The organism is Dactylosporangium sp. NPDC006015 (assembly GCF_040614215.1).
GTDB lineage: Bacteria > Actinomycetota > Actinomycetes > Mycobacteriales > Micromonosporaceae > Dactylosporangium > Dactylosporangium maewongense.
In genome coordinates this window covers 55,076-170,418 of sequence record NZ_JBEXUD010000020.1, presented here as the reverse complement: position 1 = coordinate 170,418, position 115,343 = coordinate 55,076, and the positions used below count along the sequence as shown (strand labels likewise).

The 115,343-nt window shown below is 72.4% G+C and carries 98 protein-coding genes and 4 pseudogenes (2 of these 102 running past the window's edge); 67 read left to right on the top strand and 35 right to left on the bottom strand.

Annotation, left to right across the window (positions count from 1 at the left end):
* Both ABZ321_RS31770 and ABZ321_RS31765 read right to left on the bottom strand, forming a co-directional pair.
* A protein-coding gene (locus ABZ321_RS31770; protein WP_344503909.1) for a DUF58 domain-containing protein crosses the window boundary here: on the bottom strand, positions 1-1,098 show its 5' portion. Its footprint begins 201 nt before the window's first position; only the first 1,098 of its 1,299 coding nucleotides appear in the window; it begins with the start codon at positions 1,096-1,098; its stop codon lies off the left edge, out of view.
* Between the two features lie 2 nt (positions 1,099-1,100).
* Positions 1,101-2,159 carry a MoxR family ATPase gene (locus ABZ321_RS31765; protein WP_344503910.1) on the bottom strand — a complete coding sequence of 353 codons (1,059 nt, stop codon included), beginning with the start codon at positions 2,157-2,159 and terminating at the stop codon, positions 1,101-1,103.
* 283 nt (positions 2,160-2,442) lie between these two features.
* On the opposite strand from ABZ321_RS31765, the gene ABZ321_RS31760 reads away from it, so the two are divergent.
* Together ABZ321_RS31760 and leuS are read left to right on the top strand one after the other, a co-directional pair.
* Positions 2,443-4,032, top strand: coding sequence for a serine/threonine-protein kinase (locus ABZ321_RS31760; RefSeq protein ID WP_354898083.1), 1,590 nt, complete (start codon positions 2,443-2,445; stop codon positions 4,030-4,032).
* A gap of 212 nt (positions 4,033-4,244) precedes the next feature.
* Positions 4,245-7,082, top strand: a complete 2,838-nt coding sequence (gene leuS, locus ABZ321_RS31755) for a leucine--tRNA ligase (RefSeq protein WP_344503912.1) — start codon at positions 4,245-4,247, stop codon at positions 7,080-7,082.
* 71 nt (positions 7,083-7,153) lie between these two features.
* Here the strand turns inward: leuS and ABZ321_RS31750 are convergent, their stop codons facing one another.
* Both ABZ321_RS31750 and ABZ321_RS31745 read right to left on the bottom strand, forming a co-directional pair.
* A complete protein-coding gene (locus ABZ321_RS31750; protein WP_344503913.1) occupies positions 7,154-7,867 on the bottom strand; it encodes a glutamine amidotransferase in 714 nt (237 codons plus the stop codon).
* Positions 7,857-9,101, bottom strand: a complete 1,245-nt coding sequence (locus ABZ321_RS31745; protein ID WP_344503914.1) for a MurT ligase domain-containing protein — start codon at positions 9,099-9,101, stop codon at positions 7,857-7,859. The genes ABZ321_RS31750 and ABZ321_RS31745 overlap by 11 nt, the downstream gene beginning before the upstream one ends.
* A 440-nt stretch (positions 9,102-9,541) precedes the next feature.
* Here ABZ321_RS31745 and mraZ point away from each other — a divergent pair, with 440 nt between their 5' ends.
* The 23 genes from mraZ (at position 9,542) to ABZ321_RS31630 (ending at position 34,540) form a co-directional block, all read left to right on the top strand.
* Positions 9,542-9,973, top strand: coding sequence for a division/cell wall cluster transcriptional repressor MraZ (mraZ, locus tag ABZ321_RS31740; protein ID WP_344504031.1), 432 nt, complete (start codon positions 9,542-9,544; stop codon positions 9,971-9,973).
* 336 nt (positions 9,974-10,309) lie between these two features.
* A complete protein-coding gene (gene rsmH, locus ABZ321_RS31735) occupies positions 10,310-11,263 on the top strand; it encodes a 16S rRNA (cytosine(1402)-N(4))-methyltransferase RsmH (RefSeq protein ID WP_354898078.1) in 954 nt (317 codons plus the stop codon).
* Positions 11,264-11,299: 36 nt separating this feature from the next.
* On the top strand, positions 11,300-11,860 hold the full coding sequence (locus ABZ321_RS31730; RefSeq protein ID WP_344503916.1) for a hypothetical protein: 561 nt from the start codon (positions 11,300-11,302) through the stop codon (positions 11,858-11,860).
* A gap of 275 nt (positions 11,861-12,135) precedes the next feature.
* Complete coding sequence (locus tag ABZ321_RS31725) at positions 12,136-14,559, top strand: penicillin-binding transpeptidase domain-containing protein (protein WP_344503918.1); 2,424 nt, start codon at positions 12,136-12,138, stop codon at positions 14,557-14,559.
* Between the two features lie 120 nt (positions 14,560-14,679).
* A complete protein-coding gene (locus ABZ321_RS31720; RefSeq protein ID WP_344504032.1) occupies positions 14,680-16,116 on the top strand; it encodes a UDP-N-acetylmuramoyl-L-alanyl-D-glutamate--2,6-diaminopimelate ligase in 1,437 nt (478 codons plus the stop codon).
* A complete protein-coding gene (gene murF, locus ABZ321_RS31715; RefSeq protein WP_354898074.1) occupies positions 16,113-17,510 on the top strand; it encodes a UDP-N-acetylmuramoyl-tripeptide--D-alanyl-D-alanine ligase in 1,398 nt (465 codons plus the stop codon). Before ABZ321_RS31720 ends, murF begins: the two co-directional genes overlap by 4 nt.
* Entirely contained in the window at positions 17,507-18,628 is a 1,122-nt protein-coding gene (mraY, locus tag ABZ321_RS31710) for a phospho-N-acetylmuramoyl-pentapeptide-transferase (RefSeq protein ID WP_344503921.1), read from the top strand. Before murF ends, mraY begins: the two co-directional genes overlap by 4 nt.
* Before the next feature lie 108 nt (positions 18,629-18,736).
* The gene (locus tag ABZ321_RS31705) at positions 18,737-20,230 is read left to right on the top strand and encodes a putative peptidoglycan glycosyltransferase FtsW (RefSeq protein ID WP_354898071.1); all 1,494 of its coding nucleotides are present in this window, start codon (positions 18,737-18,739) and stop codon (positions 20,228-20,230) included.
* Positions 20,230-21,336: a UDP-N-acetylglucosamine--N-acetylmuramyl-(pentapeptide) pyrophosphoryl-undecaprenol N-acetylglucosamine transferase gene (locus ABZ321_RS31700; RefSeq protein WP_344503923.1), complete on the top strand. Its 1,107-nt coding sequence runs from the start codon at positions 20,230-20,232 to the stop codon at positions 21,334-21,336. The genes ABZ321_RS31705 and ABZ321_RS31700 overlap by 1 nt, the downstream gene beginning before the upstream one ends.
* Positions 21,333-22,769 (top strand): UDP-N-acetylmuramate--L-alanine ligase, encoded by a 1,437-nt coding sequence (gene murC / locus ABZ321_RS31695; protein ID WP_344503924.1) that lies wholly within the window; start codon positions 21,333-21,335, stop codon positions 22,767-22,769. Before ABZ321_RS31700 ends, murC begins: the two co-directional genes overlap by 4 nt.
* Positions 22,770-22,786: 17 nt before the next feature.
* A complete protein-coding gene (locus tag ABZ321_RS31690) occupies positions 22,787-23,551 on the top strand; it encodes an FtsQ-type POTRA domain-containing protein (protein ID WP_344503925.1) in 765 nt (254 codons plus the stop codon).
* Between the two features lie 46 nt (positions 23,552-23,597).
* The gene (locus tag ABZ321_RS31685) at positions 23,598-24,098 is read left to right on the top strand and encodes a DinB family protein (RefSeq protein WP_354898067.1); all 501 of its coding nucleotides are present in this window, start codon (positions 23,598-23,600) and stop codon (positions 24,096-24,098) included.
* 226 nt (positions 24,099-24,324) lie between these two features.
* A complete protein-coding gene (ftsZ, locus tag ABZ321_RS31680) occupies positions 24,325-25,428 on the top strand; it encodes a cell division protein FtsZ (protein WP_344503927.1) in 1,104 nt (367 codons plus the stop codon).
* A 59-nt stretch (positions 25,429-25,487) separates the two neighbouring features.
* Positions 25,488-26,189, top strand: coding sequence for a YggS family pyridoxal phosphate-dependent enzyme (locus ABZ321_RS31675; RefSeq protein ID WP_344503928.1), 702 nt, complete (start codon positions 25,488-25,490; stop codon positions 26,187-26,189).
* 127 nt (positions 26,190-26,316) lie between these two features.
* A complete protein-coding gene (sepF, locus tag ABZ321_RS31670) occupies positions 26,317-27,054 on the top strand; it encodes a cell division protein SepF (RefSeq protein ID WP_344503929.1) in 738 nt (245 codons plus the stop codon).
* Positions 27,055-27,072: 18 nt separating this feature from the next.
* Positions 27,073-27,378: a YggT family protein gene (locus ABZ321_RS31665; RefSeq protein WP_344503930.1), complete on the top strand. Its 306-nt coding sequence runs from the start codon at positions 27,073-27,075 to the stop codon at positions 27,376-27,378.
* Positions 27,379-27,427: 49 nt separating this feature from the next.
* Complete coding sequence (locus tag ABZ321_RS31660) at positions 27,428-28,219, top strand: DivIVA domain-containing protein (protein WP_344503931.1); 792 nt, start codon at positions 27,428-27,430, stop codon at positions 28,217-28,219.
* Between the two features lie 214 nt (positions 28,220-28,433).
* Entirely contained in the window at positions 28,434-29,198 is a 765-nt protein-coding gene (locus tag ABZ321_RS31655) for a hypothetical protein (RefSeq protein ID WP_354898122.1), read from the top strand.
* 1,219 nt (positions 29,199-30,417) lie between these two features.
* On the top strand, positions 30,418-30,708 hold the full coding sequence (locus tag ABZ321_RS31650) for a DUF167 domain-containing protein (protein WP_344503932.1): 291 nt from the start codon (positions 30,418-30,420) through the stop codon (positions 30,706-30,708).
* Positions 30,705-32,207, top strand: coding sequence for a potassium/proton antiporter (locus ABZ321_RS31645; RefSeq protein WP_344503933.1), 1,503 nt, complete (start codon positions 30,705-30,707; stop codon positions 32,205-32,207). The genes ABZ321_RS31650 and ABZ321_RS31645 overlap by 4 nt, the downstream gene beginning before the upstream one ends.
* Positions 32,208-32,590: 383 nt before the next feature.
* Complete coding sequence (locus ABZ321_RS31640) at positions 32,591-33,004, top strand: TraR/DksA family transcriptional regulator (protein ID WP_344503934.1); 414 nt, start codon at positions 32,591-32,593, stop codon at positions 33,002-33,004.
* 14 nt (positions 33,005-33,018) lie between these two features.
* On the top strand, positions 33,019-33,624 hold the full coding sequence (gene lspA, locus ABZ321_RS31635) for a signal peptidase II (protein ID WP_344504034.1): 606 nt from the start codon (positions 33,019-33,021) through the stop codon (positions 33,622-33,624).
* Positions 33,617-34,540 (top strand): RluA family pseudouridine synthase, encoded by a 924-nt coding sequence (locus ABZ321_RS31630; RefSeq protein ID WP_344503935.1) that lies wholly within the window; start codon positions 33,617-33,619, stop codon positions 34,538-34,540. Before lspA ends, ABZ321_RS31630 begins: the two co-directional genes overlap by 8 nt.
* Before the next feature lie 58 nt (positions 34,541-34,598).
* Here the strand turns inward: ABZ321_RS31630 and ABZ321_RS31625 are convergent, their stop codons facing one another.
* Positions 34,599-36,092 carry a glycosyl hydrolase family 18 protein gene (locus ABZ321_RS31625; protein WP_354898061.1) on the bottom strand — a complete coding sequence of 498 codons (1,494 nt, stop codon included), beginning with the start codon at positions 36,090-36,092 and terminating at the stop codon, positions 34,599-34,601.
* 99 nt (positions 36,093-36,191) lie between these two features.
* On the opposite strand from ABZ321_RS31625, the gene ABZ321_RS31620 reads away from it, so the two are divergent.
* Both ABZ321_RS31620 and ABZ321_RS31615 read left to right on the top strand, forming a co-directional pair.
* Positions 36,192-36,992 carry a hypothetical protein gene (locus ABZ321_RS31620; RefSeq protein WP_344503937.1) on the top strand — a complete coding sequence of 267 codons (801 nt, stop codon included), beginning with the start codon at positions 36,192-36,194 and terminating at the stop codon, positions 36,990-36,992.
* Between the two features lie 100 nt (positions 36,993-37,092).
* Positions 37,093-38,214: an AAA family ATPase gene (locus ABZ321_RS31615; RefSeq protein ID WP_344504035.1), complete on the top strand. Its 1,122-nt coding sequence runs from the start codon at positions 37,093-37,095 to the stop codon at positions 38,212-38,214.
* Here ABZ321_RS31615 and ABZ321_RS31610 read toward each other — a convergent pair.
* On the bottom strand, positions 38,202-39,548 hold the full coding sequence (locus ABZ321_RS31610) for a transaminase (RefSeq protein WP_354898058.1): 1,347 nt from the start codon (positions 39,546-39,548) through the stop codon (positions 38,202-38,204). The genes ABZ321_RS31615 and ABZ321_RS31610 overlap by 13 nt on opposite strands.
* 47 nt (positions 39,549-39,595) lie before the next feature.
* Between ABZ321_RS31610 and dnaE the strand changes: the two are divergent.
* Together dnaE and ABZ321_RS31600 are read left to right on the top strand one after the other, a co-directional pair.
* Positions 39,596-43,087, top strand: a pseudogene (gene dnaE / locus ABZ321_RS31605) (DNA polymerase III subunit alpha); the annotation flags it as partial.
* 131 nt (positions 43,088-43,218) lie between these two features.
* Entirely contained in the window at positions 43,219-44,382 is a 1,164-nt protein-coding gene (locus tag ABZ321_RS31600) for a DUF2567 domain-containing protein (protein ID WP_354898055.1), read from the top strand.
* 398 nt (positions 44,383-44,780) lie between these two features.
* Here ABZ321_RS31600 and ABZ321_RS31595 read toward each other — a convergent pair whose 3' ends face one another.
* The gene (locus ABZ321_RS31595; protein WP_354898052.1) at positions 44,781-45,521 is read right to left on the bottom strand and encodes an LON peptidase substrate-binding domain-containing protein; all 741 of its coding nucleotides are present in this window, start codon (positions 45,519-45,521) and stop codon (positions 44,781-44,783) included.
* Between the two features lie 119 nt (positions 45,522-45,640).
* On the opposite strand from ABZ321_RS31595, the gene ABZ321_RS31590 reads away from it, so the two are divergent.
* The 9 genes from ABZ321_RS31590 to hisF all read left to right on the top strand — a co-directional run bounded on the left by ABZ321_RS31590 (position 45,641) and on the right by hisF (position 52,114).
* A complete protein-coding gene (locus ABZ321_RS31590; RefSeq protein WP_344503941.1) occupies positions 45,641-46,303 on the top strand; it encodes a helix-turn-helix domain-containing protein in 663 nt (220 codons plus the stop codon).
* Between the two features lie 30 nt (positions 46,304-46,333).
* Entirely contained in the window at positions 46,334-47,626 is a 1,293-nt protein-coding gene (hisD, locus tag ABZ321_RS31585) for a histidinol dehydrogenase (protein WP_344503942.1), read from the top strand.
* A complete protein-coding gene (locus tag ABZ321_RS31580) occupies positions 47,623-48,699 on the top strand; it encodes a histidinol-phosphate transaminase (protein ID WP_354898049.1) in 1,077 nt (358 codons plus the stop codon). Before hisD ends, ABZ321_RS31580 begins: the two co-directional genes overlap by 4 nt.
* The gene (gene hisB, locus ABZ321_RS31575) at positions 48,696-49,310 is read left to right on the top strand and encodes an imidazoleglycerol-phosphate dehydratase HisB (RefSeq protein WP_344503944.1); all 615 of its coding nucleotides are present in this window, start codon (positions 48,696-48,698) and stop codon (positions 49,308-49,310) included. Before ABZ321_RS31580 ends, hisB begins: the two co-directional genes overlap by 4 nt.
* 223 nt (positions 49,311-49,533) lie before the next feature.
* Complete coding sequence (locus tag ABZ321_RS31570; protein WP_344503945.1) at positions 49,534-49,680, top strand: hypothetical protein; 147 nt, start codon at positions 49,534-49,536, stop codon at positions 49,678-49,680.
* A 10-nt stretch (positions 49,681-49,690) separates the two neighbouring features.
* A complete protein-coding gene (hisH, locus tag ABZ321_RS31565; protein WP_344503946.1) occupies positions 49,691-50,314 on the top strand; it encodes an imidazole glycerol phosphate synthase subunit HisH in 624 nt (207 codons plus the stop codon).
* Entirely contained in the window at positions 50,307-50,621 is a 315-nt protein-coding gene (locus ABZ321_RS31560) for a hypothetical protein (RefSeq protein WP_344503947.1), read from the top strand. Before hisH ends, ABZ321_RS31560 begins: the two co-directional genes overlap by 8 nt.
* A gap of 3 nt (positions 50,622-50,624) precedes the next feature.
* Positions 50,625-51,356 (top strand): bifunctional 1-(5-phosphoribosyl)-5-((5-phosphoribosylamino)methylideneamino)imidazole-4-carboxamide isomerase/phosphoribosylanthranilate isomerase PriA, encoded by a 732-nt coding sequence (gene priA / locus ABZ321_RS31555; RefSeq protein WP_354898044.1) that lies wholly within the window; start codon positions 50,625-50,627, stop codon positions 51,354-51,356.
* On the top strand, positions 51,353-52,114 hold the full coding sequence (gene hisF / locus ABZ321_RS31550; protein ID WP_344503949.1) for an imidazole glycerol phosphate synthase subunit HisF: 762 nt from the start codon (positions 51,353-51,355) through the stop codon (positions 52,112-52,114). Before priA ends, hisF begins: the two co-directional genes overlap by 4 nt.
* Positions 52,115-52,563: 449 nt before the next feature.
* Here the strand turns inward: hisF and ABZ321_RS31545 are convergent, their stop codons facing one another.
* Positions 52,564-53,052, bottom strand: a complete 489-nt coding sequence (locus tag ABZ321_RS31545) for a hypothetical protein (RefSeq protein WP_344503950.1) — start codon at positions 53,050-53,052, stop codon at positions 52,564-52,566.
* A gap of 87 nt (positions 53,053-53,139) precedes the next feature.
* The gene (locus ABZ321_RS31540; RefSeq protein WP_354898040.1) at positions 53,140-54,066 is read right to left on the bottom strand and encodes a LysR family transcriptional regulator; all 927 of its coding nucleotides are present in this window, start codon (positions 54,064-54,066) and stop codon (positions 53,140-53,142) included.
* A gap of 72 nt (positions 54,067-54,138) precedes the next feature.
* Between ABZ321_RS31540 and ABZ321_RS31535 the strand changes: the two genes are divergently transcribed.
* On the top strand, positions 54,139-55,062 hold the full coding sequence (locus tag ABZ321_RS31535; RefSeq protein ID WP_344503952.1) for an EamA family transporter: 924 nt from the start codon (positions 54,139-54,141) through the stop codon (positions 55,060-55,062).
* Here the strand turns inward: ABZ321_RS31535 and ABZ321_RS31530 are convergent.
* Complete coding sequence (locus tag ABZ321_RS31530; RefSeq protein WP_354898037.1) at positions 54,986-55,645, bottom strand: hypothetical protein; 660 nt, start codon at positions 55,643-55,645, stop codon at positions 54,986-54,988. The genes ABZ321_RS31535 and ABZ321_RS31530 overlap by 77 nt on opposite strands.
* A gap of 58 nt (positions 55,646-55,703) precedes the next feature.
* On the opposite strand from ABZ321_RS31530, the gene ABZ321_RS31525 reads away from it, so the two are divergent.
* Complete coding sequence (locus ABZ321_RS31525; protein ID WP_354898034.1) at positions 55,704-57,179, top strand: PLP-dependent aminotransferase family protein; 1,476 nt, start codon at positions 55,704-55,706, stop codon at positions 57,177-57,179.
* Between the two features lie 736 nt (positions 57,180-57,915).
* Here the strand turns inward: ABZ321_RS31525 and ABZ321_RS31520 are convergent.
* Together ABZ321_RS31520 and ABZ321_RS31515 are read right to left on the bottom strand one after the other, a co-directional pair.
* Positions 57,916-59,757: a long-chain fatty acid--CoA ligase gene (locus ABZ321_RS31520; RefSeq protein WP_354898031.1), complete on the bottom strand. Its 1,842-nt coding sequence runs from the start codon at positions 59,755-59,757 to the stop codon at positions 57,916-57,918.
* A gap of 154 nt (positions 59,758-59,911) precedes the next feature.
* Positions 59,912-60,535 (bottom strand): TIGR03085 family metal-binding protein, encoded by a 624-nt coding sequence (locus tag ABZ321_RS31515; RefSeq protein ID WP_354898028.1) that lies wholly within the window; start codon positions 60,533-60,535, stop codon positions 59,912-59,914.
* Positions 60,536-60,658: 123 nt separating this feature from the next.
* Here ABZ321_RS31515 and ABZ321_RS31510 point away from each other — a divergent pair, with 123 nt between their 5' ends.
* From ABZ321_RS31510 to ABZ321_RS31500, 3 genes are all read left to right on the top strand, one after another.
* The gene (locus tag ABZ321_RS31510; protein ID WP_354898117.1) at positions 60,659-62,488 is read left to right on the top strand and encodes an ABC transporter ATP-binding protein; all 1,830 of its coding nucleotides are present in this window, start codon (positions 60,659-60,661) and stop codon (positions 62,486-62,488) included.
* Between the two features lie 1,510 nt (positions 62,489-63,998).
* Positions 63,999-65,798 (top strand): ABC transporter ATP-binding protein, encoded by a 1,800-nt coding sequence (locus tag ABZ321_RS31505; protein WP_344503957.1) that lies wholly within the window; start codon positions 63,999-64,001, stop codon positions 65,796-65,798.
* Positions 65,799-65,888: 90 nt separating this feature from the next.
* Entirely contained in the window at positions 65,889-66,326 is a 438-nt protein-coding gene (locus ABZ321_RS31500) for a hypothetical protein (RefSeq protein ID WP_344503958.1), read from the top strand.
* An 84-nt stretch (positions 66,327-66,410) separates the two neighbouring features.
* Here the strand turns inward: ABZ321_RS31500 and ABZ321_RS31495 are convergent, their stop codons facing one another.
* From ABZ321_RS31495 to ABZ321_RS31480, 4 genes are all read right to left on the bottom strand, one after another.
* A complete protein-coding gene (locus ABZ321_RS31495) occupies positions 66,411-67,073 on the bottom strand; it encodes a TetR family transcriptional regulator (RefSeq protein WP_354898024.1) in 663 nt (220 codons plus the stop codon).
* Between the two features lie 36 nt (positions 67,074-67,109).
* Positions 67,110-67,847, bottom strand: a complete 738-nt coding sequence (locus ABZ321_RS31490; protein WP_344503960.1) for an ABC transporter permease — start codon at positions 67,845-67,847, stop codon at positions 67,110-67,112.
* Between the two features lies 1 nt (position 67,848).
* Entirely contained in the window at positions 67,849-68,580 is a 732-nt protein-coding gene (locus ABZ321_RS31485; protein WP_344503961.1) for an ABC transporter ATP-binding protein, read from the bottom strand.
* A 132-nt stretch (positions 68,581-68,712) separates the two neighbouring features.
* Entirely contained in the window at positions 68,713-72,255 is a 3,543-nt protein-coding gene (locus ABZ321_RS31480; protein WP_354898020.1) for a hypothetical protein, read from the bottom strand.
* Positions 72,256-72,527: 272 nt separating this feature from the next.
* On the opposite strand from ABZ321_RS31480, the gene hisI reads away from it, so the two are divergent.
* From hisI to ligD, 4 genes are all read left to right on the top strand, one after another.
* Positions 72,528-72,893, top strand: a complete 366-nt coding sequence (gene hisI / locus ABZ321_RS31475; protein WP_344503963.1) for a phosphoribosyl-AMP cyclohydrolase — start codon at positions 72,528-72,530, stop codon at positions 72,891-72,893.
* Complete coding sequence (locus ABZ321_RS31470) at positions 72,890-74,425, top strand: anthranilate synthase component I (RefSeq protein ID WP_344503964.1); 1,536 nt, start codon at positions 72,890-72,892, stop codon at positions 74,423-74,425. Before hisI ends, ABZ321_RS31470 begins: the two co-directional genes overlap by 4 nt.
* Before the next feature lie 92 nt (positions 74,426-74,517).
* A complete protein-coding gene (locus tag ABZ321_RS31465) occupies positions 74,518-75,054 on the top strand; it encodes a Trp biosynthesis-associated membrane protein (protein ID WP_344503965.1) in 537 nt (178 codons plus the stop codon).
* A 10-nt stretch (positions 75,055-75,064) separates the two neighbouring features.
* The gene (ligD, locus tag ABZ321_RS31460; RefSeq protein ID WP_354898017.1) at positions 75,065-76,345 is read left to right on the top strand and encodes a non-homologous end-joining DNA ligase; all 1,281 of its coding nucleotides are present in this window, start codon (positions 75,065-75,067) and stop codon (positions 76,343-76,345) included.
* Here ligD and ABZ321_RS31455 read toward each other — a convergent pair.
* Positions 76,342-77,442, bottom strand: a complete 1,101-nt coding sequence (locus ABZ321_RS31455) for a hypothetical protein (protein ID WP_354898015.1) — start codon at positions 77,440-77,442, stop codon at positions 76,342-76,344. The genes ligD and ABZ321_RS31455 overlap by 4 nt on opposite strands.
* Positions 77,443-77,503: 61 nt before the next feature.
* Positions 77,504-78,550, bottom strand: coding sequence for a serpin family protein (locus ABZ321_RS31450; protein WP_344503968.1), 1,047 nt, complete (start codon positions 78,548-78,550; stop codon positions 77,504-77,506).
* Positions 78,551-78,704: 154 nt separating this feature from the next.
* Between ABZ321_RS31450 and trpC the strand changes: the two genes are divergently transcribed.
* The 5 genes from trpC to ABZ321_RS31425 all read left to right on the top strand — a co-directional run bounded on the left by trpC (position 78,705) and on the right by ABZ321_RS31425 (position 84,655).
* Positions 78,705-79,508 carry an indole-3-glycerol phosphate synthase TrpC gene (gene trpC, locus ABZ321_RS31445; protein WP_344504037.1) on the top strand — a complete coding sequence of 268 codons (804 nt, stop codon included), beginning with the start codon at positions 78,705-78,707 and terminating at the stop codon, positions 79,506-79,508.
* Positions 79,509-79,516: 8 nt separating this feature from the next.
* A complete protein-coding gene (trpB, locus tag ABZ321_RS31440; protein WP_354898114.1) occupies positions 79,517-80,722 on the top strand; it encodes a tryptophan synthase subunit beta in 1,206 nt (401 codons plus the stop codon).
* Positions 80,723-80,727: 5 nt separating this feature from the next.
* Entirely contained in the window at positions 80,728-81,525 is a 798-nt protein-coding gene (trpA, locus tag ABZ321_RS31435; RefSeq protein WP_344503969.1) for a tryptophan synthase subunit alpha, read from the top strand.
* Between the two features lie 310 nt (positions 81,526-81,835).
* Positions 81,836-83,089: a PQQ-binding-like beta-propeller repeat protein gene (locus ABZ321_RS31430; RefSeq protein WP_354898011.1), complete on the top strand. Its 1,254-nt coding sequence runs from the start codon at positions 81,836-81,838 to the stop codon at positions 83,087-83,089.
* A gap of 135 nt (positions 83,090-83,224) precedes the next feature.
* Complete coding sequence (locus tag ABZ321_RS31425) at positions 83,225-84,655, top strand: methionine--tRNA ligase (protein WP_354898008.1); 1,431 nt, start codon at positions 83,225-83,227, stop codon at positions 84,653-84,655.
* Between the two features lie 73 nt (positions 84,656-84,728).
* On the opposite strand, the gene ABZ321_RS31420 is transcribed toward ABZ321_RS31425, so the two are convergent.
* Together ABZ321_RS31420 and ABZ321_RS31415 are read right to left on the bottom strand one after the other, a co-directional pair.
* On the bottom strand, positions 84,729-85,370 hold the full coding sequence (locus tag ABZ321_RS31420; RefSeq protein ID WP_354898005.1) for a GDSL-type esterase/lipase family protein: 642 nt from the start codon (positions 85,368-85,370) through the stop codon (positions 84,729-84,731).
* Positions 85,371-85,735: 365 nt separating this feature from the next.
* The gene (locus ABZ321_RS31415; RefSeq protein WP_344503973.1) at positions 85,736-86,218 is read right to left on the bottom strand and encodes an NUDIX hydrolase; all 483 of its coding nucleotides are present in this window, start codon (positions 86,216-86,218) and stop codon (positions 85,736-85,738) included.
* A 152-nt stretch (positions 86,219-86,370) separates the two neighbouring features.
* On the opposite strand from ABZ321_RS31415, the gene lgt reads away from it, so the two are divergent.
* Both lgt and ABZ321_RS31405 read left to right on the top strand, forming a co-directional pair.
* On the top strand, positions 86,371-87,489 hold the full coding sequence (gene lgt / locus ABZ321_RS31410; protein WP_354898001.1) for a prolipoprotein diacylglyceryl transferase: 1,119 nt from the start codon (positions 86,371-86,373) through the stop codon (positions 87,487-87,489).
* A 12-nt stretch (positions 87,490-87,501) separates the two neighbouring features.
* Positions 87,502-88,704: an NAD(P)/FAD-dependent oxidoreductase gene (locus ABZ321_RS31405; RefSeq protein ID WP_354897998.1), complete on the top strand. Its 1,203-nt coding sequence runs from the start codon at positions 87,502-87,504 to the stop codon at positions 88,702-88,704.
* 479 nt (positions 88,705-89,183) lie between these two features.
* Here ABZ321_RS31405 and ABZ321_RS31400 read toward each other — a convergent pair.
* The 3 genes and pseudogenes from ABZ321_RS31400 to bioB form a co-directional block, all read right to left on the bottom strand.
* Positions 89,184-89,372: pseudogene (locus ABZ321_RS31400) on the bottom strand (hypothetical protein); the annotation flags it as partial.
* An 82-nt stretch (positions 89,373-89,454) separates the two neighbouring features.
* Entirely contained in the window at positions 89,455-89,667 is a 213-nt protein-coding gene (locus tag ABZ321_RS31395) for a hypothetical protein (RefSeq protein ID WP_344503976.1), read from the bottom strand.
* A complete protein-coding gene (gene bioB, locus ABZ321_RS31390; RefSeq protein WP_344503977.1) occupies positions 89,664-90,647 on the bottom strand; it encodes a biotin synthase BioB in 984 nt (327 codons plus the stop codon). Before bioB ends, ABZ321_RS31395 begins: the two co-directional genes overlap by 4 nt.
* 118 nt (positions 90,648-90,765) lie before the next feature.
* Between bioB and ABZ321_RS31385 the strand changes: the two genes are divergently transcribed.
* From ABZ321_RS31385 to ABZ321_RS31370, 4 genes are all read left to right on the top strand, one after another.
* Positions 90,766-91,935 carry an 8-amino-7-oxononanoate synthase gene (locus ABZ321_RS31385; RefSeq protein ID WP_354897994.1) on the top strand — a complete coding sequence of 390 codons (1,170 nt, stop codon included), beginning with the start codon at positions 90,766-90,768 and terminating at the stop codon, positions 91,933-91,935.
* Between the two features lie 402 nt (positions 91,936-92,337).
* Positions 92,338-93,063 carry a dethiobiotin synthase gene (gene bioD / locus ABZ321_RS31380; RefSeq protein WP_354898112.1) on the top strand — a complete coding sequence of 242 codons (726 nt, stop codon included), beginning with the start codon at positions 92,338-92,340 and terminating at the stop codon, positions 93,061-93,063.
* A gap of 109 nt (positions 93,064-93,172) precedes the next feature.
* Positions 93,173-93,349: a hypothetical protein gene (locus tag ABZ321_RS31375; protein WP_354897991.1), complete on the top strand. Its 177-nt coding sequence runs from the start codon at positions 93,173-93,175 to the stop codon at positions 93,347-93,349.
* Complete coding sequence (locus ABZ321_RS31370) at positions 93,346-93,735, top strand: PIN domain-containing protein (RefSeq protein ID WP_354897988.1); 390 nt, start codon at positions 93,346-93,348, stop codon at positions 93,733-93,735. The genes ABZ321_RS31375 and ABZ321_RS31370 overlap by 4 nt, the downstream gene beginning before the upstream one ends.
* A 545-nt stretch (positions 93,736-94,280) precedes the next feature.
* On the opposite strand, the gene ABZ321_RS31365 is transcribed toward ABZ321_RS31370, so the two are convergent.
* The 4 genes from ABZ321_RS31365 to ABZ321_RS31350 all read right to left on the bottom strand — a co-directional run bounded on the left by ABZ321_RS31365 (position 94,281) and on the right by ABZ321_RS31350 (position 98,254).
* The gene (locus ABZ321_RS31365; RefSeq protein WP_344503981.1) at positions 94,281-94,958 is read right to left on the bottom strand and encodes a histidine kinase dimerization/phospho-acceptor domain-containing protein; all 678 of its coding nucleotides are present in this window, start codon (positions 94,956-94,958) and stop codon (positions 94,281-94,283) included.
* A gap of 258 nt (positions 94,959-95,216) precedes the next feature.
* Positions 95,217-95,852: a thymidylate kinase gene (locus ABZ321_RS31360; RefSeq protein ID WP_354897985.1), complete on the bottom strand. Its 636-nt coding sequence runs from the start codon at positions 95,850-95,852 to the stop codon at positions 95,217-95,219.
* Positions 95,853-95,971: 119 nt separating this feature from the next.
* Entirely contained in the window at positions 95,972-96,808 is an 837-nt protein-coding gene (locus tag ABZ321_RS31355) for a L,D-transpeptidase (protein ID WP_354897982.1), read from the bottom strand.
* 21 nt (positions 96,809-96,829) lie between these two features.
* A complete protein-coding gene (locus tag ABZ321_RS31350; protein WP_354897979.1) occupies positions 96,830-98,254 on the bottom strand; it encodes a PLP-dependent aminotransferase family protein in 1,425 nt (474 codons plus the stop codon).
* 69 nt (positions 98,255-98,323) lie between these two features.
* Between ABZ321_RS31350 and ABZ321_RS31345 the strand changes: the two are divergent.
* Positions 98,324-99,484 (top strand): annotated as a pseudogene (locus tag ABZ321_RS31345) (amino acid permease); the annotation flags it as partial.
* Positions 99,485-99,549: 65 nt separating this feature from the next.
* Here ABZ321_RS31345 and ABZ321_RS31340 read toward each other — a convergent pair.
* The 5 genes from ABZ321_RS31340 to ABZ321_RS31320 form a co-directional block, all read right to left on the bottom strand.
* The gene (locus ABZ321_RS31340; protein ID WP_344503985.1) at positions 99,550-99,993 is read right to left on the bottom strand and encodes a DUF5709 domain-containing protein; all 444 of its coding nucleotides are present in this window, start codon (positions 99,991-99,993) and stop codon (positions 99,550-99,552) included.
* Between the two features lie 70 nt (positions 99,994-100,063).
* The gene (locus ABZ321_RS31335) at positions 100,064-101,446 is read right to left on the bottom strand and encodes a GH1 family beta-glucosidase (RefSeq protein ID WP_354897976.1); all 1,383 of its coding nucleotides are present in this window, start codon (positions 101,444-101,446) and stop codon (positions 100,064-100,066) included.
* 96 nt (positions 101,447-101,542) lie between these two features.
* On the bottom strand, positions 101,543-102,382 hold the full coding sequence (locus ABZ321_RS31330) for a carbohydrate ABC transporter permease (protein WP_344503987.1): 840 nt from the start codon (positions 102,380-102,382) through the stop codon (positions 101,543-101,545).
* On the bottom strand, positions 102,375-103,427 hold the full coding sequence (locus tag ABZ321_RS31325; RefSeq protein WP_354897973.1) for a sugar ABC transporter permease: 1,053 nt from the start codon (positions 103,425-103,427) through the stop codon (positions 102,375-102,377). The genes ABZ321_RS31330 and ABZ321_RS31325 overlap by 8 nt, the downstream gene beginning before the upstream one ends.
* On the bottom strand, positions 103,424-104,713 hold the full coding sequence (locus ABZ321_RS31320) for a sugar ABC transporter substrate-binding protein (protein ID WP_344503989.1): 1,290 nt from the start codon (positions 104,711-104,713) through the stop codon (positions 103,424-103,426). Before ABZ321_RS31320 ends, ABZ321_RS31325 begins: the two co-directional genes overlap by 4 nt.
* A 563-nt stretch (positions 104,714-105,276) precedes the next feature.
* Here ABZ321_RS31320 and ABZ321_RS31315 point away from each other — a divergent pair.
* The 4 genes from ABZ321_RS31315 (at position 105,277) to ABZ321_RS31300 (ending at position 110,552) form a co-directional block, all read left to right on the top strand.
* Positions 105,277-107,853, top strand: a complete 2,577-nt coding sequence (locus ABZ321_RS31315; protein ID WP_354898109.1) for a discoidin domain-containing protein — start codon at positions 105,277-105,279, stop codon at positions 107,851-107,853.
* Positions 107,854-107,989: 136 nt separating this feature from the next.
* Positions 107,990-108,817, top strand: a complete 828-nt coding sequence (locus ABZ321_RS31310) for an ABC transporter ATP-binding protein (protein WP_354897970.1) — start codon at positions 107,990-107,992, stop codon at positions 108,815-108,817.
* Positions 108,814-109,611, top strand: a complete 798-nt coding sequence (locus tag ABZ321_RS31305) for an ABC transporter permease (RefSeq protein WP_354897967.1) — start codon at positions 108,814-108,816, stop codon at positions 109,609-109,611. Before ABZ321_RS31310 ends, ABZ321_RS31305 begins: the two co-directional genes overlap by 4 nt.
* Entirely contained in the window at positions 109,608-110,552 is a 945-nt protein-coding gene (locus ABZ321_RS31300; protein WP_354897964.1) for a histidine kinase, read from the top strand. Before ABZ321_RS31305 ends, ABZ321_RS31300 begins: the two co-directional genes overlap by 4 nt.
* A gap of 8 nt (positions 110,553-110,560) precedes the next feature.
* On the opposite strand, the pseudogene ABZ321_RS31295 reads toward ABZ321_RS31300, so the two are convergent.
* Positions 110,561-111,178: pseudogene (locus ABZ321_RS31295) on the bottom strand (low temperature requirement protein A); the annotation flags it as partial.
* A 152-nt stretch (positions 111,179-111,330) separates the two neighbouring features.
* Between ABZ321_RS31295 and ABZ321_RS31290 the strand changes: the two are divergent.
* The 4 genes from ABZ321_RS31290 to ABZ321_RS31275 all read left to right on the top strand — a co-directional run bounded on the left by ABZ321_RS31290 (position 111,331) and on the right by ABZ321_RS31275 (position 114,509).
* Positions 111,331-112,002, top strand: a complete 672-nt coding sequence (locus ABZ321_RS31290; protein ID WP_344503996.1) for a helix-turn-helix domain-containing protein — start codon at positions 111,331-111,333, stop codon at positions 112,000-112,002.
* Between the two features lies 1 nt (position 112,003).
* Complete coding sequence (locus tag ABZ321_RS31285; protein ID WP_354897961.1) at positions 112,004-112,741, top strand: SRPBCC domain-containing protein; 738 nt, start codon at positions 112,004-112,006, stop codon at positions 112,739-112,741.
* 55 nt (positions 112,742-112,796) lie between these two features.
* Positions 112,797-113,246, top strand: coding sequence for an SRPBCC domain-containing protein (locus ABZ321_RS31280; RefSeq protein ID WP_344503998.1), 450 nt, complete (start codon positions 112,797-112,799; stop codon positions 113,244-113,246).
* Between the two features lie 819 nt (positions 113,247-114,065).
* The gene (locus ABZ321_RS31275) at positions 114,066-114,509 is read left to right on the top strand and encodes a hypothetical protein (protein WP_344503999.1); all 444 of its coding nucleotides are present in this window, start codon (positions 114,066-114,068) and stop codon (positions 114,507-114,509) included.
* Positions 114,510-114,575: 66 nt separating this feature from the next.
* Here the strand turns inward: ABZ321_RS31275 and ABZ321_RS31270 are convergent, their stop codons facing one another.
* On the bottom strand, positions 114,576-115,175 hold the full coding sequence (locus ABZ321_RS31270) for a hypothetical protein (RefSeq protein ID WP_344504000.1): 600 nt from the start codon (positions 115,173-115,175) through the stop codon (positions 114,576-114,578).
* A gap of 120 nt (positions 115,176-115,295) precedes the next feature.
* Positions 115,296-115,343: the 3' portion of an SDR family oxidoreductase gene (locus ABZ321_RS31265; protein WP_354897957.1), read on the bottom strand. Its footprint extends 717 nt past the window's final position; only the last 48 of its 765 coding nucleotides appear in the window; its start codon lies beyond the right edge, outside the window; the stop codon is at positions 115,296-115,298.

The window sequence follows — 115,343 nt, the reverse complement described above, 5'->3', positions numbered from 1 at the left end:
GAGCCACGTCGAGGAGTCGATGAACAGGGCGACGCAGGTCGCGTTGTTGGACCGGAACCCGGCCAGGAGCTCGGCCTCCGCCGACGACAGGAGCCCGAAGATGCCGATGATCAGCCCGCCGTCGCTGCGCCGCCGGACCCGCTCGATGAGCGTGCCGATGTCGCCGCGCTGCGCCAGCCTGACATCGGCCAGCTGATCCAGCAGAGGACCGTCGCCGTCGATCTCGGTCGCGTCGACGTCGACCCCGGCGTCGGTGACCAGGCGCATCTTGTAGCCCGCGTGGCGCAGGTGCACCGCGACGCTGGCCGCGGCGGACACCGCCCACTCGAAGCTGGCGGTCGGTCCCTCGCCGCGGTGGGCGGTGGAGCGCGTGTCGAGCACGACCGTCGCCCGGCTCTCCCACGGCTGCTCCTCGCGGCGGACCATGAGCTCGCCGGTCCGGGCGGTGGAGCGCCAGTGGACCCGGCGCAGGTCGTCGCCGTAGCGGTACTCGCGGGTCGCGGCGTCGTCCTCGCCGTGCACGGCCACCGACCGGGCGCGGCTCTCCCCGGAGCCGGCGAACTCGCCGGCGAGACGCACCGACGGCAGCGGCACGACCTGCGGGATGACGGTGAGCCGGTCGACCGACGGGAACGCCCTGGTCAGCTCGCACAGCCCGAACGGGTCGGTGAGCCGCACGACCAGGGGGCCGACCTCATACCGGCCGCGGACGTCGGCGCGCACCGTGTAGGCCACGGAGCTCGCCTGGTGCGCGCCCAGCTTCTCCAGCACCAGCCGCGGCCGGCTGCCGAGCGCATACGGCAGCCGGTCCTCGAGCAGCATCGTGCCGGTGGGCAGGCGGGACAGGTTCTGCAGGCGGAGGATCACCCGCGCGCTGGCGCCGACCTGCACCCGGTGCGGGTCCAGGGTGCGGCTGCAGGACAGCCGGTACCGGGTGCGGCCCACATACGCGGCGGACAGCAGCGGCAGCGCCGCGAGCAGCACCGCCACCCGGAGCAGGTCGCGCTCGCCCAGGATCAGCGACGCGATGAGGGCCGCTGCGGCGGCGGCCAGGAAGCTACGGCCCCGGGTGGTGAGCCCCCGCAGCGCCTCCCGCATGCTCAGCGACCCCCGAACTGTTGCCCGCGCGGCTGGGTGCGGTCGGCCGGTCGGGTGTCATACGGGGAGCGCGGCTGCCGGTCCGAGGGCAGCGGCAGCCGGTGGACGAGCTCGGCGATGATCGCGTCGGTGGTGCGGCGGGACAGCTGCGCCTCGGCGGTCGGGATGACCCGGTGCGCGAGGACCGGCACGGCCAGGGCCTGCAGGTCGTCGGGGAGCACGAACTCGCGCCCTTCGAGGGCGGCGACGGCGCGGGCCGTGCGCAGCAGCTGCAGCGTCGCGCGGGGCGACGAGCCCAGGCGCAGCTCGCCGGACTCGCGGGTGGCGGTGACGATGTTGACCGCATACTGCTTCACCGCGTCGGCGACGTGCACGTCACGGACGGTGGCGATCATGCGGCGGACCTGGGTGGCGTCGGAGACGGGCAGGATGTCGTCGAGCGCGTCGTGGCGGCCGTGCACGTCGAGCATCGCGAGCTCGGCACCCATGTCGGGGTAGCCCATCGCGATCCGGGCGGTGAACCGGTCGCGCTGCGCCTCCGGCAGCGGGTAGGTGCCTTCCATCTCGATCGGGTTCTGCGTGGCGATGACCATGAACGGGACCTGCAGCGGGTAGGTCGCGCCGTCGACCGTGACCTGCCGCTCCTCCATGCTCTCCAGCAGCGCCGACTGCGTCTTCGGCGAGGCCCGGTTGATCTCGTCGCCGACGACGATGTTGGCGAACACCGCGCCCGGCTTGAACTCGAAGTCGCGCGTCTCCTGGTTGTAGACGCTGACGCCGGTGACGTCGCTGGGCAGCAGGTCGGGCGTGAACTGGATACGCCGGACCGAACAGTCGATCGACTTCGCCAGGGCCTTGGCGAGCTTGGTCTTGCCGACGCCGGGTACGTCTTCGATGAGGAGGTGGCCCTCAGCGAGCAGCACGGCGAGCGCGAGCCGCACAGTGGCGGTCTTGCCCTCGATGACCTGCTCGATGTTGGCGACGATCGCATCGGTCGCGGCGCGGAACTCCGGGCTGGGGAGTGGGGCCCCGAGCTCCTCGAACGTGCGGTGCCTGGTCAACTGGCCTCCTCGTTTCCTGCTGTGGCCACCGTTAGGTGATAGACCCGTAGGTGGACCGCCCGGTTGCACGGAAACGTTGGCAAGCCGAGCCGTTTATATCCCCTCAGGCTAGCCGGGGATTGCACACTGCGCCGCACCGGAAAACGTCATTCCGGACATCACGGCCGTGACTGTCCGCGACGTTTTTTCCGCAGGCCCGCGGCGAGCCGCACGTACCCCCGCAAATGTCCAACAAACGGATCTGCCGGGATGCGGCCGGCGCCGATTCCGGCAGACTGGACCCATGCACGAGGAGCAGAATGTCGGGCAGCTCCTCAACGGTCGCTACCGCCTCGCCGACCGGCTCGGCGAAGGCGGCATGTCGGTCGTTTGGGACGCCCGCGACGAGGTCCTCGGACGGGCCGTCGCCGTCAAGGTCCTCGCCGGCCCGTTCGCCGCCGACCCCGCCTGGCGCCAGCGGATCCGGACCGAGGCGCGGGCCACGGCGAGCCTTTCGCACCCGAACGTCGCGGGTGTCTACGACTACGGCGAGACCGCCGGCGGCAGCCCGTTCGTCGTGATGGAGCTGCTGCGCGGGCCGACGCTCGCCGAGCGGCTGACCGCGGGCCCGCTCAGCCCCGCCGCGGCGATCCGGGTCTGCGCCGAGGTCGCCGCCGGCCTGGCCGCCGCGCACGCCGAGGGCTTCGTGCACCACGACGTCAAACCCGGCAACGTGGTGCTCACCCCGGGTGCGGCGAAGCTCCTCGACTTCGGCATCGTCGGCGTCCACGGCGAACCGGACGGCGGCCTCGACGACGCCGGCCTGGTCCTCGGCACGCCCGCCTATCTCGCGCCGGAGCGGCTCGTCGGCGACGAGGCGGTGCCCGCCAGCGACGTGTACGCGTTCGGGATGCTGCTCTACCGGTGCCTCACCGGCCGCCTGCCGTGGGACGGCGAGACCACCGCCCAGATGCTGCGCTCGCACGTGACCGTCGCACCCGATCCGCTGCCCGACCTGCCGGGCGTGCCGCCGCAGGTCCGGGACCTGTGCATGCGCTGCCTGGTCAAGGCGCCCGCGGCCCGCCCGTCCGCGGAGGAGGCGGCGGCCGTGCTCGCCGAGGCGGCGGGCGTGTCGCCGCGTCCAAATGCCGAAGAGCTGCATCTGGTACCGGCGGTGCCGCCGCAGCTGACGGCCGCCGGAGCAGCGGCCCGGACGGACGGCACCACGGCCATCGGCGACGCCACCGCCCCGGTCGACCCCGCCCCGGTCGACCCCGTCCCGGTCGCGCCGGCCGGGGAAGAGCGCGCGACGGGCGCGGTCGGTGACGGCGCGGGTGAGCGGCGGCGGGTGCTCGCCGGGATGGCGGTCGTGGTGGCGGTGGCCGCGCTGCTGGTGACGTTCGCGCTGCGCCGCCCGCCCAGCGAGCCGCAGGTCACAGTGGGGGCGGCCCGCGGCGCGCCGGCCGCGACCGGCTCGCCGGACACCCTGGACACCCCGGTCACCCCGGCGGACGCCGGCCAGAGCGCCGGTGCGGGTGGTCAGAGCGGCGGCACGTCCGGCGGAGCCGGCGGATCGGGCGGCGGCGGCCCAGTCGGTACAGACGCCGCGAACGGGAACGGAAACCCCGGGCACACCGGCAACACCGGCAGGGGACAGACCACCCCGGTGGAGGGGCCGCCCGTCAGGATCGGCACGTCCGGCGGGGTCGTCGTCGCGGCGTGCGCCGGCGACCAGGTCAACGTGACCGGCGCCGAGCCCGCCGCCGGTGGCAGCCTGGTCTCCCTGCAGGCGGGGCCGCGCAACAAGTCGCGGGTGGAGTTCAGCCTGGCCGGGCAGCGCCTGCGGTTCGAGGTGCGGTGCTCCGGTGGTGTACCGGCCGCCGTCCGCGACTGAACCACCGCGCCGCTCGCCCGGGCCCGGTCCAAACGCGCTGCGAGCGGGCGCGGACCCTGCGGTACACTCCGAGGCATGACATGGGCTGTCCGGCTTCTTAGCGAGCCGTGCTGACGCACTGACTGCGTCCGCACGGCGACCCCTCCTGCGTGAGGGGTTTTTTCATGCCCGGACAATGTTGGACACCCGAGACCCGAAGGCGGCGAGAAGTCATGAGTGAGGCTGTGACCGACGGAGCGGTCGACATCCCGCCCTACCGTTACACGGCGGCGATGGCGACGGACATCGAGGCGTGCTGGCAGGACTACTGGTCGGAGCACAGCACCTTCTACGCGCCGAACCCGACCGGCCCGCTCAGCGACCCGAGCCACCCGCGCGCGGGCGCGCCGAAGCTGTACGTGATGGACATGTTCCCGTACCCGTCCGGCTCGGGGCTGCACGTCGGTCACCCGCTGGGCTACATCGGCACCGACTGCTACACCCGGTACTTCCGCATGGCCGGCTACAACGTGCTGCACCCCATGGGGTTCGACGCGTTCGGCCTGCCCGCCGAGCAGTACGCGGTGCAGACCGGCACGCACCCGAGGGTCACCACCGAGGCCAACGTCGAGCGGTACCGTGGCCAGCTGCGCCGGCTGGGGCTGGCCTACGACGACCGCCGCAGCGTCGCCACCACCGACACCGAGTTCTACCGCTGGACCCAGTGGATCTTCCTGCGGATCTTCAACTCCTGGTTCGACACCGACGCGCAGAAGGCCCGGCCGATCGACGAGCTGATCGCCTCGTTCGAATCCGGCTCGCGGGTGCCGGAGGACGGCCGCGCGTGGGCCGACCTGACGCCGGTCGAGCGGCGCGAGGTGATCGACGGGTTCCGGCTGGCGTACATCTCCGAGGCGCCGGTCAACTGGTGCCCCGGGCTGGGCACGGTGCTGGCCAACGAGGAGGTCACCCCCGACGGGCGCAGCGAGCGGGGCAACTTCCCCGTGTTCAAGCGGAGCCTGCGGCAGTGGATGATGCGGATCACCTCGTACGGCGACCGGCTGCTGGACGACCTGGAGCGGCTGGACTGGCCGGAGAAGGTCAAGACCATGCAGCGCAACTGGATCGGCCGGTCCCGGGGTGCGCACGTCGACTTCGGCACCGACACCGGTGCCGCGATCCGGGTGTTCACGACCCGCCCCGACACGCTGTTCGGCGCCACGTACATGGTGCTGGCCCCGGAGCACGAGCTGGTCTCCTCGCTGGTCCCCGCCGCCTGGCCGGACGGCATCCCGCAGGTCTGGACCGGCGGGCACGCCACCCCGGGTGCGGCGGTCGCCGCCTACCGCGAGTTCGCGGCGGGGAAGTCCGACGTGGAGCGGCAGGCCGACGCCAAGGAGAAGACCGGCGTCTTCACCGGCGCGTATGCGGTGAACCCGGTCAACGGCTCGCGCGTCCCCGTCTTCATCGCCGACTACGTGCTGGCCGGCTACGGCACCGGCGCGATCATGGCGGTGCCCGGCCAGGACGAGCGCGACTGGGAGTTCGCCGAGGTCTTCGACCTGCCGATCATCCGGACGGTGCGGCCCACCGACGGTTTCGACGGGAAGGCCTTCACCGGCGACGGCCCGGCGATCAACTCCTCCTTCCTGGACGGCCTGGGTGTCGTCGAGGCGAAGGCCAGGATCATCGAGTGGCTGGAGGCCGAGGGGCACGGCGTCGGCGCCATCACGTACCGGCTGCGGGACTGGCTGTTCAGCCGGCAGCGGTACTGGGGTGAGCCGTTCCCGATCGTGTACGACGAGACCGGCCTGCCGATCGGCCTGCCCGACTCGATGCTGCCCGTCGAGCTGCCCGAGGTCGAGGACTTCTCGCCGCGGACGTTCGACGTCGACGACGCCGACAGCATGCCCGAGACGCCGCTGTCGCGCGCCAAGGAATGGGTCGAGGTCACGCTGGACCTGGGCGACGGGCCCAAGGCGTACACCCGCGAGACCAACGTCATGCCGCAGTGGGCGGGCTCGTCCTGGTACGAGCTGCGCTACCTGGACCCGTCCAACAAGGACGACATGGTCGCCGCCGACAACGAGCGGTACTGGATGGGCCCGCAGAAGCCCGGCGACGTCGGCGGCGCGGACCTGTACGTCGGCGGCGTCGAGCACGCCGTGCTGCACCTGCTGTACGCGCGGTTCTGGCACAAGGTGCTGTTCGACCTGGGCCACATCAGCAGCGAGGAGCCCTTCCGCAAGCTGTTCAACCAGGGCTACATCCAGGCCTACGCCTACACCGACGAGCGCGGCGTCTACGTGCCCGCCGAGGAGGTCGAGGAGCGCTCACCCGGGCAGTTCTTCTACAACGACGCTCCGGTGAAGCGCGAGTACGGCAAGATGGGCAAGTCGCTGAAGAACGTCGTCACGCCCGACGAGATGTGCGAGCGGTACGGCGCCGACACCTTCCGCGTCTACGAGATGTCCATGGGCCCGCTGGACGTGTCCCGCCCGTGGGAGACCCGCGCGGTCGTCGGCGCGCAGCGCTTCCTGCAGCGCGTCTGGCGACTGGTCGTCGACGAGCAGACCGACGCCACCCGCGTCACCGACGCGGCCCTGGACGACGAGACCCGCCGCCTGCTGCACCGCGTCATCGACGGCGTCCGGGTCGACATCGAGGAGATGCGCTTCAACACCGCGATCGCGAAGCTGATCGAGCTGACGAACCGCGCCACCCAGGTCTCCCCGTCCGGCGCCCCCCGCGAGGTCGTCGACCCGCTGGTGCGGATGGTCTCGCCGTTCGCGCCGCACCTGGCCGAGGAGCTGTGGCAGCGCCTGGGCAACGGGTCGTCGATCGCCTACGCGGACTTCCCGGTCGCCGACCCGGCGTTCCTGGTCGCCGAGTCGGTGAAGTACCCGGTGCAGGTCAACGGCAAGGTCCGCGGCACGTTCGAGATCGCCGCCGACGCCCCGGAGGAGGCGGTCCGCGAGGCCGCCCTGGCCGAGGTCGCCGCGCAGCTGGCCGGCAAGACCCCGAAGAAGGTCATCGTCGTGCAGGGCCGCATGGTCTCGGTCGTCGTCTAGATCGTCGTCCAGATCGAGCACGACGAAGGGCGCCTCCGGTTCTCCGGGGGCGCCCTTCGCGTGTGCGGCGACTACTTGTTGAGGACGGCGGCGAGGCGCTCGTCGCGGAGGCGGGTCGGCCAGCGGTCGTCGATCGGCTCCATGGTCATGCCGGTGGCCCAGCGCAGGAGCAGGTCGGCGATGCCGGGGTTGCGGGCGAGGGCCGGGCCGTGGGAGTACGTGCCCAGGATCCGGCCGTGCCAGGCGCCCTCGGAACGGCCGTCGTTGCCGATGCCGGCGGTGACCCGGGCCAGGGGGCGGACGCCGGACCCGAGGTGGGTCCGGCCGCCGTGGTTCTCGAAGCCGGTGAGGGTCGGCAGGCCCAGCGCCGGGTCGCACTCGCCGGCCAGCTCGCCGACGGCGCGGGTCTCGCCGCGGTCGGAGTCCAGGTCGAGCAGGCCCAGGCCCGCGCACTTGGCGCCCTTGGCGTAGAAGGAGTTGCCCAGCAGCTGGTAGCCGGCGCACACGGAGAAGACGGTGGCGCCCCGGTCGACGGCCCGGCGCAGGCCGCCGTCGGCGATCAGGCGCTGGGCGGCCAGGGCCTGCGGGCCGTCCTCGCCGCCGCCGATGAGGTACACGTCGCCGTCGGACGGCACGGCCTGGTCGGCGCGGACCTCGCCGCACTCGACCGGCAGGCCGCGCAGGTCGGCGCGGCGGGCCAGGATCAGCAGGTTGCCCCGGTCGCCATACGTGGACAGCAGGTCCGGGTACAGCCAGATCAGGCGCAGGCGCGACTCAGTTGACACGGTCCAGCTCCGCTCGGATGTCCTGGAATGCGGTGTAGTTGGCGATGACCTCGAGACGGCCCGGCGGGATCAGCGTCAGCGCCTGCGAGAACGACTTGACGTGCTCGAACGGCACCTCGTTGACCTCGAGCCGGACGGCGAGGTCCATGGCCCGGTCGCCGGTGACGAGGACGCGCCGCCCGCGCAGGGGCGAGAAGTCCACGTCGTAGAGCCACGACGTGTCCAGGCCGTCGGGGTCGCGGGCGTTGATGGACAGCAGTGTCGGCACGTCGTCGGCCATGTCGAAGGCCTCGAGCCAGCCCGCCGGGTTCTTCGACAGCAGCAGGCGCACGACCCTGCCGTCGCGCTCGACGACCGCGTAGCGGCCGGCGATCGAGGCGACCTTCGCCAGCTCGGGCACGGCCTTCGCCGGGGGGACGCCGAAGTGGGCGGCGACGGCGAGGGCGGTCGCGGCGTTCGCGCGGTTGACCCGGCCGGGCAGCTGCAGCTCGATGTGGTGATAGGCGCCGGTGCTGTCGACGACCCCGTCGCCGGAGACGGCCCAGGTCGGCACCGGCCGGCTCAGGTTGCCGGCGACGCAGGCCCACTGGTCGCCGTTGCGCAAGATGGAGGCGCCGCACTCGGGGCACACCCACGAGTCGTCGTGGAAGCGCTGGCCCGCGGCGACCCAGGTGACACCGGTGCCGGAGGCGACCGCCTTGCCCGCCGCCCACACCACCATCGGGTCGTCGGCGTTGGCGACGAGGTGCAGGTCGCGGCCGGGCAGCGCGTCGCGCCACAGGGCCGCCATCATCGCGACCTCCTTGGCCCGGTCCAGCTGGTCGCGGCTGAGGTTGAGCAGCGCGACGACCCTCGGGCGGGTCGCGTCGAGGACCTGCTTCAGGTAGTGCTCGTCGACCTCGAGCACCGCATACGGCGTGGCGCCCGCCTTCGCCAGGGCCGACGTGTGCCCGGTGGGCATGTTGGCGCCGAGGCTGTTGGTGGCGACGTCGCCGAGCACGCCCATGGCGGCCGCGGTGAGCCGGGTCGTGGTGGTCTTGCCGTTGGTGCCCGAGATCAGGGCGATCTCCCGGCCCGCCGCGAGCTCGGCGAGGAGGTTGGGGTCGACCATCAGGGCGAGCCGGCCGCCGATGACGGAGCCGTCACCCCGGCCGGTGGCGCGGGACAGTGCGGCAGCGCCGCGCGACAACGATGTGGCGAGCTTCGCCCGCATCGGGAGCTTGTGGTCCGTCATCTCACTTCCACTGTCTTCCGGCGATGCCGCAGACCCTACCTGCCACGGATCACTCGCCCAACGCCGTCCACCGTCCGACAACCGACCGCGGGCTCATCCCACCGCTCGTCCCAGAACGCTCCACTTCCCTCCACCGAATCCGCAACAGCGCCGCGGATGACCTTAACGGAGCCATAAAGCACCGGCGAAGTTCGACCTCATAGGCGGTTTGTCCACATTTACGATCAGCCGAACCGACCGTATGGGTGACCGGTCGGCCAACCGCCCTCCACCCCGGCGCACCCCGTTTGACGTGGGATTTCTTCATGCACGCCGATGTCACTTCTGGTGTTTTCTCGTTGACGGTGGAGGGAAGTGGAGTACAGTGGAGCGCGATGGCGGAGCCGGGGGGCTCGGCCGGCCCCGGGGGGACCGTTCGCGGTGGGAAGGGGTGGATGTCGATGTTTCTCGGCACCCACACTCCCCGCCTGGACGACAAGGGCCGGTTGATCCTGCCGGCCAAGTTTCGGGATGAGCTGGCGGGAGGTGTCGTGATCACCAAGGGGCAGGAGCGCTGTCTCTACGTGTTTCCCGGCGCTGAGTTCGCCCGGATCGCCGAACAGCTTCGTGCGACACCGATGACCCACAAGGCCGCCCGGGCCTACAGCCGGGTGTTCTTCGCCAGTGCTCACGACGAGGTCCCCGACCGTCAGGGTCGGGTCACCATCCCGCCGCATCTCCGCGAGTATGCCGGGCTGGACCGCGAGCTCGTCGTGATCGGCGCGAGCACCAGGGTGGAGATCTGGGACCGCCAGGCATGGGACACCTACCTTGCCGAAAGCGAAGACGACTTCGCCGGGATCGAGGAGGGGGTGCTGCCGGGCGGGCTGTGAGGTCCATCTGCAGGCACCCAGTCGGACGCCGTGCCGCGAGCTCTCCAGCCGCTCCAAGGTCCTGACGCCACTTCCCCGGCGCCAGGGCGGAGCGAGCGGATGGGGAGCTGGCGGTACGGCGCTCGTGCACTACCGCACCGAAATGCACCGCGGCGCGCGATCAGGCACGGCAGCGCGCCGGAGCACAGCACCGCACGGAATGCGCGGCAGCGCACCGGAAGCCGCCGCCGACCCGCGAAGCAGGACGTGAATCACGTTTCAGCTCACCGGAGCACAGGGAACAGCAACGTTCAGCACGACGGCGGGCCGCGAACCCGCCGCGGTAGGGGGTCGACGATGGGGGAGCGGGACATTCACGTTCCCGTGCTGCTCGAGCGCTGCCTCGAGCTGCTCGCCCCGGCGTTGGACCGCGCGGGCGCGCTGCACCTGGACGCCACGCTCGGCCTCGGTGGGCACGCCGAAGCCGTGCTGCTGGCGCACCCGGAGGTGCGGCTGCTCGGCCTGGACCGCGACACCCAGGCGCTGCGCCTCGCGGGGCAGCGGCTGGCGCCGTACGCGGACCGGACCCGCCTCGTGCACGCCGTCTACGACGAGCTCGAGGAGGTGCTGGACGGTGAGGGGATCGACGGAGCGCTGTTCGACCTGGGGGTGTCGTCGATGCAGCTCGACGAGGCCGACCGTGGGTTCGCCTACGCCCAGGACGCGCCGCTGGACATGCGGATGGACCAGACGCGGGGCGTCACCGCGGCCGAGGTGGTCAACACCTACAGCCACGGCGATCTCGCCCGCGTCCTGCGGGTGTACGGGGAGGAGAAGTTCGCCTCCCGGATCGCGCAGGCGATCCTCCGGGAGCGCGGCAAGGGGGAGCTGAACTCGTCCGCCAGGCTGGCCGAGCTGGTCCGGGACTCGATCCCGGCGCCGGCGCGGCGGACCGGCGGGCACCCGGCCAAACGCACGTTCCAGGCGCTGCGGATCGAGGTCAACGGCGAGCTCGCCGTGCTCGAGCGGGCGCTGCCGGCGGCGCTCGACGCGCTGAAGCCGGGCGGCCGGATGGTCGTGCTGTCGTACCACTCGCTCGAGGACCGCCTGGTCAAACAGGCGATCGCCGGGCGGTCGCGGTCGACGGTGCCGGTCGAGCTGCCGTTCGTGCCGGCGGGCAGCGAGCCGGAGCTGAGAGTCCTCACCAGGGGAGCCGAGCTCCCCGACGCGGCCGAGGTGGCGGCCAACCCGCGGGCGGCGTCCGTGCGGCTCAGAGCCGTCGAACGCAAGCAACCCGCGGACAGCAAGTAACTGCAACAAAGGCACAACCTCTGGGGGAGGTGTGAGATGAACGTGACGACACTGCCGGCCGACCGGCCGCGCAGAAGTCAGCAGGGTGCATCGCGGTCGGGGGGCCGGACCACGGCGCGCCAGGTTGACGAGCGGAGCGACGCGCCGATCGACGGCGCGACCGCGCTCCAGCCGGATCGGGGGACCACCCAGCCTGCACCGCAGGACAGGCCGGCGCGGGAGCGGCGGGCGCCGCAGGAGAAGAAGGTCCGGGACGAGCAGCGGCCGAGGCTGCGCGTCGCGCCACCGGCGCCGGTCACCGCGCCGCGCGCGCCGTTCGTGGCGCTCGTGCTCGTGCTGGTGCTCCTCGGCGTGATCGGCATCCTCGTGCTCAACACGCGGATCGCCGAGAACGCGTTCCGGCTCGACGCGCTCAGGACGAAGCAGAGCACCCTCGACCGTGACGAGGCGCGGCTCCGCAGCGACCTGGCCGACAAGGAGTCGCCGGTGACGCTCGCGGCGCGGGCCAAGCGGCTGGGCCTCGTGCCGTCGCGCACGCCGGCGTACCTGCAGCTGCCCGACGGCAGCCGGCTCGAGATGCCCGGCCCCGGCAAGTAAGCAGCTAGAAGCACGTCCGAGGCACAGCGACGAAGCCAAACTCAACAACGGGAAGTTGCAGGACGATGGCTGGCGACACTCCTGATCGGCGGAGCAGCACCGAGCGGCGCGGGGGCGCCGGACGGGAGGCCGGTCGCGGCAGTGACGCCGGCCGACAGCGGACGGGCGGTCGCGCAGGCGCGGGGGGTGCCGGTGCGGCCGCCCGTTCCCGTGCCGGCGACACCAGTGCTAATCCCAGGGCCAATCCCGGGACCGACTCCGGGGCCGAGCCGCCGGTGCGCGGCACGATGTCCGAGGCGCGCCGCTACACGCCCCGGGGGCGCTCCGTCCGTGACGCGTCGGTCGAGCACGGCGGCACGGGGCGGGGCGACCCGTTCCGGCCGGCACTGGAGGTGCTGCAGGGCGGCCGCGCCGACACCGGCCGCCGCGCCGCCGGCCGGGCCGCCGACAGCCCGCGCGATCCGGACACCGCCGCGGACCAGCACCCGCGGCGGTCGACCGACCCGCGGCGGACCACCAACCCGCGCGGCACGACCGACCCGCGCAGGACCGCCAACCCGCGCGGCACCGCCGAGCCGCGCGGCACCACCGACCCACGCAGGACGACCGACCGGCGCGGCGCGGCGGATGCCCGCAGGACAGCCGATCCGCGCAGGACGGCCGGTCCGCGCGCCGCGGACCAGCGGGCCGCGAGGATCGGCATCGACCGGGAGCAGCCCGGCCCGCGATCGCTCGACCGGGACGGGCACACCGCGCCGGACGAGCGGGCCACGGACCCGCGGGCCCGGACGGGCCTGCCGAGGACGGCCCAGGCCAGGTCCGGCGCGCTACCGCTGAAGCGCACCGGCGCCGCCCGCACACCGGCGAGAAGAACCACCCCGGTGCGCAAACCCCGCAAGCAGAGCCGGGTCCGGGTCCCACGCCTGCCGCGCACCAACCGCGCGCCGAAGCTCGCCGAGCCGCGCCGCCGGCTGCGGCTGGCCACGGTGCTGGCGCTGCTGATGTTCGCCGCGATCGCCATCCGGCTCGTCCAGCTGCAGCTCACCGACGCCAGCGCGTACGCCGCCCAGGGGCTCAAGGCCCGGCTGGTGCACGACGTCCTGCCCGCGTCCCGCGGCGCGATCCTCGACCGCAACGGCAAGATCATCGTGCACTCGGTCGAGACGCGCTACGTCGCCGCCGACCCGCAGGTGATCAAGGACCCGGAGAAGGCGGCCGACGACCTGTTCGCGATCCTCGCGGACTACGGGGTGCTGCGCTCCGACCTGGTGCGCAAGCTGACCCCGCACAAGGGCGCCGACGGCAAGACCGACATTCGCTACGAGTACGTCGCGCACCAGATCTCGATCGAGGACAGCGAGCGGATCGCCAAGCTCAGCTTCGCCGGCGCGCTGGAGATCGGCCGTGACGAGCGCCGGCACGTGCCCGGCTACGACTTCGCGTCCAACGTGGTCGGCTACACCAGCAGGTCCGACCTGTCCGGCCAGCTCGGCATCGAGAAGGCGTACGACGCGCAGCTGCGCGGCATCGACGGCATGCACACGTACGAGCGCGGCCAGGGCGAGCTCAACAAGCCGCTGCCGCAGGGCGTGCAGGAGCTGAAGCCGGCCCGCCCCGGCAGCTCGGTCGAGCTGACCATCGACAGCGACCTGCAGTTCCTGGTGCAGAAGTCGCTCGGCGACCGGATGGCGGCGCTCGGCGCGTCCTTCGGCACCGCGATCGTGCTCGACAACCGGACCATGGAGGTCATGGCGATGGCGAGCTACCCGTCGTTCGCCGCCAACGACCCCGGCAAGTCGGACCCCGAGGACCTCAAGGACCAGTGCACGGCGACGGTCTTCGACCCCGGCTCGATCCACAAGGCGATCGTCATGGGCGCCGCGCTGCAGGAGGGGCTGATCACGCCGTCGTCGACGATCACCGTCAACTCGAAGGTGAAGAAGGGCGACACCACCTACACCGACCACCCGCCGCAGAAGGACGGCACGCCGATGACCATCCCGGGCATCCTCGCGCTGTCGTCGAACGTCGGCACGATCGCCGTCGCGGACATGCTCGGCAAGGACAAGCTGTACGAGTACCAGCGCAAGTTCGGCCTCGGCCAGCGCACCGGCGTCGGCCTGCCGAACGAGTCGCCGGGGCAGCTCCTGCCGCCGGGCGAGTGGACCGGCTCCAGCCCCGGCTCGATCCCGATCGGCAACGGCGTGGCGACGACCGCGATCCAGATGGCCGCCGTCTACGGCGCGATCGCCAACGACGGCCTGTGGGTGCAGCCGACGCTGGTCCGGAAGATCATCGCGCCGGACGGCACGGAGACCAGGCCGCCCGCGCAGGCGACCCGGCGGGTCCTGGATCCGGTGTACGCGCAGCAACTGCGCACCATGCTGGAGGGCGTCACGACGCTCGACGACGCGACCGGCCACCAGGCGGCGATCCCCGGCTACCGGATCGCGGGCAAGACCGGCACGTCGAAGCTGCCCAAGGACGGCGGCTACGCGCCAGGTGACGTGGTGTCGTTCATCGGCATGGCGCCGGCGGAGGCACCACGCTACGTGGTCGCCGTCACCGCGCACGTGCCCGGCGGCGCGGGTGGTTCCGTCGCCGCGCCGTTGTTCAAGGACATGATGGCGGTCACCCTCAGTAGCTTCGGGGTGGCACCGACGGGCACCGAGCCGCCGAAGCTGACGATCTACCCGTGACACCGACTCTGCCGCTTCCCGGCGGGACGGGTAGGGTCTGACCCCGTGCCCGGCTATCCCCGACCGAGGAGTGTCCGCCCCGTGCTCGCCGTCGAGCTGGCGGCCCTCGCCGGTGCGCCCATGGTGGCGCAGGACGGCGAGGTCGCCGTCACCGGCGTGACCCACAGTAGCTCCGCGGTGCGCCCCGGTGACCTGTACGCGGCCCTGCCCGGGTCGCGGGTGCACGGCGCCCAGTTCGCCGGCCAGGCGAAGGAGGCCGGCGCGGTCGCGGTGCTCACCGACCCGGCCGGCCTCGCGCAGATCGGCGGCCTGACCGGCGACCTGCCCGCGATCGTCGTCGACGACCCGCGCGCGGCGCTCGGCGGCATCGCCTCGCACGTGTACGGCGAGCCGACCCGGCAGCTGACCACGATCGGCATCACCGGCACCGCCGGCAAGACGTCCACGGCGTACCTCGTCGAGGCCGGGCTGCGGGCCGCCGGTCAGGTCACCGGTCTCATCGGCACGGTCGAGACCCGCCTCGGCGACCTCACCATCGACAGCGCCCGCACCACGCCCGAGGCGACGGACCTGCACGCGCTGTTCGCCGCCGGCCTCGAGCGCGGCGTCGAGGCCGTCGTCATGGAGGTCTCCAGCCACGCCCTGGAGCTCGGCCGGGTCAACGGGGTCCGGTTCGCCGCCGCCGGGTACACGAACTTCGGCATGGACCACCTCGACTTCCACCCCGACGTCGAGGCGTACTACGCGGCGAAGGCCAAGCTGTTCGACGGCCGCGCCGCCACCGAGATCCTCAACCTCGACGACGAGCGGGTCATGCGGCTGCGCAAGCCGGCGTCGTGGACCTACTCGGCGGCCGGCGACCCGGCCGCCGACGTCCGTGCCACCGGCATCACACCCGACGGCTACGGCCAGCGGTTCACCGTCACCCGCCGGGACGTGTCCGTCGCGTCCGGCGTGGGCCTGCCGGGCCGGCACAACGTCGCCAACGCGCTGCTCGCGATCGCCGCGCTCGTCGCCGTCGGCGTCGACCTCGCCGTCGCGGCGAAGGCCGTCGCGGAGGCGCCCGGCTCACCCGGCCGGATGGAGCGGGTCGACGCCCCCGGCGACGTGCTCGGCGTCGTCGACTACGCGCACAAGCCCGACGCGATGGTCGAGGTCCTCGCCGCGCTGCGGACCCTCGCCGCGTCCCGGGGCGGCCGTGTCATCTGCGTCGTCGGCGCCGGCGGCGACCGCGACCGGGGCAAGCGGCCGCTGATGGGCCGGGCCGCCGCGGAGGGCGCCGACCTGGTGGTCGTCACCGACGACAACCCCCGCACCGAGGACCCCGCGGCCATCCGGGCGGAGGTGCTCGCCGGCACCCGGGGCGCCACCGCCACCGTCGTCGAGGTGGACGGCCGGCGCGCCGCGATCGACCACGCGGTCGCCCAGGCCCGGCCCGGCGACGTGGTGGCGGTCCTCGGCAAGGGCCACGAGCGCGGCCAGGAGGTCGGCGGCGAGGTCCTGCCGTTCGACGACCGGGTCGAGCTCGCCGCGGCGCTGCGGGCGGTGGCGTCGTGATCCCGTTCACCGTCGCCGAGATCGCCGCCGTCGTCGGCGGCACCCTGCACGCCACCGACCCCTCGGCGGCCGGTGCCGCGGTCGTCGACGGCCCCGTCGAGTACGACTCCCGCAAGGTCGGACCGGGCGGGCTCTTCGTCGCGTTCGCCGGCGCGAAGGTCGACGCGCACGACTTCGCCGCCAAGGCCGTCGCCGACGGCGCGGTCGCGGTCCTCGGCAGCCGCCCCGTCGACGGCGTGCCCACGATCGCCGTCGAGGACCCGCGCGCCGCCCTGGGGCTGCTCGCGCGGGCCGCCCTGGAGCGACGCGACGACATCACCGTCGTGGCGATCACCGGCTCGTCGGGCAAGACGAGCACCAAGGACCTCATCGCGGCGCTGCTGCGCACCGCCGGGCCGACCGTGGCGACCATCGGGTCGGAGAACAACGAGCTCGGCACCCCGTACACGGTGCTGAAGGTCACCGCCGACACCCGGTTCCTGGTGCTGGAGATGGGTGCGCGCGGTGGCGGGCACCTGGCCTACCTGTGCGGCATCGCGCCGCCGGACGTGTCGGTCGTGGTCAACGTCGGCACGTCGCACATCGCCGAGTTCGGGTCCCTGGAGGGCACCACCCTCGCCAAGGGGGAGCTCGTCGAGGCGCTGCGCCCGGGCGGTCTCGCGATCCTCAACGCCGACGACGAGCGGGTCCGGTCGATGGCGTCGCGCAGCGCCGCGCCGGTGCGCTTCGCGGGTGAATCGGAAGTGTCTGACTTCCGGGCCACCGACGTCGAGGACCTCGGCCGCGGCCGGTTCGGCTTCACGATGCACCTGCCGGGCACCGGCCCGGTCCAGGTGCGGCTCGACGTCGCCGGACGGCACCAGGTCGGCAACGCGTTACTCGCCGCTGCCGTGGCGTCGCACGCCGGTGTGGATCCGGCCACGATCGCCGCCACACTCGGCGATCTAGAGGGCTTGTCGAGCCGAAGGATGGATGTCTTCGACCGTGCCGACGATGTCACGGTCATCGACGACTCGTACAACGCCAATCCGGCGTCCATGGCGGCGGCGCTCCGGGCGCTCGTCGCGGTGGCCGGCGGGCGGCGGATGATCGCCGTGCTCGGCTCCATGGCAGAGCTCGGTGAGTATGAGCGAACCGGACATGAGGAGGTCGGTCGTCTCGCCGCTGAGCTCGGCGTCGACCGCCTCGTGGCCGTGGGCGAGCAGGCCGCGCCGATCCTGCACGGTGCGTCCGTCGTGGCGAGTTGGGGAGGAGACCCGGTGCTCGTGACCGATCAGGAGGCCGCCGTCGCGCTGCTGCGCGCCGAGCTGCGGCCCCGCGACGTGGTTCTGGTCAAGGGATCCAGGTACCGGACGTGGGACATCGCCGACGCCCTGCGGGCGGGCGTCAGGTGAGGGCCGTCTTCGTCGCCGCGTTCGTGGCGTTCCTCATCTCGCTGTTCGGCACCCCCATCGCGATCAAGTACTTCACCAGGCTCAAGGCCGACCAGCCGATCCGCGCCGACGGACCGCAGGGCCACCTGGGCAAGAAGGGCACGCCCACGATGGGCGGCGTGGTGTTCATCTTCGCCACGCTCATCGCGTACACCGGCGGGCACATCGCGCTGACCACGCTGCCGGACCAGCAGCTGCGCCCGAGCGGCCCGACCGCGACCGCGGTGGTGCTGCTGGGCCTGTTCGTCTTCACCGGCCTGCTCGGCTTCCTCGACGACTACCTCAAGGTCGCCAAGCGCAACAGCGACGGGCTCAACAAGCGCGGCAAGCTCATCGGCCAGGCGCTGATCGGCGCGATCTTCGGCGCGATCGCCCTGTACGTGCCGGCGAAGCAGACCGGTGACTCGGTCGTCACCACGGTCGCCAGCCCGAAGCTGTCGTGGGTGCACGACATCGACTGGCTCGACATCACCAAGATCGGCGCCGTCGTCTTCTTCGTGTTCGTGGTCATGTCGATGTCCAACGCGGTGAACCTCACCGACGGCCTCGACGGCCTCGCGACCGGCACGTCGATCCTGGTGATCGGCAGCTACATGGCGATCGCGTTCTGGCAGTACCGGCACTGGTGCGCCGACCCGGAGTACACCGCCAGCTACTGCTACGACGTCCGCGACCCCCTCGAGATGGCGCTCATCGCCGGCGCGGCCGTCGGCGCGCTGGTCGGCTTCCTGTGGTGGAACACGTCACCGGCGCGGATCTTCATGGGCGACACCGGCTCCATGGCGCTCGGCTCGCTCATCGCCGGCCTCGCCGTGGCGACCAAGACCGTCCTGCTGCTGCCGCTGATGGGCCTGCTGTTCTTCATCATCGTCGTGACGTGGATCATGCAGATCGGCTCCTACCGCACGACCGGCAAGCGCATCTTCCGGATGGTGCCGCTGCAGCACCACTTCGAGCTCGCCGGCTGGAGCGAGGTCAACATCGTGGTCCGCTTCTGGATCATCGCCGGCCTGGGCATGGCCGCGTCGCTCGGCCTGTTCGCCGCCGACTTCCTGCGGGTGATGAGCGGCTCCGGCTGACCCCGCGCGTCCGGTCGGCATCACGGCGCGCCGGACATCGAACCGGTCCGACACGCCGGGACCCCGTGGTCGCCAGACCTCGCGGGTCCCGGCGGCATGATGGTCCCCATGCGGGGCGATGGGGAGCAGGACACGTCGGCGGCGGCCACGTCGGTGCCACCAGCGGCGGCCGCGTCGGTGCCACCGGCGCCGGCCAACCAGGCGGCGGTGCCCGCAGCGCCCGGCAGCGGGATCCTCGGCTGGTTCGACGCGCTGCGCGGCCTGCTCGACCGGCCCCTCGCCTCCTACTACCTGCTGCTGTCCAGCGTCGGGCTGCTGGTCTTCATCGGCCTGGCCATGGTGTTCTCCGTCACCGGCGTCGAGGGCGTCGCGGAGTCCGGCGACCCGTTCGGCCCGGTGTTCAAGCAGACGATCTTCGCCGTGGTCGGGCTCGTCGTGTTCTGGGTCTGCCAGCGGCTGCCGGTGCGCACGTTCCGGGCCATCGCCGTGCCGCTGCTCATCTCCGCGTTCGTGCTCATGGCCTTCGTCGACCTGATGGGCTGGCTCTCCGCCAGCCGCACCCCGCCCGGCGAGAAGGTGAAGCCGATCCACCTCGGCCCGATCTGGGCCGAGGACCTGTGGCTGCACCTCGGCGGCATCCAGGTCCAGCCGGCGGAGCTCGCGAAGGTCGCCCTCGTCGTCTGGGGCGCCGACCTGCTGGTGCGCAAGGGGCGCACGATCCTGTCGTGGCGGGAGCTGTTCATGCCGCTGCTGCCGGTGACGGTGGCGCTGCTGCTCCTCGTCGGCTACAACGACCTCGGCTCCATGATCTGCCTCGTGGTTCTTTTCACCGGGCTGCTGTGGGCGGCCGGCGCGCGGCTGCCGGTCTTCGCCTGGCTCGGCGGCCTCGCCGCCACCGGCGTGCTCGCGCTGATCCTCCTGCCGGCCGAGAAGGACTACCGGCTGGCCCGCATCAAGGTGTTCTTCGACCCGTCCATCGACCCCGAGGCGCGCAACGGGCGCTACCAGTACCTGCGCGGGCTGTGGGCGATCGGCAACGGCGGCTGGTTCGGCGTCGGGCTCGGCGAGAGCCAGCTGAAGTGGGGCCGGCTGCCCAACGCGCACAACGACTTCATCTTCGCCATCGTCGCCGAGGAGCTCGGCGTCGTCGGCTGCCTGGTCGTCCTCGTCCTGTTCGGCATGCTCACCTACACGGGGCTGCGCATCGCCCGCCGGGTCGAGGACCCGTTCCGCCGGCTCGCCGCCGCCGCGATCACCATCTGGTTCGTCGGGCAGGCGATCATCAACATCGGCGGCGTGGTCGGGCTCATGCCGATCACCGGCCTGCCGCTGCCGTTCATCTCCGACGGCGGCACCGCCCTGGTCGTGGCCCTCGGCGCGGCCGGGATGCTCAGCTCCGCGGCCCGCGCCGAGCCCGACTGCGCCAGAGCCATGCATGCCCGTCCGCCGCGAAAGTGGGTGCGACTACTCTGGGCGCCGTTGCCGCCGCTGCCGCGCGCCCGCGCCGACAGTGACGGTGACGTCCCCTCGACACGCGCGACGGGTCGTCCACTGACGCCGCAGGGCGGCAGCCCAGGGCGGACCCGCGGAAGGAGCTCCTGATGGCAGCGCTGCGCTCCGTGGTGCTGGCCGGCGGAGGCACCGGCGGGCACATCTACCCGCTGCTCGCCTTCGCCGACTGCCTCCGCAGGCACGACCCGGGCCTGCGGATCACCTGTATCGGCTCGGAGCGTGGGATGGAGGGTGAGATCATCCCGCAGCGCGGCTATGACCTGCGCCACGTCCCGGCCTTCCAGCTGCCCCGCTCCGTGAACATGAACCTGGTCCGCACCCCGGACCGGATGTACAAGTCCGCGAAGGCGACCCGCGAGATCCTCGACGAGGTCGAGGCGGACGCGGTGGTCGGGTTCGGCGGCTACGTCTCCGTCCCCGCCTATCTCGCCGCATGGCGGCGCAAGACCCCCACGATCATCCACGAGGTCAACGTGCCCGTGGGCGTGGCCAACAAGATGGGCATGCGCTTCACGAAGCACATCGTGCTCGGCTTCCCCCACCAAGCGCAGCAGATCCCGTCGGTGGCGCACGCCGAGGTCGTCGGGGTGCCGCTGCGGCAGAGCATCGCCACCCTCGACCGGGCCGCGCTGCGGGAGCGGGCCCGCGCCCACTTCGGCCTCGACCCGCACCTGCCGACGCTGTTCGTCTTCGGCGCGTCGGCCGGCGCCCGCTCGATCAACCTGGCGGTGTCCGGCGCGGCGAAGCAGATCACCGGCTCCGGGGTGCAGGTGCTGCACATCATCGGCGCCCGCAACGACGACGTCGAGGTCCCCACCGGCCTGCCCGCGCCGTACGTGAAGGTCAAGTTCCTGTCGGAGATGGAGCTCGGCTACGCGGCCGGCGACCTGGCGCTGTGCCGGGGTGGCGCGATGACCTGCGCGGAGACCGCCGCGGTCGGCATGCCGGCCATCTACGTGCCGCTGCCGTGGGGCAACGGCGAGCAGCGCCGCAACGCGCTGCCGGTCGTCGAGGCCGGTGGTGGCCTCATCGTCGAGGACGGCGACCTCTCCCCGCAGTGGGTCACCGACACCGTGGTGCCCCTGGTGCGCGACGGCGCCCGGCTCGCGGCGATGAGCCGCGCCGCCGCCGGTTACGGTCGCCGCGACGGCGACGAGGCCCTTCGCCGGTACCTGCTGAAGGTGGTCGGAGCATGACGGATTTGACCGCCGAGGACCTCGGCAGGGTGCACCTCGTCGGGGTGGGCGGGGTCGGCATGAGCGGGCTCGCCCGGCTCCTGCTCACCCGGGGCATCCCCACGTCCGGCAGCGAGCTGCGCGAGTGGCCGCAGCTGGCGGCGCTCAAGGCGCTCGGCGGCACGATCTTCCGCGAGCACCAGCCGGCGAACCTCGACGGGGTCGACACGGTCGTCTACTCGACCGCGATCCCGCAGGACCACATCGAGCTCGTCACGGCCCGGGAGCGGGGGCTGCGGGTCATGCACCGTTCCGAGGCCCTCGCCGCCACGATGGTCGGGCGCAGGAGCGTCGCGGTCGCCGGTACACACGGCAAGACGACCACGACGTCGATGATCACCCTCATGCTCCAGCACGCCGGGCTCGACCCGTCGTTCGTCATCGGCGGGGAGATCTCCGAGGTCGGCTCCAACGCCCACCACGGCAGCGGCGAGCTGTTCGTCGCCGAGGCCGACGAGAGCGACCGGTCGTTCCTGCTCTACAACCCGCACGTCGCGGTCGTCACCAACATCGACGCCGACCACCTCAACACGTACGGCGACCTGCAGGGCCTCGAGGACGCGTTCGTCGAGTTCTGTGCCCGCGTCGAGCCCGGCGGCTTCGTGGTCACCTGCGCCGACGACCCCGGCGCCCAGCGGATGATCGTGCGGGTCCGCGAGGCCGGCGGCGACGTCGTCACCTACGGCACGGCCCCCGACGCCGACCTGCGCCTGACGGAGGTGCGCTCCTCCGCGCAGGGCGTGCGCTACGTGGCGCACCACGAGGGCGTGCCGCTCGGCGAGGTGCACCTGCCGATCCCCGGCGCGCACCTCGGCCTCAACTCGGCCGGGGCGCTGCTCACCGCCCTGCGGCTCGGCATCCCGGCCGAGTCGGCGATCGAGGCGCTGTCGACGTTCCCCGGGGTGCGGCGGCGCTTCGAGTTCAAGGGCGCCGAGGCCGGCGTGCGGATCTACGACGAGTACGCGTACCACCACGTCCCGATCGAGGCGGCGATGCGCACCCTGCGCGAGGTCGCCGGCGACGGGCGGCTGATCGTGGTGTTCCAGCCGTACCGGATGTACCGCACCCGCGACTACCTGACCGAGATCGCCGCCGCGCTGTCCCTGGCCGACGAGGCGATCATCATGGAGGTGTTCGGCCCGGGCGAGGTCCGGGAGCCGGGGGAGGGCGGGGTCGCGCTGACCGCCGCCGTCGACCTGCCCGAGGACCGCAAGGTGTTCGTGCCGTCGTGGGACGACGTGCCGGGCGAGGTCGTCGCCCGCGTCCGGGAGGGCGACGTGGTCGTCACGATGGGCGCGCCGCCGATCTCCCTCATGGGTGACGAGCTGCTCGCCGCGCTCAAGAACTCCGGCGACGGCTACGTCGGCCGGCACAACCGCCCCGACGGCGAATGACCGGGGACTGACCGCCCTTGACGTCCACGCGCGGCTGGCGGCTGGTCCTGGCACCCCGCTCGGCGCCCGCCGGCTCGTCGCAGCGCCGCTTCGCGCAGCGGGCCCGGCGGCACCGCCTCCGCGTCGTGCTGTCCTGGCTGGTCGGGCTCGGCGTCGTCGCGTTGCTCGGCGGGGCCGTCGCCGTCGTCTACGCCACGCCGGTGTTCGGGGTCCACGGGATCCGGGTCACCGGCGTGTCGGCGCTGACGGCCCAGGACGTCCGGGACGCGGCCGGGGTCGCCACCGGCACGCCCCTGGCCCGGCTCGACCTCGCCGCGGTGGAGCGGCGGGTGCGGACGCTGAAGCCGGTCCGGACGGTCACCGCGTCCAAGGACTACCCGCGCACCCTGGTCCTCGCGGTGCGCGAGCGGACGGGGATCGCCGTGGTGCCGGCGGCGCTGGGGTTCGTGCTGCTGGACGCCGACGGCGTGGCGTTCCTCCCGGTCGGCTCCGCGCCGGCGGGGCTGCCGGTGGTGCGCCTCGCCGCGCCCGCCCCCGGCGACCCTGCCACCCGGGCCGCGCTGACCGTCCTGGCGGCGCTGCCGCCGTGGCTGCGGTCGCAGATGGTGGCCCTGGCCGCCGACGCGCCGACGCGGGTGCGGCTGGAGCTCACCGAGGGCCGCACGGTCGTGTGGGGCGACGCGACCCAGAACGAGGCGAAGGTCAGGGTGTTGCAGGTCACGAAGATCCTGCCGGACAAGACGCTCGACGTGAGCGCGCCCGGGGTGGTGCTGGAGCGGTGAACCGTGTCGACGTCCCTTTCGCCGGCGACGAGCGGTCGCTGGAGCGGTGAACCGTGTTGACGTCCCTTTCGCCGGCGACGAGCGGTCGATGGTGCTCGGGTGGCTCGACTGGCACCGGGAGACCGTGCATGCGAAGTGCGCCGGGCTCGCCGAGGAGGACGCCTGGCGGACCCCGCTGCCGGCGTCGCCGCTGACCAGCGCCGCCGGGCTCGTGTCGCACCTCACGGCGGTCGAGTCGTACTGGTTCGAGCGGGTCGTCGCGGGGCTGGACGTGCCGGTGCCGTGGAGCGCCGGCGACACCGACGCGGACTGGCGCCGGGCGCCCGGTGCCACCCTGGCCGGCAACCTCGACCGGTACCGGCGCCAATGCGACGTCTCGCGGGCCCTGATGCGCGACGTCGATCTCGACGGGACGGCCGCGGCACCGCGGCGCGGCGAGCCCGTCGCGGTCCGCTGGGTGCTTCTGCACATGATCGAGGAGACCGCCCGTCACAACGGACACCTCGACGCCGTTAGGGAATTGGTCGACGGCGTCGTCGGGGAATAGCCGACACGCCGGGCGGCGGTCCTTGGATCGCGACAGTCGGGCCCTTACCTTGCGATAAGGCATTAGTTGACATAACTATAAGCCTCTAGTAAAGGGTGAGGGTTTGCGGGACCCACATCCAGTGCGTCTGCATGGCGGACGCCGCCCGTCGCGGGGCCGGGCTACACCAGTCTGACGGCTCCGGGAAGGATCGGCGCTCGCCAACCTCGAAAGGAAAGGCAGTCCGATGACACATCCGCACAACTATCTCGCGGTCATCAAGGTCGTCGGCATCGGCGGCGGCGGGGTCAACGCCGTCAATCGCATGATCGAGGTTGGCCTCAAGGGCGTCGAGTTCATCGCGATCAACACCGACGCCCAGGCCCTGCTGATGAGCGACGCCGACGTCAAGCTCGACGTCGGCCGGGAACTGACCCGCGGGCTCGGCGCCGGCGCCAACCCCGACGTGGGCAAGAACGCCGCCGAGGACCACCGGGACGAGATCGAAGAGGTGCTCAAGGGCGCCGACATGGTCTTCGTCACCTGTGGCGAGGGCGGCGGCACGGGCACCGGCGGCGCGCCGGTGGTGGCGAACATCGCGCGGAAGCTCGGCGCGCTGACGATCGGCGTGGTCACCCGGCCGTTCTCGTTCGAGGGCAAGCGCCGGCAGGTCCAGGCCGAGGCCGGGATCGAGGAGCTGCGCAACCAGTGCGACACGCTCATCGTGATCCCCAACGACCGGCTCCTGGCGCTCGGCGACCGGGGCATCTCGATGATGGACGCCTTCCGGCAGGCCGACCAGGTCCTGCTCTCCGGTGTCCAGGGCATCACCGACCTGATCACCACGCCCGGCCTGATCAACCTCGACTTCGCCGACGTGAAGAGCGTCATGAGCGGAGCCGGCAGTGCCCTCATGGGCATCGGCAGCGCGCGCGGTGACAACCGGGCCGTCGAGGCGGCCGAGTCGGCGATCTCCAGCCCGCTGCTGGAGCAGAGCATGGACGGCGCGCGCGGGGTGCTGCTGTCCATCGCCGGTGGCTCCGACCTCGGCCTGTTCGAGATCAACGACGCGGCGCAGCTGGTCACCGACGCGGCCCACCCCGACGCCAACATCATCTTCGGTGCGGTCATCGACGACGCGCTCGGCGACGAGGTGCGCGTCACGGTGATCGCGGCCGGGTTCGACGGCGGCGCGCCGGCCTACCGGCCGGTCGAGGCCCGCGCCCCGCGGCCGCAGCACCACCACCAGCCGAAGGAGCCGGCCCCGGTCGAGCGCCAGGCCCCGCCGCCGCCCCGGCGGGTGCTGTTCGACGACGTCGACGTGCCGGACTTCCTGAAGAACGGCGCCTGAAAGAATCGGGTGGGTCCTCCGGGGCCCACCCGATTCGTTTCGCATGCTCGGAGGGCCACGTGGGCGACGCACGGACTGCGGAGATCGAACACAACCTGGCTGTGGTCCGCGCCCGGGTCGCGTCGGCCTGCAGGGCCGCCGGGCGGGCCGCCGACGAGGTGACCCTGGTCGCGGTCACCAAGACGTACCCCGCCGAGGACGTGACCCGCCTGGCCTCGCTGGGCGTGCTGGACGTGGGGGAGAACCGGGACCAGGAGGCCGCCCCCAAGGCCTCCGCGTGCCCCGCCGAGCTGCGCTGGCACTTCATCGGTCAGCTGCAGCGCAACAAGGCGCGCTCGGTCGCCTCGTACGCGTCGGTCGTGCACTCCGTGGACAGCCTGCGGCTGGTGGACGCGCTGACGGACGCCGCGGTGCGGGCCGGACGCGACACGCCGCTGGGCGCGCTCGTGCAGGTGAGCCTCGACGACGACGAGCACCGCGGCGGCGCCGTCACCGGAATTATCGAACAGGTGGCCGAATCAATCGCGGCGAGCCCCGCTTTGACACTCAAAGGTGTGATGGCCGTCGCGCCGCTCGGATGGGATCCGGACGCGGCATTCGAGCGACTCGCCGCCGTATCCGCCCGCCTGCGGATCTCCTTTCCGGACGCGGACTGGATTTCCGCCGGCATGAGCGACGACCTCGAATCCGCGATTTCGCACGGCTCGACACATGTCCGTGTCGGTAGCGCATTGCTCGGAAATCGACCCCCACTGGGGTAGCCTGACCGCGGGAACGGAAAAACTACACGGGTGTGGTTCTGCGCCGGCGGGGCGGTGTCACACCATCGTGATCGGTGGCACCGACAACGGGGGGAAGTGCCGCATGGCGGTGGACGGAGGAGCGCGCATGGGTGCTCTGCGCAGGGCGGGTGTATGGCTCGGGCTCGTCGAGGACGACGACGAGCGGGGCTACGACGACCGTCACTACCGGGGCTACGGTGACGACTTCGCCGACGACGAGGACGACGTCGACGAGGTGCCGGCGCCGCGTGCCCGCATGACGTCCGACCGGCTCTCGGTGTCGGACCGGCTCTCGGTGTCGGACCGGCTCTCCACCTCCTCCTCGGAGCGGCTCACCGCGTCCGAGCGGCTCGCCGCCGCCGAGCGGATGACGACCTCGGAGCGCCTGACGGCGGCCGAGCGGCTCTCCGCGGCCGAGCGCGACGCCGCCGCCGCGAGCCGCAGCACCGTGCGCTCGATCACGCGGCCCACGACCGTCAGCTACCCGACACGAGACAACCTGGCGATCGCGCCGCAGCCGGTGACGAGGGAGCGGACAGTGGTCGAGGAAGAGGCCGACGACCGCCGCTACGCGATCACGACGCTGCACCCCACGACGTACAACGAGGCCCGGACCATCGGCGAGCACTTCCGTGACGGCCACCCGGTGATCATGAACCTCACCGAAATGGACGAGGCCGACGCGAAGCGACTGGTCGACTTCGCGGCAGGACTGGTGTTTGGCCTGCGTGGTAACTTCGAGCGGGTGACCAACCGGGTCTTCCTGCTCTCTCCGGCAAATGTCCAGGTCACCGCAGAGGACAAAGCTAAGATCGCCGAGGGCGGGTTCTTCAACCAGAGCTGATGCGAGGACTCAACGGCCGTGGTGTCCATCACCCTGCAGATCGTGTATCTGCTGCTCTACCTGTTCCTGGTGGTGCTCCTCGCTCGCTTTGTCATGGGCTATGTGATGCAGTTCGGCCGCCGCTGGCAACCGGGCCGGGGCGCGGCGGCAGCGCTCGAAGTGGTGTGGAGCGTCACCGATCCGCCGCTCAAAGCGTTGAGGCGGGTGATCCGTCCGCTGCGTATTGGTACCGTGGCCGTGGACCTGTCTTCGCTTGTGCTGCTGGTTATCCTGTTCGTGCTGATGAACGTCGTGGTAAGGCAACTGATCGAGGTGTTCTCGTGACTCGCCCCGATCGGCGGCCACGCGGCCGCAACTGACCCGAGGAGTTTCGATGCCGCTGACCCCGGCCGACGTCCACAACGTCGCCTTCAAGAAGCCCCCCATCGGTAAACGGGGCTACGACGAGGAGGAGGTCGACGCCTTCCTCGACGAGGTCGAGCGCGAGCTCGCCCGTCTGATCGAGGAGAACAACGAGCTGCGCGCGCAGCTCGAACGCGGTGGTGGCGGTCGCGCCCCCGCCGGTCCCAGCGGCGGCGGCGACCCGCGCCTGGCCTCGGAGCTGGCCGACCTCAAGACGCAGTTCGAGCGCGTCCAGCGGGAGAAGCAGTCCGCCGAGCAGGCCGCTCGCGGCATGCAGCAGGAGCTGGACCAGATCCGCTCGCAGGGCGGCCCGGCCGGCGGCGACGGCGAGCAGCAGGCGCTCCGCGTCCTGATGATGGCCCAGCGCACCGCCGACGACCACGTGTCCGACGCCCGCCGCGAGGCCGACAAGCTGCTCTCCGACGCCCGCACCAAGGCCGAGGAGGTCACCCGCGACGCGCGCGCGAAGGCCGACGCGCTGGAGCGCGACGCCCGGCAGCGGCACCAGGAGGCGATGGGCGGTCTCGACGCCAAGCGCACCGCGCTGCAGAAGCACATCGAGGAGCTCAAGCAGTTCGAGCGGGAGTACCGGACCCGCCTGAAGGCCTACCTGGAGAGCCAGCTGCGCGACCTCACCGGCCGCGAGCAGAGCCTCGAGGCCGAGATGGCCGCCCGCAACGAGGCCGCGCCCCGTGCCGCGACCGGTGGCACCGGTCTCGCTGCGGCGGGCCTCTCGGGTGGCTACGAGGGCGCGGGACGCTAGTCCCTCCGCTTTCAGTTCGGCAACCTCGGCGGCTCATCAGGGTGACCAGCACAGAGCACTGACACGCCGGTCAATGCGACACGCGGCGCCCCAGTCGAAATTCGGCTGGGGCGCCGGTCGCTATCCGGGGTCTCGTTCGTTGTACGGGCTGAGAGACACTCGCCCGGGACCGTTGCGCAGCATCTGCCGGGCTCAGCTTGCGGAGGGGTAGGCCGTGATCGTCGGAAGTCTGCTGCTGATCGTCGTGGCCGTGGGCCTGCTCGTGGTGGGCCTGCTGCAAGGCGCTGACGCCCTGCTGGTGGCGTCGATCGGGGCGAGCCTCCTCGCGGCGGTCGCCCTCATCGTCGGTGGCCGCCAGGCCGCCGCCCGCTCGTCCCGCACCGTGCGCACCGGCCGGCAGGTGCCCAACGACGAGCGTTACGACCCGTTCGAGTCTCGCCTGGACGCTGACAGCGCCCGCGAGGCCCGCCAGCCCGTCGGCGTCGGCGCCCGGTCCACCGGCGGCACCACGTACGGCCGCGGCGCCGGTTCTGGTTCCAGTGCCGGCTCCGGCTCCGGCTCAGGCGGCCCCGCCCGGCTCGCGGACAGTGGGCGGACCGACGCCAACGTGCCGCCCGTCGACGAGACCGCGATCACGCCGCCCGTCCGCGACGAGCCGGTCGTGCCGCAGCAGCCGTACGACGACTACCCGGCCTCCCCGGACGGCGAATGGTCCGTCGACGGCGAGGAGTTCGACGACGAGGACCCGGAGGACGAGCCCCCGATCCAGCCGTCGTCACCCGCCGACATGGCCCGCGTCGCCACGATGCAGGACGAGGTCCTGGTCATCGACGGTCGCCCCCGCTACCACGTGCGCGGCTGCGTGCACCTGCTCGGCCGGGAGAGCGAGCCACTGCCGATCAGCGAGGCCGTCGAGCTCGGCTTCACCCCCTGCAGCGTCTGCGAACCCAACGACGCCGTCCTCGCCGGCCGCGCCTGACCTTTTCGCCCTTCTTCGGCGCACGCCGCGGCCCGAGCCGGACGGACATCCGTCCGGCTCGGCCCCAGGCGTTCACTCCACCGGGCCTGCCGCGGACGCCGGACCAGGCTGGGCGCTCCCGGCCGTCGGACCGCGGCCGCGCCTGACCTCTGACCTGCCCGCTCGTTTCTTTCGGCGCACGCCGCGGCCCAGGCCGGCGCACTTTCGTCCCGCGCGACCCAGGCGGACGTCCGCTGCATTTGGGCCCGCCACGGAAATCGGAGCCGCCTGGACGCCTCCGGCGATCGGACCCGGCTGGGCTTCCGGCCGTCGGACTCCCGGCTGGGCACGCTCACCGGCTCCCGGCTCTGGGCACGCTCACCGGCCGGCCGACCGACCGGGCCGGCCGTCGTCGACCGGCCCGGCATGTGCTCGGACACCCGGAGGGGCGGATCACGCCTACCGCCGGACGATCCAGATGTGCCCGGCTGGGCGTTTCCGCGCGGCGGGAGCTCGGCGCCCACGGGGTGACGGTGGGGCGGGCGCGGGACGACTCCGGGCGAGGCGTCCGCGGGCCAGCCTGGTCGTCTTGACAGGGCAGCCTGGTCGTCCCCGGCCAGGCACTTCCACGCAGGCGACCACGCAAGCACCTGCGGGAGAGGCGTCCGTAGGCCGGCCTGGTCGTCCCGGCTTGGCTGGCCAGGACCACCCTGTCCTGAAAACAACCCCGGCCTGAACAACCCCGGCCTGAACAACCCCGGCCTGAACAACCCCGGCCTGAACAACCCCGGCCCTGACGCTCCGGGCTGAACACCCCGACCTGGAGGCTCGGGCCTGGACGCTCCGGTCTGGACGCCCGGGCGCTGACGCGTAGACGACCTCGGGTGAGGCGTCCGTCGGCCTGCCTGCTCGCCCCCGGCTGAGCCGGCCTGGCCGGCGCCGCGACCGGGTGCTTACGCGCGGGCGGCCGTGCGGGCGAGGCGTCCGTGGCTGGCCTGGTCGTCGTGCTGGGGGCGACGGACCCGGCAGGGGCGTCGTTCGCGGGGCACGTCGGGGACCTCGGCGGTGACGGCGGCCTTGTCCTACACCGTAACGTATCGGGAGAAATTGATCTCGGAGTTATTACCTTAAGTAGCGGCAAAGTAGCTGCGGGTGTCGGGTGGTGGGAGGTGACCGGTCCGGGTGATGATCCACCGGTCTGGTCGATCGCCCACGAACGGGTGAACCTTCACAATAAGGCATGCCCACCATCGCGATCCGTGTCAAGCCGGGTGCCTCGCGCACCGCGGTCGGCGGGAGCCACGCCGGACCGTACGGCCCGGCGCTGATCGTCGCGGTCGGCGCCCGCCCCGTTGACGGGCAGGCCACCGAGGCCGCGCTGAAGGCCCTCGCCGGCGCGCTGGGGCTGCGGCCGTCGGCGCTGCGGCTGAAGGCGGGCGCCGCCAGCCGGGACAAGCTCGTGGAGCTGCCCGAGACGTTGCCGGAGGGGCACGCCGCACGGCTGGCCGCGCTGATGGACCCCTCGCATTGAGCCACGAGTTCAACCTGGCGCTGCTCATCGGCGCGGCGGTGCTGCTGGTCTGCGTGGGTGCGGTGCGTCTGTCGGTGCGGCTCGGTCTGCCCAGCCTTCTGGTGTACCTGCTGCTGGGTGTCGTGATCGGCGAGGCGGGGCTCGGCATCAACTTCGAGAACGCGGAGCTCACCCGTACCCTCGGCATCTGTGCGCTCGTGGTGATCATCGCCGAGGGTGGTCTGACGGCCCGCTGGTCGACGCTGCGTCCGGTGCTGGGGCCGGCCGTGGTGCTGTCGACGGTGGGCGTCGCGGTGAGTGTGGCGGTGGTCGGTGTGATCACGCACTTCGCGCTCGGCGCCGGTTGGCAGCAGTCGCTCCTGTACGGGGCGGTGCTGTCCTCCACGGACGCCGCGGCCGTCTTCTCCACGCTGCGCAGGATGCCGGTCCGGCCGCGGCTCGCCGCGATCCTGGAGGCCGAGTCCGGCATCAACGACGCGCCGGTGGTGATCCTGGTCGTGCTGCTGTCGCTGCCGGAGGGGGTCACCGGCCCGTGGTGGGAGCAGCTGGGCCTGGTCGGCTACGAGCTGCTCGCCGGCGCCGTCATCGGGCTCGTCGTCGGGTTGGGTGGGGCCTGGGCGCTGCGCCGCGCCGCGCTGCCGTCCGCCGGCCTGTACCCCCTGGCCGCGGTCGGCTTGACCGTGCTGGCGTACGCGGTCGGCTCCGTCGCGCACGCGTCGGGCTTCCTGGCGGTGTACGTGACCGGTGTCGTGCTCGGCAACTCCCGGCTGCCGCACCGCAGGGCCATGCTCGGTTTCGCGGACGGGTTGGCGTGGCTCGCCCAGATCGGGCTGTTCGTGCTGCTCGGCCTGCTCGCGTCGCCCAGCGAGCTCGGCGCCGCGGTGCTGCCGGCGCTGGTCGTCGGCCTGGTGCTGATCCTGCTCGCGCGGCCGCTGTCGGTGCTGGTCAGCGTCACCCCGTTCCGGTACGGCTGGCGCGACCAGGCGTTCCTGTCGTGGGCGGGGCTGCGCGGCGCGGTCCCGGTCGTGCTCGCCACGATCCCGCTGTCGGCCGGCCTGCCGGGCGCGCAGACGCTGTTCAACGTCGTGTTCGTGCTGGTCGTGGTCTACACGGCGGTGCAGGGGGTGACGCTGCCACCGGTCGCGAAGCGGCTGGGCGTGGCGGCACCCGGCGAGACGACCGACCTGCAGGTGGAGTCGGCGCCGCTGGAGCGGATGGGCGCTGACCTGCTGCAGCTTGAGGTGCCGGTCGGCTCGAAGCTCAACGGCGTGCACGTGGACGAGCTACGATTGCCTGTCGGTGCGGTCGTGACGCTGGTGCTTCGCGACGGCGGCGCGTTCGTGCCGGAATCGCAGACCCGCCTCAAGACCCGCGACAGTCTGCTGATCGTCGCCACCGAGCAGGTGCGTGACGCGGCGGAGCGCAGGCTGCGAGCGGTGAGCAGGCGAGGAAGACTTGCGCGCTGGTTTGCCGAACATGGCGAGGATCGGCGCCAATAACTGATCCAATTGGTCGGAATGCGTGTGGCATGTTTGTCGGACGCGTGTACATTCCGTATTCTTGCCAGCCACTGGAGTGCGCGACGGCGCGTCGCGCGCCCGTTTTGCATCTGGGGGAAGCCATGGCCGAGCGAGCGGGTGGCGTGCCGAAAGGCACGTCCGCGAGCACCGCCGGGCAGCATGACGCCGCTGATGTGACGCGTGTGACCACTGTGACAACAGCACAGAAACGCGGCACTCGGCAAGCGGCGGCTCGGGGGAACAGCACCACGTCGGCGCAGAGCAAGCGCGGCAACACTGGGGGGCTTGCGGACGACGCGGGCGGCTCAGGCACCACATCCAACACGTCGCCGATCGCCGCTCGTGCGGCCAAGGGAGCCACGATGGCCAAGACCGCCGAACCGAAGACCGCCGCAGCCAAGGCCCGTGGCACGCGCACCGCCGCGGAGACGGAGAAGATCCGCGTCGCGCTGATCGAGCGGCGCGACGAGCTCAAGGCGGAGCACGACCAGACCCTGGCCGAGATCGCCGAGCTGCAGCAGCACCGGCTCACCGACTCGGCGGGCGACGACCAGGCCGATACCGGCACCAAGACGTTCGAGCGCGAGCAGGAGATCACCCTCGCCAACAACATCCTCGAGCGGGTCAACCAGGTCGAGCGGGCCCTGGAGCGGCTCGACGAGGGCGGCTACGGCTGGTGTGAGAAGTGCGGCAACGCGATCCCGGTCGAGCGGCTGGCGGCGTTCCCGTCGGCTACGCTCTGCGTCACCTGCAAGCAGTTGGAGGAGCGGCGCTGACCACCCAGGACGACATCACCACGACCACCCCCCGCGGCAGCCGGCGAAAGGCCTGGAGCCTGTTCGGCGCTGTCGCGGTCGTGGTGATCGGCATCGACCTCGCGGTGAAGGAGTGGACCACCTCCGTCATCGCGCACGGCGAGCCGGTGAAGCTGCTCGGCGGCCTGATCTATGTGATCTACGCCCGCAACAGCGGCGCGGCATTCAGCATGTTCAGCGACCTGACGTGGGTCTTCCCGATCATCGCCTCGGCGGTGATCGCCTGGCTGCTCGTCATGGTCCGCACGACCGTCTCTGTGCCATGGGCGGTCGCGCTCGGCCTCATCCTGGGCGGCGCCACGGGCAACCTCGGCGACCGGATCTTCCGGGCGCCGAAGCCGTTCCACGGGCACGTCGTGGACATGTTCAGCTTCCTCGACGACCACGCGGGGCACTTCCCGGTGTTCAACATCGCCGACTCGGCGCTGACGGTCGGCGTGGCGCTGGCGATCCTGCTGGAGTTCACGGGCCGCCGCCGCGACGGCACCCGGGCCGGGAAGGGCGAGCCCGCCGAGTCCAACCCGCTCTCGCTGGGCTACGGGCCCAGCGGCCGGGTCGGCAAGGACCCCAGCGATGCGTGAGACCCGGTCGATGCCCGTCCCCGACGGGCTCGACGGCAGCCGCCTGGACCAGGCGCTTACCAGGCTGTTCGGCTTCAGCCGGACCGTGGCGGCGGCGCTGGTCGAGGCGGGTGACGTCGCCGTCGACGGGCAGATCCGGGCGAAGTCCGACAAGGTCACCGGTGGCGCCTGGCTCGAGGTGACCCTGCCCGCGCCGCCGTCGGAGGTCACGGTCGAGGCCATCCCCGTCGACGGCCTGCGCATCGTGTACAGCGACGACGACATCGTCGTGGTCGACAAGCCGGTCGGTGTCGCCGCGCACCCGAGCCCGGGCTGGACGGGTCCGACGGTCATCGGCGGGCTCGCCGCGATGGGGCTGACGATCGCGACCAGCGGCGCCGCCGAGCGCCAGGGGGTCGTGCACCGCCTCGACGTCGGCACCACCGGGCTCATGGTCGTCGCGAAGAGCGAAATGGCCTACAGCATCCTGAAGCGGGCGTTCAAGGACCGCGAGGTCGAGAAGCGGTACCACACGGTCGTCCAGGGCCACCCGGACCCGTTGCGCGGCACCATCGACGCCCCGATCGACCGGCATCCCGGCCACGACTACAAGTTCGCGGTCGTCTCCGGCGGCCGGCCGAGCATCACGCACTACGACACGATCGAGGCGTTCCCGTCGGCGAGCCTGCTCGACGTCAAGCTGGAGACGGGGCGCACCCACCAGATCCGGGTGCACTTCTCCGCGCTGCGGCACCCGTGCGTCGGTGACACCACGTACGGCGCGGATCCGACGCTGTCGGCCCGGCTGGGGCTGGGGCGGCAGTGGCTGCACGCCCGGGAGCTGGGCTTCATCCACCCGCGTGAGGGCGAGTACGTGTCGTTCGTCAGCGACTACCCGCAGGACCTCAGCAACGCCCTGGAGGTCCTCGCGGCCTGACCGCCGTGGTCCGGCCGTGGATGAACCGCGGCGGTCAGGTTTCTTGGCGAAGACAGTGCTACACGAGGGTGACGTCGTCGGCGTAGATCGTGCCCGTGCCGTACCAACCGTGCACCCACACCTTGATCGAGGTGGAGCTGCCCGTGTTGACCGTGACGGTGAGCTTCGTCCAGGTCGATCCGCCCGGCGTCCAGGTGCTCACGTCGCCGGTGCCGGTGGTGGCGCCGAGGAACGCGTAGTTGCCCTGCACCCAGGCGCTCAGCGTGTACGTGCGGTTCGCAGACACGCCGACGGTCTGCGAGCACTGCGCGGTGTCCGAGCTGGACGCGGCCGCCTTGAGCGCCTTCGTGCCGCCGTGCACGGGGGTGGTGACGACGCTGCCGAGCGCGCACGTCCACGGGCTCAGGGCACCGGTCTCGAAGCCGCCGTTGACGATGCCGCTGCCGGGCGGGGTGCTCGGGCTCGGGCTCGTGCTGGGGCTGGTGCTCGGGCTCTTCGACACCGACGGGCTGGGCGAGCCGGGGCCGCTGTCGCCGCTGGTGAACGGGTTGAAGATGTGGGAGAACTCCCAGGTCTGCTGCTGGATGCCGGAGCAGTTGTCGGCCGCCGCGCCGCCGGGGCAGCTGCCGTTGTCGCGTTGCAGCGCCCAGAACGACAGCGCCGCGATGCCCTGCTGGTTGGCCCAGTTGAGCACGGTACGGGCGTCGGCGAGGGTGAACGTCTCGGCGGGGCCGAAGTCGTCGACGCCGATCATCTCGGTGACGCCGATCATGGCCCACCGCTGCGCCGCCGTCTTGGCCGGCCACAGCTGCCCGAGCTGCGTGTGCAGCCCGTTGGACGCGGTGATCGTGTCCTGGGCCATCTGGTGCGGCTGGTTGTCGTAGTAGTCGAACGTCATCTGGTTGACGTAGTCGATCCGGGCGTTGTTGGTGACCGCGTTGCGCAGCACGGCGAGGCCGCTGGGGGCGAGCCCGGTCGTGGTGGTCGGCAGCGTGTACTGGAACTGCACGGTCCGGCCGTTGGCGGCGGCCCAGTCCTCGGTCAGCTTGATCGCCTTGTTGCGCCGGTCGATGCCCGCGGTGTTGGTCAGCGAGTTGTCCTCGATGTCCAGGTCGATGCGGGTCACGTCGTACGTGGTGATCACCTTCTGGAACTGGGCGGCGATCTGGTTGACGTCGGTGCAGCTGTCGGCGATCTCGGTGCCGCCGTTGTCGGCCGCGTAGCCGCCGAAGCTGGGGATGACGTCGCCGCCGCGGGCGCGGATCGCGGCGATGTCGGCGCCGAACGTCGAGTTCGCGATCGGCATGGACGTGTCGCCGTTGAAGTAGACGGTGCACGAGCCGCGGGTCGCGGTCTGGACGAAGGCCAGGGTCAGGTGCTTGACCCCGGACTGCTGGGACAGCCCGTTGAGGCTGTCGCCGTTGTACGCCTCGAAGTACGGGGCGAACACGTGGGCGGGGAGCGTGGCGGCCGCCTGGGCGGGGGCGGCGACCATGAACGCGACGGCGGCACCGAGGGCGGCGACGGCGGTCGCGATGGCGGGAGCTCTCACGAAGGCACCTTTCTATTAGGAAACCTTCCTGATAGATAGTCTTCACTGGTCACCCCTGTCAAGAGGCGTGCAACTTGCCTGTGCGACGCTCGACGCGCGATGAACTTCTTCCAGCGGCTCGACCAGCGGCTGCTCCCCGCCGCCGGCAACGTCCTCGCCCGGCTGTTCCGGGGCGCCGTCCGCCTGCGCGTCTTCACCGCCGTGGTCGCGCTGGTCGCGGTCACGGCGACCCTGCTGGTCGTCCACGGCGCGCAGCGGCACCAGCGCAGCGACCCCTCCCTGGGCGACGTGCTGCGCGTCGGCGTCGACGAGGGCGGCTCGATCCCGGTGTACGTGCGGAGCTCCGCCGACGAGCTGGCCGCACTCACGGGTGAACAGTCCGTGTACGCGCTGGTGTCGTTCACCGCGTACCTCGGCCCCGACCGGCTGACCCCGGTGCTCTCGGGTGTCGCCCTGTCGAGTGTCTTCGCGCGGGTGCCGCTGCCGGGCGAGCAGACGGAGCTGGTCCGTCTCGGCGCCTACGAGGTGCCCTCCGACGTGGTGAAGGCGATGGACGCGACCGCCGCCCGCAAGACCGGGGAGGCCGCGCACTACCGACAGCTGCTCGACAAGGCCGCCGACCAGCCCGGCGACGTCCGTGCCGTGTACCTCGACGGGGCGATCATCGCCGACAAGGAGGCGACCGCGTACCGGGAGCACTGCTCGTGCGTCTACGCCGCGGTGATCTACGCCGCGCCGGCCGGGCTGCGGGCCGTCGCGGCCCGCCCGGAGACCCGCGCCGTCGATCCGATCACCGACCTGCGCCGCCTCGACCGGACGGTGTTCCTGCCGCCGCTGCCAGAGCAGGCACAGGTCGCGGGGCCTCTGTCGGCCGCCTCCGCGTCGGCCGGTCCGTCCTGAGGCGATATCTCTTCGGCCTGTCGTGCAGTTGATGCAGGGGATGCTCCCGCAGGTGTGGTCCGAATAGTGTTCGGTCCGTAGCCTGGGGTACGGGTGGACGCTGCGGTGCGGAGGGAGGGCCAGCGTGGCAGAGCGGGCCGATGCCAGTTGGGACAGGTCGTCGGAGCCGCCCGCCCGTTGGCGCTCGCTGCTGGACCGGGCCCTGCTCGGCCGGTCAAGCCCGGGTGATCTGGATTACGACGGAAGGTTCGAGCGCCCCAGCGCCCCATATCCGCCCGCGCGGCCCTACGATGACGAGCCAATGCATCCCAACGGCACGCGCCCCCTCGCCGACGCTCCGTCGCAGCGTCGGGTCGTCGACCCCTATGAGAGTCGTCGAGGTCCTCAGGTGGAGTATCAAGCCCGCCCGGCGGACCCGACCGAGCAGATGGTGCAGGTCCTGCGCCAGGAGATCCCGACCCCCAAGGTCCTCGCCTTCGCCAACCCGAAGGGCGGGGTCCACAAGACCACCGCGACCGTGCTGACCGCCGCCACCATCGGCAGCGTGCGCGGCAAGGGCGTCATCGCCTGGGACGACAACGAGCTGCGCGGCACCCTCGGCCTGCGCGCCGGCAGCGCCCGGCACGCCCGCACCATCCGGCACCTCATCGCCGACCTCGTCCGGGTGGAGAACGCCTCCGGCTACGACCTGTACGACCAGCTCGACGACTACCTGCGGCACGCCTCGGACGGCTCGTACGACGTCCTCGCCGGCGAGGAGAACCCGCGCTTCGCGCAGCGGCTCGACCCGCACACGGTGCGCCGCGTCCTGGAGCTGCTGCGCCGCACCCACGACGTGATCTGCGTCGACACCGGCAACAACGTGGAGAGCCCCAACTGGCAGACCGTCCTGCAGACCGCGGACCAGCTGGTCGTGACCAGCGTCCCGCGGGAGGACGCGGCGTTCACGGCCGACTGGATGCTCGACCTGCTCGACGAGGCCGGCATGGACGAGCTCGTCGCCAACGCGGTGACCCTGCTGTCCTGCCCGACGCCCAACCCGACGCCGCTCATCGACGACCTGGCCGGGCACTTCCGCTCCCGGACCAGAGCCGTCGTCGTCGTGCCGTACGACCCGGCGCTCGAGAGCGGCTCCAACATCGAGTACACGATGCTGGCGCCGGCGACGAAGCGCGCGTGGCTGCGGGCGGCGGCCGTGATGATGGACCCCTACGCGCGCTGAAGCTCCTCGATCGCCGCGCCGAACACGACGGCGTGCTGATCCACCTGCTGTTCCGTGGTGGCCGGTGACATGAGCGCCATGTTGTGGAACGGCGTGAGCAGGATGCCCCGGTTCGCCAGGTACACGTGCAGGTAGTCCTCAAGGTCCGCGTCCGCGGCTTTCGCGCTGTCGGTGCCGTTGCGCGGGGCCGGGTTCGCGAAGCGGTACTCGACGCGGGCGCCGAGCCGGCTCACCGACCACGGCAGGCCGTGCGAGTCGATGACCTGCTTCGTGCCTGCCTCGAACCGCTCCGCGAGGCGCTCCATCCCGGTGAACGCCTCGTCGGTCAGCACGTGCTCCAGGGTCGCCCTGGTCGCGGCGATGGACAGCGCGTTGCCGGCGAGGGTGCCGCCGACGCCGCCCATGTCGATGAGGTCGAGGTCCTTTCGCTGACCGATGTGCCGTGCGATCTCGGTGGAGAGCCCGTAGGCGGCCGCCGGGATGCCGCCGCCGATCGCCTTGCCGATCGTGACCACGTCCGGCTCCAGCCCCCAGCGTCCCGTGGCGCCGCCCGGGCCGGCGGAGAACGTGTGGGTCTCGTCGTTGACCAGGTACGTGCCGTACTTCCGCGTCAGCTCCCGCACGCCTTCGAGGTAGCCCGGCTCCGGCAGCACGATGCCGATGTTGGTCAGGGCCGGCTCCATGACGACCGCGGCGACGTCGCCGTGCGCGAGCTCGCGCTCGAGGCCTTCGAGGTCGTTGTACTCCGCGACCCGGCTGGTGGTGGTGACGTCGCAGGGGGCGCCGACGTTGCCCTCGCGGCTGCGCGGGCCCTGGTCGCTCGTCACGATCAGCGACTCGTCGACCGACCCGTGGTAGCAGTAGCTGTTGAAGAGGATCTTCGGCCGTCCGGTGACGGCGCGCAGCAGGCGGATGGCCCAGCGGTTGGCGTCGGTGGCGGTGAGCGCGAAGCTCCACTCGGTGACGCCGAACCGCCTGGTGAGCTCCTTGCCCACCCAGGCCGCGTCCGGGGTGGGGAGCATGGCGCAGGCGCCGTTCGCGAACTGCTCCTGCGCCGCCTTCCGAGTCGCCTCCGGGGCGTGCCCCGCCATGGCGGCCGTGTCGCCGAGGCAGAAGTCGGTGTACTCGTGACCGTCGACGTCGGTGAGCGTCGCGCCCCGGGCCGTGGCCAGGTAGAGCGGGAAACCGGCGGCGTTCTTGTTCATCCAGGTCATCGGGACGCGGCCGAACAGGTTCCCGGCGTTCGCGTACTCCTCGGCGGAGCGTGGGTTACGGTCGGCGAAGGCGGCTCGCTCGCGGCGCAACAGTGCGCCCAGACGGTCACGGTCGATCATGCTGCGAGTCTCGCAAAGTGTCGTACCCCGGGGATAGGTTCTGCGACGTGGGGGAGTCGTTCGTACATCTGCACGTGCACACCGAGTATTCGATGCTGGACGGGGCCGCCCGGCTCGGGTCCCTGTTCTCCGAGGCGGCCCGGCTCGGCCAGCCCGCGCTCGCCATGACCGACCACGGCAACATGTTCGGTGCCTACGACTTCCACCGGCAGGCCGTCGCCGCCGGGATCAAGCCGATCCTCGGCATCGAGGCGTATCTGACCCCCGGCACCCACCGGGGCGACCGCACCCGGGTCCGCTGGGCGGCCGGCGGCGAGGACGACGTCTCCGGCGGCGGCGCGTACACGCACCTGACCATGCTCGCCGCCGACGAGACCGGGCTGCGCAACCTGTTCAGGCTGTCGTCGCGGTCCAGCATCGAAGGCTACTTCTACAAGCCGCGCGCCGACCGTGAGCTGCTGGCCGAGTATTCGCGCGGGGTGATCGCCACCACCGGCTGCCCCTCCGGCGAGGTGCAGACGCTGCTGCGCATCGGCGACTTCGAGCGGGCCTGCGCCGCGGCCGCCGAGCTGCGCGACATCTTCGGCCCCGGCAACCTGTATCTCGAGCTGATGGACCACGGCCTCGGCATCGAGACCCGCGTCCGGCAGGACCTGCTGCGGCTCGGCAAGCGGCTCGGCCTGACCCCGGTCGCCACCAACGACCTGCACTACACGCACCCCGGCGATGCCGACGCCCACGAGGTGCTGCTGTGCGTGCAGTCCGCGACGACCCTCGCCGACCCGAAGCGGTTCAAGTTCGACGCCCGCGACTTCTACCTCAAGTCCGCCGGGGAGATGCGCGCCCTGTGGGACGCCGAGGTGCCCGGCGCCTGCGACGCCACCCTCGCCGTCGCGGAGCGCATCGGTTCCTACGCGCCGGTGTTCGCGCACCGCGACCTCATGCCGCGGTTCCCGGTGCCGGAGGGCGAGACCGAGGACTCGTGGCTGCGGGCCGAGGTGCTGCGCGGCCTGGCCCGGCGCTTCCCGGCGGGGATCCCGGCCGACCACGCCCGCCAGGCCGACTATGAGCTGTCCGTGATCAGCAGCATGGGCTATCCGGGCTACTTCCTCGTCGTCGCCGACCTCGTCGCCCACGCCCGCCGCGAGGGCATCCGGGTGGGTCCCGGCCGCGGCTCCGCCGCCGGCGCCCTCATCGCGTATGCGCTCGGCATCACCCAGCTCGACCCGCTCGAACACGGGCTGCTCTTCGAGCGGTTCCTCAACCCCGAGCGGGTCAGCATGCCCGACATCGACATGGACTTCGACGAGCGCCGCCGCGGCGAGGTCATCCGCTACGCCACCGAGCGCTATGGCGACGACCGCGTCTCCCAGATCATCACGTTCGGCACGATCAAGGCGAAGGCCGCGATCAAGGACTCGGCCCGGGTCCTCGGCCTGCCGTTCTCCGTCGGCGAGCGGATCACGAAGGTCGTCCCGCCGCCGGTGCTCGGCCGCGACATGCCGCTCAGCGGCGCCTTCGACCAGGCCCACCCGCGCTACCAGGAGGCCGCCGAGCTGCGCCGGCTCTACGAGGGCGAGCAGGAGGTCCGCACCGTCGTCGACACCGCCCGCGGCCTCGAAGGGCTCAAGCGGCAGTGGGGTGTGCACGCCGCCGGCGTCATCCTGTCCCGCGAGCCGCTGCTCGACGTGCTGCCCGTCCACCGCCGCGAGCAGGACGGCGCGATCATCACCCAGTGGGACATGGGCGCGTGCGAGGACATCGGCCTGCTCAAGATGGACCTCCTCGGCCTGCGCAACCTCACCATCCTCGACGACGCCCTCGACGCGATCCGGCAGAACCGGGGGGTCGACCTCGCGGTGGAGAGCGTGCCGCTCGACGACAAGGCGACCTACGAGCTGCTGTCCCGCGGCGACACGATCGGCGTCTTCCAGTTCGACGGCGGCCCCGTCCGCGCCCTGCTGCGCTCCATGGCGCCCGACGCGTTCGCCGACATCTCCGCCGTCGGCGCGCTCTACCGGCCCGGCCCGATGGGCGCCAACGCGCACACCGAATACGCCGACCGCAAGAACGGGCGCCGCCCCGTCACCCCGATCCACCCCGAGCTGGCCGAGCCCCTCGCCGACATCCTCGGCGACACCTACGGCCTGATCGTCTACCAGGAGCAGGTCATGGCGATCGCGCAGCGCGTCGCCGGCTACTCCCTCGGCGCCGCCGACCTGCTGCGCCGCGCAATGGGCAAGAAGAAGAAGGAGATCCTCGACCGCGAGTTCGCGCCGTTCTCCGCCGGCATGCGCGAGCGCGGCTATTCCGCCGACGCGATCCGCACCCTGTGGGACCTGCTCGTGCCCTTCTCCGACTACGCGTTCAACAAGGCGCACAGCGCGGCCTATGGGCTCGTCGCCTACTGGACCGCGTACCTGAAGGCCAACTATCCCGCCGAGTACATGAGCGGGCTGCTCACCTCGATCGGCGGCGACAAGGACCGCTCCGCCTTCTACCTCGCCGAGTGCCGCCGGATGGGCATCCGCGTCCTGCCACCCGACGTCAACGCCTCGCAGGGCCGCTTCTCCGCCGTCGGCGCCGACATCCGCTTCGGCCTCAGCGCCGTGCGCAACGTCGGGCCGGCGGTCGTCGCGGCGATCGTGCGCGCCCGGCCGTACACCGACTTCTACGACTTCCTCGCCAAGGTCGACCAGGTCGTGTGCAACAAGAAGACGATCGAGTCGCTCATCAAGGCCGGCGCCTTCGACTCCCTCGGCCACACCCGGCGCGGCCTGATCGCCGTCCACGCCGACGCCGTCGAGTCCGTCATGATCACCAAGCGCAACGAGGCCATCGGCCAGTTCGACCTGTTCGGCTCCGCGGCCCTCGTCGCGTCGCCGCCCGTCCCCGCCATCGAGTGGGACAAGGCGGAGCGGCTCGCCTTCGAGCGCGAGATGCTCGGCCTCTACGTCTCCGACCACCCGCTGCGCGGGCTGGAGGAGGTGCTGCGCCGCTCCGCCGACCGTTCCGTGGCCGCCCTCGCCGACGAGGAGACCGTGCCCGACGGCACGTCCGTGATCCTCGCGGGCATCCTCTCCGGCGTGCAGCGCCGCGTCACCCGCCAGGGCCGCCCGTGGGCGTCGGCGACGCTGGAGGACCTGGACGGCGCCGTCGAGGTGATGTTCTTCCCCAACACGTATGAGCTGATCGGGCAGTACATCGCCGAGGACGCGGTGGTGTCGGTGAAGGGTCGCGTCGACCGCCGCGAGGAGGCGCCCCGCCTGATGGCCGGCGACCTGTCCGTCCCCGACCTGACCGCCCCGGCCGCTCCCGCCGACGGGCCGCTGGTGCTCTCCCTGCCGCCGGACCGGTGCACCACGCCGCTCGTCGAGCGGCTGCGGGAGGTCGTCGGCCGGCATCCCGGCCCCACCGAGGTGCAGGTCGACCTGGTCAACGGCCCGAGGCGCACCCTCATCTCGATCGGGCCGCAGCGGGTCACGGTCACCGCCGAGCTGCTCCGGGAGCTCACGTCGCTGCTGGGGCCGGCCGCGGTGCCCGGCGGCGGTGTGCCCGCCGGCGGTGGTTCGACCGGCGATGTGCCTCCCGGCGGTGGCCCGGCGGGCGGTGTGCCCGCGGGCGGCGGCACGGGTCGGGGCGCCGGCGCCGGGCCTGGCAGGATGGGATGGTGAGCATCGCCCCGATCGAGCCGATCGACCAGCCGGAGCTTCCCAAGCCGTCCCCGCCGCGGCGCCGGTCACTCGGGCTGGAGGCCCTGTTCGGCCTGATCGTCGCCGCCGTGGTGGTCGCGCTCGGCGCCCCCGTCGGCCTGCTGTGGTCGTGGATCGCGCCGAAGGTGGAGCTGGTCCAGACGCCGTATGGCCCCTATCCCATCGACGGCGAGCCCGAAGGCTACTTCGCCGACGACGGCTGGTTCATGATCCTCGGCGCGGCGGCCGGGATTCTGATCGCCGTCGCCGCCTGGGTCATCCTGCGCCGCTACCGGGGCCCGTTCATCCTCGCCGGCCTCGTCGTCGGCTCGGCCGCGGCGGCCGCCCTGGCTGCGTGGCTCGGCAACAAGATCGGCTATGCGCACTACCTCGACCTGGCCGAGCACGCCCCCGTCGACACCCACATCTTCCGCCCCGCCAAGGTCCGCGCCGGCGAGGCCAGCCTGTGGCACGGCTTCGTCCCGTGGGTCCGTGGATCCCTGCTCATCCAGGCCCTCGTGGCCGCCGTGGTGTACACGTGCCTCGCGGGCTTCCACACGTCGCCCACCCTGACCCACGACCCTGACCCGGACGTGCCCACCGGCGACCCGTACCACGCCGGCTACCCGGACGGCGGCGGCCCCTATGCCGGCTACCCGGACGGCGGCGGCCCCTACGCCGGCCACCCGGACAACGTGGGCCCCTACGCCGGCCCCGCCCATCCCGTGTTCGGCTCACTCGACCCTGCCCGGCCCGGCCCCGTCTACCCCGGCCCCGCCGCCCAGCACGGCTTCGATCAGCCCGCTCAGCCCTGGCCCGCGCCCGAGCACCCCGGCTATCCGCATCCCGGCCACGGCGGCCCCCCGACCGACGCCTCCTTCAGCCAACCCACCACCGGGGGCGAGTCTCCAGCAAGCCCTTCACCGTGGCCCGCCCCGCCCACCGGCACCCAGTCCAGCACCGGCACCCCGGCCGCTGGCGGTCAGCCCACCCCTCAGCCACACGACGATCCCGCACCGGGCCGCCCCGACCTCCGCAAGCCCGCCTCCGGTCCGTCCGGTGCGGCTGCCCAGACCTCCGCAGGCCAACACGACGCCGCCCCGCCTGGCGCCTCGACCCCACCCGCACCCGACCCGACCTGATCCGCACCCGACCCGACACGACCCAGCCCGACCCGGTCCGCATCTCCAGCCCCGAGAGCCCAACCCCGACGCTGAGCCACCTCCCCGTCCTCGGGTCGTGCCCGTTCGTGGTCGCCCGTTCTCGGCACCGCCTCAGGTCCGGCTCATCCCCGTCATCGTCCCGTGTCGCGGGCGCGGGTTCGGCCTGGTCCTGTCCCTGGCCTTGTGCTGGGCACCGCTTCGGGGGCGGACTCGTTTCCGTCCGTCCGTGGTCTCGGAGCGGCACTGGCTACGGTCCGACTCATCCCGTCCTTGCGCGGCCCTGTCCGTGGTCTCGGGAACGGCCCTGCCTTCGGCCTGGCTTGTCGCCGTCCCCGTGCCGTGTCCGGGCGAGGCTGGCGGCGCAGGGGCTGCGGGGGTCAGTTCGGGCTGGAGGGGACGGCCAGGTCGGACAGGGCGACCGGGACGGCGCGGACCTGGCCGAGGAGGGCGGCCTCGCGGCGGAGGAGGGCGCGTTCGGCTTTCAGGCGGCTGGTCGTGTCGGGCTCGGCGAGCAGTGACTGCCGGTCCTCCAGGGTCAGCGACGCCGTGGCGGCGACCAGGTGTGACAGGACGGTCGGGTCGTCGGGCAGCTGCTCGCCGTCGCCGTCCTCGTCGCTGCGGACCGCCTTCAGGTACTGCTGGAACGCGGCGAGGACGCCGGCCGCCAGTTCCTCCTCGCGGTCGGGTTCGCCCTTCGGCTCGGGGAGCCATTCGATCTCGCCGGTGAGGTACGGGGCGTCGTTGCGGGCGAGGCCGAGCAGGCGGAAACGGCGGCGGCCGACGGTCATGAGGTCGAAGCGGCCGTCGGCGAGCTCGGTCAGCTGGCGGATCTCGGCGGCGCAGCCGATCTCGTACAGCGACAGGGCCTCGCCGGCGGTGATCGACGCGTCGGTGGTCTCTCCGACCTCCCCCTCGACGCGGCCGACTTCCCAGCCGCGGCGGATCGCGATCACGCCGAACTCGCGCGGGAGGTCGGCGGGCAGCTCCGCGAGGTGCTGGACGAGCGTGCGGTAGCGGGGCTCGAACACGTGCAGGGGCAGGACCAGCCCCGGGAACAGCACGGTGCCGAGAGGGAACAGCGGCAGGAGGGTCCGCTCGGGTTCGTTCGCTTCCTCCACGGGCGAAGCCTAGCCGAGCGGACCCCGTTTGCCGCACCGTGACGGCTACTGCGAAACAGATGAGCGTCGAATGAGGCAGACCGGAACGGTCCGTTCCGCTCAGGCGGTACAGTGGCGGCATGACGAACCTGTCCGGCCGGCGTGTGCAGGCGGCCCGCAACGACGGTGTGATCCTCGCCGCGGCGCGCGACGTGTTCCTGGAGGACCCGAAGGCGCCGATCGCCGCCGTCGCCGAGCGGGCCGGGGTCGGGATCAGCGCCTTGTACCGGCGGTACAAGGGCAAGGACGACCTGCTCCGCACGCTGTGCCACGACGGTCTGCGCACCTTCGTCGCGGAGGCGGAGGCGGCCGCCGAGGAGCCGGACGGGTGGGCGGCGCTGGTGCGGTTCCTGCGCGGGGTCGTCGAGGCGGACGTGCACTCGCTCACCGTGCACCTCGCCGGCACGTTCACCTCGACCCCAGAGATGCGCGCGGATGCGGTGCGGGCGGGTGTGCTCGCGGGTGACCTGGTGCGGCGGGCGCACGAGGACGGCGGGCTGCGCCCGGACGTCGTGGTGGCGGACGTCACGCTGATCCTGGAGGCGTGCGCGGCGATCCGCGTGCCGGACCGCGACCGCACCGCCGAGCTGCGCCGCCGCCAGCTGGCCCTGCTGCTGGACGGGATGCGGCGGGACGGCACTGACCTGCGGTCCGTGCTGCCCGGCCCGCCGCCGGACGCGGCCGAGCTGAACTGGCGCTGGGCGCAATCCCGACAGCCCGCACAGCGGGACGCGACCGAATAATTGTCGGTGGTTCCGCCTAGACTCCCAAGGGTGCTGAACCGGATCGACCTGCGCGGCTCCACCACGGATCCGCGCCGTCTGCTGCCCCGTGCCGCCCTGGATGTCTCCGTCGCCACCGAGCAGGTGCGCCCGATCGTCGAGGCGGTCCACGAGCATGGGGCGAGCGCGGTCCGTGACGCCACCCGCCGGCTCGACGGGGTGGAGCTGACCGACCTGCGGGTGCCGGCCGAGGCGATCGCCAAGGCCGAGGCCGGGCTCGACCCGGCCGTGCGGGCCGCGCTGCTCGAGTCGATCAAGCGGGCCCGCAAGGTCCACGGCGACCAGCGGCGCACCGAGGTGACGACCTTGCTGAGCACCAGCGGCACCGTCACGCAGCGGTGGGTGCCGGTCCGCCGGGTGGGGCTCTATGTGCCGGGCGGTCTCGCCGTGTACCCGTCGAGCGTGATCATGAATGTGGTGCCGGCGCAGGTCGCGGGCGTGCCGTCGATCGCGGTCACCAGCCCGCCGCAGAAGGACACCGGCCTGCCCAACGTCAACATCCTGGCGGCGTGCGCGCTGCTCGGCGTCGACGAGGTCTACGCGGTCGGTGGCGCGCAGGCGGTCGCCATGTTCGGCTATGGCGACCAGGAAGGCTGCGAGCCGGTCGACATGATCACCGGCCCGGGCAACATCTGGGTCACCGCCGCCAAGCGCATGCTCCGCGGCATCGTCGGCATCGACGCCGAGGCGGGGCCGACCGAGATCGCGATCCTCGCCGACGACACCGCCGACCCGCGGCACGTCGCGGCCGACCTGATCAGCCAGGCCGAGCACGACCCGCTCGCCGCGAGCGTCCTCGTCACGCCGTCGCTGGAGCTCGTCGAGGCCGTCGAGGCGGAGGTCGCCCGGCAGGTAGCGGCGACCAAGCACCTGCAGCGGGTCACCGAGGCGCTCACCGGCACCCAGTCGGCCACGGTCATCGTCGACGACCTGGAGCAGGGGCTGCGGGTCGTCGACGCCTACGGTGCCGAGCACCTGGAGATCCAGACCCGCGACGCGCGGGCCGTCGCCGAGCGCGTCTGGAACGCGGGCGCCATCTTCGTCGGCGCCTGGTCGCCGGTGTCGCTCGGCGACTACTGCGCGGGGTCCAACCACGTGCTGCCCACCGGTGGCTGCGCCCGGCACTCGTCGGGGCTGTCGACGCAGACGTTCCTGCGCGGCGTGCAGCTCATCGAATACGGGCGCGACGCCCTCGCCGAGGTGGCCGACCACGTCGTCGCCCTGTCCGAGGCCGAGGATCTGCCGGCGCACGGCGCCGCCGTGAAGGTGAGGTTCGCACAGTGACCGGCCTGCAGGACCTGCCGCTCCGCGACGAGCTGCGCGGGCTGACGCCCTATGGCGCGCCCCAGCTCGACGTGGCCGTGCGGCTCAACACCAACGAGAACTCGTATCCGCTGCCCGACGAGGCCGTCGCGGAGATGGAGAAGGCCCTCTCCGCCGTCCTGCGCGACCTCAACCGCTACCCGGACCGCGACGCCGTCGCCCTGCGCACCGACCTCGCCGCATACCTGCGGCACGGGCTGACCTGGCGCAACACGTGGGCGGCCAACGGGTCCAACGAGATCCAGCAGCAGCTGCTGCAGACGTTCGGCGGGCCGGGCCGCACCGCGCTCGGCTTCACCCCGTCGTATTCGATGCACCCGCTGCTCGCCGCCGGCACCGGCACCGCGTGGATCGACGGGCGGCGCGACGCCGATTTCACGCTGACCGCCGAGCACGCCGTCGCGAAGGTCCGCGAGCACCGGCCCGACGTGGTCATCCTCTGCTCGCCCAACAACCCGACCGGCACCGCGCTGCCGCTCGACGTGGTGCGGGCCGTCGCCGAAGCGGCCGACGGGATGGTGATCGTCGACGAGGCGTATGCGGAGTTCGCGCGCCCCGGCACGCCGTTCGCGCTGTCGCTGATCGAGCGGTTCCCGCGGCTGGTCGTCACCCGCACGATGAGCAAGGCGTTCGCGCTCGCCGGCGGGCGGGTCGGCTATCTCGCGGCCGGCGAGGCCGTCGTCGACGCCGTGCAGCTGGTGCGGTTGCCGTATCACCTGTCGGCGCTGACCCAGGCCGCAGCGCGGGCGGCGCTCGCGCACACCGGCGCGCTCCTGTCGACCGTCGACGCGGTCAAGGCCCAGCGCGACCGGATCGTCGAGACGCTGCGCGGCTGGGGCCTGACGGTCGCCGACAGCGACGCCAACTTCGTGCTCTTCGGCGCGCCCCGCGGCGACAGCAAGGGTGTCTGGCAGGCGCTGCTCGACCGCGGCGTGCTGATCCGCGACGTCGGCGTCCCCGGCTGGCTGCGGGTCACCGCCGGCACGCCCGAGGAGACCGACGCTTTCCTGAACGCACTGGAGGAGTTGCTGTGAGTCGCACCGCCAAGATCGAGCGGGTCACCAAGGAGACCAAGGTCTCCGTGGAGCTCGACCTCGACGGCACCGGGGTCGGCGAGATCTCGACCGGCGTGGGCTTCTACGACCACATGCTCAACCAGATCGCCAAGCACGGCGGGTTCGACCTGCGGGTGCACACCGTCGGCGACCTCGAGATCGACGCGCACCACACGGTCGAGGACACCGCGCTCGCGCTCGGCGCCGCGTTCGCCGAGGCGCTGGGCGACAAGGCGGGCGTCACCCGCTATGGCAACGCCCAGGTCCCGCTCGACGAGGTCCTGGCCTCCGCCGTCGTCGACCTGTCGGGGCGGCCCTACATGGTCCACGACGAGCCGGCGAACATCGCCCCGCACATCGGCGGCAACTACCCGACCAGCCTGACCCGGCACATCTGGGAGTCGTTCGCCCACTCGGCCCGGGTCACGCTGCACGTCAGCATCCTGCGGGCGGGCCGGCACGGCGCCCAGCCCGACGCGCACCACATCGTCGAGGCCCAGTTCAAGGCGGTCGCCCGGGCGCTGCGCCAGGCGTGCGCGCTCGACCCCCGCAACGCCGGCGTGGTGCCCAGCACCAAGGGCGCCCTGTGAGCGGTGTCCTGTCCGGCCGCGCGGCGCGCGGCGCTCTGGCCGGCGTCGCTGGGCGTGGTGCCTCGGGCCGTGCCGTCGGGGATGACGCCGTCGGCGGTCGCGCCTTGGGCCGCGCCGCTGGGCGCGCCGCTCGCCGCGCCGCTGGGCGCGGTGCTTCCTTCGGGGGCGGCGGGGTGCCGGTGGGTGCCGGTCGGCTCGGCGGCGCCGGATCGGTGGCCGGCCCGTGGTGAGCATCCTGCTGCTCGGGCTCGCCGGGCTGCTGCTTGGCGGCGCGCTGTCGCTGCGGCAGCAGAGCACGTCGAAGGTGCCGTTCGTGATCACGCTGCTGCTCGCCGCCGTCGCCGCGGCCGGCGGGCTGCTCTGGCTGTAAAGGGGACGGCATGAAGAAGGTGGTCATCCTCGACTACGGCTCCGGCAACCTGCGCTCCGCCGAGCGGGCCGTCGCCAGGGTCGGCGCCGAGGTCGAGGTCACGTCCGACCTGGGCAAGGCGGCCCGGGCCGACGGGCTTGTCGTGCCGGGCGTCGGGGCGTATGCGGCCTGCATGGCCGGTATCGACGAGCTCGGCGCCGGCCCGACGATCGCCGAGCGGGTCCGCGTCGGCGCGCCGGTGCTCGGCATCTGCGTCGGCATGCAGGTGCTGTTCGAGGAGGGCGAGGAGCACGGCGTCGTCACCAAGGGCCTCGGCCTCGCGCCCGGCACGGTGACCGGGCTGCGCGCCCCGGTCGTGCCCCACATGGGGTGGAACACGGTGACCTGGCCCGCCGGCACGGTCCTGGGCGCCGGCCTGCCCGCCGACACCCGGTTCTACTTCGTGCACTCCTACGCGCCCACGCCCGTGGAGGCCCAGCGGGCCGCGGGCATCGAGGTCGCGACCACGGTGCACGGCGAGCCGTTCGTCGCCGCGTTCGAGTCGGAGGTGCTGCGAGCCACCCAGTTCCACCCGGAGAAGTCCGGCGACGCGGGGGCGACGCTGCTGTCCAACTGGCTCGGCAGCCTTGTCTAAGGAACGCGCCCGGCGGCGGGCGGTGCTGGAGGCCGAGCGGGCCGAGCGCCTGCTCAAGGCCGAGCGCCGTCGCCGCCGGCGGATCGCCGCCCGGCGGCTGGTGCCGAAGGTCAAGATCGGCCGGACCGGTAAGCTTTTCGCACGTCGTTCCCGTGGCCAGCGCTCCGTCATCATCTTGCTCGTCCTGGTGGCACTCACGTTCATCTGGCTGCTCGTCGACACCGTCGCGGCCCGGATCGGCCTCAGTGCCCTCGTCATCGTCGCCACCCCGGCGCTCACCGTGCTCGTTCTGGACCGAAGGATCTAACCCATGGCCCTGCAGCTCCTGCCCGCAGTCGACGTCGCCGACGGCCAGGCGGTCCGTCTCGTCCAGGGCGCCGCCGGCAGCGAAACCGCCTACGGCGACCCGCTCGAGGCCGCCCTCGCCTGGCAGCGGCAGGGCGCCGAGTGGATCCACCTGGTCGACCTCGACGCCGCGTTCGGCCGGGGCTCCAACGCCGAGCTCCTCGCCGACGTCGTCCGCCGCCTCGACGTGCAGGTCGAGCTGTCCGGCGGCATCCGCGACGAGGCCTCGCTGCGGGCGGCCCTGTCGACCGGTGCGACCCGGGTCAACCTCGGCACCGCCGCCCTGGAGAACCCCGACTGGTGCGACCACGTCTGCGCGACGTACGGCGAGCAGGTCGCGGTCGGGCTCGACGTCCGCGGTCACCAGCTCGCCGCGCGCGGCTGGACCAAGGAGGGCGGCGACCTGTTCGAGGTGCTCGACCGCCTGGAGCGCGCCGGCTGCGCCCGCTACGTCGTCACCGACGTCATGCGCGACGGCACCCTCACCGGGCCCAACCTGACCCTCCTGCTGGAGGTCACCGGCCGCACCAAGAAGCCGGTCATCGCCAGCGGCGGCGTCTCCAAGCTCGACGACCTGCGCCAGCTCGCCGCCCTCGAACCCGCCGGCGTCGAGGGCGTCATCGTCGGCAAGGCCCTGTACGCGGGCGCCTTCGACGTCACCGACGCCCTCCAGGTCCTGGCCGAGCAGCCGTCATGACCGTCGCGGTGCGGGTCATCCCGTGTCTTGACGTCGACGCGGGCCGGGTCGTCAAGGGCGTCAACTTCGTCAACCTCCGCGACGCCGGCGACCCGGTGGAGCTCGGCGCCGCGTACGACGCCGCGGGCGCCGACGAGCTGGTCTTCCTCGACGTGACGGCCTCGTCCGACGGGCGCTCCACGATGCTCGACGTGGTCCGCCGGACCGCGGAGACGGTGTTCATCCCGCTCACCGTCGGCGGCGGCGTCCGCGCCGTCTCCGACGTCGACACCCTCCTGCGCGCCGGCGCGGACAAGGTCGGGGTCAACACGGCCGCGATCGCCCGGCCGGAGCTGATCGCCGAGATCGCCGAACGGTTCGGCAACCAGGTGCTGACGCTGTCGCTGGACGTGCGCCGGGCCGCGGGCCAGCCGAGCGGCTTCGAGGTGACCACCCACGGCGGCCGCCGCGGCGCGGGCCTCGACGCCGTCGAGTGGGCCGCCCGGGTCGCCGAGCTCGGCGCGGGTGAGATCCTGCTCAACTCCATGGACGCCGACGGCACCAAGGACGGCTTCGACCTGGAGCTCATTAAGGCCGTCCGCGAGGTCGTGACGATCCCGGTCATCGCCAGCGGCGGCGCGGGTGCCCTGGAGCACTTCGCCCCGGCGGTGGCCTCCGGCGCCGACGCGGTCCTCGCCGCCAGCGTCTTCCACTTCGGCGATCTCTCCATCGGCGACGTCAAGACCACCCTCCGGGACGCCGGTCACCCCGTCCGCTGACAACTGCTGGGGTGTGCGCCGGTCCGGCGGGCGGTCGACCCGGCCGTGCCCTGGGCGAGGCGTGGCGTGGGGCCGCTCCACGGACGTGGGCGTGGCTGGAATGACTGGCGTGCCGTGATCCGGTCGGTCTTGTACCGGTGGCCGCACGACGTCTTCCGGATCATGAATGGTTGGCGGGAGCGTCTCCGGTGGACAGTGCGGGAGGACCCGGCCGTTCCGAGGGCGGTTTGCTGGGCGGACCGGTTAGGCGCGGCGGTTGCCGTAAGGCCGTTGGATGCGGTGGATTGCGCTGCCCTGTGGGCGGGCGAGCGTAAGGCTGTGTGGGGGTCGTTACCCCGATATGGGGCTGGGTGGGTGGACCGGCCTGCTCGTGAGGGGGCGAGGGACGTCGTGCGATCACCGGTTCTGGGGGTCAGCCTGGAGATCGCACAGCGTCTTGGTGGCGGGGGTCAGTCGCCGCGTTTGCCGGTGGTGACGGCGATGCCGACGAGCCAGCCGACGAAGAGTCCGTAGCCGGCGGCGGCCGCGGCGGCGTTGAAGGCGCCGATCAGGGTGGGGTCGGAGAGCAGGAAGTCGGTGGCGAAGCCGGCGAGGGCGGCACCGAAGATCAGCGATGCCCAGCCGAGGATGAAGGCGCCGCCGCCGGTGACGATGGAGCGGCCGGCGATGGCCAGGATGAGGGCGGTGAAGAGGATGAGGAGGAGGGCCTTCAGGTCGTTCGCGAGCAGCTCGCGGGCGGCCTTGCCGGAGTCGTCGTGGGGGACGAGCCACCAGCGGGGCCAGGTGAGCAGATGCAGGAACCAGCCCCACACGGTGTTGGTGTCCGCGTGCCGGTCGGCCCATTCCGAGAAGATCTGGTTACCGAAGAGCAGGACGAGGAGCAGCGTCGCCAGGACGCCTGCGCCGGTGGCTGTGCGGGTGCGTCCGAAGATGGCCATGGCATCAATGTAAGGGGTGCCGGGGAAACCCGCAGAAATGAATGAGTGAGTGAGCGTTTAACCCGGAATTGCCCCGATGACCTGCGGTTATACGACGTGAATGCCGTGGTCGGCGGGCCAGTGGTCGCGGTGTGACCAGGCATCGCGCAGCGCGGCGACGGTCGCGGAGATCGCGGGACGGCCGCCGGCGGCGACCCGCCAGGCGACGCTGACGCGGCGGGCGGCCTCGGGGGTGATCGGGCGCGCGACGACGCCCGGCGGGAGGGTGCTGCGGGCCAGCCGGGGGATGAACGCGACGCCGAGCCGCTCGGCGACGAAGGTCAGCTGCGTCTCGAACTCGTTGACGAGGATCGTGGGGCGGGCGCCGGGCAGCATCCGTTGCAGCCATTCGTGGCAGACGGTGCCGGGCTTGGAGGCGATCCACCGCTCGCCGCGCAGCGCGTCGAGGCCGACGGGGCCGGACGAGCCGGCGAGGGGGTGGTCGACGGGCAGGATGAGGTCGCCGACGTCGAGGCCGAGCTCCACGCTCGCGACCCCGGTCGGGTACGTCGCCGGCATGTCGAGCCACTCGTCGAGGAGCGCGACGTCGACGGTGCCGCGGAGGATCCCGTCGAACGACGACTCGCGGTCGCCCTCCTGCAGGGTCGGCTCCAGCTGCGGATGGTCGACGGCGAGGCTGCGCAGGGCGTGCGGCAGCAGCCCGCGGCACGCGGTCGGGAACGAGGCGATGCTCAGGTGCCCGGACACCGTCTCCCGGTGGGCGGCGAGCGCGGCCTCGGCCTCCTCCACGACGGCGAGGATCCGGCCGGCGTGCTCGACCAGGACCCGCCCGGCCTCGGTCAGCCGCAGCCGCCGGCCGTCCTTCTCCACCAGTGTGCTTCCGGTCTCCCGCTCGAGCTTGGCGAGGTGCTGGGAGATCGCCGACGGGGTGCAGTGCAGGGCGCCCGCGGCGGCCGTGACCGTGCCGAACACGGCGACGGCCCGCAGCGCCTGAAGCCTCGGCAGATCAAGCATGAAGCGATGCTACAGCAATCGTGTAGAACCTTTCGATGGTGCTTCACGGTTTTCCGGGATGACGATCGACCCATGAAGCATCGTGACGTCGCGCTGGCGATCCTGGTCTCGGCGATCTGGGGCGTGAACTTCGTGGTCATCCACGTCGGGCTGGACAGCATGTCGCCGCTGCTGTTCTGCGCGCTGCGGTTCGGGGCGGCGGCGCTGCCCGCGGTGCTGCTGGTCGGGCGGCCGAAGGTGCCGTGGCGGTGGGTGGTCGCGACCGGGGTGGCGCTCGGCGTCGTGAAGTTCTCGCTGCTCTTCGCCGGGATGGCGGCCGGGCTGCCGTCGGGGCTGTCCGCGCTCGTCCTGCAGAGCCAGGTGGTCTTCACCTTGATTTTCGCGATGGTACTGCTGGGCGACCGACCGGGCCGTCGTCGCTTCGCCGGGGTGGCGCTGTCGGGGGCGGGAATCGTGCTGATCGCCTCGCAGCTCGGCCTGGACCGGCCGGTCGGCGCGTTCCTGCTGGTCGTGGCCGCGGGCGCGGCGTGGGGGTTGGCGAACATCGCGATGCGCAAGGCGCAGGCCGCCGACATGCTGAACTTCATGGTGTGGGTGAGCGCGGTCGCGACCCCGCCGCTGGTCGTGCTGACCCTCTCCGTCGACGGGCCGTCCGCGGTCTGGCACAGCCTGCGCGGCCTGGACCTGACCGCGTTCGGCGCGATCGCGTACATCGCCTACCTCAGCACGCTGTTCGGCTTCGGCGTGTGGGGCAGGCTGATCGCCCGCTACGACGCGGCGACGGTGGCCCCGTTCGCGGCCCTCGCACCGGTGTTCGCGCTGCTGTCGTCGGCGCTCCTGCTGGGCGAGCGCCTGCACTGGTACGACGCCGCCGGTGGCGCCGCGATCCTCGGCGGGGTGCTGCTCGGCGCGGTGCGCGTCAGGCGGGAGCCGCCGCCGGAGCCGGCAGCGGGCGCGGGTCGCGCATCGCGAACAGCGGCAGGAACAGCTGCGTGAGCGGGCCGATGCCGAACGCGTACAGGACGGTGGCGACGCCGACCGAGCCGCCGAGCAGGAAGCCCGCGGCGAGCACGGTCACCTCGATCGACGTGCGCGCGACCCGGATCGACAGCCAGGAGTACCGCGCGGCGAGGCCGGTCATGAGCCCGTCGCGCGGGCCGGGCCCCATGCGGGCGCCGAGGTAGAGCGCCGTCGCCACCCCGTTGAGCACCACGCCGGCGACCATCAGCGCGCCCCGCAGCCACCACGCGCCGGCGTCCGGCACGACCCGCAGGGTCAGGTCGGCGGTGACGCCGATGACCACCACGTTGCTGACGGTGCCCAGGCCCGGCCGCAGGCGCAGCGGGATCCACAGCAGCAGCACGAGCGCGCCGACCGCGCAGACCACGGTGCCCAGGCTCAGCCCGGTGCGCTTCGAGATGCCCTGCTGGAACACGTCCCACGGATCGAGCCCCAGATGGGCCCGCACCAGGAAGGCGATGCTCACCCCGTACACCAGCAGACCCAGCTGCAGCTGCGCGAAGCGACGCGTGAAGCGGTGGCGCAGCGGGATGGGATTGGTCTTGCCTGGGGCGTCCATGCGTGCCACCCTAGGGCCAATCCGACACATGCAAAGAGCCAATTGAGGGGGACTGGCCTTGTCAGCGATCGTCCGGGGCGCGCAACTGGCCCGCATGCTCAATGCCTGGCAGGTCGCCGTCGGCGTGCGCGGGCCCGCCGGCCGCCGCCCCGAGTACGTCGTGCTCGCCAGCGCCGTCCGTGGCCTGCTCATCGACGGGCGGCTGGCGCTCGGGGTCCGGCTGCCCGCGGAGCGCGAGCTCGCCGCGGCGCTCGGCATCAGCCGGACGACCGTCACCGCCGCTTACCGTGAGCTGCGCGACAGCGGCCACCTCAGCAGCCGCCGCGGCGCCGGCAGCTGGACGGCGCTGCCCGCCGGGCACCGCGTCGGCACGTCCGGGCTGTGGACGCCGAGCGACGACGCCGATCTCATCGACCTCGGCTGCGCGGCGATGCCCGCCCCGGCGGAGCTCAACGAGGCGGCCACCGAGGCGATCGCCGAGCTCGGCCCCTACACGCTCGGCGCCGGCTACCAGCCGATGGGGCTGCCGGTGCTGCGCGAGGCGATCGCGCAGTGCTACACCGAGCGCGGCCTGCCGACCGACCCCGACCAGGTCATGGTCACCGGCGGCGTCCAGCAGGCGCTCGACCTGCTGCTGCGGCTGCTGGTCGCGCCCGGGCAGCGGGCCCTGGTCGAGACGCCGACGTACCCGAACGCGTTGAGCGCGTTCGCCGCCAGCCGCGCCCGGATCAGCGCCTACGCGATCGGGCCCGACGGCTGGGACGAGGACCTGCTGCTGTCGACGGTCAGGGCGGCGCAGGCGCGGGTCGCGTACCTGATCCCCGACTTCCACAACCCGACCGGCCACCTCATGCAGACGTCGCTGCGGGAGCGGCTGCCGTCCGCCGCGCACGCCGCCGGCACCGACCTCATCATCGACGAGTCGTTCGTGGATCTCGCGCTGGACCCTGCTTTCGCGGACGGCGCGCTGCCGCCGTCGGTGGCCGCGTTCGACCGCAGCGCGCGGGTGCTGACGATCGGCGGGATGAGCAAGCCGTACTGGGGCGGCCTGCGCATCGGGTGGGTCCGCGGGGCGGCGCCGCTGATCGCGCGGCTCGCCGCGGCCCGGGTCGGGGTCGACATGGCGTCGCCGGTGCTCGACCAGCTCGTCGCCGTCCAGCTGCTGCGCCGCCGGTCGGAGATCGTGTCGGCCCGTCGTCGGCAGCTGCTCGCCCGCCGGGACACCCTGGCCGCCGCGCTGCGCGCCGAGCTGCCGGAGTGGCGGTTCGTCCTGCCGGGCGGCGGGATGGTGCTGTGGGTCGAGCTCGACGCGCCGGTGTCCAGTGCCCTGGCGCGGGCGGCCGAGGAGCTCGGGGTGCGGGTCGCGCCCGGGCCCCGCTTCGGTGCGGACGGCACCATGGAGCGGTTCATGCGGCTGCCGTACACGCTGCCGGAGACCGACCTCGTCGAAGCGGTCCACAGGCTGGCGGCGGCGCGCGCCGACCTGGACCGCCCCCGCCGGCACGCCTGGTCCACCCCGGTCGTGGTCGCCTGACCCGCTTTTTCCTCATGATCCCGAAGACTTCGTGCTGCTCTGGCGACATGAAGTCTTCCGGATCACGTGGGGCGCGGCGTCGGGCGGCTGGCTAGCCGGTCCGGGCTGCTCGCTGCCGGGCCGTTTCCGTGATCCGGAAGAGTTCTTGTTGTTCTGGCGACGAAAAGTCTTCCGGATCATGTGGGGATCGCGCGTTGGGCGGCTGTCTGGTCGGGCTTGGGCTGCTTGCTGCTGGCCCGTTTTCTGTGATCCGGAAGAGTTTGTGCTGCCCTGACGACATGAAGTCTTCCGGATCACGTGGGGCGCGGACGGGGTCTGTCGCGGCTGGGCTGGTCGGTGCCGGGCCGTTTTCCGTGATCCGGAAGAGTTCATGTTGCTCTGGCGACAATAAGTCTTCCGGATCATGTGGGGATCGCGAGTTGGGCGTCTGCCTGGCTGGGCTGGGCGGTGCCGGGGGCTGTTTTCCGTGATCCGGAAGAGTTCTTGTTGTTCTGGCGACGAAAAGTCTTCCGGATCATGAGGAGGGCGGGTGGGGTGTCGCGGCCGCAGGTCGCGTCGGCGCAACTACACGCGGACGGAAAGGGAGGGCCCCCAGGGCCCGACCGGCGGCTGACGGGAGCGACGGTCTTTCGCACGGCGGACCGGAGCCATGAACTTGTTCTTGCTCTTCGGGGTTGAAAAGCGTCATGGCCTCCGGGATGGCGGTTCCCGGAGGCCATGACACTGTGGGGTGTGATCAGAGTTCGGCGAGCGACCCCGCGTACATGCGGTCGATGTCCGAGGCGAAGGACTTCTCGACCACGCGGCGCTTGACCTTGAGTGACGGTGTGAGCTCACCGTCCTCGATGGACAGGTCGCGGCTGAGGATGGAGAACTTCTTCACCGTCTCCCAGCGGTTGAGCTTGGTGTTGAGCTCCTTGACGTAGCCCTCGATCAGGGCGTTCGCCTCGGGTGACGCGGCGATCTCGTCGTAGGACTTCCCGGCGAGGGGGGTGCCGTCGGCCCAGCCCTTGATGGCGTCCGGGTCGAGGGTGACGAGCATCGTGACGTAGTTGCGGGCCTGGCCGACCACGACGCACTGCGAGGTGTACGGGCAGACCGACTTGAACAGGCCCTCGATGTGGCTCGGCGCGACGTACTTGCCGCCGGAGGTCTTGATGAGGTCCTTCTTGCGGTCGGTGATGCGCAGGTAGCCGTCGGCGTCGAACTCGCCGATGTCGCCGGTGCGGAACCAGCCGTCCTCGGTGAACGACGCGGCGGTCTCGTCGGGCAGGTTGTGGTAGCCGCGCATGATCGGGGTGCCCTTGAGCAGGATCTCGCCGTCGGTGTCGAGCTTCGCCTCCAGGTCGCCCAGAGCCGTGCCGACGGTGCCGATGCGGGGGGTCGCCTCGCGGTTGACGAACGAGCCGGCGCTGGTCTCGGTCAGGCCGTAGCCTTCCAGGATCGGCAGGCCGGCGGCGAAGAAGAACTCGCCGATCTCCTTCGACAGCGGCGCGGAGCCGGACACCATGGCGCGCATCTTGCCGCCGAGGCGGGCGCGGAGCTTGCTGAAGACCAGCTTGTCGGCGATGCCGTGCTGGACCTTGAGCATGCCGCCCGGGGTGCGGCCGGCGAGGCGCTCGGCGGAGGCCTGCTTGCCGACCTTGACCGCCCAGGTGAAGATCTTCCACTTGGCGCCGCCGTCGGCCTGCGCGCCGGTGACGACCCGGTTGTAGACCTTCTCGAAGACGCGGGGCGCGGCGCACATGAGCGTCGGCTGGATCTTGCCGAGGTTGTCGATGAGCTTGTCGACGCGGCCGTCGACGTACGTGGGGAGCCCCACGTACACGATCCCGCAGAGCAGCGTCTTGCCGAACGAGTGCGACAGCGGCAGCCACAGGTACTGCAGGTCGTCGGCGGTCAGCAGGCCCATGTCGACCTGCGTGTAGCCCTGCCAGACCCAGCCGGCGTGCATCAGCTCGACGCCCTTGGGGCGGCCGGTCGTGCCCGACGTGTAGATGAGGGTGGCGAGCTGGTCGCCGGTGATGCCGGCGACGATGCGGGCGATCAGCTCGGGGTCCTGGTCGAGCGCCTCGCGCCCGGCGGCCTCCAGCTGCGCGAGGGACAGGGTCTTGCGCTGCTCGCCGCCGCTGGGGACCCCGTCGAGGAGCACGATCGCGACCAGCTCGGGCAGGTCGGCGCCGTCGAGCTTGGCGGCTTGCGCCGGGTTCTCGGCGAAGAGGACCTTCGAGCCGGAGTCGGCGACGATGTAGACGGCGTCCTCGGGCTCGGTGGTCGGGTAGACCGTCGTGGTGGCCGCGCCGGCGAGCATGATGCCGAGGTCGGCGAGGATCCAGTCGAGGCGGGTGTTGGCCAGGATGCCGACGCGGTCCTCGGGGCGCACGCCGAGCGTGGTGAGGCCGGCGCCGATCGCGCGGGCGTGCTCGTCGACCTCGCGCCAGGTGAGCCAGACGGGGTCGCCGGCGTCGTCGGCCGCGGGCTTGCCGAACGCGCGCTTGTCGGGAGTCTCGGCCACACGGTGCAGGAACATGTCCGGGATCGAGCGGTAGGGCAGTTCGAGCCGCTGGGTCTGGGTCATGTGGGGCGCCTCCGGGCTGGCGTGGACGTAACGGTGACTGGCATCACGTCCCGTCGGTTACTGGAGGGTAAAGGGTCTGTCGTGTTACCGGCTAGACCCGAAACCGAAACGTAGTGGAACGGCGAATCCTGTTGCCTGGGGCCAGATTCGAGACTCAGAGTCCCAGTCGCGCCGTTCTGAGCCGCTCGGCCGTCGCATCGGGGCCCGTGACGGTCACGTCGGCGTGCGCCTGGCGGCCGGTGAAGAACAGGAGCAGCTCCGAGGGCTTCCCCTGGACCGTCAGCGTTTCTCCGCCTGTACCGACGGCGAAGGGCTCGGCGTCCGCCGGCCGCACGGTGATCGCGGCGGGGAACCGCCGTGCGGACAGCTTCGCGGCGCCCTTGAGCCGCTTCGCCACGGCCTGCTCGTAGGCCGCGTCCAGCGTGCGCGGCGTCCACCCCGGCACGGCCCGCCGCACGTCCTCGTGATGGATGAGGAACTCGGTGATGTTGACGGCCTCCTCGGCGAAGGCGGGCCTCACCCAGAGCGCGGGCCGGCGGACCTTGCCGACCAGCTGCCTGTAGTCGCCCGCGGCGAGGCGGTCCTGGACCTTCTTCGTGTGCCCGGCGACCGGCTTCAGCAGGATGCCGGCCGCGGCGTCGGGGCGGTGCTCCCGCAGCACCAGATGCGCGGCGAGGTCACGGGTCACCCAGCCGTCACAGAGGGTCGGCGCGTCGGCACCCGCGGCCAGGAGCGTCTCGGCGAGCGCCAGGCGCTCGGCCCGCGCGAATGAAGTCATACACGTAACGCTAGTCGCGTCCCGCCGGAGCCGGTTTCTGTCGTACCCCGTCGGTAAGGTTGCAGACGGTCGGGGCGACTTACCGGCCCGACGCTACGGAGGGCGGATGTGACCAGCGGCAAGGTGCTCCTCAAGGGGCTGTGGGTGCTCGGCCGGGCCGTCCGTGACGAGCCCCACGTGTTCGCGATCTCGGTGGTCGGCAGCGTGGTGTTCAGCCTGCTGACGATCACGACCGCGTTCGTCTCCGGGCGGGTCGTCGGCGAGATCGCGCTGCCCGCGATCGACCAGCGGCACGTCACGCTCGGCACGCTGCTGCTCGGCGGGGTCGCGATCCTCGCGGTCAGCCTCGGCAAGATCCTCGGCATCTTCGGCCGGCGGCTCGGGGCGGGGGCGATGCAGTTCCGCCTCCAGGCGCGCTACCGGCAGGCCGTCACCCGGCGCTACCTGCGGCTGCCCCTGGAGTGGCACCAGCGGCACGCGACCGGGACGCTGCTGTCCAATGCCAACGCCGACGTCGAGTCCGCGTGGTATCCGATCGCGCCGTTCCCGATGGCCGTCGGCACCGTCGTCATGCTCGTCGCCGCGATCGTCTCGCTGTTCGCCACCGACTGGGCCATGGCGCTCGTCGGGGTCGCGATCTTCCCGACGCTGCTCGGGGTCAACGTCGCCTATTCGCGCCGCATGGCGCCCCGCGTCGCGAAGTCGCAGCAGCTGCGGGCCGACGTGAGCGCGGTCGCGCACGAGAGCTTCGACGGCGCGCTCGTGGTCAAGACGATGGGCCGGGAGGCCGCGGAGACCGAGCGGTTCTCGGCGAAGACGATCGAGCTGCGCGACGCCACGATCCAGGTCGGGCGGGTCCGGGCGATGTTCGACCCGGTGCTCGACGCGCTGCCGAGCATCGGCACCCTCGCCGTGCTCGTCGTCGGTGGCCTGCGGTTCCGCCAGGGCGCCGTCGAGGTGGCCGAGGTGGTCAGCGTCGCGTTCCTGTTCACCGTGCTCGCGTTCCCCGTCCGGGCGATCGGCTGGGTGCTCGCCGAGCTGCCGCGCAGCGTCGTCGGCTGGGAGCGGATCCGGCACGTGCTGGACGCCGAGGGCGACATGGCTTATGGCACGGCCACGCTGCCGGACGCGCACAAGCCGGCGGCGCTGCGGTTCGAGGACGTGCACTTCGCGTATGCCGACGCCGACGGCAACCGGGGCGGCGACGTGCTGAGCGGGGTCACGTTCGACGTGCCGGCGGGGCGCACGGTCGCGCTCGTCGGCTCGACCGGCTCCGGCAAGTCGACGATCGCCGCGCTCGCCGCCCGGCTCGTCGACCCGCACACCGGCACCGTCCGGGTCGACGAGGTCGACGCCCGCGACCTCAGCCAGGACGCGCTCGTCGGCACGGTCGCGCTGGTCGCCCAGGTGCCGTTCGTCTTCGACGACACCGTCCGGGGCAACGTGACGCTCGACCGGCGCACCGCCGCCGGCCACGCCGTCGACGACGAGGCGGCCTGGTCCGCGCTGCGCCTCGCCCAGGCCGACGGGTTCATCCACCAGCTCGCCGACGGGCTCGACACGAATGTCGGCGAGCGCGGCACGTCCCTGTCCGGCGGGCAGCGGCAGCGGCTCACGATCGCCCGCGCCCTGGCCGGCGCGCCGCGCCTGCTCGTCCTCGACGACGCGACCAGCGCCGTCGACCCGCGCGTCGAGGCCGCGATCCTCGCCGCGCTGCGCCGTGACGACGACCGCCAGGCGTCGATCCTCGTCGTCGCGTACCGGCGGGCCACGATCGCCCTGGCCGACGAGGTGGTCTGGCTGGAGCGGGGCAGGGTCGCCGCCCGCGGCACCCACGCCGACCTCCTCGCCACCGTCCCCGGCTACGCCGACCTGGTCACCGCGTACGAGAAGGCCGAAGCCGAGAAGGAACGCGAGCACCTCTTCGACGACGAGGAGTCCGTGACCGCATGACGGCTCCCACTCCCGTCCCGCCCCGTCCGGGCACTTCCGGCTCTTTCGCCGACGTGGGTGCCGGCCTGAGCGGGGTGATGTCGAACTTCGGCCGGTCCTGGGCTGCGGTGTTGCCGCCGGCTGGCCGGTTGCTGCGGGGGAGCCTGCCGGGGGAGTCGGCGCGCGCCCGGGTCGCCGGGTCGGTTCGGGCGGACGGGTGGGTGGTTTCGGCAGGGCTGGTGTCGGAGCGCGACTCGGGTCATGGTGTTGCCGCAGTTCGCCGTGTGGTTCCTCTAGCCGGGGATGGCTCGCGGTTTCTGTCGGTGCCAGTGGTCTGGTCGGGTTGGTGGGCTGGTCGTGACGGCTTGTGCCGCGGTCGCCGTCTGGCCGCCTCCGCGGTTGCCGCGGGCGTCGGCCTGACCGGGGTGATGTCGGTGTCCGGCCGGTCCCGGGTTGCGGCGTTGCCGCCGGCCGGCTGGTTGCTGCGGGGGAGTTTGCCGGTGGGGTCAGCGCGCCGACGTTCCGCCGGGTCGGTTCGGGCGGACGGGTGGGTGGTTTCGGCAGGGCTGGTGTCGGAGCGCGACTCGGGTCATGGTGTTGCCGCCGTTCGCCGTGTGGTTCCTCTAGCCGGGGATGGCTCGCGGTTCGTGCCGATGTCAGCGGTCTGGTCGGGTTGGTGGGCTGGTCGTGATGGCGGGTGGCAGTCGTGCCCCGGTCGGGTGTCGGCTGGACCGGTGCGGGTGCCGGTGCCGGGTCGCGGTCGCCGTCTTGGCGTGGCCGCGTTCGTGGCCGGCACGGGCGCCGACCTGGCCGTGGTGATGCCGACGTCCGGCCTGTCCTGGGCCGCTGAGTTGTCGGCGGCTGGCCGGTTGCTGCGGGGGAGCCCGCCGACCGGGGCGCGGTGCTGCGTCGCCTGGTCGGCTCGGACGGGCGGGCGCGGGGCTTCAGCAGGATCGGTGCTGGGGCGGGCTCCTGGGGACGGCATTGCCGCTGCCCGCAGTTTCGTTCCTCTGAACCGGAGCCGGGCGCGGTCCACGCCGGTGCTGGCGGCGATCGGGCCGGTTCGGTGGGTTGGCGTTGATGGCCGGTGTGGTTCGGGCAGCGGTTGGGTGCCGGGTCTCGGTTGCCGTCTTGGCGTGACCGCCCCGCGTCGCGGTGATGGCGTGACTGCCCCGCGTCGCGGTGATGGCGTGTCGGCTGCGGGTCGCGGCGTCGCTGTGGCGTCAGGACCATCTGTGGAAGGCGCCGGCGGGTCGGGTCGCGCTGGCGGTTGGGGCGGGTCGGCGCGGCGGGTTGTGGGCGGCCGGGTGCGGGAGCGTGGGGACGCGACGGGCTCGAGGTCCGCTGCGGAGAGCGGTCGTGCGGTCGGAGCAGGCCTTGATCACCGGCGCGTCGACGGTGCCGCGGTCGGTGGTCGTTGGGGAAGTGCGGCCGATTTGGGGTCCGTCCATGGGCGTGCGGGCGGGTTGGTGCGGGGACGTAGGGGCGGGTTCGGGTCGGGTCGGTGTTCAAGGACGGCGGAGGTGTCGGCATGACGGCGGCGACTGCTGAGGCGGCGGAGCAGGCGAAGGCCGGCGAGGCGCCGAAGGTGGGGGTGCTGCGGCGCGGGCTGAGCCTGTCGCCGGAGCTGTTCACCGGGCTGGCGGGCACGCTCGGGCTGGCGGTGCTGGCGACGGCCGGCCGGGTGGCGGTGCCGGTCGCCATCCAGCAGGGCATCGACAAGGGGCTGCGGGCGCCGGGTGGGCCCGACGTCGGGGTGCTCACCACGATCGTGGCGATCACGGCCGGGGTGCTGTTCCTGACGATGCTCAGCGCGGCGATGATGAACGTGCGGCTGTTCACGGTCACCGAGACGGCGCTGGCGGGGGTGCGCACGCGGACGTTCCGGCACATTCACGACCTGTCGATGCTGCACCAGCAGTCGGAGCGGCGCGGGGCGCTCGTCTCGCGGGTGACCGGGGACGTGGATCAGATCAGCCAGTTCCTGCAGTTCGGTGGGCTGATCTTCCTGATCAGCCTGGGGCAGCTCTTCGTGACGACCGGCGTCATGATCTTCTACTCGTGGCAACTGACGCTGGTGGTGATCCTCGCGTTCGCGCCGCTGGTGTTCGTGGTGCGGCACTTCCAGCGGCGGCTCAGCGTGCTGTACCTGGACGTGCGGGAGAGCATCGGGGCGATGCTCGGGGCGATCGCGGAGAGCGTCGTCGGGGCGTCGGTCGTTCGGGCGTACGGCGTGCAGCACCGCACCGCGGAGCGGCTCGACACGGCGATCGACCGGAGCCGGCGGGCGCAGTTCCGGGCGCAGACCAACAACGTGGTCAGCATGAGCTTCGGCGAGCTGGCGGCGGGGCTGGCGCTCGGCAGCGTCGTCGTGGTCGGCACGCTGCTGGGCGTGGACGGGCAGCTCACCATCGGGCAGCTGATCGCGTTCCTGTTCCTGGCGACGCTGTTCGTGCAGCCGGTGCAGGTCGCGACCGAGGTGCTCAACGAGGCGCAGAACGCGATCGCGGGCTGGCGCCGGGTCCTGGACATCATCGAGACGTCGCCGGACGTCGCGGACCCCGGCGACAAGGGCCGGGACCTGCCCGAAGGCGCTGTCGACGTGCGGTTCGACCACGTGCACTTCGCGTATCCGGACGGGCCTGAGGTGCTGACCGACGTCGATCTGACGGTCGCCGCTCGTACCCGGGTCGCGGTCGTCGGGGAGACGGGCAGCGGCAAGACGACGTTCGCGAAGCTGCTGACGCGGCTCATGGACCCGACCACCGGCGAGGTGCTGCTGTCCGGGGTGCCGCTGACCGAGGTGCGGTTCGGCTCGCTGCGCCGCCGGGTCGTCATGGTGCCGCAGGACGGATTCCTGTTCGACGCGACGGTGGCCGACAACGTGCGGTTCGCCCGGCCCGACCTGAGCGACGTGGACCTGGAGCTGGCGTTCACCGAGCTCGGGCTGCTCGACTGGGTCGACGGGCTCAGCGACGGCCTGCAGACCGAGGTCGGCGAGCGCGGGGAGGCGCTGTCGGTCGGTGAGCGGCAGCTGGTGGCGCTGGCCCGCGCGTACGTCGCCGACCCCGACCTCCTGGTGCTCGACGAGGCCACGAGCGCCGTCGACCCGGCGACCGAGGTCCGGCTGCAGCGGACCCTCGACGCGGTCACCAGGGGGCGGACGACGATCGCGATCGCGCACCGGTTGTCGACCGCGCAGAGCGCCGACGAGGTCATCGTCGTGGACAAGGGGCACGTCGTGCAGCGCGGCCCGCACGCGGAGCTCGTCGCCGATCCGGACTCGATCTACGGCCGCCTGTACGCGTCGTGGCTCGAACAGACCCGCTGACGGCGGCCATCGCGTGTCCCCGGGCGGAGGACCGGTCGGGGACCGCGCGTCGGGGGTGGTGAACCGCGGCGGAGGACCTACAGTTGCGGTGTGCCAGCCGGGGGGCGTCGATACGTGCCGATGCAGGTCCGGGTCGCGGTGACGGGGTTCAACGCGATCGGCGGCGTCATGTTGACCCTCGCGCTGGCGGCGCTCGGCGTGCTGCTGTCCGGGATGCAGGTCGACCCGGCCAACCAGGGCGGCACCGGCTACCTGGACTTCGTGCTGTTCTTCAACGCCGTGCTGTTCCTGTTCCCCCTCGCGGTGGTGCTGGTGTTCCTCGGCACGCGGATCAAGCGGGGCGAGCACTGGGCGTGGCTGGCGAGCCTGGTGTTCTGGGCGTTCGTCGGGGCGATGGCGCCGCTGCTGACGTGGCTGCTGCCGGCCCCGCTGCCGTTCGCGGTCGTGCCGGTCTGCTGCGCCGGCGTGCTGGTGGCGCTGCTGCTGACCCCGCAGGCGCGGTACCACTGCGCCGACGTCGACGACTAGCCGATCCGGCCTCGCGCCGCCCGGCGAACCGGGCGACAACGGCGCTCCGGCGCCGGCATCTGGTGCTCCGGGCGCGGTGGCGGTTCAGCGTTTCGAGGCCCGTGAGGAGGCCGGTGGGGAGGCCGGTGCAGACGCCGGTGCGGTGGCCGGTGCGAGGGCCGGCAGGGGTTCGGTGAGGTAGCGCTGGATGGTCGGCGCGACGCTGTACACGATCTCGTCCTGCGACATGGTCGTCATCGGCTCGATCTTCAGGATGTAGCGGACCATGACGAGGCCCGCCATCTGCGACGCGACCAGGGCGGCGCGCTTCGGGGCCTCCGCCGGGTCGAGCTTGAGCTGCGCGACCACGCGGCGCAGGATCTGGCTCACCAGGAACTCGCGCAACATCCGCGCCGACCACTCGTGCTGCATCGCGCTGCGGAACAGGGCCGCCGCGGACGAGCCGGCGGGGGAGTCCCACACGCCGAGGAACGTGCGGACGAGCCGCTCGCCGACGCCGTCGAGGTCGCCCTCGAAGACCCTGGGCACGATCTCGCCGGGGTCGATCGGCGCGTCCATCGTGGCGAGGAAGAGCTTGTCCTTCGCCCCGAAGTAGTGGTGTACCAGCGCCGGGTCGACCCCGGCGCTGGTGGCGATCTGGCGGATGGACGCCCCGTCGTAGCCACGCTCGGCGAACGCCTCGCGGGCGGCGGTCAGGATCGCCTGGCGGGTGTCCTGGTTGCCGGGGCGTCGTCCGGTGCGTGCCATGAGCCTGCTTTCCCGTTGTGCGTCTGCTTCAGGGGCTTACGGGGTGCGCCGGCGCAGCGTCGCCGCCCCGAGCAAGAGTGCCACGATGACGCAGCCGACGATGATGCCGAGGTCCCTCCACACGAGGCCGGTCGGTTCGGTGTGCGTGCCGAGCTCGGTGAGCGCCTGCACGGCGTACGACATGGGAAAGACATCACTGATCGCCTGCAGCCAACCGGCCATCTGGTCGCGGGGCTGCAGCAGCCCGCAGAGCAGCACCTGCGGCAGGACCACCGCCGGCATGAACTGCACCGCCTGGAACTCACTGTTGGCGAACGCGCTGACCAGCAGGCCGAGCGCCATGCCGAGCACGGAGTTGCCGACCGCGATCACGGCGACGAGCCACGCCGGTCCGAGCGTGTCGAGGCCGAGGAGGAGGTACGCGAGCGCCGACGCGATCGTCGCCTGCACCGCGGCCGCTACGGCGAACGCGATGCCGTAGCCCAGCAGGATGTCGACCTTGCCGATCGGCGTGGTCAGCAGCCGCTCGAGGGTGCCCGTGGTGCGTTCGCGGAGCATCGCCACACTGGTCAGCAGGAACATGATCACCAGTGGGAACACGCCCAGCATGACGAGCCCGACGCGGTCGAACAGCTGGGGGTTGGTGTCGTACAGGTAGCGCAGGAGCGTGAGCAGCACCGTCGGCACGACGAGGATCAACGCGATCGTGCGCCGGTCGTGGCGGAGCTGCCGCAGGATGCGCCCGGCGGTCGCGAACGTCAGACGTGCGGACATGTCAGGCCACCTTCTCCTTCTCCGTCTCCTGCGCCTGTACGAGTCGCAGGAACGCCTCTTCCAGGTCCTCCGTGCCGGCCCGCTCGCGTACGGCGGCGGGCGACTCGTCTGCGATGAGCAGCCCCTCGCGGATCAGCAGGAGGCGGTCGCAGCGGCCCGCCTCGTCCATCACGTGGCTCGACACCAGCAGCGTCGAGCCGGCCTTCGCCAGGGCGTGGAACCGTTGCCACAGCTCGTTGCGCAGCACGGGGTCCTGCCCGACGGTGGGCTCGTCCAGCACGAGCAGCTGCGGCTTGCTCACGATCGCGCAGGCGAGCGACGCCCGGGCCCGCTGGCCGCCCGACAGGGTCCCGACGAGCTGGTTCTTGGCCTGGCCCAGCCCCACGTCGGACACTGCCTCGTCCGCCGCGGCGGCACCGAGCCCGTACAGCGAGGCGAAGTACCGCGCGTTCTCCCGGACGGTCAGGTCCGCGTAGACGCTCGGCGCCTGCGTCAGGTAGCCCACCTTGTCGCGCAGCGGCTTCGACCCCGCCGGGTGCCCGAGCACCGTCACCGTCCCGCTGACGATCTTCTGCACGCCGACGACCGCCCGCATGAACGTGGTCTTGCCGCTGCCGCTCGGTCCGAGCAGCCCCGTGACGCTCCCGCTGGGCACCGTGCAGGTGAAGTCGTGCAGCACCCGCCGCTTGCCCCGCGCGACGACGAGGTGCTCGACCTCGATCGCGTTGGCCATCTTGGATTCCTCCGGTCACTCCCTGAAACTCAACGACTGATGAACTCAACGGTAGATGAAATCTTGAACGTGCGTCAAACACGAAACGGGGCGGACCGATGTGTGCGGTCCGCCCCGTTTCGCGCTTCTCGTCTACAACGCGAGCACGCGCTCCAGGAACTCCTTGTACTGCCGCAACGCCACCCGCAGCGCCTCGGTGTCGGGGTTCTTGGCCGACCGGTGCGGGTCGATCGCCAGCTGCTGCTCCTGCAACTTCTCGGCAAGCGTCTCGATGGCGTCACTCACCACCGCCGACGCCCGCGTCAGCGCCTTCACCGGGTCGTCGACGAACTTGGACTCCGCCTTGACCAGCCGCGACCGGAACTTGTCCGCCCGCTTCGGCTTCCACAACACGATCCGCTGCTCGGCGAGGTCTCCGGGCCGCAGCGGGAGGGGCCCGGCGGTCGCGTACTCGAGCTCCTCGTCGTCGTCCGCTTCCACCTCGGCCACCGGCTCGTCGTCGGCCGCTTCGTCCTCAGCGTCGTCATCGGCGTCGGCCTCCGCGACCGGCTCGCCGTCCGCGTCTTCGTCCTCGTCCTCCGCGTCAGCCTCCGCGACGGGCTCGTCGTCCTCGTCCTCGTCGTCCTCCGCATCCGCGTCTGCCTCTGCTTCTGCTTCTGCGGTGGGCTCGTCGTCGTCGGCTTCGTCGTCCGCGTCCGTTTCCGCGGCCGGCTCGTCGTCGCTGTCGGCTTCGGCATCAGCGGCGTCATCGTCGTCCGCAGCCTCGGCCGCGATCTCCTCGACATCGTCCGCAGCGTCTTCCGCTTCGGCGTCCTCCGCTGCTGCGGCAGCCTCGACCTCGGCGTCGTCCTCCTCGCCGGCGGCCGGCTCCTCCACCTCAACCTCGGCTTCGGCGTCGACCTCGGCTTCAGCGTCGCCGGCGGCCTCGTCGTCGCTGTCGTCGTCCGCTTCCGCTTCTGCGGTGGGCTCGTCGTCGCTGTCCGCGTCCGCGTCCGCCTCGGCGTCGACCTCGGCTTCGGCCTCCGCGGCGACGTCCTCGGCGCTGTCACCGTCCGTGTCCTCCGCGGCAGCCTCGGCCTCCGGCTCGCTCTCAGCGGCCTCGTCCTCGGCGACCTCGGCCTCGGCGTCGGGCTCGGCAGCCTCGTCATCGCCGGCCTCGTCCTCGGCGGCACCTTCTTCGGCGGCCGCTTCAGCCTCCGGCTCCGCCGCGACCTCTTCGCCCTCGACAACGGCCTCGGCCTCCGGCGCCTCGCCGCCGTCTTCGTCCTCGCCGGGCGCGTCCTCGGCAGCCGCTTCGACGGCGACCGCTTCGACGGCGACCGCTTCGTCGTCCACTGCCACTTCGGCCTCGGGCTCGTCGGCAGCCTCGTCCTCGACGGTGGCTTCTGCGTCGGGTTCGGCGGCCTCGTCCTCGGCCGTGGCCTCTGCGTCGGGCTCGGCAGCTTCGTCGCCGCCGTCGGCAGCCTCGTCCTCGGCAGTGGCATCGGCCTCGGATTCGGCGGCTGCGTCTTCGTCCGTGGCCTCGGCCTGAGGCTCGGCGGCTTCGTCTTCGTCGCTGGCGGTCTCGTCCTCGACGGTGACGGCCTCCGCGTCGGCCTCGGCGACCTCGTCCTCGACGGTGGCCTCGGCGTCGGGTTCGGCGGCCTCGTCGTCGCCGGCCTCGTCGTCCGTGGCGGCTGTTTCGACGGCGACCCCGGCCTCCGGCTCATCGCCGGCAGCGTCGGTCTCGTCGGCTTCGGCGACAGGCTCGTCCTCGGTGACCGCCTCGGGCTCGGCGGCCTCCTCATCGGCAACCACCTCATCAGCAACCGCGTCAGGCTCGTCGTCGGCCGCTGCTGCTTCGGGTTCGTCGTCGGTGGCCTCGTCGGCTACGGCTTCCGGCTCGTCGTCGGAGTCCGACTCGGCTGCGGGCTCTTCCGTCACGGCGTCGGTGGTGGTGTCGTTCTCGGCGGTTGTGTCCTCGGATGCGTCCGCCTCGCCGGCTTCGTCGTCGGTGGCTTCGGCGGCCACCTCTTCGACGGTCTCGGCCTCTTCGGCGTCGTCGGCGGTGGCTTCCGCGGCGGGTTCGTCGTCGGTGGAGGTGTCCTCGGCGGCGATCTCTTCGACGGCTTCCGGCTCGTCGTCGGAGTCCGACTCGGCTGCGGGCTCTTCCGTCACGGCGTCGGTGGTGGTGTCGTCCTCGGCGGTTGCGTCCTCGGATGCGTCTGCCTCGCCGGCTTCGTCGTCGGTGGCCTCTGCGGCGACTTCTTCGACCGTCTCGGCGTCGCCTTCGTCGGCAGAAGCCTCGGCGGCGGGTTCGTCGTCGGTGGAGGTGTCCTCGGCGGCGTCGTCGTCGGAGGTGGTCTCGGCGGCGACTTCTTCGATCGTGTCGGCTTCGGCGGCGACGTCTTCGACCGTTTCGGTCTCGTCGGCGTCGTCGGTGGCTTCGGCGGCCACCTCTTCGACGGTCTCGGCCTCTTCGGCGTCGTCGGCGGTGGCTTCCGCGGCGGGTTCGTCGTCGGTGGAGGTGTCCTCGGCGGCGATCTCTTCGACGGCTTCCGGCTCGTCGTCGGAGTCCGACTCGGCTGCGGGCTCTTCCGTCACGGCGTCGGTGGTGGTGTCGTTCTCGGCGGTTGCGTCCTCGGATGCGTCCGCCTCGCCGGCTTCGTCGTCAGTTGCCTCTGCGGCGACTTCCTCGACCGTCTCGGCCGCGTCGTCGTCTGCGGCGGCGACCTCCTCGATGGCTTCGGCGTCAGCGTCGGAGGCCTCAGCGGCGGGCTCTTCGTCGTCGGCAGCTTCGGCTGCGACTTCTTCGAGGGTCTCGAGATCCTCGGCGTCGCCTTCGTCGGCAGAAGCCTCGGCGGCGGGTTCGTCGTCGGTGGAGGTGTCTTCGGTGGCGACGGCGTCTACGGCCTCGGGTTCGCTGTCGGCTGCGTCGTCGTCGGAGGTGGTCTCGGCGGCGACCTCCTCGACGGTGTCGGCTTCGGCGGTGACGTCTTCGACGGTCTCGGCCTCTTCGGTGGAGGCTTCGGCGGCGGGCTCGGCGTCTGCGTCGTCGGCGGTGGAGGCTTCGGCGGTGACGTCTTCGACCGTTTCGGCCTCTTCGGCGACGTCGTCCGCGGTGGCCTCGGTGGCGGCGTCCACGGCCTCGGGCTCGGCAGCCTCTTCGTCGTCGGAGGTGGTCTCGGCGGAGACTTCCTCGACGGTGGTGGCTTCGGCGGTTGCCTCTTCGGCGGGGGTGTCGGTCGCTTGGAGGTCGGCGGTCGGGGTGGACTCGGCGGCGTGTGCGTCGACCCCAGCGGCCGGCTCCTCGTCGGTGGAGGCGGGGGACTCCTCGTCGGCGGGGCCGACGATGTCGGAGATGTCGTCGGGGACGGCGACGGTGATGGCGGCGTCGTCCGCGAGCGGCGAGTCGATGGCCGGTGACTCCGCGGCCGGTGACTCGGCGGCGTCGGCCGGATCCGAAGCCAGGTCCGAACCCGAATCCGCAGCCGAGTCCGCAGCCAGGTCCGAGTCCGTGGCCGGGTCGGAGGTCAGGTCCGTGGGCGGGGCGGGGGCCGGGTCGGCGCCCGCGGCGGAGGCGGCGGCCGAGACCAGGGGGACGGTGTCCTCGACGGGCTGGCGCTGCTCGGGGATGCCCGGTGGGGTTGTCACTTCAGGGGAAGGGCCGGTCTGGTCGTTGACGTTGGGGTGCATGAGGAGGTCCTCCGTCCGCTCGGTCGGAACGGGGGGAGAGGGCCACCCGTTCAGACTGCTGTGGGCTCAGCGCTGGGGTCGCGGACGCCGGGAGGCCAAACGGCGCCCGGCCCGGAGCCACCGAGCCGACGGCAGGCGGGGCCCCCGGCGAGGAGGGTCGGCCGACGGCAGGCGGGGAGGGATGAGCGACCGCCCAGACTTCCGTGCGGCGCACCGTCAAGGTACTCCGCAAACACGGCCAGCCATAGACCCCAAACTGGCGGGAGAGGGCCGTGCGGGAGAATTGGGGGGTGTCGTCGAACCTTGATCCAGAAGTTGCGGACCGTCTGCGTCGTAACGAGGCCGGGTTGGTGCCTGCGGTCGTGCAGGAGCACGGGACCGGGCAGGTGTTGATGTTGGCGTGGATGGACGATGAGGCGTTGCATCGGACGCTGACGACGGGGCGGGCGACGTACTGGTCGCGCAGCCGCAACGAGTACTGGGTGAAGGGCGAGACGTCCGGTCACGTGCAGCACGTCAGGTCGGTGGCGATCGACTGCGACGGCGACACGCTGCTGGTGACGGTCGAGCAGACCGGCGCCGCGTGCCACACGGGCAACCACACCTGCTTCTACACGGACCTGAAGGTGACGCGATGACGACCGGGATGGTGGCGCCGGACGAGGCGACGTTCCGCGAGCTGGCGAGGACCCGGCGGGTGGTGCCGGTGACCCGGCGGCTGCTCGCCGACGGTGAGACGCCGGTCGGGGTGTACCGGAAGCTCGCCGGCGGCCCGGGGACGTTCCTGCTGGAGTCCGCGGAGCAGGGCGCCGGCTCGGCGGGTGCGGTGTGGTCGCGGTACAGCTTCATCGGCGTGCGCAGCGTCGCGACGCTCGTCGAGCGGGACGGTGACGCGCAGTGGCTGGGCGAGCCGCCGGCCAACCTGCCCACCACGGGCGACCCCACGCACGTCCTCAAGCAGACCGTCGAGGCGCTCACCGGCGACGACGCCGACCTCAAGGGGCTGGACCTGCCGCCGTTGTCGGGCGGTCTCGTCGGGTTCCTGTCGTACGACGCGGTCCGGCGCTTCGAGCGGCTGCCGCAGCTCGCCGAGGACGACCTGCACCACCCCGAGCTCGGCATGATGGTGGCGACCGACCTGGTGGCGCTGGACCACTTCGAGGGCACGGCGCTGCTCATCGCCAACGCCGTCCTGCCCGAGAAGGACGCCGACGAGGCGACCGTCAGGGCCGCGTACCACCAGGCCATCGGCCGCCTGGACGCGATGACGTCGGCGCTGTCCAGGCCGACGCCGCCGCTGGTGTCCACAGTGGACAAGCAGGGGCCGGGCGAGGTGGTCAGCCGGACCCCGGCGGGGGAGTACCCGAAGGCCGTGGAGGTCGCGAAGGAGGCGATCCGGGCCGGGGAGTGCTTCCAGATCGTCGTCGCGCAGCGGTTCGAGCGGGCCACCGACGCCGACCCCCTCGACGTGTACCGGGTGCTGCGCTCCACGAACCCGAGCCCCTACATGTACCTGCTGCGCTTCGAGGGCTTCGACGTCGTCGGCTCGTCGCCGGAGGTGCACGTCAAGGTCGACGGGCGGCGCGCGCTGCTGCACCCGATCGCGGGCACCCGCTGGCGGGGCGCGACGCCCGAGGAGGACAACGCGCTCGCCGCGGACCTGCTCGCCGACCCGAAGGAGCGCGCCGAGCACGTCATGCTCGTCGACCTCGCCCGCAACGACCTGGGGCGGGTCTGCAAACCCGGGACGGTCGAGGTGCCGGAGTTCATGACCGTCGAGCGGTACAGCCACGTGATGCACATCGTGTCGACCGTCGTCGGCGAGCTCAAGGACGACCGGACCGCGTTCGACACCCTCGCCGCGACGTTCCCGGCGGGGACGCTGTCCGGGGCGCCGAAGGTCAGGGCCATGGAGATCATCGAGGAGCTCGAGCCGACCCGGCGCGGCCTGTACGGCGGCGTCGTCGGCTACTTCGGCTTCGGCGGCGACATGGACACGGCCATCGCGATCCGGACCGCGCTCATGCGGGACCGGATGGCGTATGTGCAGGCCGGCGCCGGCATCGTCGCCGACTCCGACCCGCTGTCAGAGGAGACGGAGACCCGCAACAAGGCCGCCGCCGTCCTCGCCGCGATCGCGACCGCCGAGACCCTGCGGCCAGCGCGATGACCGATCCACAACAAAGCCCCGCGACCGGTCCAGGACAAAGTCCCACGACCGGTCCACGACAAAGCCCCACGACCGATCCAGGACAAAGCCCCATGGCCGATCCGAAACAAGGCCCGACGCACGGCCGGCGGGGGCTGGCGGTCACCACGATCGCGACCGCGGCCGCCTCGGCGGTGGTGCTGTTCGCCGCCACCCGCCACTGGGACGCGGTCATGACGCATCAGGTGTCGCCGCTGCCGCCGATGACCGAGTACCGCACGGGCAGCGAACTGTCGCCGTGGCTGCCCGCCCTCGGCGCGGTCGGCCTCGCCGGCGCGGGTGCCCTGCTCGCGACCCGCGGCCGGCTCAGGACGATCGTCGGCGGCCTCCTCGCCCTCGCCGGCATCGGCATCGTCGGCGCGGTGACCGAGGCCCTGCAGCACCACATCGACGTGGGCTGGCCGATCGTCACGATCGTCGCGGCCCTCGTCGTCGTGGTCGCCGGTGGCGTCGCCATCCGCAGCAGCGACACGTGGCCGGAGATGGGCGCCCGCTACGACCGGCCCACCGCCCGTACCGCCGCGAAGACACCACAGACGGAGCTCTGGGACGCCCTCGATCGGGGCGAGGATCCGACCGCGGACAAGTAGGGTTTCGCCTATGGCGAGCAACGCGGCGAGCAGCAGCAAGGAAGTCATCGAGGTCGCCGGGCGCGAGGTGACCGTCACCAATCCCGGCAAGGTGTACTTCCCGAAGTCGGGCCGCACGAAGCTCGACGTCGTCCGCTACTACGTCGCCGTCGCCGACGGTGCCCTGCGCGGCGCGGGCGGCCGGCCGATGGCGCTGAAACGCTACGTCAACGGCATCGAGGGCGAGGCGTTCTTCCAGAAACGCGCGCCCGAGAAGCGCCCCGACTGGATCGAGACGGCGCAGCTGCGGTACCCGTCGGGCCGCACCGCCGAGGAGGTCGTGCTGCGCGACGCGGCCCAGCTCGCCTGGGTCGTCAACCTCGGCTGCCTGGAGCTGCACACCCACTCGGTCCTCGCCGAGGACGTCGAGCACCCCGACGAGCTGCGCATCGACCTGGACCCGGTGCCCGGGGTGCCGTGGTCGCAGGTGGTCGAGGTGGCGCTGGTGGCCCGCGACGTGCTCGCCGACCACGGCCTCGTCGGATGGCCGAAGACCTCCGGTTCGCGCGGGTTTCACGTGTACGCGCGGATCCACCCCAACTGGACGTTCGCCGAGGTCCGCAGGGCCGCGGAGGGCTTCGCCCGGGAGGTGGCCCGCCGGGCGCCGGAGATCGCGACCGGGGCGTGGTGGAAGGAGGAGCGGCACGGCGTGTTCGTCGACTACAACCAGAACGCGAAGGACCACACCACCGCCTCCGGCTACTCCGTCCGGCCGTCCGAGGAGGCGCGGGTCTCCACCCCGCTCACCTGGGACGAGGTGCCCGGCTGCGACCCCGCCGACTACACGATGGAGTCGGTGCAGGGCCGGCCGGACGCGTGGGCCGGGATCGAGGACGCCCGGGGCGACCTGACGCCGCTGCTGGAGCTGGCCGCGACCTTCAAGAAGACCCCGGCGAAGAAGGGCACGGGCCGCCGCGTGCCGACCATGCCGCTGATCGAGATCGCCCGCGCCGCGACGAAGGAGGAGGCCCTCGAAGGCCTCGAACGCTGGAAGGCCCGCCACCCGGCCGTCTGGCCGCTCCTGGAGCCCGCCGACGTCCTCGTCGACTCGATGCGCGGCGTCAACAGCCTGTGGACCCGCATTCGGCTCAACCTCGTGCACGTCCCTGAGGCCGACCGCCCGGCGCAGGAGCCCCTGGAGGTCGACTACGACCCGTTCGCGAAGTGGAAGGAGATGCAGGCCCGCGGCGAGACCCCGGCCCGCTGGCGCCGCCCCGCGGACCCTGCGAACGAAGAGGAACCGGCGACCTAGACGCGCAGGAGGTGGCCGTCGCCGAGGTTGCGCCCGGCGTCGCGCTCCACCGCGCCGCCCCACAGGAGCACCATGTCGGGGCCGGCCACCACAGTCGCGGCGAAGCGCCTGCCACCGGGCGGGTCCGGCAGGCGCAGCCACTCGCCGGTCGCCGGGTCCAGCAGGTGCCCGCCGACCGTGACCCGGCTGCCGGTGCTGAGCGGCGGGTCGATCGGCAGCGGACCGGCCCGCCGCGGCGCCGCCGGCAGCGGCCGCCAGGTGCCGGTGCCGGTGGCGAAGGCGAGGATGCCGCCCTCGGCGTAGGCGCGGCCCCAGTTGCCGACCTGCCCGCCGTCCGCGCTGCCGGTGCCGGTCCACACGACGGCGCCGCCCGCGGTCGTCACGCTGCCGCCGAGGATCTCGGTGGTCGTGGGCGCCGCCCACGTCGTCAGCGCGGCGTCGAGCGCGGCCAGCCGCAGCAGCGACGGCTTCGTGGCGCCGGGGTCCGGCACGAGATCCTTAGCGCCGAGCAGCAGCCGGTCGCCGGTCCACACCGCCGTACGGTCGAAGGACGGGCCGAGCGGGTCGTCGGGCAGGACCCGCCACGCGCCGGTCGCGACGTCGAACGCCGCGTCCACGGTCAGGCCGTGCTCGTCGGTCCCGGCGATGACGACCGGCGTGCCGCCCGCGTCGAGCAGCGTCCCCGCACCCGGCGGCGGAGGGAGCTTCGTCCAGCGGTCGCCGTCGTACACGAGGAAGCCCGAAGGGGTCAGCGCGTACACGCGACCTCCGGCGGCCACGAGCTGGTCACCCACGCCCAGCGGCACCGGCGCCGCGGCGATCGGCCGCCAGGTGCCGTCGGCGGGGTCGTACGCGGCACCGTCGGTCAGGGCGGTCACCGGCCTGCAGGACGCGGTGGGCGGGCACGGCGGCTCCGCCGATCCGCCCACGACGACGAACCGCCGTCCGTCCCACACCCCGAGCGCGTCGTTCCGCGCCGCCAGCGGCGCCTGGGCCACCGCGGTCCACGCCCGGTCGGCCGCCGGCGGCTGACCACCCGCCGGCGCGCATCCCGCCAGGATGACCGCGACCGCCAGCGTCGCCACGCCCTTCCGCATGCCCGCAGTATGTCGCGGGACGGCCCATGATCGTGGCCCCTACGACACGACGGCTAGGGGGTCATGGCGTCGCGACCCAGCCGGCGACGAGGACGAGGCCGGTCCGGCGGTGCACGGCGAGGAAGCCGAACGGGCGGTCGAACGTGACCGTCACCCGCAGCTTGCGGGTGGTCAGCGGGTGGTAGGCGAGGGGGAACGCGGCGAGGGCGGTCACCGTCGCGGCCTGGAAGCCCAGGGCGGTGAACGACGCCACGGCCTGCTGGCGGGCCGACGACACGGCCAGGTCGACGGGGCTGATCCCGGGGAACGTGCCGTCCCGCGCCGCGGTCCGCAGGCCGAAGAGCCGGTCGAGGGCCAGGAGGTCGTGGTGGGCGGTGGCGTCGAACGACGGCAGGCTCACCACCAGCTCGGGCTCCGGCGTGGCGGAGTCGACGTCCTGGACGGTCACCCCGGGGCCGCCGGTCGACGGGGTGGCCCGGTGCCGGCCGTCGATGGCGGTGGACAGGACCGAGCCGGGGGTGGCGGCGTCGGTACCGAGGGCGAGGACGACGTCGATGTCCCCGGTGCCCGCGACGGTGAGCAGCGTGACCCCGTCGACGTGGCGCAGCGGTTCGAGGGCGTCGGCGGCGGTGTGCTTGCGGAACAGGGCGGGCAGCGGGCGCCCGGACCAGGGGCCCGCGGCCGGGGTCATGGTCGAGTCGCCGAACGGCTGGACCCACTCGGTGACCACGGACAGCGCGGACGCGAGCACGAGCCCGGTGTCGCCGTCGACGGCGACCGGCAGCGCCGTGATGCGCCCGCCGGTCCGCTCGGCGGCCCACGCGTCGAGGCGCCGCTGGTCGGCGGCGGGGTCGCCGGACAGGCGGGTCCCCGGATCCCAGCCGGGGGTGAGCGGGAGGTCGTGCCGCGTCCAGACGCCGGCCGCGAAGCCGGGCGGCAGCGGCAGGGGCGACGGCGCGACCGCGAGCAGCTCGTCGCGGGCAGGGCCGGCGGCGACGCCCGCGAGGGTGCTGAGCAGCGGGTAGACCCCCGCGCCGGAGAAGACCGCCGGGCCGTCGGAGGCGGCCGCCCAACGCGAGGTCAGGGTGTTTGCGGCAGTGACGCTCATGCACTCAACCATACGAACGGCAACGCATTATGCCCTAGTCCATCAGGTGACGTCGGCCATACCCCCACGGCCATCCACTGACCGGGGGGCTCCTAGCATCGGACGCATGACCACCGGAGAGGGGAGCTCCTTGATCAACGCGGAATCTGGCCGTGTGCTCGACGAGATCCTCGCCGGCGTGCGCGAAGACTTGGCCATCCGCGAGGCGCAGAAGCCCCTGGACGAGATCAAGGCAGCCGCGGCGCAGGCGGCACCGCCCATCGACGCCTACGCCAAACTGCGGGCCCCCGGTGTCGGGGTGATCGCCGAGGTCAAGCGCGCGTCGCCGTCGAAGGGGCAGCTCGCCGAGATCCCGGATCCGGCGGAGCTGGCCAAGGAGTACGCGGCGGGCGGTGCCCGCGCCGTCAGCGTGCTGACCGAGGGCCGCTGGTTCGGCGGCAGCCTCGACGACTTCGCCGCGGTGCGCGCCGCCGTCGACGTGCCGCTGCTGCGCAAGGACTTCGTCGTGTCGTCCTACCAGGTGCACGAGGCCCGGGCGTTCGGCGCCGACCTCGTCCTGCTGATCGTGGCCGCGCTGGACCAGAACACCCTGTCGGGACTCCTCGACCGCATCGAGAGCCTGGGCATGACGGCCCTGGTCGAGGTGCACGACGAGGAGGAGACCGACCGCGCCCTGGAGGCCGGCGCGCGGGTCATCGGGATCAACGCGCGCAACCTGCGGACGCTCGAGGTCGACCGGACGGTGTTCGAGCGGATCGCGCCCGGCCTGCCCAACGACGTCGTGAAGATCGCCGAGTCGGGGGTCCGCGGGCCGCACGACCTGATCCGGTACGCGTCGGCCGGAGCCGACGCGGTGCTGGTCGGTGAGGGGCTCGTCACGCAGAAGAGCCCGCGTGACGCGGTCGCCGAGCTCGTCACTGCCGGCAGCCACCCGGCGACGCCGCGGCCCGCCCGGTGAACGCGTTCCTGTCCGCCGCGGGCCTGCTGCCGGACCAGTCGGGGCACTTCGGCGAGTTCGGCGGGCGGTTCGTCCCCGAGGCGCTCATCGCCGCGCTCGACGGCCTCGACGCCGCGTACCGGCACGCCCAGGCGGACGAGGCGTTCCAGGCCGAGTTCGGCCGGCTGCTGCGCGACTACGCCAACACCCCGTCGCCGCTGTACCGGGCGGACCGGCTGTCCGCGCACGCCGGTGCCCGCGTGTTCCTCAAGCGCGAGGACCTCAACCACACCGGCGCCCACAAGGTCCGCAACGTGCTCGGCCAGGCGCTGCTGACGAAGCGGATGGGCAAGCACCGGGTCATCGCCGAGACCGGCGCCGGCCAGCACGGTGTCGCCAGCGCCACCGCCTGCGCCCTGCTCGACCTCGAGTGCATCGTGTACATGGGCGAGGAGGACACCCGCCGCCAGGCGCTCAATGTCGCCCGCATGCGGATGCTCGGCGCGACCGTCGTGCCCGTCACGACCGGCTCGAAGACGCTCAAGGACGCGATCAACGAGGCGCTGCGCGACTGGGTCACCAACGTCGACACGACCCACTACCTGCTCGGCACCGCCGCCGGCCCGCACCCGTTCCCGGCGATGGTCCGCGACTTCGTCAGCGGCATCAGCGTCGAGGCCCGCAAGCAGATCCTGGAGCAGGCGGGCCGGCTGCCCGACGCGGTCGCCGCGTGCGTCGGCGGCGGGTCCAACGCGATCGGCGCGTTCCACGCGTTCGTCCCCGACGAGGGCGTCAAGCTGTACGGCTTCGAGGCCGGCGGCGACGGCGTCGACACGGGCCGGCACGCGGCCAGCATCACCGGCGGCTCCACGGGCGTGCTGCACGGTGCCCGCACGTACCTGCTGCAGGACGAGGACGGGCAGACCATCGAGTCGCACTCCATCTCCGCCGGCCTGGACTACCCGGCCGTCGGCCCGGAGCACGCGTACCTGCACGACACCGGCCGCGCGATCTACGAGCCGGTCACCGACGCCGAGGCGATGGCCGCGTTCAAGCTGCTGTGCCGGACCGAGGGGATCATCCCCGCGATCGAGAGCGCCCACGCGGTCGCCGGCGCGCTGCGGGTGGTCCCGAAGCTCGCCGCCGACCTCGGCCGGGAGCCGGTCGTGCTGATCTGCCTGTCCGGCCGCGGCGACAAGGACATGGACACCGCGCGCGACTTCTTCGGGGTGTGACGACAGTGAGTGTTTCCGTCGCGTTCGAGAAGGCCCGCGCGGAGGGCCGCAGCGCGCTCATCGGCTACCTGCCGGCCGGGTTCCCGACCGTGCCCGGCGCGATCGACGCCATCAAGGCGATGATCGACAACGGGGTGGACATCGTCGAGGTCGGTCTGCCGTACTCGGACCCGGTCATGGACGGCCCCGTGATCCAGCGGGCCACCGAGGCGGCCCTCGCGGGCGGCTTCCGGGTCGCCGACGGGCTGCGCACCGTCGAGGCGGTCGCCGCGGCCGGCGCGCCGATCCTCGTCATGACGTACTGGAACCTGGTCGAGCGGCACGGCGTCGACCGGTTCGCCGCGGACCTGGCCGCCGCCGGCGGCGCCGGGCTGATCACGCCCGACCTCATCCCCGACGAGTCGGCGCCGTGGCTCGCCGCGTCCGACGCGCACGGCCTGGACCGGGTGTTCCTGGTGTCGCCGTCGTCGACCGACGCCCGGATCGCGATGACCGCCGGCAAGTGCCGCGGGTTCGTCTACGCGACCAGCGTCATGGGCGTCACCGGCGCCCGCAGCAGCACCAGCAGCGCCGCTCCGGCCCTCGTCGAGCGGGTCCGCAGGGCCGACCCGTCCGTGCCGGTCGCGGTCGGTCTGGGCGTCTCCAACGGCGACCAGGCCGCGGAGGTCGGCGCGTTCGCCGACGGGGTCATCGTCGGCAGCGCCCTCGTGCGGTGCCTGCTGGACGCCGCGACCCCGGCCGAGGGCGTCGCCGCCGTCGCCGCGCTGAGCGCCGACCTGGCGGAGGGCGTGCGCCGCCGCTGAGCCGGTCACGTCGGGCTGGAGGCGTGCGGCGCGTTGCTGAGGCCGTCACGCCTGGCCGAAGGCGTTCGGCGTTGCTCAGGCGTCACGTCCGCCCGGAGTCGCGCTGAGTGCCGACCCGTCCGGAGCCGTGCTGAGCGGCGGGCTGTCCGGCGGCGCGGCGTTGCTGAGCCGTCACGTCCGGCCGGAGTCGCGCTGAGTGCCGACCCGTCCGGAGCCGCGCTGAGCGGCGGGCCGGCCGACGGCGTGTGGCGCCGCTGAGTCACTCCGCCCGACCGGAGTCGTTGAGCCGGGCGTGCGGCGATTTTTCCGTTTGGTACCTGTAGCGCTCCTGCTCTCCGCGGCGCCCGGCCTCGCCCTGGCCGTCCCGGGCACGGAACGTCCGGCGGCGACCGTCGTCGACGCCGGCTGGCGGCAGGACGGCAACGGCCCGGGCCGCAGCGGGTACCAGCCGGTGACCCCCTACCTCGGCACGCGGTCCGCCGCGCGGCTCGACACCGTGTGGACCGCGCCCGTGTCCCGCCCCGACGAGCAGGTCGGCGGCGCGGTCGTCGCCGACGGCGTCCTGCTGCGCTCCTCCGGCGGCCCGACCGGCCAGATCCGCCGGTACGACGCGGTCACGGGCGCCGACCTCGGCCCGGTCGTGGACGCCCCGGGCCGCAGGTTCGGCCAGCTCGCGTCGGTCCCGGGCAGCGCCGGCGGCGCCGGCGGCACGCTGCTGGTCGAGTCGCAGGCGATCGACGTGCCGTCCGGCGAGCTCGGAGCGCGCTACCTCACGTCGTACACCGGCCGCGGCGACAAACAGTGGGAGACGCCGCTGCCCGGGGAGGTGTCCGGCGGGTTCACCGTCGTCGGTGACCTGGTGCTGCGCGCATCGGGCGCGACCCTGACCGCGCTGCGCCTGGACGGCGGTGCCGTCGCGTGGACCGCGCCCCTGGACGGCGAGGCGGGCCTGCACCCACCCGTCGCGGACGCCGGCGTCGCCCTGCAGCCGTTCGAGGCGGGCACCGGCACGGGGCTGGCCGCGTTCGACCTGCGGACCGGCGCGCGGGTGTGGCGGCAGGACGTCAGCGGCCCGTGGGTGATCGCGGCCGGCGGCGTCGCCTACACCACCGGCCTTGGCGGCGTGTGCGCTGTGTCGGTCGCCGACGGCGCCCGCCGCTGGTGCGACACCACGACGCTGACCGACCCGCGTTCGGCGGCGACCGACGGGCAGACCCTCATGGTCCTCGACGCGCACGGCCGCGCCGCCGGGTTCGCGGTCCGCGACGGCGCGGTCCGCTGGACCCGCGACTGGGGCATGGCCGGCGCCGAGGTCGCGACGTCCTACTGGGCGCCGGTGACCGGCGGCGGCGTGCTCTACGCGGTCGTGTACCAGTTCGCGATCCGCGACGGCGCGCCCGTGCACCGCAGCGAGCTGCTCGCCTTCGACGCCGCCGCCGGTACCCTCCTGCTGCGCCGTGAGCTGGCCTTCGACGCGCTGCACGGCGCCGAGCCGCTGCTGCTGTCCGGCGACCACGTGTACTTCGCGGCGCTCGAAAAGCTGTTCGCGCTCGGGGTACGCTGACCCCATGTACGCCGGTCGAATGATGCGCCCCGTCACGGGGTCCGTCGGCGTGCGCTAAATCCGCTCACCACTCGCCCCTTGGTCCCGGGGCGAGCCGGATCAGGTCGTCCCGTCAAGACAGACCGGAGATCCGACATGAGCTTCTACGTCACCACCGCCATCCCGTACGTCAACGCCGCCCCGCACCTCGGGCACGCCCTGGAGCTCGTCCAGGCCGACGTCCTCGCCCGGCACCGGCGGCTGCGCGGGCAACGGGTCAGGTTCCTCACCGGCACCGACGAGAACGCGTTGAAGAACGTCACGGCGGCCGCCGCCGCGGGCGTCGACGTGGCCGCGTTCGTCACCGCGAACGCCGACCGGTTCGCCGCGCTCCGGCCGGTGCTGGACCTGTCGTTCGACGACTTCATCCGTACCGCCGCCGACGCCCGACACCGCAGGGGGGTCGAGACCCTGTGGCGGCGCACCGCCGCGAACGGCGACTTCTACCAGCGCGACTACCAGGGCCTGTACTGCCAGGGCTGCGAGCAGTTCTACGAGCCGTCCGAGGGGTGCGCCGAGCACGACGCGCCCCTGGAGGTCGTGACCGAGTCCAACTGGTTCTTCCGGCTGTCGGCGTACACCGGCCGCGTCCTGGCGGCCCTGGAGTCCGGCGAGGTCCGGGTCGAGCCGGCGGCGAAACGCAACGAGGTGCTCGCGTTCGTCCGGGCCGGCCTGCAGGACATCAGCGTGTCCCGGCCCGCCGCCCGCGCCGGCGGCTGGGGCATCCCCGTGCCGGGCGACCCGTCGCAGGTCGTCTACGTCTGGTGGGACGCCCTCGCCAACTATGTCACCGCGCTCGACGACCCCGACCTCTACCGCGACTGGTGGCAGGACGCCGCCGAGCGGGTCCACGTGATCGGCAAGGGGATCGTGCGCTTCCACGCCGTGTACTGGATCGCGCTGCTGCTGTCCGCCGGGTTGCCGCTGCCGACGACGATCTTCGTCCACGAGTACCTGACGGTCGGCGGCGCCAAGCTCTCCAAGAGCGCCGGCAACGCGGTCGACCCGGGGGACCTCGCCGCCCGGTTCGGCGGGGACGCGCTGCGCTGGTGGCTGCTGCGCGAGGTGGCGCCACTCGGGGACACCGACTTCACCGAGGAGCGGCTGCGGCAGCGGTACCACCAGGACCTCGCCAACGGGGTCGGCAACCTCGTCAACCGGACGGTGAGCCTGGTGCGGCGGTTCCGGTCCGGGGTGGTCACGGGGTCCACCGTCAAGAACACCGGGCTGTCCTCGGCGGTGGACCGGGCCCTGGCGGGGTTCGACTTCCGGGCGGCGACCGAGGTGTTGTGCGTGGCCGTCGCCGGCGGCAACCGGCTGGTCGAGACAGCCCGGCCGTGGGAGCTCGCGAAGCAGGGGCGGGACGCGGAGCTCGACGCGGTGCTCGGCGAGCTCGTCGCCCTCTGCCGGGAGGTGAGCCGCGAGCTGGCGCCGTTCCTGCCGTCCGGCGCGTCCCGGCTCGCCGTGCGGCTCGGCTCCGGCGACCGGGTCGGCACCCCCGACCCGGTGTTTCCGCGGTTGGCTTAGCCGCGGGCCGGCCTTGCCAGGTGTCGCGGCTAAGTCTGGCGTGGGGGCGCCTCTCCGGGTGTCGCGGCTGGGGTTAACGCAGGGCTGCCCGCCAGGCGTCGCGGATCGCCTCGGCGCCCCAGGCGTTGGGCTCGATGTGGCCGCACAGCCACAGGTCACGGTTGGTGGGGCGGGGGTCGGCGGCGGTCACGTCGCCGGCCTTCGCGCCGTGGCCGAGGAACGCGGCGTGCAGGTCCGCGACCACCGCGCCGTGCCGGGCCGCCGCGTCGCGGATCGCGCCGTTCAGCGCCGCCAGGATCTCCAGGCCACCCGGCCACGACGGCAGCCCCGCCCAGGTCAGGTCGCCGGTGCCGTCGGTCGGGTCGTACACCGTGCTGACAATCACACGGGCCCCGGTCGCGGCGAGGGTGGGCAGCACGACCTCGAAGTTGCCGGCGATCTTGGCGAGGGCGCGCTCCGCCACCTCGCGGTCCGCTCCGGCCCTGAACAGGGTCTCCAGCAGGTCGTTGCCGCCCATCGTCAGCGTGATCAAGGCGGGCCGACCCTCGACCTTGTCCAGCTGGAAGCGCACGACGTCGTCGCTGGTCGCACCGTCGCGGGCGAGCAGCGTGAGCTCGATGCCGAAGTCGTCGGCGAGCAGCGAGGCGGCACCCAGCCCGGAGCCGCCGGCATACTCGTCGATGGACATGGAGTCGCCGAGCGCGTAGTAGGCCACGGGACCAGTACATCATTTAGGTCCCGTGAATTTTTCAGCCGCCGGTGACCCAGCCGTCGCGCCACCGCTCTGGTCGTGCCGACGGCCGCTTCGGTCGTGTCGGTGGGCGCTTCGGTCGTGTCGGTGGCCGCCCCGGTTATGTCGACTCGCTACGCTCCCCGACATAACCGAAATGTCGGACATGTTCGCGGAGCGGACATGTCCGGGGGCCGTTCCTGTGCCTGCTCCGGTGCCTGCTCTAGTGCTTGCTCCGGGGCCTCTAGTGCCTGCTCCGGGGCCGCTCCGGGGCCGCTCCGGGGCCGCTCAGGGGCCGCTCAGGGCCGCTCCGGGGCCGCTCAGGGCCGCTCAGGGCCGCTCAGGGCCGCTCAGGCTTCGACGGCCTCTGCGGCCTCGACCTCGCGTTGGATGTCGCGTTTGATCTGGCGGATCACCCCGGTGCGGCCCGCGCCCGCGTCGGCGATGGCGGTCCGCGTGGTGGCGGTCAGCGGCTCCGGCAGTGAGGCCGGGTCGTGCCAGGCCAGGCGGCTGATCCGGCCCGGGGCGTTCAGGGCCGGCCCGCCGCCGCCGTCCAGGCGGCCGCGGAACACGTGGACGAACAGATCCGGCATCGCCTCGCCGCAGCCGTCGCCCGTCACCTCGTACAGGCCGACGAGCTCGACGATCTGGGCCTCCAGGCCGGTCTCCTCGAAGATGTCGCGGACGGCGGCGTGCACCGGGCTCTCCGCCGCACGGACCCGCCCTCCGGGCAGGCCCCACAGCTGGTGACCGCCGGCCTGCTGGCACAGCAGCACGCGGCCGGCGGCATCCTCGATGATCGCGGCGACGGCAGACGTGACTTCGTAGCTCATATTCGCACTCTAGGCGCCATAGCGGACCGTTGCGACACCTTCGCTGGTGGTGATCTTCGCCGGTCGGAGTGGCTTTCCGTCGGGCGTGGGGTGGCGAATTGGGCGAACCCAGGGCATCGCGTTTCGGCGGATCGGCGGTAGCGTGTGCACCCGTGGATGCTGCTCTTACCCCGCTGGCCGTGATCCCCAGCCCCACGCAGGGCGTCTGGGAGATCGGAACGGTGCCGCTGCGCGCCTACGCGCTGTGCATCGTGCTCGGCATCGTCGCCGCGTGCTTCATCGCCGACCGGCGGCTTCGCCACCGCGGCGCGCAGCCGTGGGTGATCCTCGACATCGCGGTGTGGGCGGTCCCCGCCGGCATCATCGGCGCCCGTCTCTATCACGTCATCACCTCGCCCGAGGCGTACTTCGGCGAGAACGGTGACCTGATCAAGGCGTTCAAGATCTGGGAGGGCGGCCTCGGCATCTGGGGCGGCATCGCGGGCGGCGCCGTCGGCGCCTACATCGCCTGCCGCCGGATGAACCTGCCCTTCGCGATGGCCGCCGACACGCTCGCCGTCGGCCTGCCCGTCGCGCAGGCGCTCGGCCGCTGGGGCAACTGGTTCAACAACGAGCTGTACGGCAAGGCGACCGACCTGCCGTGGGCGCTCAAGGTCTACACCTGGGACGCGAAGGCCGGCCACGCCCAGATGGTCAACGGCGAGCCGATGGAGCTCGGCACCTTCCACCCCACGTTCCTCTACGAGTTCCTGTGGTGCCTCGGCGTCGCCGCGGTCGTCTGGTACGTCGACAAGCGCTTGTCCCTGGGCAGAGGGCGGGCGTTCGCGCTGTACGTGGCGCTGTACTGCGTAGGCCGGTTCTGGATCGAGGCGCTGCGCATCGACGACGCCCACCACTTCCTGGGCATGCGTCTCAACAACTGGACGTCGCTCATCGTCTTCGCCGCCGCCCTCGTGTACTTCCTGCGGGTGCGCGGGCCGCAGGAGCGCGTCACGTACGACGAGAACGGCCACATCACCCCGGTCACCGGCGAGCCTTCCGCCGCGCTCGCGCCGGCTTCGTCGGACGCCTCGGACTCGGCCGAGGGTTCGGACCCGTCGGATGCGGCTGAGTCGTCCGAGGGCCCGTCACTGGTGAAGTCGGACACATCGGACTCGTCGGATACCGTGGGTGACGAGGAGCCGGAGGCCGGCGACGCCGACGACCCGTCGGACAGCGCCTCGGACAGCGCCTCGGACAGCTCGTCCGCCAGCACGTCCGGTAAGGGCTGAGGTACCGGGCGGATGCGCACCGCTGTCGTGGTGGGCGCCGGCATCGGCGGGATCGCCGCGGCCGGCGCGCTCGCCCGGACCGGCTGGCAGGTCACCCTCCTCGAACGCGACGACCGGCTCCGCCCGGGCCGCGGCGCACTCGTCCTGTGGCCCAACGGGGTCCGGGCGCTGCGGGGCCTCGGCCTGGCCGGCGGCCTGGACGGCATCGCCACCCCCGTCCCGCCCGTCGGCATCCGCCGCCCGGACGGCCAGTGGCTCGTCCGTCCCGGCTCGGTCGCCGATGACGTCGAGTCGCCGCCGGTGGTCGTACACCGGGAAGACCTCCACGACGCGTTCATCGCGGGACTCGGCGAGCAGGTCGACATCCGCAGCGGCATCGAGGTGCAGCCCGCGAGGGTCCACCGCGAGCGGCCCGCCGTCGGCGACGGCCGGGTCACGTTCGAGGCCGACCTGATCGTCGCCGCGGACGGGGTACAGAGCGCCGTCCGCCGCCGGCTGGCACCCACCACGTCGTTCGCGAGCGCGGGCGTCGCCGCCTGGCGGGCCGTCATTCCCTGGTACCGCGTCCCCGACCTGCCGCCGGGCCTCCCCGACCACGGCGAGACCCTCGACGCCGGCCACCGGTTCAGCCACGCCTCGCTCGGCGACCGCGGCTCGTCCGGCGGCTCCACCCGTGGCGGCATCTCCTGGGTCGCCACCGTCCCCGGAGCCCTGCGCCCCGAGCCGCCCGCCGGCCAGCTCGCGCTGCTGCGCCGCTGGTTCGCCGGCTGGCACGCCCCGATCCCGCAGCTGCTCGCCGCCACCGAGCCCGACGACCTCGTCCAGGAGCCCATCGGCGAGCTGACCCCGCTGCCGGAGACGTTCGGCGTCAGGGCCGGCAGCGGCGGCTACGCCCTCATCGGCGACGCCGCCCATGCCATGCCGCACCACCTCGCCCAGGGCGCCTGTCTGGCCCTGGAGGACGTCGCCACGCTGCAGGCCGTCCTCACCGCCTCGCGGGGGGCCCTCCCGCCGGCCCTGGACGAGTACAGCCGCCTGCGCCGCCCCAGGGTGACCAGGGTCCTGCAGCAGACCCGCAAGGCGTCCGCCGTCCTGCACCCCCGTGGCGGCCTCACCAGCCGCGCCGTGGGCGCCGCCCTGGGCCGCGCCAACCCCCGCACCCTGGACAAGGCCGCCGCCGCAGCCGCCGAATGGTCAGGCCCGACCTCCGCCTGACCTCGGCCAGACACCCTCCTGGCGTGGCGACTGGCGGCGCCGAGCATGCGCGCTGGTCAATGCCCGAAGCGCCCTGCTGCGCCACGGCATTGTGCGATTTATCTCGATTCCGGCGGCCACTCCGGCCTCCGGTTGATCTTCATCCTGCCCTCAGCTCGACCTCGGCCGGACGTCCTCCTGACTTCCGTCGGGCCACCTTCTGGCGTGTCACGCGCCGCTCGGCATGCACGTTGATCAATACCCTGGAATGCCCTGTTGCGCCATGGCATTGTGTGATTTGCCCTGATCCTGGCCGCCACTCCGGCCTCCGGTTGATCTCCTCCCGACCTCGGCCTGCCCTTGGTTTGACCTGGGCCGGACGCCCTCTTGGCCTCCGTCGGGCCGCCTTCTGGCGTGTCGCGCGCCCCCCGGCACGCACGTTGGTCAATGCCCGAATATGTTCCATTTTCGCCATAGACGTTGCGCGATCCACCGCGATTTCAGTGATCGTTTTGGGGGTGGATCGCGCAGCGTCGATGTGACAAATGCCGCAAAGTCGGGCATTGATCAACGTCTGTGTCGGCGGTGGCGGACCAGCCCTGGGGTAGGTCCTGGACCTTCATCCGGCGGCGGCGCTGTGGGCGGAAGCGGGGTGGCTCCAGCTGCCGGGCCGCCGCGCACGCCGGGTGTGGTGCGGCGGCGGTGAGGGTCTCGCCGCAGTGGTGGGCCGAGCCAGGGGGCTTGGTCCGGGCTGGGGGTCGGGGTCTGGGGTCAGTTGTGGGTTTCGCCGTGTTCGACGCAGGTGGCGGACCAGCCCTGGGGTAGGACCTGGACCTTCATCCGGCGGCGGCACTGTGGGCAGAAGCGGGGTGGCTCCAGCTGCCGGGCCGCCGCGCATGCCGGGTGTGGGGCGGCGGTGGTGAGAGACTCGCCGCAGCGGTCGCACCAGGTGGCGGTGTCGATGCTCGGCACGGGGGCGGTCACAGCGTTGCCGACAGGGCCTTGACCGGCATGCTCAGCTCGTCGAGCAGGGCCAGGTCCTGGTCGGCGGAGCGGCCCAGGGTTGTGAGGTAGTTGCCGACGATCACCGCGTTGACGCCGCCGAGCAGGCCGTCGCGGGTGCCGAGGTCGCCGAGGGTGATTTCGCGGCCGCCGGCGTACCGCAGCAGGGTGCGCGGCAGGGCGAGCCTGAACGCGGCGATGGCCCGCAACGCGTCCTTCGGGTCCAGGACGGGCTGGTCGCCGAGGGGGGTGCCCGGGCGGGGGTTGAGGAAGTTGAGCGGGACCTCGTGCGGGTCGAGCTCCTGCAGCTGGATCGCGAACTCGGCCCGCTGCTCCACCGTCTCGCCCAGGCCCAGGATGCCGCCGCAGCAGACCTCCATGCCGGCGTCGCGGACCATGCGCAGGGTGTCCCACCGCTCGTCCCAGGTGTGGGTGGTGACGACCTGTGGGAAATGCGACTTCGCGGTCTCGAGGTTGTGGTTGTACCGGTGGATGCCCAACTCCGCGAGCTGGTCCACCTGCTCCTGGGTCAGCATGCCCAGCGACGCGGCGATGTTGATGTCGACGGCGGCGCGGATCGCGGCGACGCCGTCGGCGAGCTGCGTCATGAGCCGCTGGTCGGGGCCGCGGACGGCGGCGACGATGCAGAACTCGGTGGCTCCGGTCGCGGCGGTCTGCTTCGCGGCCTCGACCAGCGACGGGATGTCGAGCCAGACGGCGCGGACCGGGGACGTGAACAGGCCGGACTGCGAGCAGAAGTGGCAGTCCTCGGGGCAGCCGCCGGTCTTGAGCGAGACGATGCCCTCGACCTCGACCTCCGGGCCGCACCACGTCATCCGTACCTCGTGCGCGATCGCGAGATAGTCGGGCAGCTCCTCGTCGGAGCAGCGCAGCACGGCGAGCACGCCCTCGAGGTCGAGCCCGACTCCGGTGTCCACGACAGCCTTGGCAGCATCAAGCATGCTCGTACCTTACAAAACGTTAGGGTCGGGCGGTCCGCCCGAAGGTGGTCGGCTATGTTGTGCACATCGCACAAACGGCATCGTAGAGGTTCTACAACGAGAACGGGAGGGTGCGGGAGTGCGCGACGGATCCTGGCTGTCCACGCTGGACGCTGAGGCCGCCGGTCGGCAGGCTGCCGGGCTGCGCCGGGAGCTGCGCCCGCGCGGCGCCGACGACGACGTGATCGACCTCGCCGGCAATGACTACCTCGGCCTGTCCCGGCACCCCGACGTGCTCGCCGCCGCGGCCCGGGCCCTCGCCGACTACGGGCTCGGGGCGACCGGCTCGCGGCTCGTCCGCGGCTCCACCGGCGCGCACCAGGCCCTCGAAGCGGGACTCGCCGGGCTGCTCGGCACGCAGACCGCGCTCGTGTACTCGTCCGGGTACCTCGCCAACCTCGGCGCCATCCGCGCGCTGGTGCGGCCCGGCACGCTCGTGGTGTCGGACGCGCACAACCACGCCTCGATCGTCGACGGCTGCCGGCTCGCCTGCGCCGGAAGCGCCTCGAAGGGTGCCGAGACCGTCGTCGCGCCGCACGCCGACCCCGACGCCGTCCGGGTGCTGCTCGCCGCCTCGCCCGACCGGCCCGCCGTGGTGGTGACCGAGAGCGTGTTCTCCGTCGACGGGGACCTTGCGCCGCTCGCTGCGCTGTACACCACCTGCCAGACGCACCCCGGCGGCGCGCTGCTGCTCGTCGACGACGCGCACGCCCTCGGCGTCATCGGTCCCCGCGGTGCGGGTGGGGTCGCCGCCGCCGGCCTCTCTGGGCTGCCCGGCGTGATCGTCACCGCGACCCTGTCGAAGTCGCTCGGCGCCGCCGGCGGGGTGATCGCCGGCCCGCACCAGCTCGGGCGGCAGCTCGTCGACACCGGCCGCACGTTCATCTACGACACCGCCCTCCCGCCCGCCGTCGCCGCCGGCGCCCTTGCGGCCCTCGACCTCCTCGTCGCCGGCGACGACCTGCGGGCCGAGCTCGCCGCCCGGGCCGCGACCGCGGTCAGCCGCCTGCGCGGCGAGGGCCTGGAGGTCTCCGACCCGTCCGGCGGGGTGATCTCCGTCGGTGCGCCGAGCGCCGACGAGGCGTTCGCGTGGGCGTCCGCCTGTCGTGAGCGGGGGGTCGCGGTAGGCTGCTTCCGCCCACCGTCCACACCGGACGGTCGGTCGCGCCTTCGGCTCACCGTCAACGTCGGCGTGCCACCGGCGGCGTTCGAGCACGCGCTCGACATCGTCGTCAAGGAGCGCCCCTGACGGGCGGCGCGCGGCCGACCCCGCACGCTCCCGGCAGGCGCCGCGGCCACTGCTGAAGGGCGGCCCGTGACCTGAGCCGCCGGCGACTGAGAGGTGGTGCCGTCAGCGGCGCCGCTGAACGGCGTGCCGACCGCCGGGTCCACCGCTCTGCCGTGCTGGCCGGCCCGAGCGGCTTGCGAGGCGGCCGGTGCGTTCCCTTTGCCACGCTGACCTGAAGCGCCCTGTGTGGGCGTGCCGACCAGCCGAACCGCCCCTGAAGGGTGTGCCGGCCGAACCGCGCCACCCCCCGGCGCCCGTGAAGGACGTGCCTTGAGCGATCCGCGCATCGCCGACCACGACGTCTCGCCCGCTGAGGCCCTCCTGTCGGAGGCGCTGCGCTCCGAGGCGGTGCTGTCGGAGGACGTGACCCCGGCGGAGACCGAGCCCATCACCGGGGCCGTCGTCATCACCGGCACCGACACCGGCGTCGGCAAGACCATCGTCACCGCCGCCATCGCCGCCGCCGCGACCGCTGCGGGGCGGCGGGTCGCGGTCGTCAAGCCCGCGCAGACCGGCACCGCCGACGGCGACGAGCCCGACGCCGCGACCGTCTCGCGGCTCGCGGAGCCCGTCACGGTGCGGACGCTCGCCAGCTTCCCCGACCCACTCGCCCCGCTGGCCGCGGCCCGGGTCGCCGGCGACGACCCGCTGACGGCGGTGATGGCGCAGCTCGCCCTTCGTACCATCGTGGAAGAGCACGACGTCACCCTCATCGAAGGCGCCGGCGGGCTTCTCGTGCCGATGGGGGAGGGCGGCTGGACGATGCTCGACCTCGCCGCCGCGCTCGGCGCCACCGCCGTGGTCGTCGCCCGTCCCGGCCTCGGCACCCTCAACCACGCGGCGCTCACACTGCAGGCCCTCGCCCACCGGGACGTACCGGCGGTCGTGGTCCTCGGCACGTGGCCGGCGGAGCCGGAGCTGGTCCACCGGACCAACCTGCACGACCTCGACGGCGACCTGGTCGGCGCCGTGCCGGACGGTGCGGGGTCGCTCGCCCCGGCACTGTTCCGCCGGGAGGCCGCGCACTGGCTCGCGCCGCTGCTGTACGGCCGGTTCGACCCGGTCGCGTTCCGCTCCCACAGCCGCTGACCCGACCTGCCGCTGTCCCACCCGCCCGCTTCGGTGGCCCGGTGGCCGTTACGGGCCATCGGCGTTTCGGGGGACCGCGGCGATCGATGTTAAGGGGTACGGTCACGCCATGACCGAGATCGACCCTGGTGCCGGTGCCGCCGCCGAGTCCGGACCTGACTCCGGACCTGACCGGGAGCGCCGCGCCCGCGCCAGGAAGCGGCTCGACGACGCGGGCGCCAAGGTCACCGCCGAGGCCCGTACCGAGTCCCGTGAGCAGGTCCGCGACCTCATGGGCTGGTCATGAGCGGCCCCGTCGGGCTGGTGCTCGACCCTGCGGCGGTGCTCGCGTACACGCAGGGCGACACGGGCGTCGCCGACCTGGTCAGCCTCGTCCTCGCCGACGGCGGCACGGTCGTGGTGCCTGCGGTGTCGCTGGCCGAGACGCGCAGTGAGCTCGCGTACGCCGAGGAACTCGCCCGCCTCGACACCCTCCTCAGCACGGCCACGGTCGCCCCGCTCGACGGCGGCGACGCGGTCGGCCTCGGACGGCTCGCGTCCCGGCTCAACGGCAGCCTCGGCCTGGCCCACGCCGTCGCCGAGGCCCACCGCCACGAGGCCCGTCTGCTCACCTCCCACGGCCCCACGGTCCGCCGTACCATCGGCGAGCTCGACGGCATCGTCGACCTCTGACCTGCGGTTCCGAACGGTTCGTGACGGGAAGCGACAGTCTGGATTCGCTCCGCATCCATGATTTGGTGGGCAGTGTTACGGTCGACGAAGAAGGCCCGCCGGTCACCGGACCCGAGCCTGTGCCTGACAGCAGGCGCCGCCAGCGAGCAGCCCAGCCACGGACTCAGGTGACCCCCCGATCGATGTGACGCCTGCCCGCGCGACGCACGTTGTGCGCGAGCGCGACGCCCGCACGCGCTGTGCGCGACGGTCGCCTGCGTGACGCCCGCGCGTTGTGCGCTGCGGGGAGTTGTGCGCTGCGGGGAGTTGCGCGCTGCGGGGAGTTGCGCGCTGCGGGGAGGCCGGCGAGGAAGGTCTTGGAGCGGACGGTCGCTTGGCCGGGCACAGACGGATGGGGCAGCTGCCGTCCATCGCCCCGGTGAACTGCTGCCACAGCGACGTGAGTCGCGCGCTGCGGGAGCCGCGCTGCGGGAGCCGCGCTGCGGGGAGCCCGGACCGAGCAGGTACACGAGAGGGCGGCCAGCCGCGCTACGGGGAGTCGCGCGCTACGGGGACAGGCGGCTTGCTGTTGCGAGGACGCTGGCGGGCAGGGTGAGGCGGAACGAGGTCTCGTCCAGGCGGACCTCGCCGCCGCAGAGGCTGGCGACGGCGCTCGCCACGCGCAGGTCGGTGGGCTTCTGCGGGTCGCTGGGGCGGGGGTGCGGCGCGGTCAGCTCGCCGTGGGCGACGATCTTCGCGTCGATGGCCGGCACGGGGTCCGCGCGCAGGGCGATCTCGATGTGGGCGCGGCTCGGTGCGGTTGTCGCGAGCCACAGGACGAGCTGGCCGACGAGGTGCCGGCAGACGAGGTCGTCGACCGCGACCGGGACCGTAGCGGGCGCGTCCGCGTGGATGCTCACCGCTGCCGCGACCGCCACGCGGCGGGCCAGGTCGACGGCGTCGCGCAGCACCGCGACCAGGTCGGTGGCGCCGGCGCGGTGGGTGCCCGTGGGGTCTTCGTCGACGGCGGCCAGGGGGAGGATGACGCCGTCGACGTAGCGCTGGAGGCGGACCGCGTTGCGGTCGATGGCGTCGAGGCAGGCGACGCCCTCGCGCAGGGCTTCCGCGGCGGGGGCGCCGGCGAGGTCGTCGCGCAGCAGCCGGGTGTACGCGAGGATCGACGTCAACGGGGTGTGCAGCTCGTGTCGCAGTCGCGCCGCGGGATCGTCGCCGGTGGAGAACACGCGCGTTCCTTTCGTCGTGCTCGGATGCCCGCGGGGCCCGAGACATCGACGCTAACCGGCGTCCGAGCTGCCGGCTCTCCGACAGGCGAGCAGGTCACCCGAACGGGACAGCCGTGCGAGCGGCGGCCCGCGAGGCGGCGTCCACCGAAACGCCGCGCTGGCGGACCGGCCGCGAGGCGCCGCGACGGTGGACCGGCCGGCAGCGCCGAAGATCCGTGCCGGGCAGGCCAGGCCCGTGGGGAGCAGGGGTGCGGGTGGTCAGCCGATCGGAAGCAGGTGGGAGGTCCTGCGGGCCGGGGGCTGCTGGGTCGCGCCGGGCAGCAGGTCGGGGCGCAGCGCGGCGCGCAGGGTCGTCTGGACCGTCGACGGGTCGGTGCCGGCGTCGACGATCGTGAACCGGGGAGCTTCCGGCAGTGCCCGGTACGCCTCGTCGCAGGCCGTCAGGTAGTCCAGCTCCTCGTGGTCCTTGCCCCGCGCCTCGACCCGGGCCTGGGCCACGGGCGGCGGCACCGCCAGGTAGAAGACCAGGTCGGGCTGCGGCAGGAGGCGGAAGAGCAGCCGCGCGGGCCAGAGCCTGCCCTTGCGGACGGTGATGCTGGTGTACTGGCAGTAGGTGTACCGGTCCATGACGGCCACCGTGCCGGTCAGCCGGGACACCAGGAGCGCCCTCGTGATGACCAGGCCGCGCAGCAGCGTCTCCACCAGCAGGAAGAGCCGCACGCCGAGCAGGTCTTCGGCGTCGCGGCGGCCGAGGCGCTGGGCGAGCCGGCCGAAGAAGACCCGTCCGGCGGCGTTGCGGTGGTAGCGGGCGGGGGTGCCGCTCGCGTCGAGCCAGTCGGCGAGCCACCGGGCCTGGGTGGATTTGCCGGCGCCGTCGATACCAATCAGTGCCACTGTACGGATCACCTTCCCTACGGTAAGCCGTCGCGAGTGAAGCGCCAGTGAACCGCGCGAAGCCGACCGAGCGAAGCCGACCGAGCGAAGCCGACCGATCAGAGAAGGCGGAGCAAGGATCAGGGCAGGACGACGACGCTGGTGCCGGCGGGGACCGCGTCGAGCAGGGCCTGCTGCGCGGCCGGCGGCATCCGGACGCAGCCGTTGGAGCGACGGAAGCCGAACTCGTTGCGGTACCAGGCGTGGATGCCGGTGTGCGCGTCCGCCAGGCCCTCCGCGACGGCGCCCTTGTCGTCCGGGACGGCGCCGAGGGCGAGGACGTCGAGCCCCGCGTACACCTTGCTCGGCAGCGACGAACGCCCCAGGACGAACGTGCGCCCCAGCGGCGTCGGGGTCTCGGGCGCGCCGATGGTGACGGTCCACGTCTGCTGGACGGCGCCGTCGCGGACCCAGGTGAGCGTGAACGCGCCGCGCCGCACGATGAGCTGGTCGTGCAGCGGCACCCTGTTCCAGCCGCCCTCGGGGAGCCAGCCGATGCTGCGGTTGAGCGACGGCAGCAGCACCGCGACCCAGCCGGACCGCCGGGCGACGATCGGCATGACCAGCGGCACGCCGCTGATGTCGGGGGTCAGGTAGGCGCGGGCGGTGCCGCCGGGCGCGTCGTAGGCGGCGAGCTTCGCCGTGGGGTGCGCCGCCTCGGTCAGCGGGACCGTCGAGGACTGGTCGGGGTCGGCAGGGAACCCGGTCGCGGCCTTCGTGTAGGTGATCGTGGGGATGCCGGCGGGGGCGGGCGCCGCGGAGGCGGGCGCGGCCGCCTCCGCGGACGGCGATGCGGAGGCTGGTGCCTGCGACGACGCCGAAGGGGCGGCGGACTGAGCCGGTTTCGACGGCGAGGAGCCGCAGCCGGTGAGGCAGATCGTGAGCGCGGTCAGGGCGGCGGCGCGGCGCACGAGCATCCGTCCAAGATAGCGGAGCCGTCACGGGAGGTCTGTCGGCCGGTCAGAGGAGCATCGGTCGAGCAGGTCGAGGGCGACGGGCAGGTCGTCGGCGCCGATCATGCCGAACCCCACGACGAGCCCGTCCACCGGCGCGGGCTCCAGGAAGAAGCCGGCGAGCCGCTCGACCGCCACGTCCGCGGACCGCAGCCGCGCGACGACCCGCGGCACGTCGACGTGCGGGGCGGCGAGGAGCGTCACGTGCAGGCCCGCCGACGACGGCACGAGCGTGAACCGGTCGGCGAGCACCCCGCGCGCCGCGGCGGTCACGAGGTCGTGGCGGGTGGCGTACACCCGCGTCACCGACCGCACGTGCCGCCGCAGCTGCCCGTCGTCGATGAACGAGGCGAGCGCGGCCTGCGCGGCGGGCTCGGCGTGCCAGTCGGTGAGGCGCTTCGCCGCGACGAGCGCGGGCCGCAGCGACGCGGGTGCGACCAGGAACCCGAGGCGCAGCGCGGGCAGGAGCGTCTTGGCGAACGAGCCGACGTAGACGACCCTGCCCGCCCGGTCGAGGCTCTGCAGCGGCTCCAGCACCGCGAAAGGGGGGCGGTCGGAGTAACGGAACTCGCTGTCGTAGTCGTCCTCGACGATCGCCGCGCCGTGCCGTTCGGCCCAGCCGAGCAGCGCCGACCGTCGCGGCATCGTCATCGGGACGCCGAGCGGGTACTGGTGGGAGGGTGTGACGTACACCAGCCGCGCCGACCTCGGGAGCGCGTCGACGACCAGGCCCGACCCGTCGACGGGGACGGGCACGACGCGGGCGCCGAGCGACTCGAAGGCCTCGCGCGCGGGTGGGTAGCCGGGCTCCTCGACGGCGACGACCGTGCCCGGCTCGATCAGGACCCGTCCGACGAGGTCGAGGCCCTGCTGGGCGCCGTTGGTGACGAGCACGTCCTCCGGCGACGCGCGCACCGACCGGGACAGCCCCACCGACCGCGCGATCGCGGCCCGCAGCGCGGGCAGGCCGGCCGGCTCGCCGTAGACGGGGGACGCGCTGAGCGACCGGGTCAGCAGGCGCCGCCACGTGGCGAGGGGGAACAGGGCCCCGTCCGGGTGGCCGGCCCGCAGGTCGTACCGCGCCGGAGCGACGGAAGGCCGCTCGCGGAAGGTGAAGCGCGGCGACGGGCGGAGCGCGCCGACCGGGGCGCGGCGCGACCCGGACGCCGGTGGCGGCATCGCCACGAACGTGCCCGCGCCCGCCCGCCCCTCCAGGAACCCGTCGCCGACGAGGCGGTCGTAGGCGACGGCGACCGTGTTGCGCGACACCGCGAGGTCCCGCGCCAGCTCCCGGCTCGGCGGGACCCGCTCGCCGGCCCGCAGCCGCCCGTCGAGGATCGCGTCGCGGACCTGCCGGTAGATGCGGGTCGCCTGGTCACCCCGGCCGCCGAGCGTGATGTGCAGATCCAACTTGGCCCACTCCAAGTAGGAGGATATTGGTACTTCTACCGGGCCAAACCCGGGCCTAGCGTCGATCGTATGCTCACCGTCAAGCAAGGCGCGGCCCTGTCCGTCGGCGCCGTCCTCGGCACCGGCGTGATCGCCCTGCCCGCCCTCGGCGCCCAGGTCGCCGGCCCCGCCTCGCTCGTCGCGTGGCTCGCCCTCGTCGTGCTGTCCGCGCCCCTGGCCGCCACGTTCGCCGCGCTCGGCGCCAGGTATCCGGACGCGGGTGGCGTCTCCACGTACGTCGGCGCGGCGTTCGGCCCGCGTGCCGCCGCCGTCGTCGGGTGGATCTTCTACGCCGCCGTCCCCGTCGGGTTCCTGCCCGCCGCGGGCTTCGGCGCCGCCTACGTCACCGCGGTCGTCGGCGGCGGCCACCGTACGACGCTGCTCACGGCCGGAGCCCTCATCGTCGTCGTCGCCGGTCTGAACTTCGGCGGCGTGAAGGTGTCCGGCAAGGCGCAGCTGTGGCTCGCCGGCATCCTCGCCGCGCTGCTGCTGCTCGCCGTCGGCACCGCGCTGCCGCACGCCGACCTGGCCAACCTGCGGCCCTTCGCCCCGCACGGCTGGCTCGCGATCGGGCCCGCGATGGCCGTGCTCGTCTGGGGGTTCGCCGGCTGGGAGGCGCTCACGTCGCTCGCCGCCGACTACCGCCACCCGCGCCGCGACGTGCCCCGCGCCACCTGGATCGCCGTCGCCGTCGTCGGCGTGCTCTACCTGCTCGTCGCCGCCACCAGCCAGCTGGTCCTCGGCCCGCGCGCCGGCACCGTGGCCGCGCCCCTCGCCGAGTTGCTCACCATCGGCCTCGGCCGCGACGTGAAGATCCTCACCGCGGTCGTCGCGCTGCTGCTCACCGCCGGTGCCGTCAACGCCTACTTCGCGGGCGCCGCCAAGCTCGGCGCCGCCCTCGGCCGTGACGGGGCGATGCCCGCGTGGCTCGCCAAGGGCGCGGGCGCGGGGGAGGTGCCCCGCCGGTCACTGGCCGTGGTCGCCGGGCTCGCGGGCGCGTGCCTCGCCGTCGCGGGGCCGCTGGGCGTCGGGGCGAAGCCGCTGCTGCTGGCCACGACCGCGTCGTTCGTCGTCGTGTACGTCCTGGGGACGGCGGCCGCGGTGAAGCTGCTGCCGGTCGGGAGCTGGTCCCGACGCGTCGCGGTCGTGGCGCTGCTGTGTGTGGTCGGGCTGCTCGCCCTCACCGCATGGTATGTGCTGTGGCCGGGCGCGGTGGCGATGGTCGCTCTTGGTTATTTCGCCGCCACTGTACGGCGTCAGCGCAGGTCGGGCTCGATGATGTGCATGGCGGCCTCCTCGGCCGACGCCGCGCCGCCGTCGATGCCCACGTCGGAGCCGATCTCGTCCTTCTCCTCGTCCTCGCCCCAGCCCTCGTCGGGGGCGACGAGCCGCCCGGCCCGCCGGTCGCCGACCTCGCCCGCGTCGAAGAACTCGCCGGACTCGGTCGTCGTGCCGTAGTCGTCGAGGTCGGGCCGGGCCACCGGGTCCGGCTCCTCCTGCCGCAGGCGGCGGTCCCAGGACTCGCCCCGTTGCGCCTCGGCCTGGGTGACCCCGAACGCGTTCAACCCGAGCGGCTTCTCCGGCGGCGAATACCCCTCGTCGAGGGCGTCGTCCAGGCCGCGGTCCGACAGGGTGTCCTGGGCCGACAGCTGGCCTTCCTCGTCCGGTGCCGGGTCCCAGCTCGCGGTTTCAGAGCTCATGATCACGTCTCCTCGGTCGCAGGTGGCGTGGCGCTGCCGTGTTGCATACCCGGCAGCGCCACATTCGACCCTAAATCACCGGATCGTGCCCTGCCTGCTGACCGGACTGATGAGTGGCCCGGTGGCTCCGGATCAGCTCCGCGTACCGGTGGCCGCTCGCCTTGATCGTGCGCTGCTGCGTGTCGTAGTCGACCCGGACGAGCCCGAAGCGCTTGTCGTAGCCGTACGCCCACTCGAAGTTGTCCAGCAGCGACCAGGCGAAGTAGCCGTCGACCGGCGCGCCCCGGACGACCGCGTTGCGGACCGCGTCCAGGTGCTGCTCCAGGTAGTCGACGCGCTCCTTGTCCTGGATGTCGCCGTTCGGCTCGACCGTGTCCGCCCACGCGGAGCCGTTCTCCGTCACGAGGATGCTGCGCGGCCGGTACGTCTCGGCGACCCGCACCAGGATGTCCTCCAGGCCCTTCGCGTAGACCTCCCACGGCATCGCCGTCTCGATCGAGCCCGGCACCGGGATCTGCGCGACGTTCGGCGCGTGGGAGCCCGGGTCGTCGACGATGACCTGGCGGAAGTAGTAGTTGATGCCGAGGAACTCCGTCGGCGCCGCGATCAGCTCCAGGTCGCCGTCGCGGACCGGCACCTCCACCCGGTACGTGTCGAGCATGTCCGCGGGGTAGCCGAGGCCGTGCAGCGGGTCCAGCCACCAGCGGTTGATGTGCCCGTCGGCGCGCCGCGCCGCCGCCACGTCCTCCGGCCGGTCGCTGCCGGGCTCCGTCGGGCTCAGGTTCAGCACGATCCCGACCGCCGGCGGCAGCTGCGCCGACGCGCGGATCGCCTGGTTGACCAGGCCGTGGCCGAGCAGCACGTGGTGCGACGCGCGGACCGCCCGGGTCAGGTCCCGCTCGCCCGGCGCCATCCGGCCCTCGAGATGCCCGATCCAGCAGACGCACAGCGGCTCGTTGACCGTGTTCCAGTCCGCGACCCGGTCGCCGAGCCGGCCCGCGACGACCGCCGCGTAGTCCGCGAACGCCTCCGCCGTCGCCCGCTCCGGCCAGCCGCCCCGGTCCTGCAGCGCCTGCGGCAGGTCCCAGTGGTACAGGGTCGCGAACGGCCGGATGCCCGCCTCGAGCAGCCCGTCGACGAGCCGGTCGTAGAAGTCCAGGCCGGCCTCGTTCACCGCGCCCGTCCCGGCCGGGATGACCCGCGGCCACGCCACCGAGAAGCGGTACGCCGCCAGGCCCAGCCGGCGCATCAGCGCGATGTCCTCCGGCCAGCGGTGGTAGTGGTCGCAGGCCACGTCGCCGGTGTCGCCGTTGTCGACGTTGCCCGGCGCATGGCTGAAGGTGTCCCAGATGGACGGTCCACGGCCGTCTTCGGTGACGGCGCCCTCGATCTGGTACGCCGCGGTCGCGGACCCCCAGATGAAGTTCGGTGGGAGGTTGGACAGATCCAGCACGGGACGGTTCTCCTCTTGGTGGTTGAGGACGGGGGCTGCTTGCGCGTTGCTCGGCCGCGCCGGCGGCTCGCGTGACCGTGCCGCCGGCGCGGTGCCCTACTTGACCGCGCCGGCGGTGAGGCCGGCCACGAAGTACCGTTGCAGCGCCAGGAACCCGGCGACGACCGGGACGCTGACGACCAGGGACGCGGCCATCACCTGGTTCCAGTAGACCTGGAACTGGGTGGAGTAGGCCTGCAGGCCGACGGCGAGGGTCCGGCTGTCCTGGTCCGTCATGATCGAGGCGAACAGCACCTCGCCCCACGCCGTCATGAACGCGTAGACGGTCACCGCGACGATCCCCGGCACCGCGGTCGGCAGGATGACGGTGAACAGGGTGCGCATCGACCCGGCGCCGTCGACCTGCGCCGCCTCGTCGAGGCCGCGGGGGATCGAGTCGAAGTAGCCGGCCAGCATCCAGATCGAGAACGGCAGCGAGAACGTCAGGTACGTGATGACCAGGCCCAGGCGGGTCTGGTACAGGTCGACGCCGCCGGCCGTGCCGAGGTTCACGTAGATGAGGAACAGCGGCAGCAGGAACAGGATGCCGGGGAACATCTGCGTCGACAGGACCGCGACGGAGAACACGCTCCGGCCGCGGAAGCGGTACCGGCTGATCGCGAACGCCGCGAAGACCGCGATCACCACCGAGAACACCGCCGCGACCGACGCCACGATCACGCTGTTGAGCAGGTAGTTGCCGAGCGGGACGGTGCTCCACATGTCGACGAACGCCTGGAACGTCAGCGTCGAGGGGAACCAGGTGAAGTAGTCCTGCACGTCCTGCAGCGGCTTCAACGCCGAGCTCACCATCACGTACAGCGGCGTCAGTACGAACGCGGCCAGGAAGGTCAGCACGATCCAGCGGGCGATCCGCTCGCCCCGGCCCTCACGCATGGATCCTCCTGCGGTTCGTGATCAACAGGTAGACGGCCGTGACCAGCAGCAGGAACAGCAGCAGCGCCACCGACATCGCCGAGCCCGTGCCGAAGTCCCAGGTGCTGAACGAGCTGTTGTAGATGTGGATCGAGATGAGATCCGCCTCCGGCGGCGCGGAGCCGCCGAACAGCACGTACGGGGTGTTGAAGTCGTTGAACGTCCACAGGAACAGCACCAGCAGCAGCACCTGGTTGATCGGCCGCAGCGACGGCAGCGTCACCGAGGTGATCCGCCGCCAGAACCCGGCGCCGTCGATCGCGGCCGCCTCGTACATCTCCGTCGGCACGTTCTGCAGGCCGGCGGTGATGCACAGCAGCGCGAACGGCCACGTCCGCCACACCGACACCACCAGCAGCGCCCAGAAGCTGTTCTCGCCGATGAGCCAGAACGGCCGCTCCCCGTCGACGAGCCCGAGCTGGTCGACGAGCACGTGGTTGACCAGGCCCGTGTCCCGCTGGAACAGGAACCCCCAGGTGATGACGGCGGCGTAGACCGGCAGCGCGTACGGGGTGAGGAACAGCGTGCGCAGCAGCGCCCGGCCACGGAACGGCCGCTGCAGGAACACCGCCGCCGACAGGCCGAACAGCCACGAGATCGCCACCGACAGTGTCGTGTACAGCACGGTGATGCCGAACGAGTGCAGCAGCGCCTTGCCGGTCTCGCTGTTGACGTCGAGGGTCGCGCTGTAGTTGCCGAACCCGACGAACGGCGCCGTCGACCAGTCCTGGATGTGGAACTGGGTCAGCTCCAGCAGGCTCATCCACACGCCGACGAGCATCGGCACGACGTGGATCGCGATCTCCAGGAACGCGGCCGGCAGGACCAGCATGTACGGCAGGTACTTGGACCGCAGCCGCCGCCTCCGGCGCTGCGCGGGCGTGCTCGCCCGCCGCGGCGCGGCGTTGGGGGCGGAGCCGCGGTGCTGCCGCACGTCCGGCGCGGCGTGCATGGGCCGGCGGACGGGGACGGTCGCCGACCCCCGGGCCGACCGTGGCGCGGTCATGCCTTCATCCGTTGCTCGACGGCCTTCAGCTTCGCCCGGATGGCGGCCTCGGTGATCGGTTTGTTGTTCGCCGCGTTGGCGAACTGCTCCTTCATCACCGCGCCGACGAGGGTCTCGAACTGGCTCTCCGTCGTCACCTGCGGCAGCGGCGACGCCGTCGAGGCGAGCACCTCGGCGAGGATCTTCTGCTCCGGCGCCTGGAACGCCGGGTTCGTGAGCGCGCCCTTGACCGACGGCAGCGACCCGTACACCTTGTTGAGGGCGACCTGCTCGTCGTCGCTGGTCATGAACTTCACGAACTCCATCGCGCCCTCCAGGTTCCTGCTGTGCCGGAACACCGCGATGTTGATCCCGGCGACCATGCTGTTGACCTTCCGGCCGCCGGCGGGCGGGTTCGCCGGGAACGGCACGTGCGCGATGCCGTACTCCTCGGGGCGCATGCCCTGCGCCTGGAACGCGGAGCCGGCCGCCTGCCACAGCAGCATCGCCGCCTTGCGGTTGGCGAAGTCGGACAGCGACTCGTTCTTCGCGTACTCGGCGTTGCTCGGGTTGACGATCTTGTCGACGGCCATGAGGTCGATGTACCGCTTGATCGCCTTGACGTTCTGGTCCGTGTCGAACGTCGGCTTGCCGCTCAGGTCGAACCACTCGCCGCCGTACTGCTGGCTGAACGTGAACGCATGGTGCGCGTTCTCCGACAGGTTCGCGCCCTCGATCGCCAGGCCCCACTGTTTGCCGTTGGTGAGGCGCTTGCCGACCTCGACGAGCTCCTCCCACGTCGCCGGGGGCTTGCTGATGCCCGCGTCGGCGAACATCTGCTTGTTGTAGTAGAGCGCGTACGACAGCGAGTACAGCGGGACCGCCGCCGGTGCCTTGCCCGGCGCGCCCGCCGAGGCGAGGGCCGCCGGCACGAACCGGTCCCGGCCGCCGATCCGGTCGAACGCCGCCGCGTCGAACGAGATCAGCGCGTTCGTCGCCTGCAGCGACGCCGACCACGTGTTGCCGATGTTGACCACGTCCGGGCCGCGCCCCGACGTCGCCGCCGCCAGCAGCCGGTTGAGCAGGTCCGACCACGGCACGACCTCGACCTTGACGTGGATGCCGGTCTGCTGTTCGAAGCGCTCCAGGACGGGGGCCAGGGTCTGCTTGTCGAACTCGAGGCTGCTGCCCTGGTTGCTCGCCCAGTAGGTCAGGGTCTTGGCGTCCGCCACGGGGTTGCCGCACGCGGCGAGCGAACCGGTCAGGAGGGCGGCCGCCATCAGTAACGCGAGCCTTCGTCTCGGCACGTGTCTGCCCTTTCGATGGGTGCCGACCGGCGTGCCGAAGCGACCGCAGGGGTTGGGGCTGCGGCGTGACGGTCGCACGCTCGACAGGGGGGTGAAGGTGGTGCTGGTCCCAGCCGAACGGGGTGTTGCCGCGACCAGTTGGTTTCTGTCGGGACTTAAATAATGTCGTCATTAAAGTGGTGCGTCACCTGGACGTCAAGGTCGGGAGGCGGTTCCGGCGGTCCGTGGAATCGGACAAAACGGGATTGTTTACGTCGCGATCGAAGTATGTCTTGACGCCGGTGCAACCTCGGCGTAACACTCGTGGTTCTGAGAGAGCGCTCTCTCATGTGTGGCTCCCGACATGAAAATGTCGACGACCGTCGACGCACCGCCTTGCCTCGACAGGTCACCGCCCACGGTTCCGTCCGCCCAGCTCACGGCCCCGCCACGTCCCCCGACTGACAGGCAGGATCATGAAATTTCCGCGTTTGTCGCGTTATCCCGCGGCGCATGCGCCCGCTGATGCGCCACCGCGGCGCAACGGTCTGCGCCGCTGGCTGCTCGGTGGCGCCGCCACCCTGATGCTCTCCACCGCCGTCGCCGCGATCGCGCTGCCCAACGCGAGCGCCGCACCCACCCTGCTGTCGCAGGGCAAGCCCACCACCGCCTCCTCCAGCGAGAACGCCGGCACGCCGGCGACCGCCGCCACCGACGGCAACACCGGCACCCGCTGGGCCAGCGCCTTCGCCGACCCCCAGTGGATCCAGGTCGACCTCGGCGCGCCCGCCGCCCTGTCGCAGGTCGTGCTCAACTGGGAGGCCGCGTCCGGCAAGGCGTTCCAGATCCAGATCTCCAACGACGCCGCGACCTGGACGCAGGTCTACAGCACCACCACCGGCGCCGGCGGCACCCAGACGCTGAACGTCACCGGCACCGGACGCTACGTGCGGATGTACGGCACCCAGCGCAACACCGCCTACGGCTACTCGCTGTGGGAGTTCCAGGTGTACGGCGAGTCCTCGCCGACCGGCCAGACCTGCGGCCCCACGAACCGCGCGATCACGCGCCCGGTCACCGCCTCCTCGACCGAGAACGCCGGCACGCCCGCCAGCGCCGCCGTCGACGGCGACACCGGCACCCGCTGGGCCAGCGCCGCCTCCGTCCCGCAGTGGATCACCGTCGACCTCGGCGCGTCGTACCAGCTCTGCCGGGTGGTCCTGCGCTGGGAGGCCGCGTACGCCAACGCCTTCCAGATCCAGGTCTCCAGCGACAACGCCGTCTGGACCACGATCCACTCGACCACCACCGGCACCGGCGGGGTCCAGACGATCGACGTGACCGGCACCGGCCGCTATGTTCGGGTCAACGCCACCGCCAAGGCCACGCAGTGGGGCGTCTCGCTGTGGGAGTTCGAGGTGTACGTATTGGGCGGCGCCAGCCCGTCGAGCAGCGGTCCCACGAGCAGCGGGCCGATCGAGACGCCCGACCCGAAGAACCCCAACTTCGGCCCCAACGTCTCCGTCTTCGACCCGTCGCAGCAGGCCGCCGCGCAGGCCCGGCTCAACCAGATCTTCGCCGGCCAGGAGACCAACCAGTTCGGCACCGAGCGCTACGCGGTGCTGTTCAAGCCCGGCAACCACACCGTCGACGCCAACGTCGGCTTCTACACCCAGGTCGCCGGCCTCGGGTTCTCGCCCGACGACGTCAACATCAACGGCCACGTCCGGGCCGAGGCCACCTGGTTCGGCGGCAACGCCACCCAGAACTTCTGGCGCGGCGCGGAGAACCTGTCCGTGACCCTGCCGAACACCGGCAACGGCGTGCAGGTCGAGCGCTGGGCCGTCTCGCAGGCCGTGCAGTACCGCCGCATGCACCTGCGCGGCGGCAACAACGAGATCCAGCTCTGGAACGGCGGCGACGGCTGGTCCTCCGGCGGCCTCATGGCCGACACGAAGGTCGACGGGCGCGTCGTGTCCGGCTCGCAGCAGCAGTGGTACACCCGCAACAGCGAGCTCGGCAGCTGGGCCGGTTCCGTGTGGAACATGGTCTTCCAGGGCGTGCAGGGCGCCCCGCCGCCGCACTTCCCGAACCCGTCGCACACGGTGATCAACCAGACGCCGCTGCAGCGGGAGAAGCCGTTCCTCTACATCGACGGCACCGGCACCTACCGGGTGTTCGTCCCGGCGCTGCAGAGCAACACGACCGGCACCAGCTGGTTCGGCAAGACTCCGGCGGGCTCGTCGATCTCCCTCGACCAGTTCTTCATCGTCCGCCCCGGGCACACCGCCGCGCAGATCAACGCGGCGCTCGCCGCCGGCCGGCACCTGCTCGTCACGCCCGGCGTCTACCACCTCAACGCGCCGCTGCAGGTGAACAACCCGAACACGGTCGTCCTCGGGCTCGGCCTCGCCACGTTCGTGCCGGACAACGGCGTCACCGCGATCAAGGTCGCCGACGTCGACGGCGTCAAGCTCGCCGGCCTGCTCATCGACGCCGGCACCGTCAACTCGCCGACCCTCGTCGAGCTCGGCCCGGCCGGCTCCTCGGCCTCGCACGCCGCGAACCCGACCTCGCTGCACGACGTGTACTTCCGCGTCGGCGGCGCCCACGTCGGCAAGGCCACCGTCAGCCTGCAGGTCAACAGCAACAACGTGATCGGCGACCACATGTGGATCTGGCGCGCCGACCACGGCAACGCCGGCACCTACGGCTGGAACATCAACACCGGCCAGAACGGCATGGTCGTCAACGGCAACAACGTCACGATGTACGGGTTGTTCGTCGAGCACTACCAGCAGTACCAGGTCATCTGGAACGGCAACGGCGGCCGCACGTACTTCTTCCAGAACGAGATGCCCTACGACCCGCCGAACCAGGCCGCCTGGATGAACGGCTCCACCCGGGGCTGGGCCGCCTACAAGGTCGCCGACGCCGTCACCACGCACGAGGCGTACGGGCTGGGCAGCTACTGCTACTTCAACGCCAACCCGGCCGTCGTCGGCGAACGCTCCTTCGAGGTCCCGGTCAAGGCGGGCGTCGCGCTGCGCAACATGGTCAGCGTCTCGCTCGGCGGCGTCGGCACGATCAACCACGTCATCAACAACACGGGTGGTCCGGCCAACACGGCCAACCAGATCATCTACGTGACGAGCCTCTAGCGCTTTATCCCCTGCCGAGCCGGAGGACCTACCCGCCCAGGTCCTCCGGCTCGGCGCTTGTCCACCGACCGGTTGACAGCCGGCTTCAGTCCTCCGGTCGTCCCGCGGCAGGGTGTGTACGCGTTTCGATGTCCTCATGACACCGATCGAAGTGCACGGGCTGCGCAAGGCGTACGGGGGCATCCCGGCCATCGACGGGATCTCCCTCGCCGTCGGGCCCGGGGAGATCTTCGCCCTGCTCGGGCCCAACGGCGCGGGCAAGAGCACCACCGTCGAGATCCTCGAAGGCCACCGTCGCCGCGATTCCGGTGATGTACGGGTGCTGGGCGAGGACCCGTTCTCCGCCGGCCGCCGGTGGCGGTCCCGGATCGGGATCGTGCTGCAGACCGCCACCGACGCCGCCGACCTCACGGTTCGCGAGACCGTCCGGCACTACTCGCGCTTCTACCCTGCTCCGCGCGACCCTTCGCTCGTGCTCGACCTCGTCGGGCTGTCGGACAAGGCCGGCGCCCGGGTGCGGACGCTGTCCGGCGGGCAGCGGCGCCGCGTCGACGTCGCGCTCGGCATCATCGGCAACCCGGCCCTGGTCTTCCTCGACGAGCCGACGACCGGCTTCGACCCCGAGGCGCGGCGGCAGTTCTGGGCGCTGATCCGCTCCCTCGCCGCCGACGGGACCACGGTCCTGCTCACCACCCACTACCTCGAAGAGGCCGCGGCGCTCGCCGACCGGCTGGCCATCATCGCGGGCGGGCGGATCGTGGCCGCCGGTACACCATCCACTGTGGGCGGACTGGCCCGGGCGCAGGCCACCGTCACCTGGCGCGACGGCACCGGCCTGCACGAGGTGCGCACCGACTCGCCCAACAGCGTCGTCGCCGCGCTGCCGCCCGACGCCCTCGACCTCCAGATCCGCCGCCCCAGCCTGGAAGACGTCTACCTCGACCTCATCGGAGCCCGGTCATGACCATGCCGTCCACGCTCGCCATGGGCCGCTCCCGCGGCTTCGTCGAGGTCCTCCAGCTGATCCGGCAGAAGGACGCGGTCATCTTCACGTTTGCGTTCCCGGCGCTGCTCACGATCCTGCTCGGGCTCATCTTCGACACGCCCGTCTCGCCGGGGTCCCCGACCACGCACAGCCAGGTGTTCGCCGCCGGCATGATCGCCTACGGCATCCTGTCCACCGCGTTCATCTCCATGGGCGTCGGCATCGCCGTCGACCGCGAGGACGGCACCCTCAAACGCCTGCGCGGCACGCCCGTCACCGCCGGCGCCTATTTCATCGGCAAGATCGTGCTGGTCTTCTTCGCCGCCCTCTTCGAGGTGCTGCTGCTCCTGCTGGTCGGTGTGCTGCTCTTCGACCTGCGGGTGTCCTTGAGTGTTGATCGTTGGTTGACGTTCGGCTGGCTCCTGGTTCTGTCGGTGGTCGCCTGTACTCTGCTGGGCATCGCCGCGTCGTCGCTGGCCCGCTCGGCCCGCAGCGCCCCGGCGGTGCTCAACCTGCCTGTCCTGGTCCTGCAGTTCACGTCCGGCATCTTCGTCCACATCGCCGCGCTGCCATCGGCGATGATCAACGTCTCGGCGCTGTTCCCCGTCAAGTGGATGGGGCAGGGATTTCGCTCGGTGTTCCTGCCCGACGCCCTCGCCGCGCAGGAGGTGGCAGGTTCATGGGAGCCCGGCAAGACCGCCCTGGTCCTGGGGGCGTGGTGCCTGATCGGCCTGGTTCTGAGCCTGCTGACGTTCCGCTGGTCGCGCCGGTGACGTTCGGCCTGTGGGACGCGCTGCACGTGGCGGTCGTGGGGTCGGTCGTCGGCTTCATGCTGGCCGACCCTCCCGGCTCCGTGCTCGCGTGCGTGCTGGTGGTGGCGTGCCTCGGCTGGTATCTCGTGTTCCGCCTCGTGCAGTTCGCCACGCCGCTCTTCGTGGCGGTGCTGGCGCTGCTGCACCTCACCGCGGTCTGGCTCGACCACACGGCGGCGTTCGCGCTCTTCGCATGGGCCGCGATGCTCTTCGCCGCGCTCCCGCTGCGCCCTGCCATCGCGGTCGTCGCCGTCCTCGACCTGGTCCCGGTGCCGCTGGCCTACCTGCGCGACGGCACCTTGACCCGGGTCCACGGCCTGATCCCGCTCACCGTGCTGGGCCTCGCCTTCGCGATCGTCTCCGGCACGTACATCGACCGGCTCGCCGACCAGAACGAGGAGCGGGCCGCGATGATCGCCGAGCTGTCCGCGAGCCGCGCCGAGGTCGCCCGCCTCTCCCACGAGGCCGGCGTGCTCACCGAGCGGGCCCGCCTCGCCGCCGAGATCCACGACACCCTCGCGCAGGGCTTCACGAGCATCATCACCCTCGCCCAGGCCGCGGCCGCCGACCCCGCGCAGACCGCGCGCCGCCTCGAGCAGGTGGTCGGCACCGCCCGCGACAACCTGGCCGAGGCGCGCGCCCTCGTCGCCGCCCTCAGCCCCGCCGACCTGCACACCGCGGGCCTCGTCGCCGCGGTCCGCCGCCAGCTCTCCCGCCTGGCGGCCGAGACCGGCATCCGCACCGCCTGCCACCTGCCGTCCCCCGCCGGCGCCCTCATCGACCTGCCGACCGCGCAGCAGGTGGTGCTGCTGCGCTCCCTGCAGGCGACCCGGGCCTTGCGGACGGGCTCGGCAATGGCGTGCAGCGCGTGCTCGGCGCGGGTCTCGTCGCCGGAGAAGTAGTTCCAGTACAGGTAGTACGCGATGCAGAGGCCGAGCAACGCCACGAGCAGCGCCGCCGGGTCGATGTGCATGCCGGCGAAGGCCAGGCCGATGGAGATGACCGACTCGCCGATGGCGACGATGACGACCAGCCCGTGCCGTTCCGCGAAGTGGCCCGCGTCGATCATCCAGATCCCCATGCTGCGTTGCAGGTACGGCGCGGCGACGACCAGCACGAGCGCCGCGGTCCACAGCCCGTACTGCCAAGCGCCGCCGAGGAACCCGCCTGCGAGAACGATGAGGGCGGCGGTGCCGTTGATCGGGGCCAGCCCGGCGATCGCGGTGCCGATCGAGGCGTTGTCGTCGGCCTGCAGGAACAGTGCGGAGTGGACGACGGTGACGAGGGCATACCCCACGCCGAAGGCCCAGCCGTCGCCGTCGAACGCATACGGGATGGACAGGGCGATGACCATGAAGCCGGCCATCCCGGTGAGCAGGAGTGTGCGGCGCAGCGTGCTGCTGGGCGCGACCGCGTTGGTCAGCCAGGCGTAGCCGCCGTACATCCACCAGATGATGCCGAGCATCAGCAGCACCCGGAGCGCGTAGGTCGCGTCCACATGCTTGACGAACACGTTGGCCAGCTGCATCACGGTGAAGACGAAGACAAGGTCGAAGAACAACTCGATGGTGGAGACCCGCGGTCCCCGCACCTGCGATGTCACAGCGGTCACTGTAGCGATGGGGTCCGACAATTTTTCTTGTCTTGACAGTTCGAGTTTTCGGCGGGTACGGTTCTCGCATGTTCGAAGTGGGAGTCATCGAGGAGGCCAGCGCGGCAGAGGTGGCGCTGGACCCGATCCGGGCGCGATTGCTGTCGCTGCTGGTCGAGCCGCACTCGGCGACCAGCCTCGCGGCGATCGTCGGCCTGCCCCGGCAGAAAGTGAACTACCACCTCAAGACGCTCGAAGCGCACGGGCTCGTCGAGCTGGTCGAGGAGCGACGCAAGGGCAACGTCACGGAGCGCGTGCTGCGAGCCGCGGCCGCGTCGTTCGTGATCTCGCCGACGGCGCTCTCGGCCGTGGCGCCCGACCCGGCGAAGTCGCCCGACAGGCTGTCCGCGCGATGGCTGCTCGCTGTCGCGGCCCGGCTCGTCAAGGAGGTCGGCACGCTCATCACCGGGGCGGCCCGGGCGGGCAAGCCGGTCGCCACCTTCGCGCTCGACGGCACCGTGCGGTTCGCCTCCGCGGCCGACCGGGCCGCGTTCGCCCAGGAGCTGACCGCGGCCGTCGCCGCGCTGGTGAGCCGATATCACGACGAGCACGCCGAAGGCGGCCGTGACCACAGGGTCATCGTCGCGATCCATCCGAGCCTGCGTCCGGAGGGCGGCCGTCCGATGGACGTGGCAGCCGTCGACGCCGACATCGACGTCCAGATCGAAAGCCAGCACCGCTCACAGACCGAGGAGTCCTGACATGTCGCACGAATTCGAGCTCACCCACGACATCGCCATCGCGGCCACGCCCGAGCAGGTCTGGGACGCGATCGCCACCGGCCCCGGCATCGACTCCTGGTTCATGGGCAGGACCGAGGTCGAGCCGCGCGTCGGCGGCCGCGGGACGCTCACGATGCCCGGGTTCACCGCCGAGTCGACGGTGACCGCGTGGGAGCCTCCGCACCGCTTCGCGTACAAGGGCGCGCCCGCCGAAGACGGCGCGTTCATGGCGTTCGAGTATCTCGTCGAGGGCCGCGACGGCGGGAGCACCGCACTGCGGCTGGTGCACAGCGGCATCATGACCGGCGACTGGGAGGAGCAGTATGACGCGCTGCGCAAGGGCAACCCGCTCTACCTGCGCACGCTCGAGCAGTACCTGGTGCACTTCCCGGGCCGTGCCGCCGTGCCGGTCACCGCGTTCGGACCGCAGCAGTCCGACCAGGAGCAGGCGTGGGCCGGCATCGTCGGCGCCGTCGGTCTGACCGGGCCGGTCAGCGAGGGCGACAAGGCGCAGTTCACCGTCGGCGGGCGGGACATCGTCGGCGTGGTCGACGTGGCCCTGGAGCCCGGGTTCCTGGGCGTGCGCACCGACGACGCGCTGCTGCGGTTCGTGGGCGGCGGCGGAATGATCCTCACCGGCCACCACATCTTCGCCGACATCGACCAGGCGACCGCCGAGGGCACCTGGTCCGAGTGGCTCGCAGCCGTCTACGCCTGATCGCACGTGGAGGGCCGGCGACGTGCCGGCTCTCCACTCTCGCAAGGAGCACGCCGTGAACACCGTTGAGTATTCGATCACCCGCAGGCTCCCCGCAGAGCCGAAACGTGTGTACATGGCGTGGACGACGCCGGCCGGTTTCAGCCAGTGGTTCGGGCCGCGGGAGTTCACCACGCCCGAGGACCGCATCGTCATGCAGACCCGGCCGGGTGGCGCGTGGCAGGTCGTCATGCTCGACGACGCCGGCAACGAGTATCCGCTCGGCGGCTTCTACCGTGAGCTCGACGCACCCGCCCGGCTCGTCATGACGACCGGCGACCCCGACAACACGACCGGCGACGTCGCTTCGACCGTCAGCGTGATGTTCAAGCCGACCGGCGACGGCTGCACCGAGATGACGATGCGCCAGCAGGGTGTGAACACGGACGCCGAGCACGCCGCAGGCGCCGCGGCGGGCTGGCGTCACTTCTTCGACCGGCTGGCGGAGCACCTTGCCGAGCATTGAAACCGCGGCGGGGTGGGGACCCGGCGGCCACGGTCGAGGTCGGCGTCGGCGTCGGAGTCGGAGTTGAGGTCGGGGTGGGAGTCGAGGTCGGAGTTGAGGTCGGGGTGGGAGTTGAGGTCGGGGTGGGAGTCGAGGTCGGAGTCGAGGTCGGGGTGGGAGTCGAAGTCGGAGTTGAGGTCGGGGTGGGAGTTGAGGTCGGGGTGGGAGTCGAGGTCGGAGTTGAGGTCGGGGTGGGAGTCGAAGTCGGAGTCGGCGAGCTTTGCCCCGGCCCCGGCCGCAGTGGTGTGTTCCGGCAGTCGGGCGCACTGCTTCCGAGTTCCACAGAAGCGGGTGTCGCTGCTGGATGGTCTCGTGCACCACGTGACGGGGCCTGGCTGCGACGGGCCTGCTTGTGGCTGAGCGACGGACCAGCGGTGTCTCGGTGACGTTGAGCCGGCTGGTTCTGCTCTCGGCCGGTCCCGTCGGAGGGGCGAGTCGCGCCATGCGAGGCGGTTCCTACGGCGTCGTTTTGTGCGGCCCAGGCCCCAGGCCTGGGCCCGGGGTCCTCAGGTGCGTCGCGTGCGCTGCGGGGCGGTCGTGCGCTGAAGGCGGGGAGTTGACCGCTGGGTTGGCGCGCTCGCTGCGGGACGAGTCGTGCGCTGGATGGGGGAGTGGCCGGGTCCCGGGACAGGGGCGCGAGCAGCCGCACCCGGTCTCGGGCGCCGAGGACCTCACCGGGCTCGCCGCCAGGGGCGGCGGCTGAGGGGCGACTGTTCAGCCGACGGGATGGAACCAGCGAGGGGGTCCCCGGAGCGGTGGGGGAGGCGGCACAATGCTGACGTGACGTTGCCCATCCCTTACAGCGGCGGTGGCGGGAGTGTGCCCGCGTACAACGGGCCGGAAGTACAGATCGGGGATGTGCGGGTCGACGGCAGGGCGATCTACACGCCGGTCGGGGTGTGGCCGATCCAGGGCAGCCGGTGGATGGTGATCTCGCAGCCGATGCCGGTCGTCACGACGGCGGGGTGGGGGATCGCGCTGGGGGTGACGTTCACGGTGCTGGGGGTGGTGTTCGCGCCGTTCACGTGTGGGTTGAGCCTGTTCCTGCTGTTCGGGCTGTTCTTCCTGACGGCGAAGACGCACACGATGTCGGGGCCGATGATCGTGTCGGTGCAGGCGGGGCAGTACCACTACATGGCGCGGGAGGTCGTGTACTCGCCGCAGCACGCGGCGGAGGCGCTGCAACGGGTGAACTTCGCGCAGGCGCTCGCCTCGCGGTACTGAACCGCCCCACGCGAGACGGCGTCGGCCCGCGCGGCTCTCCAGCCGTCGTGGGCAAGAAAGACGCGTTTATGAGGGCGCCGGGTCCTCGGCGTGGTCGTCGTAGCCGGCGAGCAGCTGGGTCCTCGTGCCGACCAGGTGGGGCTCCAGGTCGCCGACGCGGGCGAGCCTGATCTCGGCCGGGGCGAGGTTGGAGACGCGCAGCAGCAGGCCGGGCACCTCGTCGAGGACCGCGAGCCAGCCCCGCTGCCCGGCGGTGACCTGCTGGTCGGGCCAGCGCTGGAAGGGTTTCGGCACGCCGTCCACGGTGATGCCCACGCGGTGCGGGGCGGGGGTCGACGCGGCGCGGAGGTTGCGCTCGTACGTCTTTCGGTCCTCGGGGGGCTGGGGCATGACGGCGGCGACGCGCATGTCGATGAGCAGCGGCAGCGGCGGGCCGGCGGTGGTCACGACCTCGACCCAGCCACCGCCCGCGGCCGGGTCGCCGAAGGTCAGGCCGGCGTGCACGAGCCGGTCCTCGTCCCAGGTCCAGGCGCCGATGCGGCACGGGCCGCTCCAGCCCGCCATCCCGTACAACGGCAGCGCGGCGGCGCTCGCACGGATCCGGTTCGCCCGCTGGTCGATCAGCGCTGTGAACTCGATGCGGTTCAGCCGCCCCCCGTATCGCATGGGATCGATCGTGCAACATGACCCGGCGTCTGTGAGGCCCCTTGCCCCCCTCGCGGGGACCCCTGCTGTTTGCATCCCACTCGCGAAGAACGCACCCCAAGGGCGCGAAAGCGACCGGTATCAGCGGGACTCGGGGTCGTCGCCCCTGGCCGCGCGGCCGCCGTCGAC

Excerpts from the sequence above, each read along its gene's own strand:
- ABZ321_RS31760 (WP_354898083.1), top strand. The coding sequence starts at position 2,443 with ATGCACGAGGAGCAGAATGTCGGGCAGCTCCTCAACGGTCGCTACCGC.
- leuS (WP_344503912.1), top strand. The coding sequence starts at position 4,245 with ATGAGTGAGGCTGTGACCGACGGAGCGGTCGACATCCCGCCCTACCGT.
- ABZ321_RS31745 (WP_344503914.1), bottom strand. The coding sequence starts at position 9,101 with ATGACGGACCACAAGCTCCCGATGCGGGCGAAGCTCGCCACATCGTTG.
- mraZ (WP_344504031.1), top strand. The coding sequence starts at position 9,542 with ATGTTTCTCGGCACCCACACTCCCCGCCTGGACGACAAGGGCCGGTTG.
- rsmH (WP_354898078.1), top strand. The coding sequence starts at position 10,310 with ATGGGGGAGCGGGACATTCACGTTCCCGTGCTGCTCGAGCGCTGCCTC.
- ABZ321_RS31730 (WP_344503916.1), top strand. The coding sequence starts at position 11,300 with ATGAACGTGACGACACTGCCGGCCGACCGGCCGCGCAGAAGTCAGCAG.
- ABZ321_RS31720 (WP_344504032.1), top strand. The coding sequence starts at position 14,680 with ATGGTGGCGCAGGACGGCGAGGTCGCCGTCACCGGCGTGACCCACAGT.
- ABZ321_RS31705 (WP_354898071.1), top strand. The coding sequence starts at position 18,737 with ATGCGGGGCGATGGGGAGCAGGACACGTCGGCGGCGGCCACGTCGGTG.
- ABZ321_RS31700 (WP_344503923.1), top strand. The coding sequence starts at position 20,230 with ATGGCAGCGCTGCGCTCCGTGGTGCTGGCCGGCGGAGGCACCGGCGGG.
- murC (WP_344503924.1), top strand. The coding sequence starts at position 21,333 with ATGACGGATTTGACCGCCGAGGACCTCGGCAGGGTGCACCTCGTCGGG.
- ftsZ (WP_344503927.1), top strand. The coding sequence starts at position 24,325 with ATGACACATCCGCACAACTATCTCGCGGTCATCAAGGTCGTCGGCATC.
- sepF (WP_344503929.1), top strand. The coding sequence starts at position 26,317 with ATGGGTGCTCTGCGCAGGGCGGGTGTATGGCTCGGGCTCGTCGAGGAC.
- ABZ321_RS31660 (WP_344503931.1), top strand. The coding sequence starts at position 27,428 with ATGCCGCTGACCCCGGCCGACGTCCACAACGTCGCCTTCAAGAAGCCC.
- ABZ321_RS31650 (WP_344503932.1), top strand. The coding sequence starts at position 30,418 with ATGCCCACCATCGCGATCCGTGTCAAGCCGGGTGCCTCGCGCACCGCG.
- ABZ321_RS31640 (WP_344503934.1), top strand. The coding sequence starts at position 32,591 with ATGGCCAAGACCGCCGAACCGAAGACCGCCGCAGCCAAGGCCCGTGGC.
- ABZ321_RS31630 (WP_344503935.1), top strand. The coding sequence starts at position 33,617 with ATGCGTGAGACCCGGTCGATGCCCGTCCCCGACGGGCTCGACGGCAGC.
- ABZ321_RS31620 (WP_344503937.1), top strand. The coding sequence starts at position 36,192 with ATGAACTTCTTCCAGCGGCTCGACCAGCGGCTGCTCCCCGCCGCCGGC.
- ABZ321_RS31610 (WP_354898058.1), bottom strand. The coding sequence starts at position 39,548 with ATGATCGACCGTGACCGTCTGGGCGCACTGTTGCGCCGCGAGCGAGCC.
- ABZ321_RS31590 (WP_344503941.1), top strand. The coding sequence starts at position 45,641 with ATGACGAACCTGTCCGGCCGGCGTGTGCAGGCGGCCCGCAACGACGGT.
- hisH (WP_344503946.1), top strand. The coding sequence starts at position 49,691 with ATGAAGAAGGTGGTCATCCTCGACTACGGCTCCGGCAACCTGCGCTCC.
- priA (WP_354898044.1), top strand. The coding sequence starts at position 50,625 with ATGGCCCTGCAGCTCCTGCCCGCAGTCGACGTCGCCGACGGCCAGGCG.
- hisF (WP_344503949.1), top strand. The coding sequence starts at position 51,353 with ATGACCGTCGCGGTGCGGGTCATCCCGTGTCTTGACGTCGACGCGGGC.
- ABZ321_RS31545 (WP_344503950.1), bottom strand. The coding sequence starts at position 53,052 with ATGGCCATCTTCGGACGCACCCGCACAGCCACCGGCGCAGGCGTCCTG.
- ABZ321_RS31540 (WP_354898040.1), bottom strand. The coding sequence starts at position 54,066 with ATGCTTGATCTGCCGAGGCTTCAGGCGCTGCGGGCCGTCGCCGTGTTC.
- ABZ321_RS31535 (WP_344503952.1), top strand. The coding sequence starts at position 54,139 with ATGAAGCATCGTGACGTCGCGCTGGCGATCCTGGTCTCGGCGATCTGG.
- ABZ321_RS31530 (WP_354898037.1), bottom strand. The coding sequence starts at position 55,645 with ATGGACGCCCCAGGCAAGACCAATCCCATCCCGCTGCGCCACCGCTTC.
- ABZ321_RS31520 (WP_354898031.1), bottom strand. The coding sequence starts at position 59,757 with ATGACCCAGACCCAGCGGCTCGAACTGCCCTACCGCTCGATCCCGGAC.
- ABZ321_RS31515 (WP_354898028.1), bottom strand. The coding sequence starts at position 60,535 with ATGACTTCATTCGCGCGGGCCGAGCGCCTGGCGCTCGCCGAGACGCTC.
- ABZ321_RS31505 (WP_344503957.1), top strand. The coding sequence starts at position 63,999 with ATGACGGCGGCGACTGCTGAGGCGGCGGAGCAGGCGAAGGCCGGCGAG.
- ABZ321_RS31495 (WP_354898024.1), bottom strand. The coding sequence starts at position 67,073 with ATGGCACGCACCGGACGACGCCCCGGCAACCAGGACACCCGCCAGGCG.
- ABZ321_RS31490 (WP_344503960.1), bottom strand. The coding sequence starts at position 67,847 with ATGTCCGCACGTCTGACGTTCGCGACCGCCGGGCGCATCCTGCGGCAG.
- ABZ321_RS31485 (WP_344503961.1), bottom strand. The coding sequence starts at position 68,580 with ATGGCCAACGCGATCGAGGTCGAGCACCTCGTCGTCGCGCGGGGCAAG.
- ABZ321_RS31480 (WP_354898020.1), bottom strand. The coding sequence starts at position 72,255 with ATGCACCCCAACGTCAACGACCAGACCGGCCCTTCCCCTGAAGTGACA.
- ABZ321_RS31470 (WP_344503964.1), top strand. The coding sequence starts at position 72,890 with ATGACGACCGGGATGGTGGCGCCGGACGAGGCGACGTTCCGCGAGCTG.
- ABZ321_RS31465 (WP_344503965.1), top strand. The coding sequence starts at position 74,518 with ATGGCCGATCCGAAACAAGGCCCGACGCACGGCCGGCGGGGGCTGGCG.
- ligD (WP_354898017.1), top strand. The coding sequence starts at position 75,065 with ATGGCGAGCAACGCGGCGAGCAGCAGCAAGGAAGTCATCGAGGTCGCC.
- ABZ321_RS31455 (WP_354898015.1), bottom strand. The coding sequence starts at position 77,442 with ATGCGGAAGGGCGTGGCGACGCTGGCGGTCGCGGTCATCCTGGCGGGA.
- ABZ321_RS31450 (WP_344503968.1), bottom strand. The coding sequence starts at position 78,550 with ATGAGCGTCACTGCCGCAAACACCCTGACCTCGCGTTGGGCGGCCGCC.
- ABZ321_RS31425 (WP_354898008.1), top strand. The coding sequence starts at position 83,225 with ATGAGCTTCTACGTCACCACCGCCATCCCGTACGTCAACGCCGCCCCG.
- ABZ321_RS31415 (WP_344503973.1), bottom strand. The coding sequence starts at position 86,218 with ATGAGCTACGAAGTCACGTCTGCCGTCGCCGCGATCATCGAGGATGCC.
- ABZ321_RS31405 (WP_354897998.1), top strand. The coding sequence starts at position 87,502 with ATGCGCACCGCTGTCGTGGTGGGCGCCGGCATCGGCGGGATCGCCGCG.
- bioB (WP_344503977.1), bottom strand. The coding sequence starts at position 90,647 with ATGCTTGATGCTGCCAAGGCTGTCGTGGACACCGGAGTCGGGCTCGAC.
- ABZ321_RS31375 (WP_354897991.1), top strand. The coding sequence starts at position 93,173 with ATGACCGAGATCGACCCTGGTGCCGGTGCCGCCGCCGAGTCCGGACCT.
- ABZ321_RS31370 (WP_354897988.1), top strand. The coding sequence starts at position 93,346 with ATGAGCGGCCCCGTCGGGCTGGTGCTCGACCCTGCGGCGGTGCTCGCG.
- ABZ321_RS31355 (WP_354897982.1), bottom strand. The coding sequence starts at position 96,808 with ATGCTCGTGCGCCGCGCCGCCGCCCTGACCGCGCTCACGATCTGCCTC.
- ABZ321_RS31340 (WP_344503985.1), bottom strand. The coding sequence starts at position 99,993 with ATGAGCTCTGAAACCGCGAGCTGGGACCCGGCACCGGACGAGGAAGGC.
- ABZ321_RS31330 (WP_344503987.1), bottom strand. The coding sequence starts at position 102,382 with ATGCGTGAGGGCCGGGGCGAGCGGATCGCCCGCTGGATCGTGCTGACC.
- ABZ321_RS31325 (WP_354897973.1), bottom strand. The coding sequence starts at position 103,427 with ATGACCGCGCCACGGTCGGCCCGGGGGTCGGCGACCGTCCCCGTCCGC.
- ABZ321_RS31315 (WP_354898109.1), top strand. The coding sequence starts at position 105,277 with ATGCTCTCCACCGCCGTCGCCGCGATCGCGCTGCCCAACGCGAGCGCC.
- ABZ321_RS31310 (WP_354897970.1), top strand. The coding sequence starts at position 107,990 with ATGACACCGATCGAAGTGCACGGGCTGCGCAAGGCGTACGGGGGCATC.
- ABZ321_RS31305 (WP_354897967.1), top strand. The coding sequence starts at position 108,814 with ATGACCATGCCGTCCACGCTCGCCATGGGCCGCTCCCGCGGCTTCGTC.
- ABZ321_RS31290 (WP_344503996.1), top strand. The coding sequence starts at position 111,331 with ATGTTCGAAGTGGGAGTCATCGAGGAGGCCAGCGCGGCAGAGGTGGCG.
- ABZ321_RS31285 (WP_354897961.1), top strand. The coding sequence starts at position 112,004 with ATGTCGCACGAATTCGAGCTCACCCACGACATCGCCATCGCGGCCACG.
- ABZ321_RS31270 (WP_344504000.1), bottom strand. The coding sequence starts at position 115,175 with ATGCGATACGGGGGGCGGCTGAACCGCATCGAGTTCACAGCGCTGATC.